Annotated in this window: 96 protein-coding genes, 3 tRNA genes and 3 pseudogenes (1 of these 102 running past the window's edge); 45 read left to right on the forward strand and 57 right to left on the reverse strand. The window is 69.4% G+C overall.

Going from position 1 to position 115,343, the window contains the following annotated elements; genetic code table 11:
* From I3F58_RS03800 to pdhA, 3 genes are all read right to left on the reverse strand, one after another.
* On the reverse strand, positions 1-556 hold a 556-nt coding region (locus tag I3F58_RS03800), incomplete at its 3' end, for a biotin/lipoyl-containing protein (protein WP_240106735.1).
* Positions 556-1,560, reverse strand: coding sequence for an alpha-ketoacid dehydrogenase subunit beta (locus I3F58_RS03805; protein ID WP_240106736.1), 1,005 nt, complete (start codon positions 1,558-1,560; stop codon positions 556-558). The genes I3F58_RS03805 and I3F58_RS03800, both read right to left, overlap by 1 nt.
* Positions 1,557-2,699 (reverse strand): pyruvate dehydrogenase (acetyl-transferring) E1 component subunit alpha, encoded by a 1,143-nt coding sequence (gene pdhA, locus I3F58_RS03810; protein WP_240106737.1) that lies wholly within the window; start codon positions 2,697-2,699, stop codon positions 1,557-1,559. Before pdhA ends, I3F58_RS03805 begins: the two co-directional genes overlap by 4 nt.
* Positions 2,700-2,897: 198 nt before the next feature.
* Between pdhA and I3F58_RS03815 the strand changes: the two genes are divergently transcribed.
* Complete coding sequence (locus I3F58_RS03815; protein ID WP_240106890.1) at positions 2,898-3,410, forward strand: Lrp/AsnC family transcriptional regulator; 513 nt, start codon at positions 2,898-2,900, stop codon at positions 3,408-3,410.
* Positions 3,411-3,477: 67 nt separating this feature from the next.
* On the opposite strand, the gene I3F58_RS03820 is transcribed toward I3F58_RS03815, so the two are convergent.
* Both I3F58_RS03820 and I3F58_RS03825 read right to left on the reverse strand, forming a co-directional pair.
* A complete protein-coding gene (locus I3F58_RS03820; protein ID WP_240106738.1) occupies positions 3,478-4,071 on the reverse strand; it encodes a TetR/AcrR family transcriptional regulator in 594 nt (197 codons plus the stop codon).
* The gene (locus I3F58_RS03825; protein ID WP_275678095.1) at positions 4,071-5,621 is read right to left on the reverse strand and encodes a 3-hydroxyacyl-CoA dehydrogenase; all 1,551 of its coding nucleotides are present in this window, start codon (positions 5,619-5,621) and stop codon (positions 4,071-4,073) included. Before I3F58_RS03825 ends, I3F58_RS03820 begins: the two co-directional genes overlap by 1 nt.
* 123 nt (positions 5,622-5,744) lie before the next feature.
* Between I3F58_RS03825 and paaN the strand changes: the two genes are divergently transcribed.
* A complete protein-coding gene (gene paaN / locus I3F58_RS03830; RefSeq protein ID WP_240106739.1) occupies positions 5,745-7,439 on the forward strand; it encodes a phenylacetic acid degradation protein PaaN in 1,695 nt (564 codons plus the stop codon).
* A gap of 18 nt (positions 7,440-7,457) precedes the next feature.
* Here the strand turns inward: paaN and I3F58_RS03835 are convergent, their stop codons facing one another.
* Genes I3F58_RS03835 through I3F58_RS03845 form a run of 3 tightly spaced genes read right to left on the reverse strand, consistent with a single transcriptional unit; the run spans position 7,458 to position 10,224 of the window.
* Positions 7,458-8,153, reverse strand: a complete 696-nt coding sequence (locus tag I3F58_RS03835; RefSeq protein WP_240106892.1) for a TrmH family RNA methyltransferase — start codon at positions 8,151-8,153, stop codon at positions 7,458-7,460.
* Positions 8,154-8,167: 14 nt separating this feature from the next.
* Complete coding sequence (locus I3F58_RS03840; RefSeq protein ID WP_374207899.1) at positions 8,168-9,484, reverse strand: HTTM domain-containing protein; 1,317 nt, start codon at positions 9,482-9,484, stop codon at positions 8,168-8,170.
* Positions 9,481-10,224: a DUF5819 family protein gene (locus I3F58_RS03845; RefSeq protein WP_240106740.1), complete on the reverse strand. Its 744-nt coding sequence runs from the start codon at positions 10,222-10,224 to the stop codon at positions 9,481-9,483. Before I3F58_RS03845 ends, I3F58_RS03840 begins: the two co-directional genes overlap by 4 nt.
* Before the next feature lie 110 nt (positions 10,225-10,334).
* Between I3F58_RS03845 and paaA the strand changes: the two genes are divergently transcribed.
* From paaA to I3F58_RS03870, 5 genes are read left to right on the forward strand one after another with little or no spacing between them, the layout of a single operon-like run.
* A complete protein-coding gene (gene paaA, locus I3F58_RS03850) occupies positions 10,335-11,342 on the forward strand; it encodes a 1,2-phenylacetyl-CoA epoxidase subunit PaaA (protein WP_240106741.1) in 1,008 nt (335 codons plus the stop codon).
* Positions 11,339-11,626 carry a 1,2-phenylacetyl-CoA epoxidase subunit PaaB gene (paaB, locus tag I3F58_RS03855; protein WP_071266446.1) on the forward strand — a complete coding sequence of 96 codons (288 nt, stop codon included), beginning with the start codon at positions 11,339-11,341 and terminating at the stop codon, positions 11,624-11,626. The genes paaA and paaB overlap by 4 nt, the downstream gene beginning before the upstream one ends.
* A complete protein-coding gene (gene paaC, locus I3F58_RS03860; RefSeq protein WP_240106742.1) occupies positions 11,623-12,363 on the forward strand; it encodes a 1,2-phenylacetyl-CoA epoxidase subunit PaaC in 741 nt (246 codons plus the stop codon). Before paaB ends, paaC begins: the two co-directional genes overlap by 4 nt.
* Positions 12,357-12,851 carry a 1,2-phenylacetyl-CoA epoxidase subunit PaaD gene (gene paaD, locus I3F58_RS03865; protein ID WP_240106743.1) on the forward strand — a complete coding sequence of 165 codons (495 nt, stop codon included), beginning with the start codon at positions 12,357-12,359 and terminating at the stop codon, positions 12,849-12,851. The genes paaC and paaD overlap by 7 nt, the downstream gene beginning before the upstream one ends.
* Complete coding sequence (locus I3F58_RS03870; protein WP_240106744.1) at positions 12,852-13,913, forward strand: 2Fe-2S iron-sulfur cluster-binding protein; 1,062 nt, start codon at positions 12,852-12,854, stop codon at positions 13,911-13,913. It begins immediately after the preceding gene.
* A 154-nt stretch (positions 13,914-14,067) separates the two neighbouring features.
* On the opposite strand, the gene I3F58_RS03875 is transcribed toward I3F58_RS03870, so the two are convergent.
* The 3 genes from I3F58_RS03875 to I3F58_RS03885 all read right to left on the reverse strand — a co-directional run bounded on the left by I3F58_RS03875 (position 14,068) and on the right by I3F58_RS03885 (position 17,001).
* Positions 14,068-14,412, reverse strand: a complete 345-nt coding sequence (locus I3F58_RS03875) for a rhodanese-like domain-containing protein (RefSeq protein ID WP_240106745.1) — start codon at positions 14,410-14,412, stop codon at positions 14,068-14,070.
* Between the two features lie 92 nt (positions 14,413-14,504).
* Positions 14,505-15,296, reverse strand: a complete 792-nt coding sequence (locus I3F58_RS03880; RefSeq protein WP_240106894.1) for a hypothetical protein — start codon at positions 15,294-15,296, stop codon at positions 14,505-14,507.
* A gap of 187 nt (positions 15,297-15,483) precedes the next feature.
* A complete protein-coding gene (locus I3F58_RS03885; protein ID WP_240106895.1) occupies positions 15,484-17,001 on the reverse strand; it encodes a DUF2252 domain-containing protein in 1,518 nt (505 codons plus the stop codon).
* Between the two features lie 437 nt (positions 17,002-17,438).
* On the opposite strand from I3F58_RS03885, the gene I3F58_RS03890 reads away from it, so the two are divergent.
* Positions 17,439-17,834, forward strand: coding sequence for a RidA family protein (locus I3F58_RS03890; protein ID WP_240106746.1), 396 nt, complete (start codon positions 17,439-17,441; stop codon positions 17,832-17,834).
* Positions 17,835-18,213: 379 nt separating this feature from the next.
* On the opposite strand, the gene I3F58_RS03895 is transcribed toward I3F58_RS03890, so the two are convergent.
* On the reverse strand, positions 18,214-18,783 hold the full coding sequence (locus I3F58_RS03895) for a CGNR zinc finger domain-containing protein (protein ID WP_240106747.1): 570 nt from the start codon (positions 18,781-18,783) through the stop codon (positions 18,214-18,216).
* Positions 18,784-18,875: 92 nt separating this feature from the next.
* On the opposite strand from I3F58_RS03895, the gene I3F58_RS03900 reads away from it, so the two are divergent.
* Entirely contained in the window at positions 18,876-20,111 is a 1,236-nt protein-coding gene (locus I3F58_RS03900) for an MFS transporter (protein ID WP_240106748.1), read from the forward strand.
* Between the two features lie 42 nt (positions 20,112-20,153).
* Here the strand turns inward: I3F58_RS03900 and I3F58_RS03905 are convergent, their stop codons facing one another.
* The 11 genes from I3F58_RS03905 to I3F58_RS03955 form a co-directional block, all read right to left on the reverse strand.
* Entirely contained in the window at positions 20,154-21,476 is a 1,323-nt protein-coding gene (locus tag I3F58_RS03905; protein ID WP_240106749.1) for an acetyl-CoA carboxylase biotin carboxylase subunit family protein, read from the reverse strand.
* Positions 21,473-22,747, reverse strand: a complete 1,275-nt coding sequence (locus I3F58_RS03910; protein ID WP_240106750.1) for an MFS transporter — start codon at positions 22,745-22,747, stop codon at positions 21,473-21,475. The genes I3F58_RS03905 and I3F58_RS03910 overlap by 4 nt, the downstream gene beginning before the upstream one ends.
* Before the next feature lie 87 nt (positions 22,748-22,834).
* Positions 22,835-24,040: an ATP-grasp domain-containing protein gene (locus I3F58_RS03915; RefSeq protein WP_240106751.1), complete on the reverse strand. Its 1,206-nt coding sequence runs from the start codon at positions 24,038-24,040 to the stop codon at positions 22,835-22,837.
* 39 nt (positions 24,041-24,079) lie between these two features.
* A complete protein-coding gene (locus I3F58_RS03920) occupies positions 24,080-24,763 on the reverse strand; it encodes an MOSC domain-containing protein (protein WP_240106752.1) in 684 nt (227 codons plus the stop codon).
* A complete protein-coding gene (locus tag I3F58_RS03925) occupies positions 24,760-26,256 on the reverse strand; it encodes an FAD-dependent oxidoreductase (RefSeq protein ID WP_240106753.1) in 1,497 nt (498 codons plus the stop codon). The genes I3F58_RS03920 and I3F58_RS03925 overlap by 4 nt, the downstream gene beginning before the upstream one ends.
* 41 nt (positions 26,257-26,297) lie before the next feature.
* A complete protein-coding gene (locus I3F58_RS03930; RefSeq protein ID WP_240106754.1) occupies positions 26,298-27,515 on the reverse strand; it encodes an ATP-grasp domain-containing protein in 1,218 nt (405 codons plus the stop codon).
* Positions 27,512-28,540, reverse strand: a complete 1,029-nt coding sequence (locus tag I3F58_RS03935) for an NAD-dependent epimerase/dehydratase family protein (RefSeq protein ID WP_240106755.1) — start codon at positions 28,538-28,540, stop codon at positions 27,512-27,514. The genes I3F58_RS03930 and I3F58_RS03935 overlap by 4 nt, the downstream gene beginning before the upstream one ends.
* The gene (locus tag I3F58_RS03940) at positions 28,540-29,667 is read right to left on the reverse strand and encodes a saccharopine dehydrogenase NADP-binding domain-containing protein (RefSeq protein WP_240106756.1); all 1,128 of its coding nucleotides are present in this window, start codon (positions 29,665-29,667) and stop codon (positions 28,540-28,542) included. The genes I3F58_RS03935 and I3F58_RS03940 overlap by 1 nt, the downstream gene beginning before the upstream one ends.
* Before the next feature lie 59 nt (positions 29,668-29,726).
* Entirely contained in the window at positions 29,727-30,914 is a 1,188-nt protein-coding gene (locus tag I3F58_RS03945; protein WP_240106757.1) for an ATP-grasp domain-containing protein, read from the reverse strand.
* Entirely contained in the window at positions 30,911-31,903 is a 993-nt protein-coding gene (sbnA, locus tag I3F58_RS03950) for a 2,3-diaminopropionate biosynthesis protein SbnA (protein ID WP_240106758.1), read from the reverse strand. Before sbnA ends, I3F58_RS03945 begins: the two co-directional genes overlap by 4 nt.
* A 61-nt stretch (positions 31,904-31,964) precedes the next feature.
* Positions 31,965-33,185 (reverse strand): ATP-grasp domain-containing protein, encoded by a 1,221-nt coding sequence (locus I3F58_RS03955; RefSeq protein ID WP_240106759.1) that lies wholly within the window; start codon positions 33,183-33,185, stop codon positions 31,965-31,967.
* Positions 33,186-33,607: 422 nt separating this feature from the next.
* Here I3F58_RS03955 and I3F58_RS03960 point away from each other — a divergent pair, with 422 nt between their 5' ends.
* Positions 33,608-34,456 (forward strand): class II fructose-bisphosphate aldolase, encoded by an 849-nt coding sequence (locus I3F58_RS03960; protein ID WP_240106760.1) that lies wholly within the window; start codon positions 33,608-33,610, stop codon positions 34,454-34,456.
* On the forward strand, positions 34,441-35,271 hold the full coding sequence (locus tag I3F58_RS03965) for an HAD-IA family hydrolase (protein WP_240106761.1): 831 nt from the start codon (positions 34,441-34,443) through the stop codon (positions 35,269-35,271). The genes I3F58_RS03960 and I3F58_RS03965 overlap by 16 nt, the downstream gene beginning before the upstream one ends.
* Positions 35,272-35,309: 38 nt before the next feature.
* Here I3F58_RS03965 and thrC read toward each other — a convergent pair whose 3' ends face one another.
* Positions 35,310-36,569, reverse strand: coding sequence for a threonine synthase (gene thrC, locus I3F58_RS03970; protein WP_240106762.1), 1,260 nt, complete (start codon positions 36,567-36,569; stop codon positions 35,310-35,312).
* A 177-nt stretch (positions 36,570-36,746) separates the two neighbouring features.
* On the opposite strand from thrC, the gene I3F58_RS03975 reads away from it, so the two are divergent.
* The 10 genes and pseudogenes from I3F58_RS03975 to I3F58_RS04020 all read left to right on the forward strand — a co-directional run.
* Positions 36,747-38,351, forward strand: coding sequence for a pyridoxal phosphate-dependent aminotransferase (locus I3F58_RS03975; protein WP_240106763.1), 1,605 nt, complete (start codon positions 36,747-36,749; stop codon positions 38,349-38,351).
* On the forward strand, positions 38,348-39,208 hold the full coding sequence (locus tag I3F58_RS03980; protein WP_240106764.1) for an HAD-IIA family hydrolase: 861 nt from the start codon (positions 38,348-38,350) through the stop codon (positions 39,206-39,208). Before I3F58_RS03975 ends, I3F58_RS03980 begins: the two co-directional genes overlap by 4 nt.
* Positions 39,205-45,633, forward strand: coding sequence for an amino acid adenylation domain-containing protein (locus I3F58_RS03985; RefSeq protein WP_240106765.1), 6,429 nt, complete (start codon positions 39,205-39,207; stop codon positions 45,631-45,633). The genes I3F58_RS03980 and I3F58_RS03985 overlap by 4 nt, the downstream gene beginning before the upstream one ends.
* On the forward strand, positions 45,626-47,770 hold the full coding sequence (locus I3F58_RS03990; protein ID WP_240106766.1) for a prolyl oligopeptidase family serine peptidase: 2,145 nt from the start codon (positions 45,626-45,628) through the stop codon (positions 47,768-47,770). Before I3F58_RS03985 ends, I3F58_RS03990 begins: the two co-directional genes overlap by 8 nt.
* Positions 47,767-48,825 carry a hypothetical protein gene (locus I3F58_RS03995; RefSeq protein ID WP_240106767.1) on the forward strand — a complete coding sequence of 353 codons (1,059 nt, stop codon included), beginning with the start codon at positions 47,767-47,769 and terminating at the stop codon, positions 48,823-48,825. Before I3F58_RS03990 ends, I3F58_RS03995 begins: the two co-directional genes overlap by 4 nt.
* 46 nt (positions 48,826-48,871) lie before the next feature.
* Complete coding sequence (locus tag I3F58_RS04000) at positions 48,872-49,831, forward strand: ornithine carbamoyltransferase (RefSeq protein ID WP_240106768.1); 960 nt, start codon at positions 48,872-48,874, stop codon at positions 49,829-49,831.
* 64 nt (positions 49,832-49,895) lie between these two features.
* A complete protein-coding gene (locus I3F58_RS04005; protein WP_240106769.1) occupies positions 49,896-51,035 on the forward strand; it encodes an acyl-CoA dehydrogenase family protein in 1,140 nt (379 codons plus the stop codon).
* 73 nt (positions 51,036-51,108) lie between these two features.
* Positions 51,109-52,269 (forward strand): GNAT family N-acetyltransferase, encoded by a 1,161-nt coding sequence (locus I3F58_RS04010; RefSeq protein ID WP_240106770.1) that lies wholly within the window; start codon positions 51,109-51,111, stop codon positions 52,267-52,269.
* A 46-nt stretch (positions 52,270-52,315) separates the two neighbouring features.
* Positions 52,316-52,801, forward strand: a complete 486-nt coding sequence (locus tag I3F58_RS04015) for a flavin reductase family protein (protein WP_240106771.1) — start codon at positions 52,316-52,318, stop codon at positions 52,799-52,801.
* Positions 52,802-53,263: 462 nt separating this feature from the next.
* Positions 53,264-54,374 (forward strand): annotated as a pseudogene (locus tag I3F58_RS04020) (class I tRNA ligase family protein); the annotation flags it as partial.
* 342 nt (positions 54,375-54,716) lie between these two features.
* Here I3F58_RS04020 and I3F58_RS04025 read toward each other — a convergent pair.
* The 3 genes and pseudogenes from I3F58_RS04025 to I3F58_RS04030 form a co-directional block, all read right to left on the reverse strand.
* Positions 54,717-55,238 (reverse strand): transposase family protein, encoded by a 522-nt coding sequence (locus tag I3F58_RS04025; protein WP_240106772.1) that lies wholly within the window; start codon positions 55,236-55,238, stop codon positions 54,717-54,719.
* 62 nt (positions 55,239-55,300) lie between these two features.
* Positions 55,301-55,552: pseudogene (locus I3F58_RS29735) on the reverse strand (transposase); the annotation flags it as partial.
* A gap of 102 nt (positions 55,553-55,654) precedes the next feature.
* Positions 55,655-56,107, reverse strand: coding sequence for a hypothetical protein (locus tag I3F58_RS04030; protein ID WP_240106773.1), 453 nt, complete (start codon positions 56,105-56,107; stop codon positions 55,655-55,657).
* Between the two features lie 261 nt (positions 56,108-56,368).
* Between I3F58_RS04030 and I3F58_RS04035 the strand changes: the two genes are divergently transcribed.
* Together I3F58_RS04035 and I3F58_RS04040 are read left to right on the forward strand one after the other, a co-directional pair.
* Complete coding sequence (locus I3F58_RS04035) at positions 56,369-58,897, forward strand: AAA family ATPase (protein ID WP_240106774.1); 2,529 nt, start codon at positions 56,369-56,371, stop codon at positions 58,895-58,897.
* Between the two features lie 228 nt (positions 58,898-59,125).
* Positions 59,126-59,824: a hypothetical protein gene (locus I3F58_RS04040; protein ID WP_240106775.1), complete on the forward strand. Its 699-nt coding sequence runs from the start codon at positions 59,126-59,128 to the stop codon at positions 59,822-59,824.
* Between the two features lie 213 nt (positions 59,825-60,037).
* Here I3F58_RS04040 and I3F58_RS29565 read toward each other — a convergent pair whose 3' ends face one another.
* Entirely contained in the window at positions 60,038-60,349 is a 312-nt protein-coding gene (locus I3F58_RS29565) for a helix-turn-helix domain-containing protein (RefSeq protein ID WP_240106776.1), read from the reverse strand.
* 111 nt (positions 60,350-60,460) lie between these two features.
* Between I3F58_RS29565 and I3F58_RS04050 the strand changes: the two genes are divergently transcribed.
* Together I3F58_RS04050 and I3F58_RS04055 are read left to right on the forward strand one after the other, a co-directional pair.
* Positions 60,461-61,372, forward strand: coding sequence for a hypothetical protein (locus I3F58_RS04050; RefSeq protein WP_240106777.1), 912 nt, complete (start codon positions 60,461-60,463; stop codon positions 61,370-61,372).
* On the forward strand, positions 61,373-63,097 hold the full coding sequence (locus tag I3F58_RS04055) for a hypothetical protein (protein ID WP_240106778.1): 1,725 nt from the start codon (positions 61,373-61,375) through the stop codon (positions 63,095-63,097).
* Positions 63,098-63,308: 211 nt separating this feature from the next.
* On the opposite strand, the gene I3F58_RS04060 is transcribed toward I3F58_RS04055, so the two are convergent.
* Positions 63,309-63,392 (reverse strand) — tRNA-Leu (locus tag I3F58_RS04060).
* A 475-nt stretch (positions 63,393-63,867) separates the two neighbouring features.
* Here I3F58_RS04060 and I3F58_RS04065 point away from each other — a divergent pair.
* The 6 genes from I3F58_RS04065 (at position 63,868) to pknB (ending at position 72,164) form a co-directional block, all read left to right on the forward strand.
* Positions 63,868-64,776 carry a DUF3662 and FHA domain-containing protein gene (locus I3F58_RS04065; protein ID WP_240106779.1) on the forward strand — a complete coding sequence of 303 codons (909 nt, stop codon included), beginning with the start codon at positions 63,868-63,870 and terminating at the stop codon, positions 64,774-64,776.
* Between the two features lie 10 nt (positions 64,777-64,786).
* Positions 64,787-65,278 carry an FHA domain-containing protein gene (locus I3F58_RS04070; protein WP_240106780.1) on the forward strand — a complete coding sequence of 164 codons (492 nt, stop codon included), beginning with the start codon at positions 64,787-64,789 and terminating at the stop codon, positions 65,276-65,278.
* 137 nt (positions 65,279-65,415) lie between these two features.
* Positions 65,416-66,957 (forward strand): Stp1/IreP family PP2C-type Ser/Thr phosphatase, encoded by a 1,542-nt coding sequence (locus I3F58_RS04075; RefSeq protein WP_240106896.1) that lies wholly within the window; start codon positions 65,416-65,418, stop codon positions 66,955-66,957.
* Positions 66,958-66,985: 28 nt separating this feature from the next.
* Positions 66,986-68,416, forward strand: a complete 1,431-nt coding sequence (locus I3F58_RS04080) for an FtsW/RodA/SpoVE family cell cycle protein (RefSeq protein WP_240106781.1) — start codon at positions 66,986-66,988, stop codon at positions 68,414-68,416.
* Positions 68,413-69,870, forward strand: coding sequence for a penicillin-binding protein 2 (locus I3F58_RS04085; protein WP_240106782.1), 1,458 nt, complete (start codon positions 68,413-68,415; stop codon positions 69,868-69,870). The genes I3F58_RS04080 and I3F58_RS04085 overlap by 4 nt, the downstream gene beginning before the upstream one ends.
* 236 nt (positions 69,871-70,106) lie before the next feature.
* Complete coding sequence (gene pknB / locus I3F58_RS04090) at positions 70,107-72,164, forward strand: Stk1 family PASTA domain-containing Ser/Thr kinase (RefSeq protein ID WP_240106783.1); 2,058 nt, start codon at positions 70,107-70,109, stop codon at positions 72,162-72,164.
* 121 nt (positions 72,165-72,285) lie between these two features.
* Here pknB and I3F58_RS04095 read toward each other — a convergent pair whose 3' ends face one another.
* From I3F58_RS04095 to I3F58_RS04115, 5 genes are all read right to left on the reverse strand, one after another.
* On the reverse strand, positions 72,286-72,972 hold the full coding sequence (locus tag I3F58_RS04095) for a class E sortase (RefSeq protein WP_240106784.1): 687 nt from the start codon (positions 72,970-72,972) through the stop codon (positions 72,286-72,288).
* A 59-nt stretch (positions 72,973-73,031) separates the two neighbouring features.
* Complete coding sequence (locus tag I3F58_RS04100; protein ID WP_240106785.1) at positions 73,032-74,321, reverse strand: class E sortase; 1,290 nt, start codon at positions 74,319-74,321, stop codon at positions 73,032-73,034.
* 26 nt (positions 74,322-74,347) lie between these two features.
* Positions 74,348-74,986, reverse strand: a complete 639-nt coding sequence (locus I3F58_RS04105; protein WP_240106786.1) for an aminodeoxychorismate/anthranilate synthase component II — start codon at positions 74,984-74,986, stop codon at positions 74,348-74,350.
* Entirely contained in the window at positions 74,983-75,144 is a 162-nt protein-coding gene (locus tag I3F58_RS04110; RefSeq protein WP_240106787.1) for a hypothetical protein, read from the reverse strand. The genes I3F58_RS04105 and I3F58_RS04110 overlap by 4 nt, the downstream gene beginning before the upstream one ends.
* Positions 75,145-75,268: 124 nt before the next feature.
* Complete coding sequence (locus tag I3F58_RS04115; RefSeq protein WP_240106788.1) at positions 75,269-76,036, reverse strand: DUF881 domain-containing protein; 768 nt, start codon at positions 76,034-76,036, stop codon at positions 75,269-75,271.
* 144 nt (positions 76,037-76,180) lie between these two features.
* On the opposite strand from I3F58_RS04115, the gene crgA reads away from it, so the two are divergent.
* Complete coding sequence (gene crgA, locus I3F58_RS04120) at positions 76,181-76,438, forward strand: cell division protein CrgA (RefSeq protein WP_240106789.1); 258 nt, start codon at positions 76,181-76,183, stop codon at positions 76,436-76,438.
* Positions 76,439-76,748: 310 nt separating this feature from the next.
* Here crgA and I3F58_RS04125 read toward each other — a convergent pair whose 3' ends face one another.
* Positions 76,749-77,627, reverse strand: coding sequence for a rhomboid family intramembrane serine protease (locus I3F58_RS04125; RefSeq protein ID WP_240106790.1), 879 nt, complete (start codon positions 77,625-77,627; stop codon positions 76,749-76,751).
* A 120-nt stretch (positions 77,628-77,747) separates the two neighbouring features.
* Positions 77,748-78,281, reverse strand: coding sequence for a peptidylprolyl isomerase (locus I3F58_RS04130; RefSeq protein ID WP_240106791.1), 534 nt, complete (start codon positions 78,279-78,281; stop codon positions 77,748-77,750).
* Positions 78,282-78,493: 212 nt separating this feature from the next.
* Here I3F58_RS04130 and I3F58_RS04135 point away from each other — a divergent pair, with 212 nt between their 5' ends.
* Positions 78,494-79,138 (forward strand): DUF5324 family protein, encoded by a 645-nt coding sequence (locus I3F58_RS04135; RefSeq protein ID WP_240106792.1) that lies wholly within the window; start codon positions 78,494-78,496, stop codon positions 79,136-79,138.
* Positions 79,139-79,144: 6 nt separating this feature from the next.
* Here I3F58_RS04135 and I3F58_RS04140 read toward each other — a convergent pair whose 3' ends face one another.
* Both I3F58_RS04140 and I3F58_RS04145 read right to left on the reverse strand, forming a co-directional pair.
* The gene (locus I3F58_RS04140) at positions 79,145-79,483 is read right to left on the reverse strand and encodes a DUF6344 domain-containing protein (protein WP_240106793.1); all 339 of its coding nucleotides are present in this window, start codon (positions 79,481-79,483) and stop codon (positions 79,145-79,147) included.
* 1,115 nt (positions 79,484-80,598) lie between these two features.
* Positions 80,599-80,671, reverse strand: a tRNA-Ala gene (locus I3F58_RS04145).
* Positions 80,672-80,823: 152 nt separating this feature from the next.
* Between I3F58_RS04145 and I3F58_RS04150 the strand changes: the two genes are divergently transcribed.
* Both I3F58_RS04150 and I3F58_RS04155 read left to right on the forward strand, forming a co-directional pair.
* The gene (locus tag I3F58_RS04150) at positions 80,824-81,375 is read left to right on the forward strand and encodes a DNA-binding protein (RefSeq protein WP_240106794.1); all 552 of its coding nucleotides are present in this window, start codon (positions 80,824-80,826) and stop codon (positions 81,373-81,375) included.
* Between the two features lie 72 nt (positions 81,376-81,447).
* Complete coding sequence (locus I3F58_RS04155; protein ID WP_240106795.1) at positions 81,448-82,737, forward strand: serine/threonine-protein kinase; 1,290 nt, start codon at positions 81,448-81,450, stop codon at positions 82,735-82,737.
* 12 nt (positions 82,738-82,749) lie between these two features.
* Here I3F58_RS04155 and I3F58_RS04160 read toward each other — a convergent pair whose 3' ends face one another.
* From I3F58_RS04160 to dnaA, 12 genes and pseudogenes are all read right to left on the reverse strand, one after another.
* The gene (locus tag I3F58_RS04160; protein ID WP_240106796.1) at positions 82,750-84,168 is read right to left on the reverse strand and encodes a hypothetical protein; all 1,419 of its coding nucleotides are present in this window, start codon (positions 84,166-84,168) and stop codon (positions 82,750-82,752) included.
* Positions 84,169-84,283: 115 nt separating this feature from the next.
* Positions 84,284-84,412: a DLW-39 family protein gene (locus I3F58_RS04165; protein WP_240106797.1), complete on the reverse strand. Its 129-nt coding sequence runs from the start codon at positions 84,410-84,412 to the stop codon at positions 84,284-84,286.
* 214 nt (positions 84,413-84,626) lie between these two features.
* Positions 84,627-85,040 (reverse strand): hypothetical protein, encoded by a 414-nt coding sequence (locus tag I3F58_RS04170; RefSeq protein ID WP_240106798.1) that lies wholly within the window; start codon positions 85,038-85,040, stop codon positions 84,627-84,629.
* 266 nt (positions 85,041-85,306) lie between these two features.
* A tRNA-Ile gene (locus tag I3F58_RS04175) sits at positions 85,307-85,380 on the reverse strand.
* A gap of 97 nt (positions 85,381-85,477) precedes the next feature.
* Positions 85,478-85,882 (reverse strand): annotated as a pseudogene (locus tag I3F58_RS04180) (DUF3566 domain-containing protein); the annotation flags it as partial.
* A gap of 255 nt (positions 85,883-86,137) precedes the next feature.
* The gene (gene gyrA, locus I3F58_RS04185) at positions 86,138-88,834 is read right to left on the reverse strand and encodes a DNA gyrase subunit A (RefSeq protein WP_240106799.1); all 2,697 of its coding nucleotides are present in this window, start codon (positions 88,832-88,834) and stop codon (positions 86,138-86,140) included.
* A 41-nt stretch (positions 88,835-88,875) separates the two neighbouring features.
* Entirely contained in the window at positions 88,876-90,999 is a 2,124-nt protein-coding gene (gene gyrB, locus I3F58_RS04190; RefSeq protein WP_240106800.1) for a DNA topoisomerase (ATP-hydrolyzing) subunit B, read from the reverse strand.
* 325 nt (positions 91,000-91,324) lie between these two features.
* On the reverse strand, positions 91,325-91,891 hold the full coding sequence (locus tag I3F58_RS04195) for a DUF721 domain-containing protein (RefSeq protein WP_240106801.1): 567 nt from the start codon (positions 91,889-91,891) through the stop codon (positions 91,325-91,327).
* Positions 91,888-93,066 (reverse strand): DNA replication/repair protein RecF, encoded by a 1,179-nt coding sequence (gene recF, locus I3F58_RS04200; RefSeq protein ID WP_240106802.1) that lies wholly within the window; start codon positions 93,064-93,066, stop codon positions 91,888-91,890. The genes I3F58_RS04195 and recF overlap by 4 nt, the downstream gene beginning before the upstream one ends.
* A gap of 80 nt (positions 93,067-93,146) precedes the next feature.
* Entirely contained in the window at positions 93,147-94,025 is an 879-nt protein-coding gene (gene gnd, locus I3F58_RS04205; protein WP_240106803.1) for a phosphogluconate dehydrogenase (NAD(+)-dependent, decarboxylating), read from the reverse strand.
* Positions 94,026-94,140: 115 nt separating this feature from the next.
* Positions 94,141-95,271, reverse strand: coding sequence for a DNA polymerase III subunit beta (dnaN, locus tag I3F58_RS04210; RefSeq protein WP_240106804.1), 1,131 nt, complete (start codon positions 95,269-95,271; stop codon positions 94,141-94,143).
* Positions 95,272-96,179: 908 nt separating this feature from the next.
* On the reverse strand, positions 96,180-97,961 hold the full coding sequence (gene dnaA, locus I3F58_RS04215; protein ID WP_308354947.1) for a chromosomal replication initiator protein DnaA: 1,782 nt from the start codon (positions 97,959-97,961) through the stop codon (positions 96,180-96,182).
* Positions 97,962-98,355: 394 nt separating this feature from the next.
* On the opposite strand from dnaA, the gene rpmH reads away from it, so the two are divergent.
* From rpmH to I3F58_RS04260, 9 genes are all read left to right on the forward strand, one after another.
* The gene (gene rpmH, locus I3F58_RS04220; RefSeq protein WP_003975051.1) at positions 98,356-98,493 is read left to right on the forward strand and encodes a 50S ribosomal protein L34; all 138 of its coding nucleotides are present in this window, start codon (positions 98,356-98,358) and stop codon (positions 98,491-98,493) included.
* 18 nt (positions 98,494-98,511) lie between these two features.
* On the forward strand, positions 98,512-98,880 hold the full coding sequence (gene rnpA / locus I3F58_RS04225; RefSeq protein WP_240106805.1) for a ribonuclease P protein component: 369 nt from the start codon (positions 98,512-98,514) through the stop codon (positions 98,878-98,880).
* Positions 98,877-99,200, forward strand: coding sequence for a membrane protein insertion efficiency factor YidD (yidD, locus tag I3F58_RS04230; protein WP_240106806.1), 324 nt, complete (start codon positions 98,877-98,879; stop codon positions 99,198-99,200). The genes rnpA and yidD overlap by 4 nt, the downstream gene beginning before the upstream one ends.
* A gap of 3 nt (positions 99,201-99,203) precedes the next feature.
* Positions 99,204-100,454 (forward strand): membrane protein insertase YidC, encoded by a 1,251-nt coding sequence (gene yidC / locus I3F58_RS04235; RefSeq protein WP_240106807.1) that lies wholly within the window; start codon positions 99,204-99,206, stop codon positions 100,452-100,454.
* A gap of 14 nt (positions 100,455-100,468) precedes the next feature.
* Positions 100,469-100,978, forward strand: a complete 510-nt coding sequence (locus I3F58_RS04240; protein WP_240106808.1) for a R3H domain-containing nucleic acid-binding protein — start codon at positions 100,469-100,471, stop codon at positions 100,976-100,978.
* A gap of 111 nt (positions 100,979-101,089) precedes the next feature.
* A complete protein-coding gene (rsmG, locus tag I3F58_RS04245; RefSeq protein WP_240106809.1) occupies positions 101,090-101,797 on the forward strand; it encodes a 16S rRNA (guanine(527)-N(7))-methyltransferase RsmG in 708 nt (235 codons plus the stop codon).
* Between the two features lie 324 nt (positions 101,798-102,121).
* Positions 102,122-103,207 carry a ParA family protein gene (locus I3F58_RS04250; protein ID WP_275678100.1) on the forward strand — a complete coding sequence of 362 codons (1,086 nt, stop codon included), beginning with the start codon at positions 102,122-102,124 and terminating at the stop codon, positions 103,205-103,207.
* Complete coding sequence (locus I3F58_RS04255) at positions 103,204-104,301, forward strand: ParB/RepB/Spo0J family partition protein (protein ID WP_240106810.1); 1,098 nt, start codon at positions 103,204-103,206, stop codon at positions 104,299-104,301. The genes I3F58_RS04250 and I3F58_RS04255 overlap by 4 nt, the downstream gene beginning before the upstream one ends.
* A 169-nt stretch (positions 104,302-104,470) precedes the next feature.
* Positions 104,471-105,088 carry a GNAT family N-acetyltransferase gene (locus I3F58_RS04260; RefSeq protein WP_240106811.1) on the forward strand — a complete coding sequence of 206 codons (618 nt, stop codon included), beginning with the start codon at positions 104,471-104,473 and terminating at the stop codon, positions 105,086-105,088.
* Between the two features lie 121 nt (positions 105,089-105,209).
* On the opposite strand, the gene trxA is transcribed toward I3F58_RS04260, so the two are convergent.
* The 7 genes from trxA to I3F58_RS04295 form a co-directional block, all read right to left on the reverse strand.
* Positions 105,210-105,557 carry a thioredoxin gene (trxA, locus tag I3F58_RS04265; RefSeq protein WP_240106812.1) on the reverse strand — a complete coding sequence of 116 codons (348 nt, stop codon included), beginning with the start codon at positions 105,555-105,557 and terminating at the stop codon, positions 105,210-105,212.
* A 44-nt stretch (positions 105,558-105,601) separates the two neighbouring features.
* Positions 105,602-106,576 (reverse strand): thioredoxin-disulfide reductase, encoded by a 975-nt coding sequence (gene trxB, locus I3F58_RS04270; protein ID WP_240106813.1) that lies wholly within the window; start codon positions 106,574-106,576, stop codon positions 105,602-105,604.
* Positions 106,577-106,702: 126 nt separating this feature from the next.
* Positions 106,703-107,665 (reverse strand): hypothetical protein, encoded by a 963-nt coding sequence (locus tag I3F58_RS04275; protein ID WP_240106814.1) that lies wholly within the window; start codon positions 107,663-107,665, stop codon positions 106,703-106,705.
* Positions 107,662-108,366: an RNA polymerase sigma factor SigM gene (gene sigM, locus I3F58_RS04280; RefSeq protein ID WP_240106815.1), complete on the reverse strand. Its 705-nt coding sequence runs from the start codon at positions 108,364-108,366 to the stop codon at positions 107,662-107,664. Before sigM ends, I3F58_RS04275 begins: the two co-directional genes overlap by 4 nt.
* A gap of 29 nt (positions 108,367-108,395) precedes the next feature.
* Positions 108,396-110,129, reverse strand: coding sequence for a protein kinase family protein (locus tag I3F58_RS04285; protein WP_240106816.1), 1,734 nt, complete (start codon positions 110,127-110,129; stop codon positions 108,396-108,398).
* Between the two features lie 119 nt (positions 110,130-110,248).
* On the reverse strand, positions 110,249-112,465 hold the full coding sequence (murJ, locus tag I3F58_RS04290; protein WP_240106817.1) for a murein biosynthesis integral membrane protein MurJ: 2,217 nt from the start codon (positions 112,463-112,465) through the stop codon (positions 110,249-110,251).
* 45 nt (positions 112,466-112,510) lie between these two features.
* A complete protein-coding gene (locus tag I3F58_RS04295; RefSeq protein ID WP_240106818.1) occupies positions 112,511-114,892 on the reverse strand; it encodes a DUF6049 family protein in 2,382 nt (793 codons plus the stop codon).
* Between the two features lie 181 nt (positions 114,893-115,073).
* Here I3F58_RS04295 and I3F58_RS04300 point away from each other — a divergent pair, with 181 nt between their 5' ends.
* On the forward strand, positions 115,074-115,343 hold the beginning of the coding sequence (locus I3F58_RS04300; RefSeq protein WP_240106819.1) for a CCA tRNA nucleotidyltransferase. The gene runs 1,197 nt beyond the window's last position; 270 of the gene's 1,467 nt are visible here — the first part of the coding sequence; it begins with the start codon at positions 115,074-115,076; the stop codon falls past the right edge of the window.

A 115,343-nucleotide genomic window follows, 5' to 3' on the forward strand; every position in this document is an offset into this window, starting at 1 on the left:
GTATCAGCCCGTCCGGCCCGGATCCGCGTACCGTCCGCAGGTCGATACCCCGCTCCCTGGCAAGCCTCCGCACAAGCGGCGAGATGACCGGCACGGGCCCGTCCACCACCACCGGCGCGGGCGCCGGCGGCTCGGGCACGGTCCGCGCGGGCGCCGTGGGGGACACGCCCGCGCGGATCCGGCGCCGCCGCGCGGCGGGCGCCCCGGTTCCGTACCCGACGAGCACGTTCCCGGACGTCTCCTCCGCGGCGGGCGCGGACTCGGCCACGCTCCCCCCGCCCGCGGCGACGGCACCCTCGGGCAGCGACTCCGCGCCGACGGCGACGGTGAGCAGCGGGGCGCCCACGGGCAGCTCCTCGCCCTCCTCGCCGTACCGGGCGGTGACCACGCCGCCGTACGGGCAGGGCACCTCGACCATGGCCTTGGCGGTCTCGACCTCGACGACCGGCTGGTCGATGGCGACGACGTCCCCGACGGCGACCAGCCAGCGCACGATCTCCGCCTCGGTGAGCCCTTCTCCGAGGTCGGGCAGCTTGAATTCCAGCACCTGCGGCATCAGCTCTCCGCCTCCCACTGCAGTCGGCCGACCGCGTCGAGGATCCGGTCGACACCGGGAAGGTGGTGCCGCTCCAGCATCGGCGGCGGGTACGGGATGTCGAACCCGGCCACGCGCAGCACGGGTGCCTCCAGGTGGTGGAAGCAGCGCTCGGTGACCCGCGCGGCGATCTCGGCGCCCGGCCCGGCGAACCCGTTGGCCTCGTGCACGACGACCGCGCGCCCGGTGCGCCGCACCGACGCGCAGACCGTCTCGTCGTCGAACGGCACCAGGGAGCGCAGGTCGACGACCTCCAGGTCCCAGCCCTCGGCCCGCGCGGCCTCGGCGGCCTCCAGACAGACGGGCACGGACGGGCCGTACGTGATGAGGGTGGCGCTGCGGCCGGTGCGGCGGACCGCGGCACGGCCGATCGGCTCGACCGGGGCGGGCGTCTCGGGCGACCAGTCGGCCTTGGACCAGTAGAGCCGCTTCGGCTCCAGGAAGACGACCGGGTCGTCGGAGGCGATGGCCGCGCGCAGCAGGCCGTAGGCGTCCGGGACGGTCGCGGGCGTCACTACATGGAGCCCCGGAGTCGCCATGTAGTACGCCTCGGACGAGTCGCTGTGGTGCTCGACGCCGCCGATGCCGCCGCCGTAGGGGACGCGTATGACGATCGGCAGCGGCATCGCGCCCCGCGTCCGGTTGCGCCAGCGCGCGACGTGGCTGATGAGCTGCTCGAAAGCCGGGTAGGCGAACGCGTCGAACTGCATCTCGACGACCGGCCGCAGCCCGTACATCGCCATGCCGACGGCGGTGCCGAGGATGCCGGCCTCGGCCAGCGGGGTGTCGGTGCACCGGTCCTCGCCGAACTCCTTGGCGAGCCCGTCGGTGACACGGAAGACGCCGCCGAGAGTGCCGACGTCCTCGCCCATCACATGAACGGTGGGGTCCTCGGCCATCGCGTCCCGCATGGCGCGCTGCAGGGCCTGGGCCATGGTGGCGGGCTTGGCTGCCACGGTGGTCATCGCACGTCACCTTCCGCTTCGGCGTCCAGCTCGGCACGCAGCTGCTCCGCCTGCTCGTGCAGCTGCGTCGTCTGGTCGGCGAAGACGTGGTCGAACAGGTCCATCGGGTTGAGCTCGGCGTCCGCGTTCATCCGCTCCCGCAGGCGCGCGGCCATGGCCTCGGCATCCTCCGCGGCCTGCCGTATGCCGTCCTCGTCGAGCAGGCCGCGCTCGGTCAGCTCGCGCTCCAGCAGCTGGATGGGGTCGTGCTGCCGCCAGGTCTCGACCTCGCTGTCCCCGCGGTAGCGGGTGGCGTCGTCGGCGTTGGTGTGGGCGTCGATCCGGTAGGTCACAGCCTCGACGAGGGTGGGGCCGCCGCCGCGCCGGGCGCGCGCGACCGCTTCGGAGAGCACCTGGTGCACGGCGACCGCGTCGTTCCCGTCGACGAGCCTGCCCGGCATGCCGTATCCGACCGCCTTGTGAGCCAGGGACGGGGCCGCGGTCTGCTTGGCCAGCGGGACGGAGATCGCGAAGCCGTTGTTCTGGACGAGGAAGACCACCGGGGCCTGCCACACCGCCGCGAAGTTCAGCGCCTCGTGGAAGTCGCCCTCGCTGGTGCCGCCGTCACCGACCATGGCCAGGGCCACGACGTCGTCGCCCTTGAGCCGGGCCGCGTGCGCCAGGCCCACCGCGTGCGGGAGCTGGGTGGCGAGCGGGGTGCACAGGGGTGCGATGCGGTGCTCGCGCGGGTCGTAGCCGGTGTGCCAGTCGCCGCGCAGCAGGGTCAGTGCCTGGACCGGGTCCAGGCCGCGCGCCACGGCCGCCAGGGTGTCGCGGTACGACGGGAAGAGCCAGTCGCGCTCCTCCAGCACCAGCGCGGCGGCCACCTCGCACGCCTCCTGGCCGGTGGTGGACGGGTACACCGCCAGGCGGCCCTGCTTGGTGAGCGCGGTCGCCTGGGCGTTGTAGCGGCGCCCGCGCACCAGCTCCGAGTGGAGCCGGCGCAGCAGTTCGGGGGCGAACCCGGTCACGGCGTCCGTGCCCAGCACCCGGTACGGCTCGGGGTCCGGGAGCAGCGGCGCGGGATCCGTGCGGGGCTTCCACGCCGGCGGGGGCGTGGGCCGGTAAGAGGCCGCGCCGGGCAGCTCTTGGACCGTCATGACGGCACCTCCTCGTGGGAGTGGGCATAAGGACCCAGGGGCGGCGCGGAGTGTGGCGCGCCTCACCTACCGATTGTTCGGTCGTGGAGCCATTTTGGCCACAGGCACCCCGAGCCTGTGGACAAACGGTTCTCCACAGCCTGGGATAGAGGCAGGTCGTCCACGACAGAGAGGTGGGGGGACATGGCAGCTGAACAAATGGCCAACGGCTGGGACCGGGCCTCGCAGGGCGACGACCACGCGGCGCCGCCACGCCCGCTCGACGCCATCGACCGCGACATCCTTCGGATCCTCCAGACCGACGGACGGGCCTCGGTGCGGTCCGTGGCCGACCGGGTCCACGTGTCACGCGCGAACGCGTACGCACGGATCAACCGGCTGATCGACGACGGGGTGATCCGCGGATTCAGCGCCCGCGTCAACCACGAGCGCGCCGGTCAGGGCGCCTCGGCCTACATCACGCTCAAGATCGTGCAGAACTCGTGGCGCACGGTCCGCGAGAAGCTCCAGTCGCTGCCGGGTGCCGCGCACATCGCGCTGGTCAGCGGTGACTTCGACGTGCTGCTGCTGGTCCACACCCCGGACAACCGCACGCTGCGCGAGCTGGTGCTGACCAGACTCCAGTCCATACCCGAGGTGCTGTCGACCCGCACCCTGCTGGTGTTCGAGGAGACCGACCTCAACCGCAGGCTCACGCCGGACGAGATATGAACCGCGGGAGAAACACCGCCGGGGTGCCCCGTACGGGGCACCCCGGCGGTGTTCGGCGCGAAAGCGCTCAGCGAACGGTACGCAGCCCGTCGAACGCCATGTGGACGACCGCGTCCGCGAGCTGCTGCCGCTCGGCGCCGTCCCCGTGTTCCGGCCGGTACCACTCGACCAGCGAGTTCACCATTCCGAACAGCAGGCGGGTCGCCAGCCGTATCTCCACGTCGGCACGGAGGTCGCCGTCGGCGGCGGCTGCCTTCATCAGGTCCGCGACCCGCTGGTCGAACTCCCGGCGCCGCTCCAGGGCCCACCGCTCGGTCCTGGTGTTGCCGCGCACGCGTAGCAGCAGCGTCACATAGGGCAGCTCGTCCATCAGCACCTCGACGGTGCGACGGGTCACGTACTCGACCCGCTCGACGGCCCGGCCCTGCAGCGCGGGCTCCTCGTCGAGGACGGCGAACAGCCCCTCCAGGGCGCGGCTGACCGCCCGCCGCAGCAGCTCCTCCTTGCCCGACACATGGTGGTAGATGGACGACTTGGAGATCCCCGCCGCCTTGGAGAGGTGCTCCATGGACGTGCCGTCGTAGCCGCGTTCGTTGAAGACCCGGACGGCCACGGACAGCAGCGTCTCGGGGGTGTACGTGTCCCGCCTGGGGGTGGTCATCACTGATCCTTCTGGTCCTCGGCGCGGCTCCGCCGAGCGGTCCCGAGTGAGGGTGCGTAGCGCCCGGTGGGATAGCGCGTGTGCAGCTTCTCAAGAAGGGAGCACACGTGCGCGTAGCCGACCTGTTCCCCCCATGCGAGGGGGCCGACCGGGTAGTTCACGCCGAGCCGCATGGCGGTGTCGACGTCCTCGGCTGTGGCCACACCGCGCTCCACGGCGTCCACAGCGACATCGGCCAGCATGGCCACGGTCCTGGCGACGATCATGCCGGGGACGTCCCCGATGACGGACACCTGTTTGCCGAGTGCCTGGAACAGGCCGACGGCCTCGTCCAGCGCGCCGGGGTCGGTGGCCCCGGCGGTGGACAACGCGATGCGGGTGGCAGCGGAGTAGTCCAGGGCGAGGTCGAAGTAGATGATCTGGTCGTCCGGGTACTCGGAGGACGTCTCGCCGTCGGCCAGGCAGAGCCGACCGTCGGACGGCAGGTCGATGGAGCCGTCGCCGCTCCGTCGCCGGACCTCGATCCCGGCCTGTTCGATCAGCTCCACCAGGGGTTCCGCCGGTCCGAGGTCGCCGCGGACGACGACGTTGCGTGGCGGCTCCGCCGCAGGTGCCGTGCGCGGCTGTGGGCGCTCGGCCCCCTCCTCGTACGGGAACCAGCCCCGGCCGGTCTTGCGGCCCAGGCGACCCGACTCGACCAGGCGGCGCTGGGCGAGGGACGGCGTGAACTTCGGGTCCTGGAAGAAGGAGTCCCACACCGAACGGGTGACGGCCTCGTTGACGTCCTGCCCGATCAGGTCGGTGAGTTCGAACGGGCCCATCCTGAAGCCGCCGCACTCGCGCAGGACCGCGTCGATCGTCGCCGGGTCGGCGCCGCGCTCCTCGTACACCCGGAACGCCTCCGCGTAGAAGGGGCGGGCGACCCGGTTGACGATGAAGCCGGGGGTGTCGGCGCAGCGCACCGGCGTCTTGCCCCAGGCGGCGACCGTCTCGTACGCGCGCGTGGCGGCGGTGCCGTCGGTCGCGAAGCCGCTGACGATCTCGACGAGCGGCAGCAGCGGTGCCGGGTTGAAGAAGTGCATCCCGACGAAACGGCCGGGCAGCCGCAGCCCCCCGGCGATGGCGGTGACGGACAAGGAGGAGGTGTTGGTGGCGAGGAGGCAGTGCTCCGCGACGATCTTCTCCAGGGCCCCGAACAGCTCCTGCTTGACGTCGAGGCGCTCCACGATCGCCTCGATCACCAGGGCGGCGTCGGCCAGTTCCTCGAGCGCGGCGGCGGGCCGGAGCCTCGCGGCGGCGGAGTCCCGCTCGTCCGGGGTGAGACGGCCCTTGGCGACGAGCCGGTCCAGTCGCGCGAGGAGGGCCGTCGCGGCCTCGTCGGCGCGGTCCGGCAGGGCGTCGTAGAGGCGTACGGGATGGCCGGCGACCAGCGCGACCTGCGCGATGCCCTGGCCCATGGTGCCCGTACCGACGACGGCGACGGTGCTTTCCGGGGCGAGCGCGTGCGCGGCCGTCCCGGCGATCCGTGTGGTGGGCTCGGTGTCGGTCATGCCAGTGATCCTCCCCGATGAGTTATCCACAAGTCCGAGAGACCCCCTTGTCCCGACCGATCGTTCGGTTACTCTAGCTCTGTCCGCCCTTCCCTGCCCAGCTCACCGAGGAGTTGGTACGCCATGGCCGCCGCGCAGCTCACCCCCGCCCACCTGGCCGAGAGGCACCGTCCCACGCTCGACCAGGCCCTGGAGGCGATCCGGACGCGCGCCTACTGGTCCCCGCACCCGGAGCACCCCAAGGCATACGGGGAGAACGGCTCGCTGAGCGCCTCCGACGGCCTGGCCGCCCACCAGGCGACGCTCGGGAGCCGCATCGAGCTGGACCAGCCGGGCACCGACGGCTGGACTGGCGGCGAGGTCTCCCCCTACGGACCGGCGCTCGGAGTCGAGTACCCGCACGCCGATGTGGACGTCCTGCTCCCCGCGATGCGCGCGGGCATGGCCGCCTGGCGGGACGCCGGCGCGGAGACCCGTGCGCTGGTCTGCCTGGAGATCCTGGCCCGCATCAGCGCCCGTACGCACGAGTTCGCGCACGCCGTGATGCACACCAGCGGCCAGGCGTTCATGATGGCGTTCCAGGCCGGCGGCCCGCACGCGCAGGACCGCGGCATGGAGGCGGTGGCCTACGCGTACGCGGAGCAGACCCGCACCCCGGGCGAGGCCGAGTGGTCCAAGCCGCAGGGCAAGCGGGACCCGCTGGAGCTGCGCAAGGCGTTCACACCGGTCGGCCGGGGCATCGCGCTGATGGTCGGCTGCAACACGTTCCCGACATGGAACGGCTACCCGGGCCTGTTCGCCTCGCTGGCGACGGGCAACGCGGTGCTGGTGAAGCCGCACCCGCGCGCGGTGCTGCCGCTGGCGCTGACGGTGCGGGTGGCCCGGGACGTGCTGGCGGAGGCGGGCTTCGACCCGAACCTGGTGGCGCTGGCGGTCGAACGGCCCGGCGAGGGCATCGCGAAGACCCTGGCCGTCCGCCCCGAGATCCGGATCATCGACTACACCGGTTCCACGTCGTTCGGTGACTGGCTGGAGCAGAACGCCCGCCAGGCACAGGTCTACACGGAGAAGGCGGGCGTCAACACCGTCGTCGTCGACTCCACCGACGACTACAAGGGCATGCTCTCCAACCTGGCGTTCTCGCTGTCCCTGTACAGCGGCCAGATGTGCACGACCCCGCAGAACCTGCTCATCCCGCGCGAGGGGATCTCCACGGACGCCGGCCACAAGTCGTACGACGAGGTGGTCACCGACCTGGCGGCGGCTGTGGACGGCCTGCTGGGCGACGACGCCCGCGCCAACGCCCTGCTCGGCGCGCTGGTCAACCCGGACGTGAAGGCCCGCCTGGAGGCTGCCGCCGGACTGGGGGAGGTCGCCCTGGCCTCCCGCGAGATCGTCAACCCGGACTTCCCGGACGCCGTGGTCCGCACACCGCTCATGGTCAAGCTGGACGGCTCCAAGCCGGACTCGGAGGCCGCGTACATGGCGGAGTGCTTCGGCCCGGTCTCCTTCGCCGTGTCCGTGGACTCGACGGACGACGCACTGGAGCTGCTGCGGCGCACGGTGCGCGAGAAGGGCGCCATGACGGTCGGCGCGTACACGGCCTCGGCGGACGTGGAGCGCGCGGTCGAGGAGGTCTGCCTGGAGGAGTCGGCGCAGCTGTCGCTGAACCTCACGGGTGGTGTGTACGTGAACCAGACGGCCGCGTTCTCCGACTTCCACGGATCCGGCGGCAACCCGGCGGCCAACGCCGCGCTGTGTGACAGCGCGTTCGTCGCGAACCGCTTCCGCGTGGTGGAGGTCCGCCGCCCCGCGTGACCCGCCCTTCCTGAGGGCTCAGTCGGAGGGCCCGGCGATCTCCGCGTACCGCTGCACCCACGCGTGCATGGCGATCGCCGCGGCTGCTCCGGCGTTGATGGAGCGGGTCGACCCGAACTGGGCGATCGAGCACACCGTACGGGCGTGCTTCCGGGCCTCCTCGGTGAGGCCCGGGCCCTCCTGCCCGAAGAGCAGCACGCAGCGCCGGGGCAGCACGGTCCGCTCCAGCGGGACGGCGCCCGGCAGGTTGTCTATCCCGATGACCGGCAGGCCTTCGGCGTCGGCCCAGGCAGTCAGCGACGCCGTGTCCGGGTGATGCCGGACGTGCTGGTACCGGTCGGTGACCATCGCGCCGCGCCGGTTCCAGCGCCGCCGCCCGACGATGTGGACCTCCCGCGCCAGGAAGGCGTTGGCGGTGCGGACGACGGAACCGATGTTGAAGTCGTGGCTCCAGTTCTCCACCGCCACATGGAAGTCGTGGCGGTGGGTGTCCAGGTCCTCGACGATCGCCTCACGCGTCCAGTAGCGGTAGCGGTCGACGACATTGCGCCGGTCGCCCCGGGCGAGCAGCTCCGGGTCGTACCGCTCGTCCCCCGGCCAGGGCAGCGGGTGCGGTCCGACACCGACCTGGGAGCCGAAGCCGTCGTCGTACTGAAGGGGTTCGGCATCCCTGCCGGAGACCCCGGGGGTCTCGGCGGGGCCGGTCTCGGCCATGGGGGTCTCGCTGCTCACCCGACGAGGGTACGGCCCGCGGGCTCACCTGTGGCGGGGCGCTGCCCCGGCACCTCCGCTCCGACGGCGGTCCCGCCTCCACCGCCGCCCGTACCACCGCCCACGGCGCTGCCCCTGCCGCCGCGCCCGCCCGGCCACAGCCGTCCGACGGAGCCCCGCACGCGGCGGTCCAGCCACAGCAGGAACACGGTCGGCAGGAACACCGCGTCGGCGGCGATCATCGCCAGGGAGAAGACCGGCAGGCCGAGGAGGACCGCGATCCCCGCGTGCTCGGCCATCATCGCCACCAGCAGCACGTTCTTGACGCGTCGGTTCAGCAGCGTGAAGGGGAACGCCACCTGCACGATCACCGTGCCGTAGGTGATGAGCATGACGACGACGCTGCCCCTGGCCAGCAGGTCGGAGAAGGCCGGCCACGGCGAGAAGTAGTCAAGTTTGAGCGGGTAGTAGAGCGCGGTGCCGTCCTGCCAGCGCGAACCCTGGATCTTGTACCAGCCTGCCGTCGCGTAGATCAGGCAGACCTCCGCCATGATCACGGCGAGGGTGACGTTGTGCACCACGTTGCCGACGATGTCGAGCAGGATGCGCGGCTGGGCGGGAGCGAACTGCTCCACGAGCCACCACGCGCCCTGCGCGATCCACAGAAGCCACAGGAACAGCAGGAACCAGGTCTCGCCCGAGGCGTTCCGGAACTGCGTCGCGGCGACAAGCCCGAAGCCCAGCAGCGACCACAGCACCACACCGGTGACGTCCAGTGGGACCCGTCCGGGGGCACCGCTCACCGTTCCTCCGGCGGCGCGGGCCCGGCGGCGGGCGTCCAGCGACCAGACCTGCCCACAGCGGGTCAGCGTCAGGTAGATCGCCATCAGATGGACGACGTTGTCACCGCCGTCACCCATGAAGACGGAGCGATTCTGCAGCGACAGCACGCCCACCATGAAGAGCACCGACGACACCCGGGTGCGCCAGCCGACCATCAGCAGGGCGGCGGCGAGCACGGCGAGCGCGTAGACGGCCTCGAACCACACGGCCGAGTCGGTCCACATCAGGAGCGTGAAGGCGTGGTTGTCAGCGATCAGCTCCCGGGCCATGCCCCAGCCCCAGGGGCTGTCGGGGCCGTAGAGCTCGCGCCGGTGCGGAAACTCACGCAGCAGGAAGAGCAGCCAGGTCGCGGCGAAGCCGATCCGGACGACCGCCGCCTGATACGGGCCGAGGACGCCTCCCGTCACCTTCCGGACCAGCGGGACGACCCGCCGGTCGAAGACGCTGGGCTCAGGCGGGGCGGACGCGGGGCTGGTGCTGCTCGTGGTCACCGGGCCGCCGCCTTTCCGTCCTGCCCGCCGCTTCCGCCGAGCGGCAGGTCGGCGCCGGTCACGCTCCACCAGGACAGCTCCCGGTAGTAGGGACGCGTGTCGATCTTCTCGTCGCTCCACGGCGGCGCGGCGATGCCCTTGGTCGCGGACCGCAGCTGTATCCGCTCGACGGTCCCGCCCAGGTCCTGGCCTGCCAGCCGCAGCATCGCGATCCGTCGCAGGTAGCGCTCCGCCAGCTCGCCGCGCGGCCCCGTGGCCTTGTTGTCGTTGTCGTGCCAGTTCACATAGAAGTCCCAGGCCCGTCGCAGTTCGTTCTGGTCGACATGACTGGGGAAGGGGTTGCCGCGGATCGCCTCACCGTCCAGCGCGGACAGGTCGATCCAGCGCGTCAGTCTGCGCTCCCCGTCGACCAGGACGTCGGCGCGGACCTGCACCGCGATGTTCTGCTGGAGCGGGTTGGGAGCGAACAGCTTCCAGTTCTGCTCGAACTCCGGCAGGACCCAGTCGTTGATCGTGTCCCCGTGCTTCTTCGACAGCGTGTTCGCCGGCGCGACGTGCAGGAAGACCACCCCCATGTGGACGCAGGCGAGAAGCCCGACCCCCAGCAGCACGACCACCGCCGCGGCCTTGTACGGGAGGGACAGCGCGGCCAGCCCGGAGTCCTCCGCGGCCGCCCCGGGGCCTTCCGCGGGTGGCGCGGATCCGCCCGCCCCCCCGCGCCGCTCGTCGTTCGACTCCATCCCGCCCCGATCCGCGTCGTCCCCGCAGTTATCCACAGGGTTGACACCATACGGGCCGTCGACTCACCATTGAAGTCATTCAACCGAACGATCGGTCGGTAGGGGGCCCGATGACGGCAGTGACCGCGGACTCGCAGCAGGCGTACGAGGCGGTGTTCGACGCGGCCATCGCCGCGGACGAGCGCATCGAACCGCGCGACTGGATGCCGGACGCGTACCGGGCGACGCTGGTCCGGCAGATAGCTCAGCACGCCCACTCCGAGATCATCGGCATGCAGCCGGAGGCTAACTGGATCACCCGCGCGCCCTCCCTGCGCCGCAAGGCCATCCTCATGGCCAAGGTGCAGGACGAGGCGGGGCACGGGCTGTACTTGTACAGCGCCGCCGAAACCCTGGGCACCGGCCGTGACGAGCTGCTGGACAAGCTCCACGCGGGTCGCCAGAAGTACTCCTCGATCTTCAACTACCCCACGCTGACCTGGGCCGACGTCGGGGCCATCGGTTGGCTGGTGGACGGCGCCGCGATCACCAACCAGGTGCCGCTGTGCCGCTGCTCGTACGGCCCGTACGCCCGCGCGATGGTCCGGATCTGCAAGGAGGAGTCCTTCCACCAGCGCCAGGGGTACGAGGCACTGCTCGCCCTCTCCCAGGGCACGCCGGAACAGCATGCGATGGCGCAGGACGCGGTGGACCGCTGGTGGTGGCCGTCCCTGATGATGTTCGGGCCGCCCGACGGCGAGTCGTCGCACTCCGCCCAGTCCATGGCCTGGAAGATCAAGCGCCACTCCAACGACGAGCTGCGCCAGCGCTTCGTCGACATCTGTGTCCCGCAGGCCGAGTCCTTGGGGCTCACCCTCCCGGACCCGGACCTGCGGTGGAACGAAGAACGCGGGCACCACGACTTCGGAGCGATCGACTGGACCGAGTTCCAGCAGGTCCTCAAGGGCAACGGGCCGTGCAACGAACAGCGGATCACGCAGCGGCGCCGCGCCCACGAAGAGGGAGCCTGGGTCCGGAAGGCGGCGGGCGCCTACGCCGCGAAGCACAGTGATCAGACCGAGGACCACGAGTCCGTGAAGAACGACGAGTCCGTGAAGAACGGGGAGGCGACGGCATGACGACCAGCGACTGGCCGCTGTGGGAGGTGTTCGTCCGCTCACGCCGCGGGCTGTCCCACACCCATGCCGGCAGCCTGCACGCCCCGGACGCGGAGATGGCCCTGCGCAACGCCCGCGACCTGTACACCCGGCGCAACGAGGGCGTCTCCCTGTGGGTCGTGCCGTCCTCCGCGATCACGGCCTCGTCCCCAGACGAGAAGGACCCGTTCTTCGAGCCGTCCGCCGACAAGCCGTACCGGCACCCGACCTTCTACGAGATCCCCGAGGGGGTGCAGCACCTGTGACCACGTCCCTGGACTCCGCGGCCCTCGCCCTCGGCGACGACGCCCTCGTGCTGTCCCAGCGGCTCGGGGAGTGGGCGGGACACGCTCCCGTCCTGGAGGAGGAGGTCGCCCTCGCGAACATCGCGCTGGACCTGCTCGGCCAGGCCCGGGTGCTGCTCTCCCTGGTGGGCGACGAGGACAAGCTGGCCTTCCTCCGGGAGGAGCGGGCCTTCCGCAACGCGCAGCTCGTCGAGCAGCCCAACGGCGACTTCGCCCACACGATCACCCGCCAGCTCTACTTCTCCACCTACCAGCGGCTCCTGTACGGCCGCATGGCGGCGGGCCCGGCCGACGGCACCGTCGGCATCCACGAGGAACTCACCGCGCTGGCCGCCAAGGCGGTCAAGGAGGTGGCCTACCACCAGGACCACGCCGAGCAGTGGACCCTGAGACTCGGTGACGGCACAGCGGAGAGCCACGACCGCATACAGCGCGCCGTCGACACGCTGTGGCGCTACACGGGCGAGCTGTTCCAGCCCGTCGAGGGCCTGGCCATCGACTGGCGGGAGCTGGAGTCGGACTGGCTGGCGTCCGTCTCAGCCGTGCTGGAGCGGGCCACTCTCACCGTTCCCGAGGGACCTCGCGTCACCGCGTGGAGCGCGGGCGCCGGACGGCAGGGCATCCACACCGAACCGTTCGGACGGATGCTCGCGGAGATGCAGCACCTGCACCGCAGCCACCCGGGGGCGTCATGGTGACCACCACCCCGCTGGAAGCGGAGCTGAGCCGGCTGGCCGGCTCGGTCCCCGACCCCGAGCTGCCCGTGCTCACCCTGGAGGAGCTGGGCGTACTACGGGGCGTGGAGGTCCTCGGCCCTGGAAGCGTGAAGGTGGAGCTGACCCCCACCTACACCGGCTGCCCTGCCGTCGAGACGATGTCGGCCGACATCGAGCGGGTCCTCCACGAACACGGCATACCCGAGGTGTCCGTGGTCACGGTCCTGTCGCCCGCCTGGTCCACCGACGACATCACGGAGGAGGGGCGCCGCAAGCTGACCGAGTTCGGCATCGCCCCGCCCCGGCGCCACGACGAGGGCGGACCGGTCGCGCTGAACCTCGCGATCCGCTGCCCGCACTGCGGCTCCACCGACACCGAACTGCTCAGCAGGTTCTCCTCCACCGCGTGCAAGGCGCTGCGCCGCTGTGTCAGCTGCCGCGAACCCTTCGATCACTTCAAGGAGTTGTAGATGTTCCATCCGCTCCGGGTGAGCGAGGTCGAACAGCTCACGGACGACTCGGTGGCCGTCACCTTCGCCGTCCCCGCCGAGCTGCGGGAGGCCTTCCGCCACACGCCCGGCCAGCATGTGACGCTGCGCCGGAAACCGGCCGACGGCGAGGAGATCCGCCGCACCTACTCGATCTGCTCCCCGGCCGTGCCGCCGGGTGCGGATCCGGTGCTCCGGGTGGGGATCCGGCTGGTCGACGGCGGCGAGTTCTCCACCTACGCGCTGAAGGAACTCGCGGCGGGGGACACCGTCGAGGTCATGGAGCCCATGGGCCGCTTCGTGCTGGAGCCCCGGCCGGGGCACTTCGCGGCGGTCGTCGGCGGCAGCGGCATCACGCCCGTGCTGTCGATCGCGGCCACCTTGCTGGCGCGTGAGCCCGAGGCCCGGTTCTGTCTGATCCGCAGCGACCGTACGGCCGCGTCGACGATGTTCCTGGACGAGGCGGCGGACCTGAAGGACCGCTACCCGGACCGGTTCCAGCTCGTGACCGTGCTGTCCCGGGAGGAGCAGCAGAGCGGGCTGCCGTCCGGGCGGCTGGACGAGGACCGGCTCAACGGACTGCTGCCCGCGCTCCTGCCGGTCGCGGACATCGACGGCTGGTTCCTGTGCGGGCCGTTCGGCCTGGTGCAGAGCGCCGAGCGGGCCCTGCGGGAGCTGGGAGTGCCGAAGGCCCGCGTCCACCAGGAGATCTTCCATGTGGACGACGGCGCCGGGACGTCCCGCGCCCGGGTACCGGGCGAGGCCTCCCAGGCCACGCTCACCGCCACCCTCGACGGCCGCTCCGGCCGCTGGCCGGTGCAGGAGGGCGAGACCCTGCTGGAGACCGTGCTGCGCAGCCGCGCCGACGCCCCGTACGCCTGCAAGGGCGGTGTCTGCGGCACCTGCCGGGCGTTCCTGGTCTCAGGCGAGGTCCGGATGGAACGCAACTACGCGCTGGAGGCCGAAGAGACGGAGTCGGGCTATGTACTGGCCTGTCAGTCGCACCCGCTGACGGGTGAAGTGGAACTCGACTTCGACCGCTGAGGCGGCCGAGACGGCTCGGGCCGCCCACTCAACCGGCCCGGCCGGGCACGGCCGAGACGGCCGCGCCCGGCCGGTGCGGCTGACGGCCAGGACCACACGACCGCCGACCCCGCACACCAGGGGTCGGCGGACACGCACGTGTCCGGGGTCGCGGCTACAGGACGACCGCCGCGGCGCCGCCGTCCGTGACCATGGGACGCCCGGCGCCCTGCCACGCCAGCATGCCGCCCTCGACGTTCACCGCGTCGATGCCCTGCTGCACCAGGTACTGGGTGACCTGCGCGGAGCGGCCCCCGACCCGGCACATCACATAGGCACGCCGCCCGGCCGCCACCGCCTCCGTCACCTCGCCGAAGCGGGCCACGAAGTCGCTCATCGGCACATGCATCGCGCCCTCCACATGCCCGGCCGTCCACTCGTCGTCCTCACGGACGTCCAGCACCAGCGCGTCGGCGGGTACGGACGCGACGTCCACGGTGGGCAGCGGTGCGAAGTTCATCGATCAAGCCTTCTCTCGTGACAACGGGGCATCAGTACGTCAGGGCGTCGCGCGGGCGCCCTGGGGGGCCGGGCCCAGGGTTCCATGCTGCCTCAGGATGCCTGGAGCCCCGCCAGCTCCGCCTCGCGCTCCGACACCTGGGCCCGCAGCTGCTCGGCAACCTCGTCGAGCAGACGGTCCGGGTCCCCGGGCGCCAGCCTCAGCATCGACCCGATCGCGCTCTCCTCCAGCTCCCGGGCGAGTTCCGCCAGCAACTCCTTGCGCCGAGCCAGCCACTCCAGGCGGGCATAGAGCTCCTCGCTCGCGCTCACCTCCGGCACGACGGGCGCGGGGCCCGCGGCCCACTCCTCCGCCAGCTCGCGCAGCAGCGCCTCGTCCCCGCGCGCGTAGGCGGCGTTGACCCGGGTGATGAACTCGTCGCGCCGCGTGCGCTCCGCATCCTCCCGGGCCAGGTCCGGATGTGCCTTGCGGACCAGCTCGCGGTAGAGCCTGCGTGCCTCGTCGCCCGGCCGGACCCGCTTGGGCGCCTGCACGGACTGCTCGTTGAGCATCGCCGCGGCCTCCGGGGAGAGACCGTCGGAGTCGATCCACTCGTGGAACAGGTCGTCGACACCGGGCATCGGCATCACCATCGCCCGCAGCTCCTGAGCCTTGCGCAGGTCCTCCGGGTCGCCGGTCCGGGCGGCCCGCGCCTCTGCGATCAGCGCGTCCAGCTCCTCCAGACGCGCGTACACGGGGCCGAGCCGCTGGTGGTGCAGTCGCGAGAAGTTCTCCACCTCCACACGGAAGGTCTCCACGGCGATCTCGAACTCGATCAGCGCCTGCTCCGCCGCCCGCACCGCCCGCGCCAGCCGCGCCTCAGGCGCCTCGCCGCCGGGAGGCACCTCGGCGTCCGCCGGAGCCTCAGGCTCCCGGTCCGCCGCGTTCGCGGTCTCCGGGGCCACCTCAGGGCTCTGAGGGCTCACCGGACTCTCGGCGTTCTCGGCCGTCTCGGCGCCGTTCACGTCGTCGCTCGGGGTCGTCACCCGACCAGACTACGGGCGCCGGGCCCCCGCCCGTCACACCCGCCCGTCACACTCCCGTCTCGGCCGCGACACGCCCGCTCCGCACGGCGGCGGCCAGGTCCGCGTGGTCGGCCTCGGTACGGTCGGCATAGGCGACGGCGAACCGCGCGACAGCGGCGTCGAGTTCATCGTTCTTGCCGCAGTACGCCGCTATGAGCCGCGGGTCCGCGCTGTGCGCGTGCGCCCGCGCCAGGAGGGCGCCCGTCATCCGTCCGTAGTCGTCCATCTGGTCGGCGGACAGCGCCGCCGGATCCACGCTGCCCTTCCGGTTCCGGAACTGCCGCACCTGGTAGTCGCGGCCGTCCATGCTCGTCCAGCCGAGCAGACTGTCGCTGACGATCTGCATCCGCTTCTGCCCGAGGACGACCCGCCGCCCCTCGTGCCCGGCCCCGGAGGCCCCGGCGTCCGAGGTCCCGTCCCCCGCCAGGTGGTGCCCGGCGAACCCCGCCGCCGGCAGGTACGGCAGCAGCGCGGAGGGCCGCGCCTCCTTCACCTGGAGCACCAGTGGCTCGCCCCGGTGGTCCAGCAGCAGCACCACGTACGACCGGGTGCCCACGCTCCCCGTACCGACCACGCGGAACGCCACATCGTGGATCGCGTACCGGGCCAGCAGCGGGCGCCGGTCCGGCGGCAGCGTCTCCAGGTACGGGCCCAGCGAGGCCGCGACCGCCGCCGCCTCCCCGTCCGGCACCCGCCGCAGCACGGGCGGCGCGTCCACGAACCGCCGCACATGGTCGTCGCAGGCCTCCGTCGACTTGGCAGCGAACCGGGCGCTCGTGTTCCGCCGCGCCTTCTCCGACACCCGCTCCAGCGTGCCCAGCAGGTCCCGGGCGTCCGTGTGCGAGACCAGTTCCTCGTCGGCGATGGCGTTCCAGGCGTCCAGGACCGGCATCCTGGCCAGCAGCCGCATGGTCCGCCGGTACGCGCCTACCGCGTCGTACGCGGCCGCCCGGCACACGTCCTCGGACGCCCCGGTCTCACGCCCGGCCAGCACCAGGGACGCGGCCAGCCGCTTGACGTCCCACTCCCAGGGACCGACCACGGTCTCGTCGAAGTCGTTCAGGTCGATGACCAGCCGCCCACGCTGGTCGCCGTACAGCCCGAAGTTCGCCGCGTGCGCGTCGCCGCAGATCTGCGTGCCCACCCCGGTCACCGGGGTCACCGCCAGGTCGTGCCCCATCAGCGCCGCCGCCCCGCGCAGGAACGAGAACGGCGTCGCCGCCATCCGCCCCACCCGTATAGGCGCCAGTTCCGGAACCCGCCCCCGGCTGGACTCCTCCACCGCCCGCACCGCGTCCGGCCGCCCCGCGGCCGTCACCAGTGCGTCGTGCGACGCCCGGGGCACCCGCTCCCGCAGCGCCTTGCCGCGCGCCTTCGGCCCGTCGCTCCCGCCCTCCGCGTACGCCCCGGCCCACCGCCGCGCGAACCCGGGCACCACGGGAATCCGCCCGCCCGCAGGCACCGCACCGTCAACGCCACCGTCGCCCGCCCGCTGCGCGGGCACCGCCACCCGGATCTCGTCCATGAGCCCCCCGTTCACGTACTCACATCACGCTCTCGCCACAACTGCCCCGACCGTACCCGGCCTCCGGAAGCCCGTCGGTCTCTGTGGACAACCCGCCTGTGGACAACGCGAAACGGGCCCCGCCCGGACTTTCGTCCTGGCGAGACCCGTTTCGTCTCGTGGGGCACCGACGGAACTGGCTGGTCAGGGTCTATGTGAGTACCGACGAAGATCGTTTCCCGCGCTGTCGGTTCGACTTTCCCACGATCCAGGCCAGAGGCTGGGGCAGGGATGGTGGGGTCACGTGAGCTCCGCCGTCACCGTTTGTGCCACTGCCCACGAAGACAGGAGCAATGTCTTCCCACAGCTCATCCCTGCACGGCCTGCTGGGCTTCCGCCGCTGGCCAACTCTTCAACCCATCTCGGCGTTGTCGGTCCCTCTGGCCTACCATGGCCGCATGAGTGAGCTGACCAGGATCTCTGCCCTCGACGGCGTCGTCCCTGCCAAGCAGTTCAGCCACGTGGTGGCGGCCACCGGCCGCTTCGTTGCCGTGGCCGGCCAGCTCGCTCTGGACGAGAGCGGGAAGCTCGTCGGCGAGGGCGACCCCGAGGCACAGGCCCGCCAGGTGTTCGAGAACCTCAGACGTTGCCTGGCCGCCGCCGGGGCAACCTTCGACGACGTTGTCAAGCTCACCTATTTCGTCACGGACATGTCGCACATGGCGGCCATTCGCGCCGCCCGATCCGAGTTCATATCCGATCAGCGCCCGGCGTCGACAGCGGTCCAGGTCGCTGCACTGGCAGGGCCGGAGTTCCTCATGGAGATCGACGCGTTCGCGGTGGTGGGCGAATAAGACAATGGACGCCGAGCGATAACAGGCTTGGTTCCCGCATTGGGGTGGCTCCGTGGTGAACCTAGCCGCCTCACGGGGAGAATCGGGCCTCGGCTGGGCGGACACAGTGGCCATCCCGGTACGGTGAGCTACACACCGCCGACCGAGTTACACGCGACCTACGTTGACCCGCCCATTTCGGCAGTGAGATCGCGGCAGGCCTTGATATCCGAGGTGGTCACTTGGCGCTCACGCTGCGTCGGACAATACCGTCCGACGAGCTGCTGTGATACGCATTCCTTCCGCAGCATGCTGCACCTGCAGTCAGGCACAGCTGCCAGCCACTAGGACGATGAGATCGACTAGGGACCGTGCAAGCGGACGGCGCCCGAACCGACCTTCAGCCAGCTGATCGCGATCGACGAGTCCCGCGCGCCCGGTACGCGGCGGCCTTGACACGGTTCTGGCAAGTGACCGAGCAGAATTGGCGACCGGAATTGCGCGAACTGTCAACGAATACCCGGTCGCACCTCGGAGCAGCACAGACACCCAGCCGACCCGCCAGATCACTTCCCGCAGCAAGGGCGAGCGCGGTAGCACATCCCGCACTCCACCCTACGGCGAGAGAGTCGTCATGGCCGTGGAAGTGCAGCTGCCAAGGCTCCCCAGGAACTCGGTCCAACTGCGGGCGTGCGCCCGTGGCACGCAACAACGCATTGACGATCTCAGCGGCGTCGTCAATGCGACCTTCCTCCACGGCCTCGAACACCCCCCTCATCTGCTGGGCAACCCGGGCGAGAAAGGCTGCCTGCGGATTGTCGAGGTCCTCCGGGTTGGTCGTGGGAGGCAGCGCTCGTCCCACTGCCACGGGCAGATCGTCGCCCACGGGCGCGACGTATGGCTTGCCGCGACGGGCGCCATCCGTCAGCTCGTTCACCAGTGATTCCGCCACCGTGAGCAGCGTCGCCACGTGACTGTCGAACATCACTTGACCAGTCACCCCCTCCGGGCCTAGCTTCCGTCACTGACATTAACTCATTCACCAGTCACGGATGGAGTCCCATGCGGACCCGCGCCCAACAGCCGCTGCCTCGCGAAGTACGCCTGCTCATCGCCGCGCGCGCGGTGAACCGCCTCGGCGCGTTCTCGCTGCCGTTCCTCACCGTATCGCTCACCACGCGCTTCGACGCAAGCGTTGCCACCGCGGGCTTCATCTCGGCGGCGTTCGGCCTCGCCAGCATCCCTTCCCGCCTGATCGGTGGATACCTGGCCGACCGCGTAGGGCGTCGTCGAACGATCACTGTGGGGTTGATCGCGTGCGCCGCGGCGCAGTTGGGAATCGCGGCCTCGGACAGCCTGCCTGTCGTCGCGATGTTCGCCATCCTGCTGGGGCTCGCATTCGAGGTGTACGAACCACCGAGCCAGGCGATGATCGCCGATACCGTAGCCGCCACCCGCGAACGGGTGCGCGCCTACAGCATGCTGAACGCGGCTCTGGCCGTAGCGGGCATGGCAGCCGGCCTGCTCGCGGCGGCACTGGGGCAGTGGGACCTGCGCTGGCTGTTCGTCGTCGATGCCGTGACGTGCCTGGTCTGCGCGGTCACCATGCACCTCACACTGCCCTCGGACCATCCGGTACCGAGCGGGGGCGTGACTGAAAATCACCGAGCGGACAGCCCCTGGCGCGATCCGTCCCTCAGGGTCATGTTCGCCTGCGGGACGCTCCTCGCGCTCGTCTACCTCCAGGTCATGATCGCGTTGCCGCTGTCACTGGTGGATCGCGGCCTCGAAGCGGGTGACGCCGGTCTGCTGTCCACCGCATCGGCCCTCACCATAATGGCGGGCCCGCCCCTGCTGCGCTTCACCCGTCTGTCCACGCTTCCCGCGTCTCGGGCACTGGCGTTGGGCTACGGCCTCATGGCCCTCGGTCTGCTTGGCTATGCACAGGCGCATACACTCGCCGCCCATCTCGTCGCCACGCTCGTGTGGAGTCTCGGCGATCTGCTGCTCGTCGGGCGGATCTACGCCATCGTGGCGGATCTGGCTCCTCCCCACCTCTCCGGCCGCTACATGGCGATGTACGGGCTCACCTGGGGGATCGCCGGCGTCGCAGCACCCATCACCGGTACACAGCTGCTGCACCTGGCAGGACCCGCCACATTGTGGACGGCCATGGCCGCCGTATGCCTCGTCCTCGCGGTCCTCCAGCCGGCGATCGTACGTACCGTCACAGCTCGCATCGATCGGTCTCGCGAGGCTACGACAGCCGACGGCACACGCACCGGTCCGGAGCAGTGAGGCCGGGACGTGCCCGTCCCACCGGATTCCCCGACGAGGGAGTTACTCCTCCTGCCTTCGGTACATGGCCAGAAGCTCGTTGGTGTACCCCAGGGCAGGCTGCATGGCCCGAAGTTCCCGGACCCTGAGACCAGGCGGCACGACCGTGACGCGGCTGTCGAACCAGGACAACACCTCCTCCGTCCGCCGGTGGAACTCCTCCACTGTCGAGGTCCTGAGCATGACCTGGCCGACGCGGGTCGTGGTGTCGGAGATGGACGCGGGCAAGGTCGCTCCCACGGAGTAGGTGAGCACCGCGTACTCCACATCGGGAAGGCTCATGACCTCCTCGCATGAGGGCACCCTGAAGAGGACGCCAGGCGGCGCCTTGATGTACGTGCTGCCGACAATGCCGGGGCTCTCCGTGACGCTGACGTCCGGCCGCTCACCCCGTGCAAGAGAGAGAGCCGCGTCACCGAGATCGACACCGAACTTGCACTCGACCTGCTCGTGTACGAGGGCACCTCCCCGGCGCGCGGCGCACTCGCTGAAGAAGACTTCACCGTTGTCGTGGAACAACTCCATGTGAAACACGCCGTCGGTCAGGCCCAGTGCCGCGACGGCCGCCTGGATTACAGGATCGGCCAGCTTGTAGGTCCACGACTCTGTCCCCGGGTCGAATCGCCGTATCTCCAGTGGCGCCTGTACCTCCACGGCGCGAAGACAAGGCTGTGCGTATTCCGCGACAGAGTAGAAAATCACCTCGCCGTCGTGCACCACCCCGTCGACCAGCCACTCGTCTCCCTCCTGGAACTCCTCGATGACGAACGTCCGGGCGGAGCGGCTCTGGGAACGGAAGTCCCGGACTGCGTTCCGCAGATCGGCCACGCTGCTCAGGGTGGCGGTCTGGCGCGTCGCGGCACCCATGACGGGCTTGATGACACAGCGCTCGAAAGGAAGGGCCGAGGGTATGTCGTCATAAAGGTCCTGCACCACTACGGACCGCGCCGCGGGAATTCCCTGGTGTCGGACCACTTCCTTCTGCACGAATTTGTCGCGGAAGCGTACCGCCACCTCCGGGGCAGGGCCGGAACATCCGAGGACCCGCGCAAGGGCGGCCGCGTTGACCAGAGCGAATTCATTGGTCGTCGACACCGACGTGAACTGCTCACCGGACAGGCCGGCTCTGGTAAGTGCCGACAGCACCGCTTCGGGGCTGCGCTCGTCTTCGGTGAAGACCGTGGTCACATTCGCAGACAGACGGGGAATCCCGCTGTCGCGCCAGTTCGGCCCATAGACGAGAACGGCAGGAGCGTCCCGTCGCTCACACGCGCGCAGCACGTAGCGATCGACTCCCAGGAGCAGAGGGCGCCCGGAGGTGGTCATGACTTCACTCCTTCCACTGACATGTCCGCCGACATCACGGGCGCATGACTCGCGGACTGTTCGCTGGGCCGCCGTCCTCCCGCGAGGATCCGCGGCGAGACCCAACCGGTGACCAGGAAGATCGCTGCGAGCATCAGCCAGCCGGGAGTTCCGAGCCCGAAGCAGAGGACGGCCAGAAGAGCAGGGCCGGCAGTGAGGGCGAGTCCCTGTCCGATCCAGAAGACGCCGGCGTATTCCGCCTGCGACTCGTCCGTGGACATCCCGTAGTACACCTCTTGCGAGGCGGCGGCGTGCAACGCCTCACCGATGCTGTGCACCAGGACGGAGAGCCCGAGGACAATGGTCGCCATGAGCGGGGAAAGCAGGGGCGCGATGACGATCAGCACAACATTGAGGGTGAAGATTACTCCGCTGTGCTTCATTGCTTTTCCGGCGAGCGGGAGGGACTGGATGCCTCTGCTGATCCGGCTCTGAAGAAGGACGATGAGAACGGTGTTGAGCAGGACGTACCCGGAGGCGAGCCATGGCGGAGAACCGATCACTTCGACGGCCCAGAGCGGCATCGCGAACGTGAGCATCGGGTATTGCAGCGCGATAATTCCGTTGAGCACGGTGCCGCGAAGGAACTGACGATCGCGGAACGCGACCCACTTACGCGTGGTCGGCCGAGCCTCCACCACACCGCCCGCCGACCTGACCGCCAGAAGCACGAAGGCGGAACAGACCACGAAGGAAGCAGCGTTGATCAGGTAGATCACCTGGAAGGCGAACAGGGTGTCGACCTTGAGTGCCGCGATGGCGCCGGCGGCGCCCAGCGCCATGCCGAGGTTGTTAACCACTCGATTTCGCGTCCGGAACCATCGGAGGTGGCCGTTCGACATCTGACGCACCAACGCGGGCCGCGCGACAGCGCTCGCACCGGATGTGATGCCGGTTGCCGTGGCGACCACTGTGAAGGTCAGCATGTCGCGGACCTGGGCGAATGCCACCATCGCACCGGCGTAAGCGACGCAGGAGACGATGTAGAGCAACTTCGCGCCCATGCGGTCGCAGATATACCCGAAGTGGGCCATCATGACCAGCGCGATCGCGGAGCCGATGGTGAAGCCGAGTCCGGCCTCATACTCACTGAGTTCCGCATAACGAACCAGGTAGATGGGAGCACTGGCCACGTACAGACCGCTTCCCGTCGCGTTGATCAGGAGCGCGAAGAGCAGTATCTGCTGCGGCCGAGTAGCTCGATAGGTATCACCGGCGGGTGCCTTCTTCACTCCACTACCACCTGCCACCCCTTTTCTCGAGCCGGGCACCAATGATCTCAAGGCCTGAAATTCCATTCTCTGATCTCCTGGGCTTGCCTACTCGACGATGAATTCCAGGCCACGGTTCAACACTTCTATCTCGCTGGCCAGAACGGCACCATCTGGACACTCCAATGCGAAATATCCGGCACGTTGCCATGAATTGGAAAAGTCGGGCACCTGCTGTCCGCTCTGCAGATTTACCTCGTAGTCGAAAACGTACGGTGAATTCCTCAGAGCCTCTTCCCCGCGCAGTTCGACGAACTTTCCTGCGGGCGGCCGGAAGAACTGCACGGCCGTCACCGATCTCAGGTTGGTCCGCAAGGCAGGCCGCTGGCCCGCCAGAACGTCGACGAAGGCTTCGTAGAGGTCGACACCCTGGCTGCGCCTGATCAGTTCGGGGATGAGATCCCCCGGGGGCCGGGCCGCGCATTCGACGAGGTGCGGCACACCGTCGCTGATACGCCATTCCGAATGGAAGACGCCAGACACCACGTCCATCGCGGTAAGCAGCCGGTGCACCTTGTCCAGGATCAGCCGCCGCTGCCGGTCGTCCACTGGGGCCGGGGTGACGTGTCCGATCTCGGTGAAGTACCGACCGCCCACGGTCCGCTTGGCCGTGATGTTCTCAAAGAGCACCTCGCCCCGAAAGACGACACTCTCGACGGAGATCTCCGGACCGTCGATGTACTCCTCGCACTGGTATCTCCAGGCCAGCTCTCTGCCCACCGTGCGGAAACCCTCACCGGCGGTCGTCATCTCTCGCCAGGCGGACTTGATCTCGTCGATCGTGTCGACGCGTATGACGCCGACCGAGGCGCGGCGGTTGGAAGGCTTCAGAACGATCGGCCGACCCTCGAAGAAGGCCTTCGCGTCGTCGACGGAAGCCGCCTCGGCATACCTCGGTTGCGCGACTCCGGCCGCACGCGCGACCTGCCGGAGCAACAGCTTGTCGGTGCAGGCACGAGTGGCGCCGTCGCCCGGTTCGCCGAGCCCCCACTCCCTTGCCAGACCGTAAGCGGGACGCACGGCGTATTCCATGCCCGGCAGCACCACGTCGAAGGGGGCATCGGCGTGCCAGGCCCGCGCCACCTGCGCGGCCTCATCACATTGCTGATAGGCGCCGACCCGCACCTCCTTGATCCAGGGAGCCTTGAAGGCGGTGGGGTTCGCTTCGATGATCTCCGCTTCTTCCAGAACGCAGAGTTCGAGGTCGGGCCTCTTGCTGACCATGTGGCGAAAGCCACCGTTGAGCCCGATCATGAGTACACGCATACGGTTCCTCGCACACGGCAGGGACAATTACTCGTTCTCGGCGCTGGGCTTCCGGTCGGGAAGGCGCAGCAGCTTGCCTGTCTGCAGGCGTTCCTCGGCCATCGCACGCCAGCGTGTGGCGAGAGCGGGAGCAGCCCGGAGGCGGGGCAACAGCTCCCGGTCGCCGTAGTAGGCGGTGATCGCCTCGGCCAGCGTCAGGCTCTCGGCGGGTCGGTCGACCAGGTGGATCGCGTCGGTCGCCGAGATCGATCCCTGTTCCAGAACGCGCAGATACGCTCCCGGCCGGGCGGCGTGGGCGAACCGCTTCATCCACTGCTCCTCGCCTATCCAGCCGGCGAACATCCGGCACGGGATACGCGGTGACGTGATCTGCAGCAGAGTGCTGCCGATGCGCCAGCACTCGCCGATCACCGCGGCATTGACGTCGAAGCCGACCGTCGTAAGGTTCTCCCCGAACGCGCCGTCAGGGCGCGCTGTGCCCAGGTGATCGGCCCACCACACGTGGTCCTCGGCGGCGTAGGCGTACACGGCCTGGTCGCGCCCGCCGTGATGCACCTGATCCGCCTGTTCATCACCGGCCAGCCCGCCCCGGGTCACCGCCACGGGCCCGGACACGGGGCGTTTGTCGATGCCGGTGGTGGCCCGCGGTCCTTCGAATGCGGGTGCTTTCGCGCGGCCGATGCTGACCGACCGCACCTGTCCCAGGATCACACGTGCCTCCCGGTACCGACCGGTTCGACGTACGCGCCGGGGTCAGCGGGGACACCGTGGCGGGCCCGCAACTCCGTTGCTCTCTCCACAACTTCCACGCGGCTCGGCACGTCGGTCATGTAGATCTGGATCGATTCCGGCTTCGTCCCGGCCGCACCGTCGGCATACCGTCGCGCCAGTGACGCGGGGGTTTCCAGGAGTTGGCTGTAGCGGCGCTTCTGCCACCACTCCTGCTCGTCGGCCGACGGCAGTTGGAAGGCGATGAAGGCGGGCAGCCGGTCGGGCACCGGGATGGTCGGCGGGACGCGCTCGCCGGCCAGGAGCGCGGACCATCGCCGTGCTCGGGTGTCGGTGTGCGCCACCGTGTCCTCGTACCAGTCGAGCAGCCAGGGAGTGAGCCGTGCCAGGAACGCCTCGCGTGCGGCGCGGACGTCGTCGCGGTGCTCGGCAATCGCCTGGGCGAGCCACACGGAGCCGACCGCCGCGACGGACGCCCCGAAGCCGCGGCTCGGATCCGTGGTGGCCAGGGCGTCCCCCACCGCGAAGAAGCCGTCCGGCGCGTTCTCGGAGAGCCGACGTACCGTGTTGCGCATGTTCGACATGACCCGTGGCGGGGAGATCGGCAACGACCTTCCCGCGTCGAACCAGGGGCCGGTCTTCGGTATGGACTCCATGAGCCCTTCGAAGACGCGCGTGTCACGGGCGGACAGCAGCTCCCGGTCACGCGGCGAACAGGCCAGCACGCCAGAGAACGTGCGGTTGTCGTGGACATTGATCACGGTGTGGTAGCCGTCGCCGATGACGCCCGCGCCGCTGACCCGGGAGAGAGGACCGGGGTCGGCTCCGTCGGCGAGCCGGTACATACGAGTGATGTAGGCCAGCTCACCCTGATTGTCGCCCACCGTTTCGTACCAGGAGGCCCACGGGGAAGCCCGCCGACCGGAGGCATCGATCACCACGTCGGCGTCGACGTCGTGCCCGGTGACCCCTACACCCTGCACCCTCCCCCGGGCAACAAGGATCTCGTCCACCGCGGCGCCCGCGTGCAGCGCGACGCCCGGTTCCCGGGTCAGCCGCCGGCGCAGTACCTGCTCGACCGTGCTGCGCCGGGCCATCAGTACCGCGACGTCCGCACCAGCCTCAGGAGTGAAACCGTGGTCCGCGGCCATTTTCGCGAAGTCGCCCCGCTCGGCACCTGCGGTGAGCAACTGCGAAAGGACATCCGGCAGTTCGTCGCGCAGCACCGAGTGGAACGCGCCGAGGAACCCATGTGTCTGGTGCAGATGCGGCACCCCGGCGCGCGGCCAGTCGCCCGCCGCGGACGGGGTGTCCGGCACCGTCGATCCGTCCCGTTCGAGGACCGTCACCCGGATGCCTCTGCGGGCGAGGCAGAACGCGGTCAGCATGCCGCCCACGCCCGCACCGATGACAACGGCGTGCTCCGCTCGCGTGCGATCGAGCCCGTGTGTCGGCATGTTGTATGTGTGGGGCACCGGTCAGCACCTCCCCGTGAGTCGTGGATGGGCCGTGTGTGTCACTCGAAGGACAGCGAGGCGTGGAAGGCCCGCGCGGCGTCGACGGCGGTCTCGGCATCGTCGTGACGGGTGATGACCCAGCCCAGGCGGGAGGTGTTCGTCGCCTGGACCCCGTCCGGGCCGATGTCCTGGATGCCGAAGTCCAGAACGGCCTCGTCCTGGCTCTCCGGCCTTCCGATCCGCCGCACCACACCGTCCGCGGGCGGGGTGAGATAGCGGATGACGGAGTAGGGGGCGCCGTCCCAAGGACGGTCGGGCAGCGTCACCGGGCGTCCCATCCAGAGCTGCTGGTAGAGGTCGACCACGTCGAGCCCCGTCGTCGCCTCGATGAGCAGCCGAATGTCGCCCCCGCCGAGTCGGGGGTTGATCTCCATGAGGGCCGGACGGCCTTCATCGTCGATCTTGAACTCGACGTGTGCGGCCGTCCCGCGGTGCCCGGTGGCGTCCAGCCACTCCAGCACGGTCTCCTCTGCCAACTTCGCGGTGTCGGGGTCCAGGCGGGCGGGGAAGACGTGCGCGAGCTCCTTGCACTTCGGCGGCCGACTGAGCAGCGTCTCGGCGAATCCGAGGAGCCGCCAGGCCTGCGCCTGGTCGTCCCACAGCAGTTCGGCGCTGTACTCCGCACCCTCCACGTACTCCTCAACGAGCACGGCGTCGAGGCAGCGGTATCCCCGTCCGTGTGTGCTGTGGTCGATCGCCGATCCCGTCGCCGCCTTGAACTCCTCGTCCGTACGGCAGACCCGCACCCCGGAGCTGGCACTGTCGTCGACCGGCTTGACCACGCACGGGTAGCCGAGGGGAGAACCGGTCACGGTCCCGTCCACGGGCACCAGGGTGTGCTGGACGTCCCGGCCGATACCGGCGGTGGCCTTCCGGGTCAGGTCCTTGTACCGGCAGTTCAGGATGCCCACCGGGTCCGGGCCCGGCAGGCCGAGGCTCTGCGCGACCAGCGCGGTCTGGAGGAGGCGGTAGTCGTCGTAGGCGATGACGGCGCGGGGCTGCAGGGCGCAGACCAGGCGCATGAGCTGGGACGTGTCGTAGGTGTCCACGCACTCGACCGTGTCCACGAGCCGGGTCGGGTCCGGGTCGAGGCGGCTGTATTCCTGGGGGTCGCGGCAGACCAGGCCGGTCGTCAGCCCCTGCTCCTGGGCCCGACGGATGCCGTGGGTGCCGTAACCGGTGAGATTGACTTCTATGTACAGCAGATCGGTACTCATCCGGCTGCTTCCCCTCTTCCAGCTTCTCGTGCCCGCCATGCGGCAACCAGGCGCCGTTCCTTGGCGGGGTCCATGCCGATCTTCGGCTTGCCGCGGAACTCCGGGGTGCGGCGCAGCCACTCCCACGTGTCGGCGACCGTCTCCGCCAGCGGCCTGCACGTCAGTCCCTCAGCGAACGCCGCGGCGCTCGACACGGACCAGGCATGCCGCCAGTCGGCCCTCGCGGGCGCCCACAAAGGCAGTTCCGTCCAGGGGGCGACCCCCTGCTCCAGCAGGAAGTCCTCGTCCATCCGCATCAGGTCCTCGCCGCTCTGCGCGCCGGTCACCTCGGTGCACAGGGCGAGCCACTCGGCGAATGTCGCCTGGCCCAGCGGCGCCGTCGCCAGCAGGTCGCCGTCGGCCGGCCGTTCGGCCCTGCTGACGAGGAACTCCGCGAGATCCCGTACGTCGATGAGCTGGATCTCGCGGTCACCGGTGCCCGGAGCGGGCGCGCCGCCGGCCGCGACGCGGCGCAGCCACCAGGGCAGCCGACCCACGTTTTCGCCGGGGCCCACGATGATGCCTGGGCTGACCACGCAGACGGTGCCGACGAAGTGTTCCCGCACAGCGCGTTCACAGCCGGCCTTGTACGGCCCGTACGTGCCGTCCGGCTCGTCGGCGTCCGAGGCGCAGTCCCACCGCGGTGAACGTTCGTCGATGGGGTGGGCCGGCCAGTCCTGGAAGGCGCTCACTGAGGACACGAACACGTAGTGGTCCGCGTGCGAGGACAGCACCGCGGCGCCGGTGGAGACCGAGCGGGGGACGAATCCGCAGGTGTCGACGATGGCGTCCCAGCGCCGGCCGGCCACGAGTCGTTCGAGGTCACCCGGCTCGTCCCGATCGCCCCGCACCGTCTCCACGCCCTCGACGTCGGTGCCCGAGCGGCCACGGTTGAAGGTGGTAACCTTGTGCCCGCGGCGCAGTGCCGCCTCGGCTACGGCCTGGCCCAGGAAGACCGAGCCGCCCAGGATGAGAATCCTGCTCATTAGCCGAGGCTCTTCTTGAACGCACTGTACCTGGCGGCCAGTTCCTGTGCGCAGGCCTCGGAATCCTCCAGCTTCATCTCCCGGACGTCGTAGCCGAGCATGCTCTTCACGATGTCCATGTGCGGGTCGCTGTAGCGGACGCTGCCGTCCTCGCGGATCTCCGCGATCCCGTCGTGCCACAGCGCCTGCTTGTTGATGTCGACCGCCTGCTCCAGCGAGAGACCGTCGGGCAGCCGGACGTCCACACCCTTGGCCGATACGGCGACCGGGTAACCGCCGATCAGTGCGGCAGGGCCGGGAGCATGGACCAGGCGCGGCTCCGCGGAGGCCAGCGCTTCGATCACCGTAACCGCGGACGCGGAGGTGAGGACGGCACCGCGCATGCCGCCCAGCCGCCGGTAGCGCGACGCGACCGCCTCCAACAGCTCCGCGACGTCGACCCGGTGGGTGACGTCCTCGCCGTTCTGCAGCACGCCGATGCGGTACGGCGCGCCTCCCGGCTCTCCGGTGCGAGGCACGCGGTGGCTGACGAACACCTCCATGACCACGCGCAGATCGACCTGCTCCACGGAGGTGCCGAGCTGGTCCGCGGCCGCGTACCGCAAGGCGGGCACGATGTTCGCGACGTTGCCGATGCCGATCGTCGGAGCGAGGCCCACCTTGTCGAGGATCGTATGGGTGGCGTCGGGAAGCGCGGCGTTGACAACCGCCGTGTCGATGCCACTGGCCTTCACCGCCTGCATCACCTTGTGGATCAGGGTGAGCTGCATGGGCAGCCACGGTCCGATCTCCGCCTCGTCGAGCCGGGTCAGCAGATCCTTCGGTAGTTCGTTGATGACCCACCACGCCTGCAGGCTGACGGTGCTGAAAATGATGTCTGGGCGCAGTTCGGCGAGGGTCTCGGCGGTCCGGTCGATGTCGTGGACATCGATGACCGCGTGGTCCAGCCGGGGGGTGTGGCCGAGCTGGGTTGCGACCATGCGCGAGAGGTTGACCTGACGGATCAGATGTTCCTCGTTCCGTCCGGCAAGCGTGATCCGGGGGCTGTCAGGCCGGCGTGCCAGCAGATCAAGCGTGTGCGCACCGACGTTGCCCGGGCCAATGATGAGCAGATGGGCGTCCCTCATCTGGGGCTCCTCAGGGTAGATCGAAAAGTGATGATGTGGTCCCGTCGCCGGGACGGATGTCAGCGGGTGACCAGTCGGATCGCGGAGACGGCGCGTTCGAGTCGGGTGTCGACCTCGTCCTGGTCGCGGCCTTCACAGACCACGAAGCCCACGCGATCCAGGTTGTTCTCCCAGGCCCGGATCACCTTGCCCTCCGCGAGTTCCAGGCCGACCTCGACGACACCCTCGTGCTTCTCCGCGTCAGGGACACCGACGACCTCGGCGACCTCTCCGAGCGGTCCGGAGAAGAAGCGGACGCCCGCCGCCCCGACGCCCGGCACCGTGTCCGGCAGCGGGCGGCCGCAGACTGCCCGGACGGCAAGCTCGTACTGATCGAGACCCGACACGAGTTCGGTGATCAGCGGTATCCGTCCGCCCCCCGGCCGGGTGTGCGTCTCCACGACCGTGACGCCATCGGCGCCCAGGACCACCTCGGTGTGCGCAGGGCCCACGGTCAGTCCTATGGCGTCCAGGCAATCGGTCACCGTCGCAGCGACCACGCGTGCCTCACCGGGTGCCAGTGGGGCCGGAGCGTGGTGGGCGTATTCCACGAAGTGCGGTGCGCCTGTGGTGACTTTGCGGGTGATGCCCAGCACGACATGCCGGCCGCCCTGGCTGACCGTCTCGACGGACAGCTCCCGTCCGACCGCGTACCGCTCCCACATCAAGGGCTCGTTGGTGGTCAGCAGCGCCGCACGCAATTCGCGAGCAGTGGTCACCAGGTGGACTCCCACGCCCGCCACCCCCGAGACAGGTTTGACGATCAACGGGTATGCGGTGGTGTCGACGTCGCTGACGTGCTTGAGCGGTCCGAACGGCAGGTGATGCCCGGCCCGCGTCAACAGCTGCCGCATCAGCAGTTTGTCCCGGGATCCGCGCACCGCGGCGACCGGAACACCACCCACCGACCAGTGTTGCGCCAGCTCCGCAGCCGGGAGCTGACCCAGCTCGGTGAACGAGATGACAGCACGAACACCGGCCGGCCTGGGGAGTTCGCGTACGGCGAGGGGGGCGGTGCGGTAAGGCACTCGGTGCACGGCCAGGGACTGCTCGACCGCGGGCGTCTCGTCCTCGTCCGGGTCGCACACAAGAACGTACGGCATGCCGAGAGCAGCAATCGCCCGGCCACCGAGCGGACTTGCGCCGATCAGGACGACACAGCCCTCCTCACGGGCGTCTGCGGTGCCGCCGGGCGGCAGGCCTGTCATGAGGCCGTCCTCGCGCCGACCAGGGAGTCCGTGCCCTCGATGCATGCCTCCGGCGGCAGAGGCTCGGAGGCCGCCGCGTCGTAGACCAGGTCGATGTACCGGTCTCCTCGGTCAGGGAAGAGTGTGACGACGGAGGATGTGGGGGGTATCGACGGGACGATTTTCTGAATGGCGGCGATGACCGATCCGGAGGATCCCCCGGCGAAAATCGCCTCCTTGGACAGCAGATCGTGGCAGGCCTCGATCGATTCACGGTCCGTCACTTCGACAACACGGTCGATCAGAGCCTTGTCCAGCAATTCAGGTACCCGGCTCGAACCGATTCCGGGAAGTCGGCGCGGCCCCGGAGGGTTGCCAAACACGATCGACCCGACGGCGTCGACAGCGACCACCTGAAGCCCTTCCGAACGCTCCTTGAGTCGACGCGCCAGTCCGTTCAGCGTCCCGGTGGTGCTCACCGCTACCACCAGATAGTCCGGGGAGCGCGGCAGATCCCTGACTATCTCCTCCGCAGTGCCGCGGTAATGAGCCTCGGGTCCCAGGGAATTGGCGTACTGGTTGATCCAGACCGCCGAACGATCGGCAGCCAATATTTTTTTGACTCGCGCGATACGTGCCGGTAGGTACCCACCCTCGGCGGCCTCTTCGACCATCTCGACCTGGGCACCATAACTTTTTAGAATCCCTAAATTACTCGCCGTAATATGAGGATCAACCACCAAAGTGAGGCGTAGGCCATGAATTCTGGACATCATGGCCAGCGCGACACCGAAATTTCCGGAGGTGCTCTCGACGATATGCGCTCCGGGATGAAGAAGACCCTCGCGTACACCGGTTTCGATGATGTGCCGAGCGGTGCGATCCTTGACACTTCCCGCAGGGTTGAGCAGCTCAAGCTTGGCGAATACCTGCGGCCCTGTCGGGAATAGGCGCCTCAGGTGGACCATCGGGGTACAGCCGATACAGTCCACAATGGAGTCGTGCAGCAAGAATCCCCCTCAGATGCTTCCTTGCCGGTCCGATTTTCCTCGATTCAGCATTCGCCCCGCGTCAGGCGTACTGAACCTCTACCGAGGCGAGGTAAGATTCGGCGATCGCCAGTGAGGTGTCGAATTCATCGGCCCAGGAGATGGCGTAACCGAGGCGATCGTCGTTGTCTACCACTCCTCTGATCTGCATGCGTTCCGAGGTGAAGGTGCTGCGGACGATTCCGGCAGGCAGTTCGGACGGCGGCGTCACGGACGTGACTAGTCCAGTGCGTCGGGGTGTCAGATAGAAACTGGTGGCGTATCCACCGCGGGCGTCAGGAGACGGGTCGCGGGCCGGGAGCCCCAGATAGAGACGCGTGTACAGGTCGATGGAGTCCTGGCCGATGGTGAGCCGCATAAGCTCCCTGATCTGGTCGCCGCCAAGTCGCGGGTTGATCTCGATCATCGCCGGCACACCATTCACGATCTTGAACTCGACGTGCGCAGCTCCCCGGCGGTGCCCCACCGCATCAAGCCAACTGACGACGACCCGCGCGACGCTCTCGTCGTCCTCAGCCGTCTCGAAGTGGTATGGGAACATGGCCCCGAGCTCCACCCGGTAGGGAAGTTCAGCCATCAGCTTCTTGGTGAACCCGAGGATTCGCCAGCCGTCGGTATGGTCGTCCCACATGAGCTCGGCGGTGAACTCTGGCCCGTCGACGAACTCTTCCACTAGGGCGTACGGCACGCAGCGGTAGCTGCGGAGGTTCACCGGGTGGGCGGCGATGGCGCGCAGAGCCGCGTGGTAGTCGTCGTCGGATGAGCAGACCCGAACCCCGGTGCTGCCACTGTCGTCCACGGGTTTCACTACGCACGGGTATCCGACAGGGGATGCGCCGCCCGGCTTGTCCAGCGGCACCCGGGCGGCCGCCACAGAGTGCCCGATGCCCTTGGTCAGGCTGCGGGCCCGGTCCTTGAAGTGGCAGTTGAGCAATCCGTCGACTGAGGCGTGTGGCAGGCCGAGGCGCTCGGCTATCAGCGCAGCCTGCACCAGCCGGTAGTCGTCGAACGCGATCACCGCATCCGGCTGATGGTCGGTGAAGAAGTGCATGAGCTTCACCACGTCGTAGGTGTCGACCACGCTGTGGGTGTCGGCGATGGCAACCGGGTTCGGAGCGACCTTCACGTACTCCGAAGGGTCACGGGTGACGAAGTGGGCCCGATAGCCCTTCTCCTTGGTAAGCCGTACACCTTCGGGCCCATAGCCCGTCATGTTGCTCTCAATAAAGAAGGCAGTCTTCACCCGAAATCCCCCAATTTCGTGCATTTATGCTCGCTAACATCATGGCGCGCCCATCAGGGCTCGAGCGTCAACTACACCCTGGAGCACCCAAGGAAGAACCAAGAGATGGTCAAGAAATCTCCGTTACACCCTCGAGACCACCGCGCGTTCCGGCTGGCCATGAGCCTAGGGCGGGTACCCAACCCCCGTGGCTTTCAATGAACTTGGTGGAGTCAATCGGCCACAAGCTAACACCTTGATCACACTTGGAGAGGTGCGCTTGCATGTGATGATCATCACAACGGAGACGGTTGGATCCAAGTCCGCTCGCAGTGCAGGCTCATGGTTTGCCGCAGCTGCATGGAGCGGGATGTGCCGACTTTATTTCCGACTTCTCCGCACATTCCTGCATCGGCTTCGACACTTAGGGGGATTCACGTCGCATGTCTAGATTAGCGCTGGGTTCCGTTTTGCGTTCGGCAAGATCGGGCGGGTATGCGGTACCGGCTTGTAACGTTTTTGACGCCGTAGGCATGGATGCGGTCCTCGCCGCCGGCGAGCGTCTCTCGTCGCCTGTGATCGTTCAGATCTCGACGCGGACCCTGCGCGCCTGGGGCCCGCGACGGATACGGCAACTCTTCGTGGGACTCGTGTCGCAGCGGCACGTCTCGGCACTACTCCACCTAGATCACTGTGCCGATCCGGACCTGGTGACCGCCTGTATGGAGGAGGGGTGGGACTCCGCCCTGTTCGACGCGTCTTCCATGGATTTCGAGACGGCCGTACGGCTGACGCGCGACCTGGTGGTGCGCGGAGCCGAACGCGGCTTCGACATCGAGGGTGAGATCGACCGGATCGGGTCCGTGCACGAGGTCGGCCCACCGCAGGTCAGGGTGGCTGTCGACCGCTCGGTGACGTTCGTCGGTCAGACCGGCGTCACGTGCTTCAGCCCGGCTGCGGGTACATTGCACGGCCTGTCCGAGGCGCCCGTGGTCCTTGACCTCGACGGCCTCGCCGCTCTATCGGAGAACGTCGGCCTTCCTCTGGTCCTGCATGGCGGCAGCGGGCTCGATGCCCCGACGCTGAAGAAAGCCGTCACCTGCGGCATCGCGAAGGTCAACGTGTCCAGCATGGTGAAGTCCGCCTTCCGCGGTGCGCTCAGTCCCGGTCCCAGCTCGGCGGCCGTGGAACCCATCGACCTGCTCCAGAACTTCTCCGCCCGGACGGAAGCGGTGGTCGCCGGTTTCGTGGAAGCACTCGGCAGTAGGGGGCGGTCGTGCGACGTGCACTGATCCTGGACTGCGACGGCGTCCTCGTCGACGCCGAGCAGACCGGCCATCTGCGAGCCTTCAACGAGATGTGGCGCCGCCTGGGTGTCCCCTGGCAGTGGACCGCGGAGCAGTACGCCGCCAAACTGGCCATCTCAGGGGGAAAGGAGCGGCTTGCCAGTCTGTGGCAGGACGCTTCGTTCCGGGCCGCGGTTGACGTACCGTCGGGCGAGCGCGAGATTCAGACGTTGATCCGTACCTGGCACAAACTCAAGACGGATCTGTACGTGGCCATGGTGGAACACGGCGAGATCAGGGTGCGAGCCGGTGTTCGTCGGCTCGCACGCGAGGCCGTCGAGTCGGGATGGGCCCTGGCCGTCGCCTCGTCGGGCTCCTCTCGCTCGGTCACGGCCGTGGTCCGTCATGCCCTCGGCGACCAGCTCGCCGCCCAGGCGACGATTGTGAGCGGAGACAACGTCAGGTCGAAGAAGCCGGCTCCCGACGTCTACGTCCGCGCGGCATCGCTCGTCGGGGTCGCCTTCTCCGGATGCCTGGTGATCGAGGACAACGTCGCCGGGCTGACCGCGGCGCTCCGGGCACGGATGACCTGCGTCGTCACCCCCACACGATGTCCCACCGCTTCCGACTTCACCGGAGCCGCGGCCGTACTGAGCTCCCTGGGCTCCAGTGCCGACGGCCCCATGCGGGTGCTCGCGAACGAGGCGCGGCTCAGTCTGGACGGCGAGTTTCGACTGTCCGCCGTGGACCACCTGCTCCTCTCCCCTCCCGCCGTCGCATCCGAACCCGGCAGGCGCACGAGCACGGCTGGTGTCGCATGACCGTCGCCATGAGGTGCGCCGCCATCCACCCAGGGGCCTCAGTCTCTGGCCCTTGCTTCCTTCCAGACCCGCTCGACCGCGACCAACTCCGCACCGATGGTGATCACTTGTGGATCAACAGGCGCACCGGGGACCGCGTGCTTCAGCCCATTGCCGGTGCTGACAAGCACGACCTCGTCATCAGCGGCGAGCTGACCCCACCCCTTCAGTCCGGCAAGGCCGGCCAGCGCCGTGGCTGCGGAAGGCTCCGCGAAGACGCCCGATCCTTGTGCGAGTCGATGTACTGCGGCTCCGAGCATGCTGTCGGGGACCGTGATCACGCTGCCCCCGCTCTCCCGTACCGCGCGCAGCGCACGGAAACCGTCCTGCGGAAGAGCGACGTTGATGCTCTCGGCAATGCTCACGGCGTCGTACGACTCCACCTCGACATGACCGCTCTGCCAGGCCCGATACAGCGCCGGTGCCTGCTCGGACTGAACGGCGACCAGGCGCGGCACAGCCTCGGCCCAGCCCATGCGGACCGCGTCGACGAACCCGCGGTAAAGGCCCGTCAGGATGTTGCCGTCGCCCGCGGGGACGAGCACGACGGACGGGGCACGGAAGCCGAGTTGTTCGATGATCTCGAACGCCGCCGTCTTCTTCCCCTCGGCCGTCAGCGGGTTGTACGCCGTACTGCGGCACAGCCAGCCGAACCGGTCGGCGGCCTCGTAGCTCAGCTGAACGGCCGCCTCGTATCCGTCTCGCACCGCGAACACCGACGCACCGTAGGCGAGGAGCTGTCGTATCTTGGCCGGTGCCGTGTCACTGGGAACGAACACCACACAGGTGATCCCCGCTGCGGCACAACAGCCGGCGAGGGCGGCCGCGGCGTTGCCCGAGGATGCGGTGCACACCACGTCCTGGCCGGTTCGGACGGCTGCCGCGACCACGAGCGCGCTGGCCCGGTCCTTCAGCGAACCGGTCGGATTACGGCCTTCGTCCTTGACCCACAGACGCTTGACGCCGAACTCGTCGGCGAGCCTCGGAGCGTCGACCAGCGGGGTGCCCCCGACGCCGTAACCGGTCTCAAGGGGATGGGCCGGGCCGCCTTCCGGGAGGGGCAGCAGCGCCCGGTAGCGCCACATCGAGAAATCGCCTCCGAGCACGTCGGAAACCGGGCGCCCACGGCCTGCCGCCGCATAGTCGGGAACCATGGTGAGTGGTGACCATTCAGAGCACACAGGGCAGAGGTATCGAACCTCAGCCGCAGCAAAGAGGCGCTGGCACCGCCAGCATTCCCATTGGTAAAAAGACGTCATAGCCATCCCTTTAAGCACGTGGCAACAAGCGCGATCTCCGGCGAAAACTTCGCCAACCATATTCATCTTCGGCTGCCTCTGCAAGGCTTGAGCGGGAAACCGCAGGACCGGTAGGGTCACCGCGGCGGCAGTTCCGAGAACTATGTGCCGAACTGAATTCACAAGGAGTCGGTCCGAGTGACGACCTCTGCTCATGAACACCTTCTCGCCAAACACGACCGATCCCACCGCGCCATCCAGTCCTTCATGCGCGCCCGAGACGCCATCAGTGCCGCCGACGACGATTCGGGCAACGGCGGTTGGATGAATCCGGATGTGATTTCGCTCGCTCACGGAGAAGGTGTGCGCAGGCCACACCATTCCGTTGTGGCAGCGGGCGTCCGGGCCTTGCTCGACACCGCGGAATCATCGCTCGACAACTACCTGTACCTGCGGCCCTTTCCAGCGTTCGAAGAAGAACTGAAGGCTACGTTCAAGAAGGCTGGGATACCGGAGGACGCCGCCGAGAACCTCTGTATCGACAGCGGAAACACTCGGCTCTTCCTGGCGTTCTTTCACGCCGTGGGTGACGCCGGCGACGTCTTCCTGGTGCCGCAGGGCTACTACCAGGCCGTGAACATGTGGGCAGACATCAGCTCCGTGCACCTGGAGACGGTGGAGACGCAGCGCTCCAACGACTACAAGTTCACCCGGGCCGACCTGGAGGAGTTCTACCGCCGGCACGTCGACACCGGCGAGATCCGCACGCCCAAGGGGATTATTCTTTTCAGCCCGAGTTACACCGGGGCGGTCTACGGGAGGGAGGAGCTGGCCGATATAGCGGAATTCATCGAAGAGCGTGATCTACTCGTCCTTGAGGACGCCATCTTCCGCGGCACCGAGTTCGCCGGGAACAGCTCTGTCCATCTGGCGAGTCTACCGAAGATGAGCCAGCGGGTGGTCACCATTAACGGCGGCTCCAAGGCTTATGGACTGGCCAATATGCGAATTGGCTGGGGGTGCGGGCCAAAGTTTATAGTCGACCGCATGAACTACTACACCATGGCCACCTCGATAACCGTTCCGCACATCGCCAAGGCAATGGCGCTTGCGGCACTGAGGGCCCCGGTAGAATATTTGCAGGGAAACATCGCCGAATGCATGGCGCGGGCGGATCTGGTGGCCACGCTGATCGACGATATCAACGAGAAGGTGGCAACGGCACTGGGTTTCGAACCGGACCAGCCGCTGCTAACGGTGGCCCACCATCCGAAAGCCTCTCACTCCGTCTTGGTCAGCTGCGAAGGAATGGCCGGCCTGGTCACTCCGGAAGGCGTGAAGATCAGCGACAGCGTGGATGTGACCAAGCATTTCTTGCGCACCGCCAAGGTGTGTCTCTCGCCGGGTGTCTCCAACGGCTTCACCGACTGCACCGTACGGATCGCCTTCGGCTGCCTGGGCTGGGAACACACCTATGCCTATCCGCGACACGCCGAGTTCGTGTCCAGTGCGGCGGCCCTGCTCGCCACATTCCAACCCGAGCTGTCGGACGGCGAGGTCGACGAGCGGCTCCGGGCAGTCGGAGTGGAGCCGGAGTGGTCGTCCGCCGACCATCTGAACCCAGGCTTCCAGGGCGGGCGTGAGGAACTGACCGAGGCGATCCAGCGCCGTCTGGGCCCCGCCGTGGTGCGCCTCGCGCTGGCCAACAGCGAGGAACTGCAGGCCCGTCGCCGGCACCTGGAGGCGACGGAAGGCGAGCCGGCTGGGTCTGCCGCCGGTCCAGCGGGAAGGCAGGCTCGGTGACCGACTGCGTCCTGGACCTGGACGGCACGCTGTACTACGAGTCGACGCCGATCGACGGAGCCGTCGAGGCCGTCGCACGGCTGCGAGCCGACGGACACCGGGTGGTCTTCGCGACCAACGACGCCACCCTGACCCGGGCGCAGCGAGCCCATGTGCTGTCCTCGATGGGCTTCCCGGCGACCGAGGACGATGTCATCACGTCGGGCTTCGCCGCCGCCCACACGGTCGCCTCTCACATCGACGCGCCAAGGACGGCCATGGTGCTGGGGCCCGAGGCGATCGTCGCTGAGCTGAGCGCCGCCTGCCCGGCCCTTGAGCTGGTCGAACCCGAGCCGGGCGCGCGGGCGGACGCCGTCGTCGTGGGACTCGACCAGCAGCTGTCGTACGACCGCCTGCGGGCCGCGCACACGGCCATCAGACATGGAGCCCGGTTCATCGCCACCAACGCGGACAGCGCCTATCCGGCCTCGGACACCGAGACGGCACCAGGAGCCGGGGCTCTGGTGGCCGCGCTGGAGCGGTCCACCGGCGCGAGGGCTTCCGTGGTCGGCAAGCCCGACCCCTTCATGCTCGTGCTGGCCGCGCGTCGTCTCGGAGTGGAACCCGCCTCGCTCCTGGTCGTCGGAGACAGCACAAGCGATCTGGTCGCGGCCGCGCGCTGCGGGGCGCGGAGCGTCCGGGTGCTCACCGGTATGGCCGAGGCGGCGGACACGCCTCCCGGCCGGACCTCAGTACTGAAGTCGATCGCCGAGCTGCCTGGCGCGTTGCCCGCCGTGGCGGACGCATGGGCGGGCGCGATGTCGCCGGCGGCGGGAGAACGGCCCGACGGCCGACCGATGTCAGGGGAGAACGCATGACCAGTTCCATCGATCGCGACCACCATCACATCGCTCTGGCGCCAGCGACGGTGACGGCGCTGTACCGGACGGCGCGCCACCTCGGCGCACAGCCCGGTGCCGTCCTCCACGCCGTGTGGGCGAGCCTCGTCGCACGCCATCTCGACGTTTCCGACGTGGAGACGCACGAGGTGTCCGGTGGGGAGGAGACCGACGCCGCCGTACGTGCCGTGCACGTGCCGTACTCGTCGAGTGCCCCGTTCGCGGAGATCGTGCGGGTCGTGGAGGACGCCCCGCCCGCAACTGCGCTCGCGCCGGCGGACGACCGTGAGCCGTCGGACGCGCTCCGGGTGGAGTTCCGCTGGAACGCCGCGGACCTCCCGTCGCGTGGCGCGCCGAGTGGCAATGGTTCCTCCGCGGTTCTGGACGTCCTCGCCGACGAGTCCAGCATCCGCTGCCGTGTGGAGCTGACGACCGGCTCCCTCGGGCCGGCCACCGCCCGCGGCATCGCCGCCGAACTGACGGTGGCACTCGCGGCCGCGGCCGCCAATCCCGGCCGTGCCGCGGGGTCCCTTCCGCTGCTGTCCGACGGCGAACGCGACGATCTGCTATGGACGTTGAGCGCCGGCGGCCCGGCGCCCAGATCGGAATGCTTCATCCGTCTGTTCGACAAGCAGGTGGCGAACACGCCGCTCAGGCCCGCGGTGACAGACCGCCAGGGAAGTGTCGACTATGCCCGGGTACAGCAGCGTTCGGTGGAGATCGCGGAGGCTGTGCGGGCCGTGGGCGCGGGCCGGGATCGTACGGTGGCGATCCTGCTCGACAGGGGCATCGACTTCGTCGCCGCGATGCTCGGTGTGCTTCGCGCGGGAGCGGCCTTCGTCCTGCTCGACCTCGCACGGCCGACCGAGCACCACGCGCGGGTGGTGCGGGAGGCCGGCTGCGTGGCCGTGCTCTCGGCGGAGCGCCACAGGGAGGCCCTCGACGACGTGCTGCGGCGCCTCGACGGCGGGCCCGCGGTCGTCGACGTGACCTCGGCGGGCGCCGGCGGGCCGGACTCCCCGCAGGCACGGGCCGACGGCCCCTGCTGTGCGCAGGACTCCCTGGCGTACCTCATGTTCACCTCCGGATCGACGGGGGAGCCCAAGGGCGCCATGGTCGAGAACCGGGGCATGGTCACCCACATGGAGGCCAAGCTCCACGACCTGGCCATCGGCTGCGACGATGTCGTGGCCCAGAGCGCACCGCCCTGCTTCGACATCGTCGTCTGGCAGTGCCTGGCCCCGCTGCTGCGCGGTGCGCATGTCCAGGTCCTCGACGACGAGCATGTCGCGGATCCACTACGCCTCGTCGACGCCCTGAACCGTCTCCGTGTCACCGTGGTCCAGTTGGTCCCGGCCATGCTCCGGTCTTTGGTCGCCGCGCTCCCGGCTCCCGCCGGTGGCGAGCGGGCGCCGCTGCCAAACTTGCGCTGGATGGTGCCGACCGGTGACGCCCTGCCCGAGGACCTCGTACAGCTCTGGTTCGAGACTTGTCCCGACGTGCCGCTCCTCAACACGTACGGGTCCACGGAGTGCAGTGACGACCAGTGCCATCTCGTCGTCCGCAAGTGGTCACCCGAGCTGCCCGCGATCGTCCCGATCGGCCGTCCGATCCCGGGCATCTCGGTCTACGTTCTCGGCGACGGAGGTGAGGTCCTCCCGGTGGGCGTGCCCGGTGAGCTCTACGTCGGCGGGGTCGGTGTGGGCCGCGGATACCTGGGCCGGCCGGACCTGACGGCGGCGAAGTTCGTCGAGGACCCGTTCGCCGGGTCTCCGGGGGCGCTGATGTACCGCACCGGGGACAAGGCGCGCTGGCGTGCGGACGGCTCGCTCGATTTCCTGGGCCGCATCGATCTGACGGTCAAGGTCCGGGGCCACCGGATCGAGGTCGACGAGATCGAGCGCGTCGTTCGGGGCCACCGGGATGTCCACGACTGTGTCGTCGTGGCGTACGCGCACGCCGGCGACGTCACAGATACCAGGCTGGCCGCGTACGTGTCACCCCGCGACGGTCGTGCCGTGGACTCCGCGGTGCTCCGCGGGCATGTCGCCGAGCATCTCCCCGAGCAGATGCGGCCCGCCGCCTACGTGACGCTCGACGCGCTTCCCGTCGGGTCCAGCGGAAAGGTGGACCGCAAGGCCCTGCCTCCGGTCACCGAGCGGGACCTGGTGGGCGGCGAGACGGACGACACACCCCGCAGTGAGCTGGAGGCAGTGCTCGCGCGGCTCTGGTCGGAGAACCTGGGCCTGTCCAGGGTTCCTCTGGACCGCACCTTCATGGAACTCGGCGGTCATTCCGTTCTCGCGGCCCGTCTCGTCGTCGCCGTGCAGCGCAGGCTGGGTGTGATGATCTCGCTGGCCGACCTGTTCCAGCACCCCACGGTGCGACAGCTGGCCGGATTCGTCGAGACCGCGGCTCGGGCGGTGCCCGGACCACCTCCGGCCGGCGCGTTGCGGGCCAACCCCGGCGAGGCGCACGAGGCGTTCGAACTGACGCCGTTGCAGCAGGCGTACTGGGTCGGGCGCACCGAGGCGTTCGAGCTCGGCGGTGTACGTGCCCATGTCTATCTGGCGGTGGAGTGCAACGGTCTCGACCTGAACCGTGCGGAGCAGGCACTGCAACGGCTCGTCGAACGGCACGACGCGCTGCGTCTCGTGATCGGCCCCGACGGACGTCAGCAGGTGCTGCCCGCCGCGAAGGCTGGCATCGTCGTCGAGGACCTGCGCGGCCGGAGCGCCGAGGACGTCGCCGGGACGACCGAGAAGGTGTCGCGGCGGATGTCCGCGGAAGGGCCTGCTCCCGATCGTGCGCCGCAGCTGGAGATCGTGGTCCACGTGCTGGACGGCGGTGTTCACCGTGTGCACATCAGTGTCGGCCTGCTCGCGGCGGACGGTTACTCGGAGCATGCGCTGCTGAGCGACTGGCTGGAGTTGTACCGGGACCGGGCCGCGTCCCGAGAGCAGGGCGCTCTCACCTACCGCGACTACGTCACGGCGATGCTCGACGGCCGTGTGGGGTCCGTCCGGACTTCCTGGGACTACTGGAAGCAGCGGCTGCACTCCTTGCCGCCAGCACCGGAACTTCCCGTCAACAGCCGGATACCGGCCCGCGCGGGACGCTTCACCCGGCGTGTCGCACGCTTGACACCCACCCGGTGGGCCGCGTTCAAGCGGCACGCCGCGCAGGCCGGGGTGACTCCCAGCGCCGCTCTGCTCACCGCGTTCTCCGAGGTTCTGGCGCACTGGGCCAAGTCGCCCTGGTTCACACTCAACGTACTGTCGTCCTGGCGGTTGCCGGAGGTCTCGGGTGCCGAGCGCGTCGTCGGCAACCTCAGCAGCACGCTGCCCCTGGAAGTGGACTGCCGGGGAGCGATGGCCTTCGCCGACCGGTGCCGCGCGGTCCAGGCCCGGCTGCTGGAGGACCTCCAGCACGGTGACGTCGACGGTGTCCGGGTGGCGCGCGAGGCGGCCCGGGTGCAGGGCTGGTCCCAGCGGGCCGTGTTCCCGGTCGTGTTCGCGAGCGTGCTCGACGTGGACACGGCGTTCCTGGACGATCTCCCCTTCGAGGCCTCGGTCATCGACAGCGGCCTGCAGACACCCCAGGTGTATCTGGATCACCAGGTGTACGAGTACGGCGGAGGACTCGTCGCGAACTGGGACACCGTCGACGCCTCCTTCCCCGAGGGATTCGTCGAGGCCGCGTTCGCCGCGTTCACCCGGCTGCTGGACACGCTGGCCGACGAGGGCTCGTGGCGCGAGCCGGTGGCCGCGTCGTCGCATCTGCCGCGCAGCACGCGGATCGAGCCCGTGTGTTCCTCGCTCACACTGGATGCGAGCGGTCTGCTGCACACGCCGTTCTTCTCCCGCGCCGCCGAAGCTCCCGATCGGCTCGCCCTCGTCGACGGCACGACGCGGATGTCCTACGGCGAGCTGGCCGGCCGCGCCGAATCCGTCGCGAACTGGCTGATCGAGCGCGGCGCCGGCCCCGGTGACCTGGTACCCGTGGTCGCCCGGAAGGGGTGGGAGCAAGTGGCGGCGGTGCTCGGTGTCCTCCGGGCGGGTGCCGCCTACCTCCCGATCGACGCGGAGCTGCCGGGGCAGCGCATCAGCCACCTGCTGGCCCAGGCGACGACGAGGGCCGCCCTCACCCAGTCGTGGGCCGATGTCGGCGAGGACATCTGGGACGGCCGGGAACGGCTGCTCGTGGACCTGACCGGGGCCGCTGCGGTCGTCCCGTCGGCCGAACCACGGCAGACCCCCGAGGACGCCGCGTACGTTATCTATACGTCCGGCTCCACGGGCCTGCCCAAGGGCGTCGAAGTGGCTCACCAAGGTGCCGTAAACACCGTGCGTGACGTCTCCGACCTGATCCGCCTGGGCCCCGAGGACAGGGTTCTGGGCCTGTCGTCCCTGAGCTTCGACCTGTCCGTCTACGACATCTTCGGAGTGCTCGCCGCGGGCGCCGCCCTGGTCCTTCCCGACCGGCGCTGGTCCCGTGATCCGGCACGCTGGACGCAGACCGCGCGGAGCGAGGATGTGACCGTGTGGAACAGTGTCCCGGCCCTGGCGGAGATCCTCGTCGACCACGCCGAACAGGCACCGGACGACGCGGCTCTCCCGCTGCGAGCGGTGCTGATGAGCGGGGACTGGATTCCGGTGACGCTGCCGGACCGGATCCGGCAAATCTGGCCGGCGACCGACGTCATCAGCATGGGCGGCGCCACCGAGGCCTCGATCTGGTCGGTGATGTACCGCGTGGGCGAGGTGCCCCCGCACTGGAGGAGCATCCCCTACGGCAAGGCGATGACCAACCAGCGCATGTACGTACTGGACCACCTCGGAGCGCCGCGACCGCAGTGGGCCACCGGCGAGATCGCGATCGGCGGCATCGGTCTGGCCCGCGGATACTGGCGCGACGGGGAACGGAGCGCCGAGCGGTTCGTCCACGACCCGGTCTCCGGCGAACAGCTCTACCTCACCGGTGACCAGGGGCGCGTCCTGCCGGACGGCAACATCGAGTTCCTGGGCCGGGACGATTTCCAGGTGAAGGTCAACGGCCACCGGATCGAGCTGGGCGAGATCGACGCTGCCCTGGGCAGGGAGCCGGCGGTCCGTGAGGGCGTCGCCACCGTCCGGTCGGCGGGTACGGGAGGCAGCTCGCTGATCGCCCATGTGGTGCCGGCGCACGGCGAGGTCGACGGGGAGGAGCTGCGCCGCAACCTCGCCGCGACGCTCCCGCCGTACATGGTTCCCACGGCGATCCACCTCGTGCCTGAGCTGCCGCTGACAGCGAACGGCAAGGTCGACCGCAAGGCGCTCACCGCGACCGAGCCGGTCTCGCAGCCGGTCGGCGCACGGCAGGGCCGGCCGCTCCGGGAGGGCGTGGAGGCCGAGATCGGTGGCCTGTTCGCCACCGTCCTGGACCGGACCGGCATCACTGCTGACGACGACTTCTTCCAGTGCGGGGGCAACTCCTTCCTGGCGATCCGTCTGACGACGGCCGTCGCGCGGCGCTTCGACGTCGAGGTGTCCCTGTCGTCGTTCTTCGCCGACGCGACCCCCAGCGGTCTCGCCGCGCTGATCGAGGCGGGCGGGGCGGCCCAGGCGGACCGCTCCCCCGTGGTGGCGATCAGGGAAACCGGCTCAGAGCCTGCCTTCTTCTGCGTACATCCGGTGGGCGGAACCACCATGTGCTATGCCGAACTGGCCAGGCTGCTGCCGGACGACAGGCCCTTCTACGGCATCGAGGCCGTCGGCCTGGCGCCCGGCGAGCAACCGCTGGCGACGATCGAGGACATGGCCCGCAGGTACGTGGCGGCTGTCCGGGCCGTCCGCCCGGACGGCCCCTACCTCCTGGGTGGCTGGTCCATGGGCGGGCTCATCGCCTTCGAAATGGCCCGCCAGCTGACGGAACAGGGCGCCGAGGTGGCCCGACTGGTGGTGATCGACGCGGAGTTGCCCGATCCGCGGACGGTCGGCGCGGAGCTGTCCGACCGTGAGGTGCTGGCCGGGATCGTCCGGGACCTCACCGGGCAGCCGGAAGCATGCCACGACCTCGGCGACGATGCCGGTGTACTGGGTGAACTCCAGCGGCGGGGCGTGCTGCCGGAGGAACTGTCGACGGCAAGCTGGCAGCGGCTCCGCGCGCTGTACGGCGCGAACCTGCGGGCGATCGCCCGCTACCGGAGCGCGTCCTACGACGGCCCCGTCCAGCTGATCCAGGCGGCCGAGCAGCCGGAGGGCACCGACGGTCCGCAGCGGTCGTGGGAACGGGCGGGACTGAGCGTCATCGTGGACACCGTGCCGGGTGATCACTACAGCATGTGGTCCTCCGACCGGCTTCCGGCGCTCGTCACCGCACTCGGCAGGCGACTGGGTCTCACGACCGGAGGCGACGATGACTGAATCACACGACCTGCGCCCCCGCGCGCTCCCGTCGGCCGCGCGCAGGTCCCCGGTCACCGACGTCCACCACGGGGTGTCGATCCAGGACCCGTACCGCTGGACGGAGACGGAGACGGCCGAACTGGGATCCTGGCTCGAAGAGCAATCCCGTTCCTGCGAGGAGTTCCTGGACACACGGCCAGGACGCAGCGGACTGAGGGAACGCTGTGCCTCCCTCAGTGCCGCCGACGCGCATGTCGTCAACGTGCAGTACGGCGGGGACCATGTGTTCCTCCTCCGGCGCGACGTCGACGCACCGGTCCATCGCCTCATCGCCCGGCCCCGCTCGGGCGGCGAGGAACGGGTCGTGGTCGATCCGGCCGTACATCACACGGTGGACGGGGCCCACCACGTGTCGATCGACTGGTACAACGTCTCCCCCGACGGCCGGTTCGTCGCGTACGGCCTGTCGGCCAACGGTTCGGAACTCTCGACGCTGTACGTCGTCGACGCCGTGAACGGAACGCTGCTGCCGGTGTCCCTGCCAGGAGCCGCCACCTCGCGGATGACCCGGCTGCGGCACCCGGGCATCTCCTGGCACCCGGACTCACGCCGGTTCGTCTACCAGCGCCTCGGCGCCGACTCGGGCCTCGCCAAGTACCAGAACGTGGCTGCCGGGATGTACGAGATCGACGCCGGCACCGGCCAGGTCGCCGTGCACCCGCTGAACTACGTGGGCGCCCTCGCCTCCACGCCGGACGACACCCCGGTCGTGACGTTCTCCGGCGACGGCCACTGGCTCGTGGTGGGCATCCGTTCCGGCTGCGAGCGCACAGGCACGGTCTACGCCCGTCGTCTCGACGGACCGACGGACGCGTGGCGCAAGGTGTCCGACGCCGCAATGGCCTGGCATGTGGCGCACGACGAGGCATACGTCCTGGTCCCCGGCGACGACGGCCGCGGCCGGATCGTCGTCGGCCCGCTGGCCGGCGACGCCCGGCACACGCTCGTCCTCGAGAACGGACCGGTCATCGAGGACTTCTGCGTGCTGGGCGACTCGGTCATGCTCCGCTGCCTCGACGGCGGGTCCTCCGCCGTCATCCGGCTGCGGCCGTCCACCGGAGAGCGAGCAACCATACGGCTGCCGCACCTGGGCAGCGTCACCGAGTGGGCGCCCGACCCCGTCACCGGAGAATGCCTGATCGGGCTGTCGTCATGGACGCACCAGCTGCGCCTGCTGCGGGTGGCCGCCGACTCGGCGGAGTGCGCGGACACCGGCTGGGTGCCTCCCTCTCCCGTGGAGCGGAACGACGTCACGACGAGCACGGTGACGGTGCTCGCGTCGGACGGTGTCGAGGTTCCCATGACCGTCGTCCACCGCGTGGACCAGCGGCTCGACGGATCCTCGCCCGCACTGCTGAACGCCTACGGATTCTTCGGCATCACCCTGCGAGCGGCCTTCAACCCGGCGCTGGTCGAATGGGTCGCGGGCGGCGGGATCTGGGCGACGGGCCACGTACGCGGAGGCGGTGAGGGCGGCGAGCGGTGGGCGCAGGCCGGGCACGGCACCGGGCAGGAACGCACCATCGCCGACTTCCTCGACTGTGCCGGTCACCTGGTCGACGCCGGCTGGACGTCCACCGACCGACTGGCCGCCGAAGGCACCAGCGCCGGAGGGCTGACCGCTGCGGGCGCGATGGTCCGCTCGCCGGACCGCTTCGCCGCCGTGGTGCTGCGCGTCCCGGTCACCACGACGCTCCGGCTCGAAATGCACGAGAACGGCCCGCCCAACATCCCCGAGTACGGAACCGTGACGACTGAGGAGGGCCTTGCCGCCCTGCTCGTCTCCGACGTCTGCCACCGGGTGACCGCGGCCGCCTACCCGCCGGTCCTCATCACCATGGGGCTGAACGACCCCCGCGTCACCCCCTTCCAGCCCGCCAAGCTCGCGGCCCACCTCCAGCACTCGTCCACCTCCGGGCATCCGGTGCTGCTGCGCGTGGAGAAGCACGCCGGGCACGGCGTGGGTTCCACCAAGCGCCAACTGGACGACGAGATCGCCGACCGGCTGACCTTCCTGAACGCGGTCCTCGCCCAACCGGGATCCGTAGCCGCCCAACAACCCGTCCCGCACAGCCAAGGGGAGCGAGAAAAGTGAAGCCAGACCATATCAGGATCCTCGACCGCGCCACGGTGACGCGCTGCCTGGCCGAGATCGATCCCGTGAACGTGGTCGAGTCCGCAGTCCGCGCGCACACACTGGGCCAGTCCGACCTGCCTGCCGAGGGCTACATGGCCTGGGAGAACTCAGCCGGCGCCTACACACGCTCGGTCGCGATGCTCGGATCCGTGCAGCACGGTGAAGGCAGGGCCTACGGCATCAAGCTGATCAACGCCTCGGTGACCAATCCCGCCCTGGGCATCGAGCGCGCGGGCGGCTTCACGGTGTTGTTCGATCCCGAGACGGCCCGTCCGGTCACCCTGGTCGAGGCCGGTCACATCAGTGCGCTGCGCACCGCCTCGTACACGGTGTCCAGTCTGCGCACGCTCGGCCCCGTCGGCTTCGACGCTGTGAGCATCATCGGGTGCGGCACCCTCGCGGCCATGCATGCGAGGCTGATCGCCCGGTACTTCCCCGCGGTCCGGGACATACACCTGTTCGACATCGACCCCGCCCGGGCCACCGCGCTCGCCGGCGATCTCACCGCCGACTGCCCGGAGTTGAAGATCACCGAGCACACGGACGCCGAGTCGTGCGTGAAGGCGAGCCACGTGGTCGTCACGCTGACGGTCTCCTCCGAGCCGTACATTCCGCCCCACTGGTTCGCGCCCGGGACGTTCATCGCGCATGTGTCGCTCGACGATGTGACGCCGGCCGTGTTCCTGGAGGCCGATGCGGTCTACGTCGACGACATCGACCTCGTCCGCGACAATCCGCGCCGCATCCTCGGGGCGGTGATGCAGGCAGGTGACGTGGTGGCCGACGCCGAGGCCGCGGCTGGCCAGGGCCGCGCCCTGGCACGGCGGTACGGAGACGTGCTGCTCGGCCGGGAAGAGGCGATCCGCCCGCGGAACGGCCTCGTGGTGAGCAACCCCTTCGGCATGGCGATCCTCGACGTGGCCGTCTGCCAGGAGGTGGCCGTACAGGCCGAGGCAGCGGGCCTGGGAGCGGTCGTCGACCTCCTGGGTGACCGAGACGGGGCAGTCGCGTGAGCATGTGGCGGCAGATCCGGACACCGAGGAAACTGGAGGTGAAGCGATGACACACCCCACGTCCGTGCAGGCGGAAGCCCCACCGCGCGCTCCCCGCAGCCTCATCTCCCTGCACGACCTGGCCCCTGAGGATCTTCAGACGCTTGTCCGCCGCTCGTGCGAGTGGTACGAGGACCGGCGCCCGCGGGAACGGCCCCTGCGGGACCGCGTGGTGGGAACGCTGTTCACCCACACCTCGACACGCACCCGGACCGCGTTCACGAGTGGCGCGGTGCGTCTGGGCGCCACCGTCATCGCCTTCGGGCCGAACGATCTGCAACTCGCCACGGGCGAACGTCTGTCGGACACCGGGCGGATCCTGGGTGGCATGCTCGACGCCCTGGTGGTCAGGAGTTCCGTCGGTGAGGACGATCTGCGCGAACTCTCGCGCGCGGCCTCGATCCCCGTCGTCAACGCGATGGTGCGCGAGGAGCACCCGACCCAGGGCATCAGCGACATCGCCATGCTCTCCCACCGTTTCGGTTCCCTGCGAGGACTGCACCTCGCCTATCTCGGGGAGGGCAACAACACGGCCGCGGCCCTGGCGCTCGGCCTGGCGCTGGTTTCCGGGGTCACGCTGACCATCGCGACACCTCCCGGGTACGGGCTCGACCCCACGGTCCTCACCCACGCCCAGAAGACCGGGGAGGCGTCGGGGAGCGAGATCATCGAAGTACACCGGGTCGACGACATCGACGGTGGTGTTGACGTCGTCTACACCACCCAGTGGCAGACCACCGGGACCACCAAGAGCGATCCCGACTGGCGGACGGCGTTCCTGCCGTTCACGGTCGACGAGCACTTGATGGCGCGGTGGCCGGACGCCCTGTTCATGCACGACCTGCCGGCCCGCCGCGGCGAGGAGGTCACCAGTTCCGTGCTCGACGGGCCACGGTCGATCGCCTGGGACCAGGCACAGATGAAGCTGGCGAGCGCGATGGCCGTACTCGACTGGTGCCTGGCATAGCTCACCGATCGCGCCCCGATCCAGCCTGACATCCCCTTTTCCATTCCCCGGCCGAGGAGGCCTTATGAGTTTGTCCGTCAGTGGTGTGCTCCACCACGTCGAGAGCCTCGCGCAACGTCTCGCCTCTCAGCGCCGTCAGCGGTCCGGGGCCAGGGAGCTGTCGGCCGACGACTTCGCCGCGGTGGCCGAGACCGGCTTCCATCAGCTGCTGGTCCCGGAGTCGATGGGTGGACTGTGGTCGTCCACCACCCGGTCGACACGGGCGGTGGCCGAGGCCATCAGCTCCCTCGCCGCCGGCGACAGTTCGCTCGCGCTGATCCTTTCCATGGAGCCGGTCGCGATGTTCGTCACCGGCTGGCTCACCGATTTCCGTGAGGAGGAGGTCGATGCGGCGTGGCTGCGGCAACGCCAGGAGTACCTCGGCCTCCTGGGGTCCGGCGCCGGGGCCTGGGGCGTCCTTCTCTCCGAGCGGGACGGCGTGATCCGCAGCACCGCGAAGCAGGACTCCGACGGCAAGTGGTCGATCTCCGGGGCGAAATCCTCGGGAAGCGGCTGGGACCATGTGTCGTTCATGCTGACCAACGCGGTTGTGGAGGGAGAGGACCGGCCGGAGCTGTTCGTTCTCGACCTGCGGAACCGGGAGAAGCTGCCCGGGGTCACCGTCAGCCGCGTCTGGGACGGCCTCGGCATGACGGCTTCGGGGAGCCACGCAGTCGTGCTGGACAACGCCCCCGTGCAGCGTGTGACGTGGCCCGGGCGCCAGGAGCTGATCAACCGGATGTCGTCCAGCCCGACGATCGGGTCCCGTCTCGCACCGTTCGTCGGCATCGTCCGGGCCGCCGTGGCCGAGGCCACGGAACACGTACGGGCGCGAGGAGGCACCCGGTCCAGCCTCGAGTCGGTGGAGTGGGCCCGGGCGCAGGCCGCCGGCTGGCTGGTGGAGCAGGCATTCGAGGGTGTGCTCCGCGCCACGGAGGCCGATACGTCCTCCGAGGACTTCGGGCGCATGGCGCGCGTGGCCAAGCTGGCCGTGAGCGAGCAGGCCGAGCACACCTTGCAGCACATCAGCAGGGCGCTCGGAGGAATGACCTACTCGCAGAGCTCGCCTTTCGGCTGGTGGCACACGGACGTGCGGGCCATGGCGTTCATCCGGCCGACCCTCGCCACGACGGTGGACGACCTGAGCGGCCCGCTCGTCTCCTGACCCCTACCCACCGGAGAACTCAGCCGCGGCGCCGACGCGGCCGAGTTCCGCCCCTCTGCGAGAAAGCACGACGATGCGCGTTGATGTGTACGAGAGCGTGGACTCCCTGGACACGCGAGCCTGGGACGCGCTGGCGGCCCCCAAGTCCTTCTACATGGGGACGGGGTGGCTGCGCTTCCAGGAGAAGATGAACCCCGAGCAACGCTGCCGGTTCATCACCGTCTCGGACGGCGGCCGGCTGATCGCCGCTCTCCCCACGTTCCTGACCCCCCGCCCGGCCAACAAGCATTACAACGTGGCCGCCATGTTTCCCGGTGCGGTCAGTGACGACACCCCCGTCCTGCTGGTCGGCGGCACGCGGGGCTACCAGAGCCGCGTCCTGCTGGATGATGACGTTCTGTCCCCCGAGCAGCGTGGCACCGCCGTAGGCCTGCTGGTCGACCAGGTACAGGCCATGGCCGACCAGGACGCCGACGGGGTCTCATGGTGGCTCTACTTCTCCGACGAGGACGTGGAACTGCTGCGCCCCTGGGCACAGACCGTCCCCAGGGTGCTGCGCGGTGACTGCGCCATCGACCTGCACGGTCAGTCGTTCGAGGACTATCTGGCGACCACCGGCCGACGCCGGCAGATCATGCGGGACCGTCGGCGCTTCGACCGGACCGGCTACACCGTACGGCGCCGCCCGCTGGGCGAGCGGCTCTCCGTCGCCGGAGACCTGCTGAGCAAGACCCAGAACCGGTATGGTTTCGACGTCTCACCGCAGTCGATGACCAATCTGCTCAAGGTGCAGAACGAGGCCACCGGGAACACGGGGGTCCTCTACGAGTGCGTCGACGGCGATGAGACCGTCGGCTTCTGTCTGGCCTACGAAGCCGGCGACACGATCTACGGCAGAGCCGTCGGGTTCGACTACGACCGGCTCCGCGACGGCGCCGAGTACTTCACGCTCGGCTACTACGCCCCCATCGAGCACGCCTACCAGAGCGGGATGCGACGCCTGCACCTGGGCACATCGGCCTATGAAGCGAAGATTCTGCGCGGCGCCGCGATCACTCCGCTGTGGGCAACCGCCCTGGGCGCCCGTCCTTGGACGACGGAACAGGCCCGGGATCACAATGCCGCGAAACTGGCTGAGACACGTGCGTCACTGCCTGACGGCCCCCGTTACGAGGACCGGATCACGTCCAGGATCTGGGACGAGTTCGCCTTCCCCTCCCGCAGCGAGCCGTAGAGCAGTCGCATCCGCACGCGGACGGAAGAACAGAGCGGAAGGACAGATGCTGGAGCAGCGCTCTTTCAGAGACATCCTGGGCCAGTTCGCGACGGGAGTCGCACTGATCACGGCACAGACCCCGGAAGGTCCCATGGGCCTTGCCGTCAACTCCTTCACCTCCGTGTCACTGGACCCACCGCTGGTCGCACTGTGCACCGCGCACACCTCGACCACGTGGCCGTCCATCCGCGCTTCGGGACGCTTCGCCGTGACGATCCTCGGCGACCAGCACGCGGAGCTGTGCCGGACGTTCTCCACGCGCGCCGTCAACCGGTTCTCCGGCCGGAACTGGGCCCAGAGCTACGCCGGTCATCCCATCGCGGCGGACGGACTGGCCTGGCTAGACTGCGAGATCTCACAGATCCACCCGGCCGGGGACCACAGCCTGGTGATCGCCCAGGTGACTGCAGGCGCACTGACGGGACAGATCGGCCCCTTGGTGTTCCATGCTGGGCGGTTTGCCGCGCTGAATGCCTGGCACTCCCGCTGAGAAGTCTGGTCGACGACATGGGGCGCGGGTGAAGTTCGCACCTGGCGGGCGGACGTGGCGAACTGGTCGAGATACTGCGCGGGGATCCCGTCCGGTACTGCTTGGCCCGGTGCCATGAGCTGATTCCGCCACTGTTTGTCAGCGAACGGCGCATCAGCTCGCGGGCTGCTCAGCCTGGCGGTCGATCTGACCTCCTCGGCGGTGTACGCGTGCAACAGTCCGTCGAGCGAGCCGTCCAGCTGTGCGCGGTCCGAGCGTTCACGGGCGAGAGCCCGCGCGACAGCCTCACTCACGAAGTCCTCCGGGGTCTTCCCAGCCGTGGCGGCCCGACCGCGGATCCGTTCCCACACCTCGTCGGCCATGGGGATGCTCTTGAGGTACTTGCCGTCGGACCCGGGGAACACGCTGCACAGTACGTCGATGGGGTCGGGGTCATCGAGCTGGGAGCCGCGCAACAGGACGGTGCGCTGGTTCATGGCGGCGGGCGGTTCGGCGTGAGCGGCGCGGCACGTTGGCCACGGCACGACCCGGGAGATCGCGCGCAAGACGCTCCAGACGTACTGGAACACGGTCGCCTTCCAGGCCCTGTACGCACGGACGTCGGGCTGGGCGCCGAGCACGGCCGACCCGGCGCCAGCCGACCGCACGGTCCAGTGCCGCTGGGCGCTGAGCTAGCTGAACGCGCTGGTGGCCCAGGTCACCGAGGCGATGGAGGCGTACGACACACAGCGCGCCGACAAGCTGCTCTCGGCATTCGCCGACGACCTGTCGAACTGGTACGTGCGCCGCTCGCGGCACCGATTCCGGCAGGGCGACAAGGCGGCACTGCGGACACTGCACGAGGTGATCGAGACGATCATCCGCCTGATGGGCCCGCTGACCCCGTTCATCACCGAGCAGGTGAGGCGAGATTTGGTGGTCCCGGTGACGCTGGAGGCGCCGGAGACGGTGCATCTGTCGACGTGGCCGGGGGCGGACGCGGCACTGATCAATCCGACGCTGCCGGGACAGATGGTGCTGGTCCGGCGGCTGGTCGAGCTGGGCCGTGCCATGTGGGCGGAGTCGGGGTGAAGTCCCGTCAAGCACTGTCGCGGGCGCTGGTGGCGGCGAGCGGGTTCGCGGCGCTGTCGGACGAGCTCCGGGCCCAGATCACAGAGGAGCTGAACGTCAGCTCGCTGGCCTCGCTGAGCGAGGTGGGCGGCTCGTTGGTCGACACGACCGCGAAGGCAAACTTCCGAGCCCTGGAGAAACGGTTTGGCAATGGCGTGCCGGACATGGCGAGGGCGATGGCCGCGGCCGCCGCGGTGGCGCTGTCGCTGGCGCTGCGCAGCGGCGAGGCGCAGCTGGAGGTGAACGGCGAGCCGGTCAGGCTCACTCCCGAGGAGGTCATCATCACGAACACTCCCTTGGACCTCCGCCTCCCGTGCAACGGCCACGGCTCTCACCGAGAGAGCGGCACTCATCGCGGACGAGGTCCCGGCCGTCGACTTCGCGCGGGGCGAGGCAGACACGTCCGACGATGAGACGCTCAAGGAGGACTCATGGGCCTCGCTTTCGTCTCCGCAAGGCGTAATCGCCTCAAGGGGTCGGGCACCTGTCACAGGTACGCTGTTGGTCCACTCGAGCCTTGAACGTACTGCGCCGGATGCGATGAGAGATACGTCGTGTGCTGTCCATGCACAATGCCCGCTCCGGGGCTTACTGAGGTGACCCCCTTGCCTGCGAACCCACAATTCTCCGCTAACGAGCTCGTGCACGGTAAGCGGTGAGGCGTTATGGACTTCGGTGTGACCTGGGTTCACGTCTGCCGTGTCGGGTTCAGGTCCACGGTCTGCTGGTGGGACAGCAGGCCGGCGATCGCTTGGATGGTGTCGCTCATGTGCTCGCGGCGGCCGAGGTGGCGGGCCAGGGCCCGTCAGTTCTTCAGGTGGGCGATGCCGTGCTCAACACGGATACGTCGTGAGGAGTGCGCTTTGCGCTGGCGCTCGTACATCTCCTCGTACCACTCGGGGGCGTTCATTTTGAACTTGCGGTGCGGTGGTGTCACCACCCGGCCCCCCGTCTGGGCTCCCAGTCCCTGGTAGCCGGCATCGGCGAGAACCTCGACTGCGGGCCCGTCGGACAGGAGCTTGACCAGTCCCAACTGGCGGGCGTGGGTGACGTCCGCGCAACTTGCGGGACGGGCCGGGCTGCACCACAGCACCCGGCCTTCGCCGTCCGTGACCACCATGGACTTGACGGCGTTCTGCTTGTTCTTGCCGGAGATGAACTTGGCCCGGTCCTTGCGTCCGGCGGCCGGGCGGCGGACCCGGATCTCGGTACCGTCGACGATGCCAGTTGTCCTGCTCGCGCCGAGATGGTCGACGACCTCGGCCAGAGACCGCAACCGCACGTCGGGGCTGACGGTGCAGCCCCGCTCGGCGAGCAGGAGCCGCACCTCACCGATGTCCGGGTGATAGTGGAGCGGTCCACTCCGAACCAGCAGGCAAGCACGTCATGGGTGACCCCATGACGAAGATGGACGAGCGTGGCCAGGAGCCGATCGACGAACACCAGCCGGTGTTTCGCACCGGCGCCCACGGCCCGCTGCCGCGGGCGAGCGGCAAGCCTCGCCTGGTGACACTCCTGCCACAACGGGCCGATCTCCTTGACGAGTTCAGCAATCACTCCGGCCGTCAGACCTGTGATGCGCCGATTTCCGATGATCACCGCACGCGCCGAGTTCCCCACCACCCGACCGTGATCGACCATCCAGACTCGACGCCTCACCGCTTACCGTGCACGAGCTCGTTAGGCCCACGAAGGCGTTCGCTTGGGGCGCAGCCGATCGCGGGAGGTATGTTCACGTCAACCTCAGGCGTCCAGAGTGATGGGGCCGTCCGGGATCCATCCCCCGACGTAGCCAGCCATCAGGACGCCGAGTTCCCTGGGGAACACAACCGCGGAATGGACGTCCACGATCGGCCACCACCTCCCGCGGGACGAGAAGAGCTCCGGATCTTCCTCCCGGGAGAGCTTGAGGATGACCAGGTGGTAGTCATGGCGTCCCGAGACCGCCCCGGCTGTCAGCCGCCCGGCCACCGAGCCTCGGCGTATGCCCGAGCGCCTGCCCCACTGCCGCTGCCACTGGTGGGCGGCACGCGCGTAGGAGCGATGTGACGGTACGTCGACGCGCAGCGGCCACCAGGTCGGCTCACCGCGCCGGTGCTCGAGGAGGATCGTGTTGCTGTCGTGCGACAGCAACACGATCAGCAGCGTGCGGCATGCGCCACGGACGGCGGTGCCCCAGTGTGCGGGATGCGTCATACGGCCACCCTCGCCCGTCGATATTGGAATATCACCTCGGGTGTTCCATCCGGGTGGTGTGGGGCAGGATCTGCCCGTCAGGGCGTTCAGTGAACTGGATGCCGAGGCGGCCCGAGTCGGCTTCCTCCGGCTCCAGTTCACTGAACGCCACGGCTGGCCGGTCCGAGCGGGGCCGAGGAGCGCTCGCGTCGTGGTGTGAACACGACGGGGGCGCGGCTCGGTGCGGCTCGGACCGGCCCCGTATCCGGACCGAGGGTGCCAATGAACGCGGTGTGGCCGGACTGGTTGGGCGTGGGTGACCGGGTCCGCCTCGACGGGCGGGCGTATACCGTCACCGGTGTGTACGGCCGGGTCCTGACGCTGACGGACGGAGTGGGAGGCGAGCGGCACGCGGACGTGGTGACGCTGCTGCGAAGCCGGGGATTCTCGGTGCTGGACCAGGCGGCGCAAGCACCCGTGCCCGGCCCGCCCCGGCCCGAGGGTGACGCCGCCGAACGGGCCCGCTGGTGGCTTCCCCACATCGTCGAGGTCCTGACCGGGCTGCCCCCTGGGGCCCCGCCGGGTGCGCGGCCGAGGCCCGAGTTCGATCCGGCACGGCGCACGCTGGGCGAGCGGGAGGAAGCGAAGTCCGAGGAACTGCGGCAAGCAGGGATACGAGGAGCGTCCGCCCGCACCGTCCGGCGCAAGCGGCAGCGGTACGAGGCGGAAGGGCCGACCGGACTGGCGGACGGCCGGGCGGGGCGACGCGAGGAGCTCGGCGCGAGGTGGGATCCACGCCTTGTGGACGCGGTGCGCCAGGTGGTGGCGGAGTCACCCGGGGATCGGCCGGGGATCGAGGCAGTCCGTCGCCGGGTCGGACAGATCCTCGCGGCGGAGGCTGGTTCAGGGGGCCTGACGCTGCCGTCGCGGACGACCTTCCATCGCCTGTACACGGAGTTGGATGCCGCGGGCCTGATCGCCAGTCCGGAGCAATGGCCAGGACGACAGGTCGTCGTGGACGCCGTGCGGCTTCCCCCGCTGCCGCTCCCGCACGGCGAGCGGCGGGACCTGGAGGTGGTGTTCGTCCTGGACGTCGACACCGAGGTGCTTCTGACCGCCGTCGTACGCGAGAGTGCACGGCCCGTGGACGGGGCCGCGCTGCTGGCCCGGATCTGGATGCCCCCGGACCGGCGAGTGAACTGGCTCTGCGAGCACGAAGCCCCGGCTCCGGACGGACTGCACGCCGGGCATGCGCTGCCCCCGCTCGTCCGGCCGCAGACCTTGTTCTGGGACCGGGCGCCCGGTTTCCCCCGGCTGGCGGACGCGTGCCGCCGTCATGGTGTTCTCGTGCGCGCGGCGCCCGGTTCGCTTCTGTATCCGCGACGCCGCGCCGAGGTCGCGGCCCGGCAGCTGGCCTCACAGTTCGGCACCTGGTTGCGGTCCGTGCAGGGCGACCAGGCCCGGGACGCCGGGTGGCCCGTGGTCATGGTGCAGGACCTGCTCGACGCGTGGACCCAAGAGGAATGGAATCACGGCGAACTCCATCGTCAGGCCCCCGAGTTCGCTATGCCGGAGTGTGCGCGCAGCAGGGCGCACAGGTACGCGGTACTCACCGCCCGGGCGGGCTGGGTCGCCGCGCCTCCCTCCCCGCAGGCGTTCGCCGGCCTGCTGCCCGGCGGGCGTCGGCGCGTGACCGCGACCGGTCTGCACGTGCACGGGCACCACTACAACAGCCCTGGCCTGGACGCGCTGCGCGGCCAGCAACCAGTCGAGGTACGCCGGGACCCGCACGACACCCGGCAGGTGTGGGCTCGCACGGCGCAGGACTCGTGGGTCGCCGTGCCCGCCACCGCGCCCGCGCCTCTGCTGCCGCTGAGCAAGTGTGCCGATCCCCTTCCTCCGTCCTCATCCGTCGGTTCTCCCTTCATCGCCCAGACCCCGCCGCTGGAACCGGGTACGACACCCTCCGCCAGGGCGCTGGACCAGGCGCGCATCGAGTACCACGCCCGGCTCCCTCTCCCGACCCCCGATGTCGAGGCCACGGTCCGCCGGGCCGAGGAACTGGTGCTGCTCAACGAGCACACCTCCGGGGCTCGCCGTGGCCTCGTGGTGACCGGTGAATCCGGCACAGGCAAGACCACGGCGCTGCTGGCGCTCGGCCGGAGCTACACGGCGAGGACACAGCTCCCCACCGGCAGCACCCGCCTGCCGGTCGTCTATGTCCGGGTGCCGCCGGCCACGACCCCACGCGTGTTCCTGGCGGAACTGGCCCGGCAGGCCGCGGTCCCGGTCCGCGAGCGGGCCGGGATGGCGGTTCTGGCCCGGGAGACGAGCGAGGCACTGGCCCGGCTGGGGACGGGGCTGGTCCTGGTGGACGAGTTCGAGTACCTCCACACAGCGAGGGGCTCGGCCACCCCGTTGTCCGACACCGTGGACTACCTGTGCGATCGGATTCCGGCCACCTTCGTGTTCGCCGGCCACACGGCTGCCCTGCCCGGCCTCGGCCCCAGCCGCCGTCTGCTGCACCTGACGCTGGCCCCGATGCGGTACGACCAGGCCTGGACTGATTACCTGGCGCGGGCGGAATCGGCCCTCCGGCTGCGCAGGCACACGATGGGTACTCTCCCGGGCCTCGCCGGTCATCTGCACCGGCTCACCGGCGGCCGGGCCGACCGCTTGGGCTACCTCCTGCGCAGTGGGGCCGTGCGTGCCATCCGGGACGGCACCGAGCACCTCACCCGCGCACTGCTCGACGACCTCGCCGCTCCCTGGCGATACACAGCGCCACCGAAACAGGGCATGACCCCCTGAGGGCCATCTGTACCGGGACGGCGACAGCCCGTGTGGTCGCGTTGGCCATCTACCCAGAACTCCCCGAGGAAACCACAAGCCAGCGAACCCGATTTCATCGCCAATTCATTCGAGCAACGAATATGCAACCAGGACAAAACGGCACAACGATTCCCTTGTCCATCGGATGCTGCTGCCAGTCGTGAAGAAGGCAGGACATATATGGCTTCCTGCCTCTACCGTGGCGCCATGTCCTTTCAGGTGACTGAGCAGGTCATCCCGGATGATTCTCCGGACGCCCTCGAACGGTGGGCCCGGAAGTTCGACGCGGCGCTGAAGGAGTGCGACGCCGGTATCGACGAGGCTGAGCAGTCGCTGCGACTGCTCAGGGAGCGTCGCATGCGGCTCGCCTCGGGGCGGGAGGAAGTCTGGGCGGCCGTGACGACAGCACGGTCCGCGCTGAAGACCGCTCACGAGACGTTCGGTCCGCGGCAGGACGGCTCAGGCGCCTCAACGGCCGGCCAGCCGGGCCCCCAGCTCAAGATCGTCCCGCCGGACCCTCCGCCGCACGCCGCGTCGCCGCACACGGACCCCTCTGAACCGGAGCGTGATGCAGCCCCCGGCCCTCACCCCCCGCCCCAGGAGGCCACCCCCGCCGACGATACGGGCCTGCCGTCCGACATGCAGGACGACGCCCCCGCCGAGGTGATCGTCCGGGGCGCCCGGATGAAGCAGATCCTCACGGTGATGGCCCAGCGGCCCGACACCAATTGGGGCACTGGTGATGTCGCCGAGCTCCTCGGTGTCAGCGAGAGTGACGGCGCCGCCCGCCGTGCGCTGCGCGAGAACCTCCGCAACCTCGCCCGGCGCGGCGCCCTGGAACGGGTGACCGTCGAAGGCGACTTCCACACCTACTACCGGCCCCTCATGAACTGGAGATTCGCCTGACATAGGCACCTGTGGGCAATCATCGCCGCAGGTGCACTCGTACAACTTAATAACCGCCGCCGCGTAGGACGGCCCAGGGTTGCCCCCCTGGGTCTGCGGCGGCGGTCATAGCCCGCTAAGGCCGTTTCCGACACTACCCGGCTCCGCCCGGGTGTGTACGGCATTCGGCCATTCCGCCCTGCCTCTTTCGAGGAGCCGAATGCCCATGCGATTTCATCGCGGTGGATTGCCCGGTTCACGTCCGGGCCACAGGTCCACGTCGAGCGCCTTCTCCAAAGTCGCGATCGTCAGCAGGTCGGGCCACACCTGTCCGGCGAGCACGCGCGTGACGGTCAGCCGGTCGACACCCGTCAGCCTGGCCACCTCCACCATCGACCAGCCGTTCGCGTCGACAACTTTCCGCAGCCGCGCGGCGACTTCCTGGGCGACCCGCGCCCCGTGGTGGTCATCGAGCACAGCGCCCGGCCAGGTGCCCTCGAGGACGTACCCGACGGGCCTGCGGCTGCGCTTGTCTCCTTGTGGCACGGCAAAGAGTCTCGCCCATACGGACCTCCCGGGATGACGGCGGCCGCCACTCTCACCGAATGTTATTGGAATATCACCCCGCCCGGGGTCTATTCCTGGTGGAGAGTCACGATGGATGCGATCGAGCAGTACCGGCCCAAGCTCCCCAGCCCCGTCTGGGAGCGGATCGGCGCGGACTGCCGTCGCGCGGTCGCCAAGGCCAAGCCCGGCACGCCGAAACAGGCCCGTGACTGGCTCGGCGCCCTGGCGTACGCCGCCGCTCACGCGGACGCCTGCGGACAGCCCACGAAAGCCGAGCAGTTGCTCACCCGTGAGGCGATCGAGTGGTACCTGGCGACCGGCTACCTGCACGCCGAGAAGTCGTCCCGTTCCAACCGCCGCTGCCGCCTCAACAAGCTCCGCCTCGCCCTGCTCGGCCCCGACCTGATCACCGGTACTCCGGCCTCGTACACCGGCTCCGATCCCTCCCGCCCCTACACCAAGCCGGAGCAGGCCCTGCTGTACGCCTCCGCCCGCGTCCAGCCCACCGACGAACTGCGCTACGGCTCTCTGACCCTGCTCGCCCTCGGCCTCGGCTGCGGCCTGGACTCACCCGAGATCATCCCGCTGCGCACCCACGACATCCGCGAAGCGCCCAACGGCGCGGTCGCCGTCTCGGTCCGCGGACGGCGCAAGCGGATCGTGCTGTGCCGCAACGCCTGGGCGCCGGTCCTCACCGAGGCCACCGCCTGGGCCTGTCTCCCCGGCCAGGCCCGCTACCTCTTCCGCCCCGCGAGCCACGCCCGGGGCACGAACACCGTCACCAACTTCCTCGCCCGTACCAAGCGCACCCCCGGCACACCGGCCCTGGTGATGGGCCGGACCCGCGCCACCTGGCTCGTCGACGCCGTCGAGGCCCGCATGTACCTGCCCACGCTGATGGCCGCCGCCGGCCTGACCACCCTGCGCTCGATCGACCGGATCCTGCCCTACGTCCGCAACCTCCCGCCCGACCAGGCCGCCGCCATGCTCAGGGAGCTGTAGATGACCAGCAGTCTCGACCGCGAGGATCACCTCGCCAAGCTCCGTACCCGCCGCCTGCCCGTTCCCGACGCCGAGGTGCACGAGGTACTGGCCGCGCTGGACGACTCCGGTCTCGTCTCCGAGGTCGAACCCCTCGTCGCCCAGTCCACCGGCCGCAAGCGGACACTCACCGTGCGGGCGCTGTTCCTGGGCATGTGGCTGGCCGCCGCGCGCAACGCCGGCACGGTGACCCTGACCTCGGTGGCGAACCTGCTCTTCTTCGCCCTGTCCGACGAGGTGCGCGAGCAGCTCGGCATCTCCCGCTATGCCGACCACTTCCGGGGCTTCGAAGCCGGGTACCACGTCGTCCGCCGCCTCTTCCACCGCATCGAGGAAGCCGTGGATCCCTCGCCGCTGCCCAAGAACCACCGCCTGGACCGCGAGCTCGTAGCCCGCCTCCTCGGCGAGGCAGACCCCGACGAGCTCGCCGGCAGGCGCTCGCTCATGCTGCGGGTCGCCAACCGGATCCTCTCCATGTCCCTCCTCGACGCCCACCCTCTGCTGGAAGGCCGCTGGAACGGGTCGGCCGCCCTGGACGCCACCGTCATCGGCACGTACGCGAAAGGCCTGTCCTCCGACAGCCCGGTCACGGCGAGCGACCCCGACGCCGGCTGGTACGTCCGCACCACCAAACACAAAGACCCCCTCCTGACAGACGCACCAACACAGGAGCGCATCAAGAAGCGCCTGTACGGCTACGACGCGTGTCTCGTCGTCGCACGCGACCCCGACCACGACGGCACACCGCTGCCCGACGGCTCGGCCAACCCCGACGTCGTCCCGTCCCTGGTCGTCGCGTTCTCCCTCGACAAGCCCAGCCACCGCCCCGCTGAAGTCGCCCTCGAAGCCCTCCAGCAGGTCGATCCCCGCTACCCCCGCGGCTACCTCGCCGGCGACCGCCTCTACCCCGACCAGAAACCGGACAAGTTCCAGCTCCCCATCCGCGCCGTGGGCTACCAGCCCGTCTACGACTACGCCAAGGACCAGCTCGGCGTGCAGGCCCAGTTCGCCGGGGCAGAACTCGTCGAGGGCAACTGGTACTGCCCCTCCATGCCCCAGCCCCTCAAGGACGCCAGCAAGGACCTCGTCGCCAAGAAGATCGACAAGCAGACCTGGATCAACCGGATCCGGCAGCGCACCACCTACCTCTTCATGCCCAAGCAGCGCGCTGACGCCGAGGGCCACCGCCGCATGATGTGCCCCGCCGAGGCCAACCGCACCCAGTGCCCTCTCAAGCCCTACACCCTCGGCCGGGGCATCCACCTGCCCCTCATCGACCCCGCTCCCAGCCCCGTCGGCTCGCCCACCGCCTGCACCCAGCGCACCATCACCCTCCCGCCCGAGGCCGGCGCCCAGCTCTGGCAGCCCCTCCAGTACGGCACCGCGGAATGGCAGCGCGTCTACTTCCGGCTCCGCAACGCCATCGAGGGCATGAACGGCTTCGGCAAGGACCCCCTCTACGAGTGCCTCGAGTCCGGCGGCACCCGCCGCATCCGCGGCATCGCCGCCCAGGCCATCCTGCTGGCCTTCCAGCTCGCCCACGCCAACAAACGCAAGCTCGCCACCTGGGCCGGCAGCATCGCGCTCCACGGCAACCGCCCCCACCGCCGCCCCACCCGCCGTCGCAAGACCAAACCCCTGGGCACCTGGACCCCCGAGGGGTACCTCACCGAGACGACCGCGTGAGAGGGGTCATACCCCAGCAAGCCAGCTGAAGGTCAACAACCGAAGACCCAGAACACGACTGCCCGGCGGCTCCCCAGCCGCCGGGCAGTCACGCGTGCAAGCCGCGCCACACCCCACCTGACCAGTAGGGAAAGCGAAACGGTCGGCATCGTGATCACGATGCCGACCGTTTCGTCGGTGCTACGAGGACACTTTCGTCGGTGTCCCCTCGTGCGCGAGGGGGGAGTTGAACCCCCACGCCCTTGCGGGCACTGGAACCTGAATCCAGCGCGTCTGCCTATTCCGCCACCCGCGCATCTGGGTGTCGTAACCTTCGGCCTCCACCGTTTTGGTGCGACCGCCTGGCGACATCTGAAGATTAGCACGCCATCGGGGATGGATTCACATCCGTTGTTTCGAGGGCCCGGCAGACGCACAAGGAGGTAGAGGAGACGCCCGCCGTCCCCGGCGGCGACGGTACCGAGGGGCACCCCCCGAGGCATCGGGGCCGCCGAGTCGGGCACGGAACCGCGGGGACACAGAGGACGAGCGGGACAGAGGAAGAGGAAGGGGGACAGCGGAACAGCCCCCGCCCGGAACCCCCGACCCCCGTCCCTCCGAGGTATCCGGAAGGTGCGGGACACTGTCCACAGGGCGCCTCTACGATCCGTGTGGGAGATGTGAGAGGTGACACTCATCCACAGGGCAGAGAAGGGGAACCAGCCGATTTCCCGACGCGTGGATACGATCAGTAAGCAGTACCAGGGCGGCAACGACGGAGGAGGTGCCCGATGGGAGTCCTGAAGAGGTTCGAGCAGCGTCTCGAAGGCCTGGTCAACGGCACCTTCGCCAAGGTCTTCAAGTCCGAGGTCCAGCCGGTCGAGATCGCCGGCGCCCTCCAGCGCGAGTGTGACAACAACGCGACGATCTGGAACCGGGACCGCACGGTCGTCCCCAACGACTTCATCGTCGAGCTGAGCACCCCCGACTACGAGCGCCTCAGCCCCTACTCCGGGCAGCTCGGGGACGAGCTGGCCGGACTGGTCCGGGACTACGCGAAGCAGCAGCGGTACACCTTCATGGGCCCCATCAAGGTCCACCTGGAGAAGGCCGACGATCTCGACACCGGCCTGTACCGGGTCCGCAGCCGCACCCTCGCGTCCAGCTCCTCCGCGGACGCCCAGCCCGCCGACGGCTCCCCCGGCGCGGGCGCGCAGGGCCCCCAGGGCCCGGGAGGCCCCACCGCCCCGCCGCCCGGCCAGGGCGGCCGTCCCGGCGGCTACGGCTACCCTCCGGCCGGCGCTCCGCCGATGCCGCCCGCGCCCCCGCCGGGCGCCGGCCCGGCCCCCGGCCAGCACCGTCCGGGCGCGTCCTCGGCGCACCGTCCGCCGGGCTCCACCGGCCAGGTGCCGGGCGCCCAGGTGCGCCGCTGGATCGAGATCAACGGCACCCGGCACCAGATCTCCCGCCCCACCCTGGTCCTGGGCCGCAGCACGGACGCCGACGTGCGGATCGACGATCCGGGAGTATCCCGCCGCCACTGCGAGATCCGGACCGGAACGCCCTCGACGATCCAGGATCTCGGGTCCACCAACGGCATCGTGGTGGACGGACAGCAGACCACTCACGCTACGCTCCGCGACGGCTCGCGGATCGTCGTGGGCAGCACCACCATCATTTACCGGCAAGCCGAAGGGTGAAGCGGGGGCAATGTCAGAGCTGACCCTCACGGTCATGCGGTTGGGTTTCCTCGCCGTACTGTGGCTGTTCGTCATCGTGGCCGTCCAGGTCATCCGCAGCGACCTGTTCGGTACACGGGTCACGCAGCGCGGCGCGCGCCGGGAGAGCGCCCGCCCCCGCTCCGAAGGCCGCCAGAGCGCCCCGCCGCAGCAGCGGCAGCGGCGCGGCGCCCCCACGAAGCTGGTCGTCTCCGAGGGCACGCTCACCGGCACGACGGTCGCCCTCCAGGGCCAGACGATCACGCTGGGCCGGGCGCACGACTCCACGATCGTGCTGGACGACGACTACGCCTCCAGCCGGCATGCCAGGATCTATCCGGACCACGACGGTCAGTGGATCGTCGAGGACCTGGGGTCCACCAACGGCACGTACCTCGACCGGACTCGACTCACCACGCCGACCCCGATTCCGCTGGGTGCGCCGATCCGCATCGGCAAGACCGTCATCGAGCTGCGGAAGTAGTGCTACATCATGAATAGGCGCGAGCGGAGCGAGCGAGCCGCAGCGGTCCCCGCGGACCGGGCGGGGCTCCCGACCGGAGGGTGGGCAGTGTGGCTCGACCAGACCGGCTGTACCCCGAGCCGACGGGTGAGGTGCGCATGAGTCTGTCACTGCGCTTCGCCGCCGGGTCTCACAAAGGAATGATCCGCGAGGGCAACGAGGACTCCGGCTACGCCGGACCCCGGCTGCTCGCCATCGCGGACGGCATGGGCGGGCAGGCCGCCGGCGAAGTCGCCTCCTCCGAGGTGATCTCCACCCTCGTCACGCTCGACGACGACATTCCCGGCTCCGACATCCTCACCTCGCTCGGCACGGCGGTGCAGCGGGCCAACGACCAGCTCCGCATGATGGTCGAGGAGGACCCGCAGCTGGAGGGCATGGGCACCACGCTCACCGCCCTGCTGTGGACCGGCCAGCGCCTCGGCCTCGTCCATGTCGGAGACTCCCGTGCGTACCTCCTCCGCGACGGCGTCCTCACTCAGATCACCCAGGACCACACCTGGGTGCAGCGGCTGGTCGACGAGGGCCGTATCACCGAGGAAGAGGCCACCACCCACCCGCAGCGCTCGCTCCTCATGCGCGCGCTCGGCAGCGGTGACCACGTCGAGCCGGACCTGTCGATCCGCGAGGTCCGGGCCGGCGACCGCTATCTGGTCTGCTCCGACGGCCTGTCCGGAGTCGTCTCCCACCAGACGATGGAGGAGACCCTCGCCAGTTACCAGGGGCCCCAGGAGACCGTCCAGGAGCTGATCCAGCTCGCCCTGCGCGGCGGCGGCCCGGACAACATCACCGTGATCATCGCGGACGTCCTGGACGTCGACGGCGGCGACACCCTCGCCGGACAGCTCAGCGACGCCCCGGTGATCGTCGGCGCCGTGGCCGAGAACCAGCAGCAGCTCAACGACGGCGGGGCCATGCAGACCCCCGCCGGACGGGCCGCCGGGCTGGGCCGCCAGGCCCCGCAGCCGCCCCCCGGGGGCTTCGGCCCGCCCGGCAGCGGCGAGGACATCGACTACGGCGGCATGCCCCCGGAGAACGACTCCCACGGCGCGTACCGGGACGAGGATCTCGCCAAGCCCCGCAAGAAAGGCGGCTGGTTCAAGCGGATCTTCCTGATGGTGCTGGTCCTCGCCCTGCTCGGCGGGGGCGGGTACGCCGGCTGGCGCTGGACCCAGACCCAGTACTACGTGGGTGCCAACAAGGGCCATGTCGCCCTCTACCGGGGCATCAGCCAGGACCTGATGTGGGTCTCGCTGTCGGAGGTCGAGAAGGACCACCCCGACATCGAACTCAAGTACCTCCCCTCGTACTACCAGAAGCAGGTCGAGGACACGATCGCCGGCGGCAGCCTCGCCAAGGCGGAGGCCAAGATCAAGGAGCTGGGCGTCCAGGCCAGTGCCTGCCGCAAGCGCGCGGAGGCCCGCGAGGCCGCCGAGCAGTCGGCCGCCGCCCCGCCCCCCGCCGCCTCCCCGGCCCCGTCCTCCTCCCCGTCCGGGGAGCAGAAGCCCGAGGGGGAACAGCAGGACGGCGAGAAGACCGACGCCAAGCCCACGACCACGCCCACCGCGGCCACTCCCTCCCCGGGTCCCACCCTCACGGAGGAGGAGAAGCGGGCGGCCTCGAACTGCGGCAAGCAGTAAGCACCCGTAGGGGGGCCTTTCCACCACCATGAGCGTTGTCACCAACACGACCACCATCGGCGCGATCGACGCACCGAGCCGCCGCAACACCGAGCTGCTGCTCCTCGCGTTCGCCGTCGCCATCCCGGTCCTCGCGTACCTGAACGTCGGCCTCGCCATCGACGGCGAGGTGCCCGCCGGCATGCTCGGCTACGGCATCGGCCTCGGACTGCTCGCCGGAATCGCCCACCTGCTGGTACGGCGCTTCGCGAAGTACGCCGACCCGCTGCTGCTGCCGCTGGCGACCCTGCTCAACGGGCTGGGCCTGGTGCTGATCTGGAGACTCGACCAGTCGCCGCGGATCCAGGCCCAGTACGCCACGTTCAGCCCGGACGCGCCCAAGCAGCTGATGTACTCCGCGATCGGTATCGCGATGTTCCTGGCCGTGCTGGTGTTCCTCAAGGACCACCGGGTGCTCCAGCGCTACACGTACATCTCGATGATGGTGGCGATCGTCCTGCTGCTCCTGCCGATCGTCCCGGGCCTCGGCACGGACAGCTTCGGCGCCAAGATCTGGATCAACATCGCGGGCTTCTCCGTCCAGCCGGGAGAGTTCGCCAAGATCGTGCTCGCGGTCTTCTTCTCCGGATATCTGATGGTGAAGCGTGACGCGCTCGCCCTGGCCAGCCGCCGCTTCATGGGCCTCTACCTGCCCCGGGGCCGCGACCTCGGCCCGATCATCACCATCTGGGCGCTCAGCCTGCTGATCCTGGTCTTCGAGAACGACCTCGGTTCGTCACTGCTGTTCTTCGGCATGTTCGTGATCGTGCTGTACGTGGCGACCGAGCGGACCAGCTGGATCGTCATGGGTCTGCTGATGGCCGTGGGCGGCGCGGTCGTGGTCGGTTCGACCGCGACCCACGTCAAGTCCCGTGTCGCCGCCTGGCTCGATCCGTTCGAATGCCTGAAGACCGCGCCCGAGGGCACCAACATGGCCTGGGCCTGTGACCAGATGACACAGGTCCAGATGGCGTTCGGTTCCGGTGGCACCATCGGCACCGGCCTCGGCCAGGGCAACTCCGACCTCGTCGGCTTCGCCGCCAACTCCGACTTCATCTTCGCCACCGTCGGAGAGGAGCTGGGCCTGGCCGGTGTCATGGCCTTCCTCCTCCTGTACGGCCTGATCGTCGAGCGCGGTCTGCGCACCGCGCTCGCTGCCCGCGACCCGTTCGGCAAGCTGCTCGCCTGCGGCCTGTCCGGCGCCTTCGCGCTCCAGATCTTCGTCGTCGCCGGCGGTGTGATGGGCCTCATCCCGCTGACCGGTATGACCATGCCGTTCCTCGCGTACGGCGGCTCGTCCGTCATCGCGAACTGGGCGCTCATCGCGATCCTGCTGCGGATCAGCGACACCGCGCGCCGTCCGGCCCCCGCACCCGCCCCGAACCCCGACGCCGAGATGACCCAGGTGGTCCGACAGTGAACAAGCCCCTGCGCCATATCGCGATCTTCTGCGGCCTGCTGGTGCTCGCGCTGCTCCTCCGGGACAACTGGCTCCAGTTCGTCCGCAGTGACGAGCTGAACTCCCACAAGGACAACAAGCGCACGGCCATCGAGCGGTACAGCTACCCCCGCGGCAACATCATCGTGGAGGACAAGCCCATCACGGGGTCCGTCGAGAGCGACGACTCGATGTACAAGTACCGGCGCACCTACGTGAACGGCCCCATGTGGGCGCCCGTCACCGGGTACGCCTCCAGCGTCTTCGGCTCGGACAAGCTGGAGTCCATCTACGACCCCATCCTCACCGGCAACGACGACCGGCTGTTCTTCGACCGCACCCTCGCCATGTTCACCGGCGAGACCAAGCAGGGCGGCAACGTCGTCACGACCCTCAACGGCGCCGCCCAGAAGGCCGCCTACGAGGGGCTCGGCAAGAAGAAGGGCGCCGTCGCGGCCATCGACCCGCAGACCGGGAAGATCCTGGCGCTGGCCTCCACCCCCTCGTACGACCCGGGCACCATCGCGGGCCGCACGAAGGCCGACGGCGAGGCATGGAACAAGCTGGAGAAGGACCCCGACAAGCCGAGGAACAACCGCGTACTGCGCGAGATCTACCCCCCTGGCTCCACGTTCAAGGTGGTCACGGCCGCCGCGGCCATCGAGGCCGGCATCGTCAAGGACATCGAAGCCAAGACGGACACCCCCGAGCCGTACATGATCCCGCTGTCCCGGACGCCGATGAAGAACCACGCCCGGGGCTGCGAGAACGCCACGCTGCAGTACGCGATGCAGTGGTCCTGCAACTCCGTCTTCGCGAAGCTCGGTGACGAGGTCGGCCGGGACAAGATGGTCGAGATGTCCGAGAAGTTCGGTTTCAACTCGGAGGTCTTCACCCCGGTCCGCGCGGTCGCCTCCGTGTACGACAAGAACATGGACCGCGGCGGCAACGCCCAGTCCGCCATCGGCCAGTTCAACACCGCGACCACCCCGCTCCAGATGGCCATGGTCACCGCCGCCATCGCCAACGACGGCAAGCTGATGAAGCCGTACATGGTGGACCGCCTGGTGACCCCGAGCCTCGACGTGCTCGAAGGTTTCGAGCCCGAGGAGATGAGCCGGCCGATGTCCGCCGAGACCGCGCAGCTCGTGCAGAAGATGATGGAGGTCACGGTCGAGGAGGGCACCGGCACCAAGGCCCGCATCCCCGGCGTCAAGGTCGGCGGCAAGACCGGCACCGCCCAGCACGGCGAGAAGAACAAGGCCCGCCCCTACGCCTGGTTCATCTCGTACGCGAAGACCGACAGCGGCTCCCCGGTCGCCGTGGCCGTCATCGTCGAGGACTCCGACGCCACCCGTGAGGACATCAGCGGCGGCGGCCAGGCCGCGCCCATCGCCCGCGCGGTGATGAAGGCGGTGCTCGACAGCAAGCAGTGACCCGCACCACGCCGAACGGACACCCGCCGGACCGACGCCGGAGACGTGACATGCGCGACACCGCATGACGTCCGTGAAGCCCCCGCGATGCCCCTGGCGACTGTGTACCGGTCCCGTATCAGCTTCCGGTCACGAAGTGATCAGCCACCCGCGGCCGGTAGCCTTTGCCCGAACAGCACACCGCCGGACCACACAGACGGGTGCGGTCGGGACTGACGGAGAGGGCTGGAACAGTTATGGAAGAGCCGCGTCGCCTCGGCGGCCGGTACGAGCTGGGCTCGGTGCTCGGCCGTGGTGGCATGGCCGAGGTCTACCTCGCCCACGACACCCGGCTCGGCCGCACCGTCGCCGTGAAGACGCTGCGGGTCGACCTGGCCCGGGACCCGTCCTTCCAGGCCCGGTTCCGCCGTGAGGCCCAGTCCGCCGCCTCGCTCAACCACCCGGCGATCGTCGCCGTGTACGACACCGGCGAGGACTACGTCGACGGGGTCTCCATCCCGTACATCGTGATGGAGTACGTCGACGGCTCCACCCTGCGTGAGCTGCTCCACTCCGGGCGCAAGCTGCTCCCCGAGCGCACGCTGGAGATGACCGTCGGCATCCTCCAGGCCCTGGAGTACTCGCACCGCGCCGGCATCGTCCACCGCGACATCAAGCCGGCGAACGTCATGCTGACGCGGACCGGCCAGGTCAAGGTCATGGACTTCGGCATCGCGCGCGCGATGGGCGACGCCGGGATGACCATGACACAGACGGCGGCCGTGATCGGCACCGCCCAGTACCTCTCCCCGGAGCAGGCCAAGGGCGAGACCGTCGACGCCCGCTCCGACCTGTACTCCACCGGCTGTCTGCTGTACGAGCTGCTGACCGTGCGCCCGCCGTTCATCGGGGACTCACCGGTCGCGGTCGCCTACCAGCATGTACGGGAGGAGCCGCAGCCGCCCAGTTCCTTCGACCCCGAGATCACGCCCGAGATGGACGCGATCGTACTGAAGGCCCTGGTCAAGGACCCGGACTACCGGTACCAGTCGGCCGACGAGATGCGCGCCGACATCGAGGCGTGCCTGGAGGGCCGCCAGCCGGTCGCCGCGACCGCCGCGATGGGGGCCATGGGCGCCCCCGGCGGCTACGGCTACCCGCACCCGGACCAGCCGACGGCCGCGATGCACCAGGCCGACCCGGCCGCGCAGACGTCGATGCTGCCGCCCATGAACCCGGACGACGGCGGCTTCGGCTACGACGACCGGGGCGCCGGACGCCGCCGTCCGCCGCAGAAGAAGTCCAGCCTCTCCACGGTCCTGCTGGCCGTGGCGGGCATCCTGGTGCTCGTCGGCGCCGTCCTGATCGGACGGTCGATCTTCGCGCCCGACAACGGCCCGCGTGAGGTCGTGATCCCCAACCTGGTGGGCCAGACCATGGAGCAGGCCCGGAAGTCGGCGGAGAACGCCAGCGTCACGCTCAAGGACGGGGGCACGGAGCGCTGCGAGGACCAGCCGAAGGGCTCCATCTGCCGCCAGCAGCCGGAGGCCGACGGCAGCACCAAGGTCGAGGAGAACACCCCGATCGAGGTGTGGGTGTCCGAAGGCGCCCCGATGGTCAAGGTACCGAGCGTTCTCCAGCAGGACGAGGACCTGGCGAGCACCAACCTCAAGAACGAGGGCTTCAAGGTCACCGTGGAGCGGGAGGAGTCCGACAAGACCGAGGGCTCCGTCATCCGCCAGAGCCCGGACGGGAACACGGAGGCCGAGAAGGGCAGCGAGGTCACGATCACCATCGCCACGCAGGCCAAGGTGCCCGTGCCGAACGTGGTCACCCAGCAGTTCGACACCGCCAAGGCCCAGCTTGAGGGCCTGAAGTTCAATGTCCTCCGCGACGAGGTGGACAACGACCAGCCGGCCGGCACGGTCATCGAGCAGTCGCCGGCCGGCGGCGAGCAGGCCGCGAAGGGCAGCAACGTCACCCTGAAGGTCTCCAAGGGCCCCCAGGTGCAGAAGGTGCAGGTGCCGGCCCTGAAGGGCAGGCTGCTGTCCCAGGCCCAGCAGGAGGCCGGCGCACGCGGACTCCAGCTGGCGATCGTCGAGGGGCCGAACGACCCGAACGCCCTCGTCGTCGACCAGGACCCCAAGGCGGGCAAGCGGATCGACCCGGGCACCCCGGTCGAAATCAAGACCCGCAGCCTGACCGGTGGCGACAACCGGGGCACCGGTGACGACGGCAGCAACGACGGGGGCAACCAGGGCGGCCTGTTCGGCTTCGGCACCCCGGAGACAGAGGTCCGGACCGAGGAGGAGTGAGCGGCTGACGCCCTCAGAACCCACAGGAAGGGCCCGGGAACCGCGCAAGGTTCCCGGGCCCTTCCTCGTACCGTACGAAGCCCCGCAGCGCCCGAGGCCCCGTACCGCCCGGACTTCTCCTTCAGCCGCGCAGCTCCGCGGGCTTCGTGCGGTCCTTGTCGACCTTCTCCGTGCGCTCCAGCTCGCCCCAGACGATGTAGCGGTGCTTGGAGGTGAGGACCGGGGTGCAGGTCGTCAGGGTGATGTAGCGGCCCGCCTTGGTCTTGCCGGACTGCTTCGGGACCGGGTTCAGGACCTCCACGTTGTACTTCGAGGTCTCCGGAAGGGTCTTGTACACCTTGTAGATGTACCAGGTGTCCTTCGTCTCGAAGACGATCGAGTCACCGAACTTCAGCTTGTCGATGTCGTGGAACTTCGCGCCGTGCCCGTCGCGGTGGGCGGCCAGCGTGAAGTTGCCCTTCTCGTCCTGCGGCAGCGCCGACTTGACGGGGTCCGTGTAATAGCCGGCGACGCCGTCGTTGAGCACCTTCTCGTCGGTGCCCTCCTTGACCAGCACCTCACCGTTGTCCATGGCCGGGACGTGCAGGAAGCCGATGCCGTCCCGGGTGTCCAGCGCGCCGGGTCCCGTGTCGGTCTCCGTCCAGCGCTGCCGGACCGCGTCGCTCTGCTTGCCGGCCTCCCGGTCCGCGAGGACGTTGGTCCACCACAGCGAGTAGGCGACGAACAGGCCCATCAGCACGCCCACAGTGATCAGCAGTTCTCCGAAGACGCTGACGACGGCTGCGATCCGGTTGCGCACACGTGCCACTGCTCTGCTACTTCCCGTCTTGAGGTCCCAGGCCGGGCCCACCGGCCCGACGGCGTGCGTCAGCCTGCCAGAGCCTTCGGCTCGCCCTTGTCCCGGGGCTGTTCCTCGACCAGCTTGCCCCACACGATCATGCGGTACGTGCTCGTGAACTCCGGGGTGCAGGTGGTCAGCGTGATGTACCGGCCGGGTTCCGTGAAACCGGACCCGTCGGGCACCGGTTTGAGCACCGAGACGTTGGAGGGCGGGGTCTGCGGCAGGATGCTCGCCATCTCGTAGACGTAGTACCGGTCCCGGGTCTCGACGACGATGGGGTCGCCGGGCCGGAGCTGGTTGATGTAGCGGAACGGCTCGCCGTGGGTGTTGCGGTGGCCGGCGACCGCGAAGTTGCCCTCCTTGTCGGACGGCATGGCCGTCTTGAGGGTTCCTTCCCCGTAGTGGCCGACCATGCCCTTGTCGAGGACCCGCTCCTTGTCGATGCCCTCCGCGACGGGCACGACCACGTCGAGCTTCGGGATGTGGAGGATGGCGAAGCCCTGCCCCGGCGCGAAGGCCTTCTGCTCCTTGCCGTCGCCGTTGGCCCAGTTCTCGGTGATGCGGTCCTTCTCCTTGCCTGCCTCCAGACCGGCCTGCACGTTCGTCCACACCAGTTGGTAGACGACGAACAGCAGCATCAGTACGCCGAAGGTGATGAAGATCTCGCCCACCGCCCGGCTGGCGATGACCCCGAAGCCGTCCTTCGCGGCACGCGCGGCCCGGCGGGCCTCCAGCCGCGTCATCGGCGCCTCCGACGCGGACCCGGCCGAGGCGGCGGCGGAGACGGGCATGGGGACGTTGCGGCGGCGGCCACCGGACTTGGCGGCACGCCGCCGCTCGGCCCGGCCCCCGACCGACGGCTCGGGCCCGTACGGCTCGGCCTCGCCGGCCGCGGGCTGTCCGTCTGCTATTCGCGGCGGCTCCACCACGGGCATCGGGACCGTGCCGTCATGCCGGACCGGCACCTCCGTCGCGTAGCCACTCCCGCCGTACGTCGTCTCCGTTCCGTACGTCTCCGAGGGATACGGCTCTGCGGGATACGGCTCCGGCCGGTACGTCTCCGTCCCCCCGTGCCCCTCCGGCTGGTACGGCTGCGGGGGGTACGGCTCCGCCACCGGCGCGGGCCCGTACGGCTGCTGGTACTGCTGGTGCCCTTGCGGGGCCGCGTACGGGTCGTACGGCTGCGGCTCGGGCGGCTGGGGCGGGGGCGCGGTCTGGGGCGTCCCGTACCCGTCGTCCCCCTCCTGGCCCTCGTACCCCCTCTGGCCCCCGGACGGCTCCCGCCCCCCGTACGGCTCCTGAGGCGTCTCGGGCATGTTCGATGCCCGGAACCAGGGCGAGGTCACGCGACGGCCTTGCCCACCACCGGCGCGAGGCCCGTCGAACGGCCGACCGCACCGGTGTCGCCGCAGTGCTCCAGCCAGTTGGCGAGCATCAGGTGACCGTGCTCGGTGAGCACGGACTCCGGGTGGAACTGGACGCCCTCCACGGCGTGTACACGGTGGCGCAGCCCCATGATGATCCCGTCCTCCGTGCGCGCCGTGACCTCCAGGACGTCCGGCAGCGCGGCCGGCTCGGCGGCCAGCGAGTGGTAGCGGGTCGCGGTGAACGGCGAGGGCAGACCGGCGAAGACGCCCTTGCCCTCGTGGACGACCGGCGACGTCTTGCCGTGCAGCAGCTCGGGGGCGCGGTCCACGACGCCGCCGTACGCGACGGCCATCGACTGCATGCCGAGGCAGACACCGAAGACCGGGACGCCCGTGGCGGCGCAGTGGCGCACCATGTCGACACAGACACCGGCTTGTTCGGGGGCGCCGGGGCCGGGCGACAGCAGCACACCGTCGAAGCCGTCCTGGGCGTGGCCCGGTTCGACCTCGTCGTTGCGGCGGACCTCGCACTCGGCACCGAGCTGGTAGAGGTACTGGACCAGGTTGAAGACGAAGCTGTCGTAGTTGTCGACGACGAGGATGCGTGCGCTCACTGACCGTCCACCGTCACATCGTTGAACGGAAGCAGGGGTTCCGCCCAGGGGAACACGTATTGGAAGAGCAGATAGACGACCCCGAGGATCAGCAGGAGCGAGAGAAGCGCCCGCACCCATGCGTTTCCTGGGAGATGCCGCCAGATCCAGCCGTACATGACGTCCGCTGGTCCTTCCTTCGAATGCCCTTCGATACCGCACCAGAGTACGGCCCGTTCCCCCTGTCCTGGGGAACCTGTGGAAAGCCTGTGACGCACCACGCGGACGTATGCCGCGGATGCCCTACGCGACCGGCGTCGCGTAGTGGAGGTCCAGGGTGCCGGAATAGCCGGGCAGAGTGGTCGCGCCGCGTTCGTCGACCTTCCAGCCCAGTCCGTACGCCTTCACGTAGAGCAGGTAGTTCTGGATCGCCGGTGACTCGTCGAGCGCCTTGCGCAGTTTCTTCGCGTCGCCGACGGCGGTGACCTCGTACGGCGGGGAGTAGACCCGCCCCTGGAGCAGCAGGGTGTTGCCGACGCAGCGCACCGCGCTGGTGGAGATCAGCCGCTGGTCCATGACCTTGATCCCCTTGGCGCCCCCCGCCCACAGGGCGTTCACGACGGCCTGCAGGTCCTGCTGGTGGATGACCAGGTCGTCGGCGCGGGGTTCCGGGTAGCCGGGGGCGGCCCGGGCGTCCTGCGGGGCGTCCTTGAGGGTGACGGTGAGGCCCTGTCCGCTGACCTCCGTCGTGCCCGCGGCCCTCTCCAGGGCGCCGAGCCGGGCGTCCTCGGCGGCGCTGGACCCGGCGTCGCGGCGGGCCAGGGCGTCGACCTCGTCCCGTACGGCGGCGGTCGACTCCTCCAGTTCGCCGTTCCGGTCGCTGCGCTGGCGCACCAGGTCGGAGAGGCGCAGCAGGGAGTCGTCCGTGCGGATGTTGGTGCCCTTGGCGGTGTTGAAGCTGGTGACGAAGAGCAGGCCCGCGAGCGCGAAGACGGCAGCGGTGAGCAGCCGTACCGGCCGCCAGCGTCGGTGCCGGACCGGCTCCGTGGGCGAGTCGGCGGAATTGCTCAACGTACCCTTATCTCCTTAGGCGTCGTCGAAGCACTACGCTAACGGACGCCCGGGCGGGCAGCAGCCCTTCGCTCTCCGCCCCGGTACCAGTTGAAGCCCAACGTTCCTGCGCGGTCACGCAGCGCATCGACAGGAGAGTCCCTCGTGCCGAAGTCACGGATCCGCAAGAAGGCCGACTACACGCCGCCGCCCGCCGCCAAGCAGGCGACCACGATCAAGCTGACTCAGCGCAGCTGGGTCGCTCCGGTGATGCTGGCGCTCTTCGCGATCGGGCTGGCCTGGATCGTCGTCTTCTATGTCACCGACGGAAGGCTGCCCGTCGAGTCGCTGGGCAACTGGAACATCGTGGTGGGCTTCGGCTTCATCGCGGGCGGGTTCGCCGTCTCCACCCAGTGGAAGTAGCCGCGAGCGCCACGGACGCGTAGCCGGTGGAGGGCTGCGACGTCAAGCCCTCCACCGAGTTATCCACAGCGTTGTGCACAGCCGTGGAAAAGGTCAGACGATCTGTGGATAACTTGCATCAGGTTGACGCCGGTGTGACCGCACCGGCGTCCTGAGACACCCGTCGACCGCACTCTCGCGGCACCCGCCCTCCGGGAAAACCCCAGTTCAGTGACGAGGGGCACATCCGTCCGGACGGGATGTCCACGCTGTGCCCAGCACCCGGTCACCGGCTGTGGACAACTCCCCACACGCTGGGGATACACATCCCTCAGGTGATCGCGGCGGTCCTGAGCACGACCGTCACGACGACCGCCGCCAGCACCAGCGCACAGACGCCCCACTGCACCAGGGCCCGCTGGGTGCGGGGCGCGTGCACCATGGCGTACGCGATGATCGCACCGGCGACGAAGCCCCCCAGGTGCGCGTGCCAGCCGATCGAGTCGCGGAAGACGACCGTGATCAGCACGTTGAGGCCGATCAGCGCCAGTACCGGGCGCAGGTCGTACCGCAGCCGCCGCATCACCACGAAGGTGGCGCCGATCAGTCCGAAGCCCGCGCCCGAGGCGCCGAGCCCGCCGACGTTCGGCTCCGCGATCACATAGCTGAGCGCACTGCCGCCGAGCCCGGACAGCAGGTACAGCGCGAGATAGCGCACCCGCCCGAAGGCGACCTCCAGCGGCCCGCCCAGCACCCACAGGAGCAGCATGTTCATCCCGATGTGCCAGAACTCCTCGTGCAGGAACATCGAGGTCACCAGGCGGTACCACTCACCGTCCGCGACCCCGACCACCCGGCCGAGCTCCGGGTCGAAGGCGTACCCGACCTGAGTCAGCTCCGGCACCAGCCCCTCGACGAGCCGCCCCGCGAGGAAGACCACCAGGTTGATCCCGATCAGGATCTTGGTGACGAGATGCGGGTCCCCTGCCGTCACGGCACCGCCCGTGAGCGTCCTCGGACGGCTCGCGTCCGGAGCGTGCCCCGTCCCGGAGCCGCCCCGCACACACTCGGGGCACTGGAACCCCACGGACGCCTCGACCATGCAGTCGGGGCAGATGGGCCGCTCGCAGCGGGTGCAGCGGATACCGGTCTCCACCCCGGGGTGGCGGTAGCAGCCGGACAGCCCGTTCGGGGCCTGGTTCTGCTCCATGGGGTTTCCCCTCGTCGTCGTGCGTCGTGCGTGCCGACGCCCCGCTCATCCTTACGGATGGGCGGGGCGAAAAGGTTCCCTGGCGACCAGGGACCAGCCGTGGGACGGCCGGGCCGTGGGTCAGCTCTTGCGGGACTCGATCACCACGGACTCGATGACCACGTCGTCCACCGGACGGTCGGTGCGCGGGTTGGTCTGGGTCGCGGCGATGGCGTCGACGACCTTCTTGCTCGCCTCGTCGGCGACCTCGCCGAAGATGGTGTGCTTGCCGGTCAGCCAGGTCGTCGGCGCGACGGTGACGAAGAACTGCGAGCCGTTGGTGCCCGGGCCAGCGTTCGCCATGGCCAGCAGGTAGGGCTTGGTGAAGGCGAGGTCCGGGTGGAACTCGTCCTTGAACTCGTAGCCCGGGCCACCGGTGCCGTTACCCAGCGGGTCACCGCCCTGGATCATGAAACCACTGATCACCCGGTGGAAGACCGTGCCGTCGTACAGGGGATCCGTGGACTTCTGGCCCGTCGCCGGGTTCGTCCACTCACGCTCGCCCTTGGCGAGCTCCACGAAGTTCCTGACCGTCACGGGCGCGTGGTCCGGCAGGAGCCGGATGGCGATGTCGCCGCGGTTGGTCTTCAGGGTGGCGTAAAGCTGCTCGGCCACGATGTGCCTTCCTTAGGGTCTGCTCTTTCCACTCGAATCCTCGCACGATCACGCCCGCCGACGGGTGGGGCGTTGCCCCGGATGCCCGCCCCGCATGCCGACCGCCGCACCGGAGGGCATGATTCCGAAAAGGGCGTGAAGCCCGGAATGAGGACGTCAGGCCCGGCAAGGGGCGTCGCGCCCCATGAGGACGGAAAGCGAAGGAGGCTGCCGTGACCCGCATGGACGGCGTGCGCGCCGCGACCGGTACGGCGAAGGAGAATGTGCTGCACGCCGCGGACGTGGTGGCGCCCTACGCCAGCGCGGCCAAGGTACAGGCCGCCCACTACGCGCACGAAGCACGCGTCAGAATGGCCCCGAAGGTCTCCAGGGCCGCCCATCAGACCGCGCACCAGGCACGCGCGCAGTACTCGGCGTACGTGGCACCGCACGTGCCGCCGAAGGTGGAGGAGGCCGCGCAGACCGCCGCGCTCCGCACCCGCGTGGCCGCCCGCCACGCCGCCGACTTCGCCGGTCCTAAGGTGGAGCAGGCCGTCGCCGCGGCCGGGCCGGTACGCGAGGAGGCCCTGGCACGGTCCGCCGCCGCGATCGCCGCGCTGCGGGGCCAGGTGTCGCCCGAGGAGATCAGAAAGCTCGTACGGAGACACGAGCGCCGCGCGAGGGCGGGCCGTGCGCTCAAGGGCCTGGCCGTGCTGGGCGTGCTCTTCGGCGGGGCCGTGGCGGCGTGGGTGTGGTGGGAGCGGCAGGGCAGTCCCGACTGGCTGTCCGAACCCCCGGAGCCGACGGAGGTCGGGGGCCGTGCGCCGATCACGTCGGTGGACGGCAGCGGCGAGACCGAGGGCGGGAAACCGGACTAGAAGGCGCTAGTCGGCGGCGGGAACCCCGTCGGGTGCCGCATCGGCCGGTGCAGCACCCGACGGCCGCCGCACCGCCGGCGACGTCCCGTGCGCCTCGGCCCGGATGCGCTGCTTCATGGTGGGCGGCAGGGCCCGTTTCCGTACCGGACAGGCGTCCGTGCGCTGCGCGGGCAGCGAGACCGTCCGTACCGGCAGCGCGGCCGACACTGCCGACAGCGCCGGAGCGGCCTTCGCTGCGGCTGTCGGCCGGAAGCCGAGCAGGGCGAGGAGCCCCCGCAGGAGAGAGAAGATCGCGGTACGGAACTGCTTGACCATGTCGGCGGCCATGACCCCTCGCTTTCCCATCACGTCGGATCGGACGATGTGCATACATTCCTCATGATGTGTACGCAGCTCGAAAAGGGGAGCAGCGACGCCGTCGGCGCACAGATCTTCAGATGAACACCACTCTTTCGGCCCCTCAGAGCGACGAAACCGCCGACAGGCACCTCACGGTGATCACGGAGGCCCCCGCTGACACGCCGGGCGGCGCCGCCGCGGCCAGCACGGCGTGCCGCACGGTGTTCAGCGACGGGTCTGCGGGGCCCTCCGAGGTCGCGGGCTCCTACCGGATCAGGCCGCGCGGGAGAAGGACGTGCAGAATGCGGGTGATCTCGCCGACCGGTCCCTCACACCGCAGCAAAACGGCACCCGCGCACCCTGACCCGCTCCGGCGACCTGACACCCGCCCTAGCCGAACCGGCTCCCCCGGCCTGCGGGAACACTCCACCGGACGCCTGGCGCGGAACGGGCCGGTCCCGGTGAACGCCTTCGGCCTCCTGCCCGAGCCGATCTTCGCCGGGCCCTGCCTGCCCACAGGGATGCACCACGGCGGAGGCCGACCGACCCCGTTCCTGACCGGAGCCGTCCCGCTGTGCACGCACCCCGGCACCGCCGCATCTGCGCCTGCACGGCCTGGGTCGCGCACGCACCCGCCTGCTGCTCCGGGACTGCGTCGTCCGGTACCTCGCGACGCCTCGGCCCATCCGGAACAGGCACCTGCCGCACGGTCAGTGATCCAGGCGGGAACGGCGTCGGCCACGGGCGTGGAACCGCCGCCGAGCTGACCGGTCGGACTGACGACGGCCGGGAGGCCGGACGGTCACGATCTCGGCTCGGGCCCGTCCTCGGAGGCGAGCGAGTGCCCGGGCGCGACGATCGTGGGCCACGCCCGCACCGGGCCCGTGCCGGACTCCGGATCCTGTGCCGGGTGTCCGGCGGCGAACGGGGGCCCGACGGTCCGGCGAGGTGATGACGGCAGACGTCCGCCATGCCAGGTGATTCGCAGGGGGGAGAGGCATGGGCCCCGAATCCTCGGGAGTCGGGACCTGCCTGCTCGGTGTGGGCACCGACGTGCCGGCACATGGGCGGCGAAAAATGCCCTCCAACCACGTTTCCGCAGATCAGAGGGCACTCACGAGTGGAGCCTAGGGGAGTCGAACCCCTGACATCTGCCATGCAAAGACAGCGCTCTACCAACTGAGCTAAGGCCCCGCGCCACCCGTCGCCGAGTGGTCGCAGAACAGAGTACCGGGTCATCCCGGGTGTCCCGCAAAAGGTACAGGGACTCCCCGTGAACAACCACGCTCCGTAAGATGCTCCGCGAGGTTCGCAGCAGCGAACCGCAGCGCGATGGGGAGACGCACATGGACGTAAGCGCACAGCAGGAAGCCACCACCAGAGCGAGGGAGCTTCAGCGCAGCTGGTACGGGGAGCCTCTGGGCGCCCTGTTCCGCCGGCTCATCGACGATCTCGGGCTGAACCAGGCGCGGCTCGCGGCCGTGCTGGGGCTGTCCGCGCCGATGCTGTCGCAGCTGATGAGCGGCCAGCGCGCCAAGATCGGCAACCCGGCCGTCGTGCAGCGGGTCCAGGCACTCCAGGAGCTCGCGAGCCAGGTCTCGGACGGCAGCGTCAGCGCGGTCGAGGCCACCGAGCGCATGGAGGAGATCAAGAAGTCGCAGGGCGGCTCCGTACTGACCGCCTCCAGCCAGACCAACAACAGCTCCGGTGCCCCGACCGTCCGCCGTGTGGTCCGCGAGATCCAGTCCCTGCTGCGTTCGGTCGCCGCCGCCGGTGACATCATCGACGCGGCCGACTCGCTCGCCCCCACGCACCCCGAACTGGCAGAGTTTCTCCGGGTGTACGGCGCCGGGCGCACCGCGGACGCGGTCGCGCACTACGAGGCGCACCAGAGCTGACGGCGCACACCGGCAGGAGCCGGCGGCGGTCGGCAAACGGCGGCAGCAGGAACGGGGAGCGGGCGCAGCGCGATGGGTGAGGTCTTCGCGGGACGGTACGAGCTGATCGACCCGATCGGGCGGGGCGGCGTGGGCGCGGTCTGGCGCGCCTGGGACCAGCGGCGGCGGCGCTACGTGGCCGCGAAGGTCCTCCAGCAGAGCGACGCCCACACCCTGCTGCGGTTCGTCCGCGAGCAGGCTCTGCGCATCGACCACCCGCACGTCCTGGCCCCGGCGAGCTGGGCCGCCGACGACGACAAGGTCCTGTTCACCATGGACCTGGTCAGCGGCGGCTCGCTGGCGCACGTGATCGGGGACTACGGCCCGCTGCCGCCCCGGTTCGTCTGCACGCTGCTGGACCAGCTGCTGTCCGGGCTCGCCGCGGTGCACGCAGAGGGGGTCGTGCACCGCGACATCAAGCCCGCGAACATCCTGATGGAGGTCACCGGGACGGGCCGCCCGCATCTGCGGCTGTCCGACTTCGGCATCTCCATGCGCAAGGGCGAGCCGCGCCTGACGGAGACCAACTTCGTCGTGGGAACGCCCGGTTACTTCGCTCCGGAGCAACTGATGGGCGCCGAGCCCGACTTCCCGGCCGACCTGTTCGCGGTCGGGCTGGTCGGCCTGTTCCTGCTGCAGGGTCAGAAGCCGGACGCCGACGCGCTTGTGGAGTACTTCCAGGCGTGGGGCACGCCGGGCGCGCCCGAGGGCGTCCCGGAGCCGCTGTGGCAGGTCCTCGCGGGCCTGCTCCAGCCCGACCCCGAGGCACGGTTCCGTACCGCCACAGGGGCGCGCAAGGCGCTGACGTCCGCCGTCGAGATGCTGCCCGAGGTGACGTCCGAGGAGGAGCCGGTCGAGGTCTTCGACCAGATCGGACCGCTGCCACCGGGGTACGGCCCCGAGGGCCCCGCGCCGCTCCCGCCCGTACCGCCGACGTCCCCCTCGGAGACGGGCAGCTTCCACCTGGCGCCCCCGCCCCAGCCGCCCGCGGCGCCCCGACAGCTTTCCGTACCCCGCCAGCCGCCACCGCACCGGCCCGCCCCGCAGCCCGCGCCCGCGCTGTCCCAGCCGCCGACTCAGCCCGAGGGCGTGGCGGCGGACGCGGCGACGGCGACGGCCCACGTCCGCGGCGCGTACCAGCAGCCCCCGCAGCCCTACGCGCTCCAGCCGTACCAGGCCCCCGCCCATCCGCAGCCCGCCACGCCCCCGGCCACCGCCGTCCCGGCGAAGCGCCCGGGCCCGCCACGCGCGGTGGCGATACCGGTGCTGCTCGTGGCCCTGACCTGCCTTGCAGTCGGCTTCTGGGCTCTCACACAGCTCTGAGGGCCAGGTGGTCTACGGGCTCCGGTCCCCGGCCCCGTACGGCCGCGTAGGCGTAGCCGCATCCCCCACAGTGGCCTCACCGACAGCGGGAACCCCGGCGGGAACGCCACCGGCCCGCCGACGCCCCATCAGCGTCCACACGCCGAGCCCCGTCAGCAGCACGGTGCCCGTCCCGATGCCGCCCACGGCCAACACCCGCATCGCGGAGCCGCGTTCCGCCGCCTGCGGGCCGCTCTGTCCTTCCGCCGCGGCCCGCAGGTCGTCCTCGGTCACCTTGAAGATCCCGGCGTCCCCGGCGTACCGCGGCCCCGCCTCGGCCTTCCCCTCCAGGTCGACCTTCAACGTCAGCCCGTACGGATGGTCCCCGAACTTCTCCCCGACCTCGGGGTTCAGCGTGACGCGCAGGTAGTACCAGCCCGCGAACCGCATGGCGCTCGTCTCGGTGTCGGAGCTGAAACGGTTCTCGTACGCCACAGGGGGCAGCGGTTCGAAGGCGATCGTCTGCTGCTTGCCGCTGTAGTACAGCGAGTCCATGCTGCCGACCAGCCCGAGTGCAGGGCTGTACAGAGTCGCCTTGAGCGCGTCGCTCACATACCCGTCTCCGGGCGAGCTGCCCAGGTTGGCGCTGACGAACAGCTGCCGGCCCCAGTCCACCGGCACCCGGTAGAAGCGGCTCTCCCCCGGCTCGATCTTGTCGCTCCACTCGCCCTGTTCCAGCCCGGGCGCCGTGTGGAAGCCGCTGCCGCCCTGCCGTTCGCGCGGGCCGCCCGCAGGCGCGTCGGGGGAGGCGCTGGGCCAGACGGAGGGCGCGGTCGTCGGCCCGGCCTCCGCGAGCTTCGGCTCCGGCGTGAGCCGGATCTCCACGTCCCAGGGATCGGCGGAGGACCCGTCCTCGCCCTTGCGCTCCACGACGAAGAAGTACGACCCGGCTCCCTGGCACGGGTCCCCGTCCTTCCCGTCCAGCCTGCGGGAGGCGTATGCGGCGATCGGCCGGGAGAACCGGGCGCTCCCGAAGCCGGTGTCCGTACTGCTGCAGTTGTTGCCGTCCTGGTCCTGGAGCGCGACCTTGATCCCGTCCTGGAACATGATCTCGGTACCCGTCGGCGGAACGGCGACTGCGGAGGCGTACGCCTGCGTCCCGGCGTCCAGATCCACGCGGTAGATGAGCGTCGCGTCCTTTTCCAGGGAAGCCCTGTAGACGGCCCCCTGCTCCAGCGGGGGCGCGTCTCCCGTGCTGGAGGCCCCCTGCAGTGTCCTGGCGTCCTCGGCGAACCCGTAGGAGTACGAGGAACCGCCCCCGGGCGCCGCCGACTCCGCCCTGGCGTCCTGCGCCGCGACCAGCCCGAGCAGCGCACCGGTCGCGAGTACGCTCAGTACCGCGGTCCCGGCGGCCGTCTTCCGCGCGGAAGCCCCGGCAGCCACACGCCTCACCACGTGCTCCCCCTCGTCGTCTCCATGGGCGGCACCATCCTGCCCCACCGCCCCCGACAACACAGAACCCCGGCCGCTCACCGGCGGCCGGGGTCCTTCACGAACTGCGCGCGCGTCACGAACCTGTGGCCACGGAGTCAGTCGCCTCCGTCCACAGGTCCTGCTCGGCGCGGTCCGCCTGGATCTGGCGGTACACGAGGAGCCCGCCGATGGCGGCCAGTGCGACCAGGAGAAGCTTCTTCACCGCGCGACCTCGTCCTTCGTTGACGTAGGGGACCTTATGGCGCCCGACTATACACACCAACCGATACCAATCGGTGACCTGGCCCGGACAGCCGTACGAAAGGCCAGCAGCACGGGGGCCCGTACGTCTCCGCACAGACCCCCGCACACCGCCCGAAGCCGCTCCACACGGCCCTGCCGCGCGGTGTCACACGCTCATGCCGCGCTCACCGGACTCAGGCCAGCGCGCTCTTCCACGCGCTGCAGAAGCGGGCCCGCCCGTTGGCTCCGTCCCGGAGGCACACGCGGATCTGCACGTATGTGCCTTCCTTCATGCTGTAGTGACGCGTCACCGAACCGGCGCTGGAAAGGGTCTTGGCCCCATTCGCGTCGTCCAGACGATGGGTCTTTCCGTTGAACTTTATATAGCCGGAGGCCCGCAGGCCGTCCTTCTGCATATCGGTGACCTTGAAGGTATTCCCGTTGTGCAGGAAGGTGGCATATCCCCCAGGATTGTCATCCGTGGTCTTGGCCGTGACCGTGGTCCCGGCCCAAGAGCTGGTGGCTCCCCCGAGCACCATGACGGCCGAGGTGAGGACAACCCCCACACCGACTGCAGAACGCTTTCGCGTCTTCACTTCGCCTGCCATTCATTTGTAAATGGCGGGAGCAGAAAACACGCCCCCGCCGTGGTCGACCGAAACGTTATCACGCCGCAACATCACCCAACTGTCAGGGTGGGCAACGGAAATCGAAGCCACTATCCGGAATCAAGTACTCCGAATTTCCCGCGCTCCTGCGAATCGGATAGGCGAAGGCACCACACAGAATCCGGAAGCACCGCGCAGGACTCCCGGACACAACAGAAAGGGCGCCTCCCACCGGGGAGACGCCCTCTGCGTTCGTACTGCTTCTGTGGGGCTAACAGGATTTGAACCTGTGGCCTCATCCTTATCAGGGATGCGCTCTAACCAACTGAGCTATAGCCCCGCCGCGCTCTGCGGAGTGTGTCCCGCGCGCTGACCCCTGAAGATTAGCGCACGAGACGGCTCCAGCCCAAATCGCGGCCGGAGGGACCCCTGAAGCCCTACTCGTCCTCGGCCAGCGTCAGCTCCACGCCGCCGACGAAGCCGGCCGCCAGGTTGTAGATGAAGGCGCCCAGCGTGGCCAGCGCGGTCGCGAGGACCACGTCGATGACCGCGATCACCGACGTGAACATCAGCACGCGGGGCAGCGACAGGAAGGCCTGGAGATCGAAGCCGTTGCTGGCCGTGGACCCGGTGGCGTCGCTGATCGTGGCGCCCACCGTGGAGAAGACGCCCATGGCGTCCATGACCATCCAGAGCACGGCCGAGGCGACGACCGTGCAGATGCCCAGGGCGATGGACAGCAGGAAGCTGACCTTCATCACCGACCAGGGATCGGCCTTGGCCACCCGCAGCCGCGCCTTGCGGGTCCGCGGAGTGGTCTTCGCGCCCGTGCGCGGCAGCCGCGCGCCACCTTCGCCCTGGGCGTCGTACGCCTAGGGCGGGTGGTACGGCTGAGCCTTCTGCTGGGCGGACGACGGCCGCGCACCGGGCAGCGGGCCGTCGTCGAAGGTGTCGTAGGGGGGCTTCGCCCCCCGGGTGTCGGTCACCGCAACCCCCTGGGAGTCCGTGGCGGGGCCACGGGCACCGCTCTGTCCTGAAGCGGCGGCTCCTGAAGCGGCCGATGCGGCCGATCCGGTGCCCGTGGCTCCGCTCACGTTCTACTCCTCGTTGTTCTCCCCGGCCGAGGACCGCTCGCCCTCGACCACCTCGGCTACCTGGGTCGCCGCCCCCGCGGTCGTACCGTCGCCCGACTCGGCCGCCTCGACCTCGTCGGTCGCGTCGACTTCCTCGGCCTCGGCACCGGCCTCGGCGTTCCGAGCGATACCTACGACGGCATCGCGCTTGCTCAGGTTGATCAGCTGGACGCCCATGGTGTCACGGCCGGTCTCCCTGACTCCGCTGACTCGCGTACGAATCACACCACCGGACAGTGTGATGGCGAGGATCTCGTCGTTCTCCTCCACCACCAGTGCGCCGACGAGCGAGCCGCGGTCCTCCACGATCTTCGCAGCCTTGATGCCGAGGCCGCCACGCCCCTGCACGCGGTATTCGTCGACGGAGGTCCGCTTGGCGTACCCGCCGTCCGTCGCGGTGAAGACGAAGGTACCGGGCCGGACCACGTTCATCGACAGCAGTTCGTCGCCCTCGCGGAAGCTCATGCCCTTCACACCGGAGGTGGCGCGGCCCATCGGGCGCAGCGCATCGTCCGTCGCGGTGAACCGGATGGACTGCGCCTTCTTGCTGATCAGCAGCAGGTCGTCCTCGGCGGACGCCAGCTCCGCACCGATCAGCTCGTCGGCAGTGCCCTCGGCGCCGTTGTCCCGCTCGCGGAGATTGATCGCGATGACACCGCCCGAGCGGGGCGAGTCGTAGTCCTTGAGCGGGGTCTTCTTCACCAGGCCGGCCCGGGTCGCGAGGACCAGGTAGGGCGCCGCCTCGTAGTTGCGGATCGCGAGGATCTGAGCGATCTGCTCGTCCGGCTGGAAGGCCAGCAGGTTCGCCACATGCTGCCCGCGTGCGTCCCGCCCGGCGTCCGGCAGCTCGTACGCCTTGGCGCGGTAGACCCGGCCCTTGTTGGTGAAGAAGAGCAGCCAGTGGTGCGTGGTGGAGACGAAGAAGTGGTCGACGATGTCGTCTTCCTTCAGCTTCGTGCCCCGCACGCCCTTGCCGCCGCGCTTCTGAGCCCGGTAGTCGTCGGTCTTGGTCCGCTTGATGTAGCCGCCGCGGGTGACCGTGACGACGATGTCCTCCTCGGCGATGAGGTCCTCGATGGACATGTCGCCGTCGAAGGGCACGAGCTGGGTACGGCGGTCGTCCCCGAACTTCTCGACGAGCGCGGTGAGCTCCTCGCTGACGATCTGCCGCTGGCGGACCTCGGAGGCGAGGATCTGGTTGTACTCGCTGATCTTCGCCTGGAGTTCGTCGTGCTCCGCGACGATCTTCTGGCGCTCCAGGGCCGCCAGCCGGCGCAGCTGCATCTCCAGGATGGCGTTGGCCTGGATCTCGTCGATCTCCAGCAGGCCCATCAGGCCGTCGCGGGCGATCTCCACGGTCTGGCTGCGCCGGATGAGCGCGATGACCTCGTCGATCGCGTCCAGTGCCTTGAGCAGACCACGCAGGATGTGCGCCCGCTCCTCGGCCTTGCGCAGCCGGAACCGGGTCCGACGGACGATGACCTCGATCTGGTGCGTCACCCAGTGGCGGATGAACGCGTCCAGGGAGAGGGTGCGCGGCACACCGTCGACCAGCGCGAGCATGTTGGCGCCGAAGTTCGACTGGAGGTCGGTGTGCTTGTAGAGGTTGTTCAGGACGACCTTGGCGACCGCGTCCCGCTTGAGGACGATGACCAGGCGCTGGCCGGTGCGGGACGAGGTCTCGTCACGGACGTCCGCGATGCCCCCGACCTTCCCGTCCTTCACCAGGTCCGCGATCTTCTGCGCCAGGTTGTCCGGGTTGACCTGGTAGGGCAGCTCGGTGACCACCAGGCACTGGCGGTTCTGGATCTCCTCGACCTCGACGACCGCGCGCATCGTGATGGAGCCGCGGCCGGTGCGGTACGCCTCCTCGATGCCCTTGCGGCCGACGACGAGGGCGCCGGTGGGGAAGTCGGGGCCCTTGATGCGCTCGATGAGCGCGTCCAGCAGCTCCTCGTGCGAGGCGTCGGGGTGCTCCAGCGCCCACTGGGCCCCGGCCGCGACCTCGCGCAGGTTGTGCGGCGGGATGTTGGTCGCCATGCCGACCGCGATGCCCGCGGAACCGTTGACCAGGAGGTTCGGGAAGCGGGACGGCAGGACCGTCGGCTCCTGGTTACGGCCGTCGTAGTTGTCCTGGAAGTCGACGGTGTCCTCGTCGATGTCCCGGAGCATCTCCATGGACAGCGGTGCCATCTTGCACTCGGTGTAGCGCATGGCGGCGGCCGGGTCGTTGCCCGGGGAGCCGAAGTTGCCGTTGGAGTCCACCAGCGGCATGCGCATCGACCACGGCTGGGCCAGCCGGACCAGTGCGTCGTAGATGGAGGAGTCACCGTGCGGGTGGTACGTGCCCATGACGTCACCGACGACGCGGGCACACTTGTAGAAGCCCTTCTCGGGCCGGTACCCGCCGTCGTACATCGCGTACAGCACACGCCGGTGGACGGGCTTGAGGCCGTCCCTGACGTCGGGCAGCGCACGCGACACGATGACGGACATCGCGTAGTCGAGGTAGGAGCGCTGCATCTCCGTCTCGAGCCCGACGGGCTCGATGCGGTGCTGCTCGCCCTCGGCCCCTTCGGCGGTGACGACCTCGGTGGTCGTCTCGGTCGCGGGCTCCGGGGTCGGGGCGTCCGGGGTCGCGGGGGTGTTCTCGTCGGCCATGGCCGGTCATCAGTCCTTTCGTACGGTCAGCCGAGACCGACTCAGATGTCGAGGAAGCGGACGTCCTTGGCGTTGCGCTGGATGAAGGAGCGCCGCGCCTCGACGTCCTCGCCCATCAGCACCGAGAACAGGTCGTCCGCCTGCGCGGCGTCGTCCAGGGTCACCTGGCCGAGCACCCGGTGCTCGATGTCCATCGTCGTGACGCGCAGTTCCTCGGCGTTCATCTCGCCCAGACCCTTGAAGCGCTGGATCGAGTCCTCCTTGATCCGCTTGCCGCCCTGGCGGCCCAGCTCGATCAGGGCGTCGCGTTCACGGTCCGAGTACGCGTACTGGTGGTCGTCCCGGCCCCACTTGATCTTGTAGAGCGGCGGGCGGGACAGGTACACGTGCCCGGCCTCGACCAGTGGCCGCATGAAGCGGAACAGGAAGGTCAGCAGCAGGGTGTTGATGTGCTGGCCGTCGACGTCGGCGTCCGCCATCAGAATGATCTTGTGGTAGCGGAGCTTCTCGATGTCGAAGTCCTCGTGGACCCCGGTGCCGAAGGCCGAGATCAGCGCCTGGATCTCCTGGTTCTGGAGGATCTTGTCGACGCGGGCCTTCTCGACGTTCAGGATCTTGCCGCGGATCGGCAGGATCGCCTGGTACTGCGGGTTCCGGCCGGACTTCGCCGAGCCGCCGGCGGAGTCACCCTCGACGATGAAGATCTCGCACTTGGTGGGGTCGTTCGACTGGCAGTCGGAAAGCTTGCCGGGCAGCGACGCGGACTCCAGCAGACCCTTGCGGCGCGTGAGGTCGCGGGCCTTACGGGCGGCGACCCGGGCGGTGGCGGCCTGGATCGCCTTGCGGATGATGTCCGCGGCCTCGTTGGGGTTGCGGTCCAGCCAGTCGGTGAGGTGCTCGTGGACGACCTTCTGGACGAAGGTCTTCGCCTCGGTGTTGCCCAGCTTGGTCTTGGTCTGGCCCTCGAACTGGGGCTCGCTGAGCTTGACCGAAATGATCGCGGTCAGGCCCTCGCGGATGTCGTCACCGGTGAGGTTGTCGTCCTTCTCACGCAGCAGCTTCTTGTCGCGCGCGTACCGGTTGATCAGGGCGGTCAGCGCCGCACGGAAGCCCTCCTCGTGCGTACCGCCCTCGTGGGTGTGGATGATGTTCGCGAACGAGTAGACACCCTCGGTGTACTGCGAGTTCCACTGCATCGCGACCTCGACGGACAGGTTCTTCTCCTTGTCCTCCGCTTCGAGGTCGATGACCGACGGGTGGATGACCTCGCCCTTGCGGGAGTTGAGGTACGTCACGAAGTCGACGATGCCGCCCTCGTAGTGGTACGTCACGGTCCGCGCGGGCGCCTCCCCGGCTGACTCGGCGGCGTCGGGGTCGTCGGCGTTCATCGTCGCCTTCGCGGACTCCCGCTCGTCGGTCAGCCGCAGGGTGAGCCCCTTGTTGAGGAAGGCCATCTCCTGGAAGCGGCGCGAGAGCGTCTCGAAGGAGTAGTCGGTGGTCTCGAAGATGTCCGGGTCGGCCCAGAAGGTGACCGAGGTGCCGTGCTCCTCAGTGGCCTCGTGCTTGGCGAGCGGAGCGGTCGGGACGCCGAGCTTGTAGTCCTGCGTCCAGCGGTAGCCGTCGGTCCTGACCTCGACAGCGACCCTCGTCGACAGGGCGTTCACCACGGAGACGCCGACGCCGTGCAGACCACCGGAGACCGCGTAGCCGCCGCCGCCGAACTTGCCGCCCGCGTGCAGCACGGTCAGCACGACCTCGACAGCCGGCTTGCCCTCGGACGGCACGATGCCCACCGGGATGCCACGGCCGTTGTCGACGACCCGGACGCCGCCGTCGGCGAGGATCGTCACGTCGATGGTGTCCGCGTGGCCGGCCAGCGCCTCGTCGACGGAGTTGTCGACGACCTCCTGGACCAGGTGGTGCAGGCCCCGCTCACCGGTCGAGCCGATGTACATGCCGGGACGCTTGCGGACCGCGTCCAGACCTTCGAGGACGGTGATCGCACTGGCGTCGTACGACGCCGCTGATGCCTCAGCGGCTCCGGCCAGGGCCTCGGTGGACAGGATGTTCTCGTTGGGGTTGCCGGAATCGGCCACGAAGCGCCCTTTCTGGCACAGCGCGAGCCACGGCTCCGGGTACCCGGATGTGGCTGCGTCGTTCGACATGTTCCGCAGTGGGCGGGATTACCCACCAGTCTACCGGTAGCACTGACACTCATGGGGGTTTGCCGGTACCTGAGTCCGCATGTGCCGCTCTGAACCGGCGGCGGCCGACTCCCCATATCCGGGAAGGGGCTCCAGGAGGCTCACACGGGCACTCAGCGCTTCGGGATGTCAACCACCGGCGACGGTGAGCGACAGCTCATGAAAGGACGCCTGGAGGCAGGGGTTCCGTTCCCCCGCCTCCAGGCGTCACACAGGGCGGAGCGGGTGGCCGCAGCGGCGCCCGCTGCGGGAAGGGGGCACACCGGGGGACGGCCCCCGGCACCCGTCAGCCGTACGTGTCGCCCGGCCCCTGACTGCCCGGCGCCCGCAGCGGCCCATAGCCCCGCCGAGGCCCGCTCCCGGGCCCCAGCACCTTGATCACCCGCACCGTCCCGTGCCCCAGATCCTCGTTCAGCCGCGCCACCAGCGTCGGCGCCAGCAGCCGCAGCTGCGTCGCCCACGCCGTCGAGTCGCACTGCACGGTCAGCACCCGCACATCCGGGTCGTCGTCATACCGCACCGGCACACAGTGCTTCGCCAGGTCCTCGCCCACGATCTGCGGCCAGCGCCCCACGACCCCGCCCACCGCGGCGGGCGCCTCCCACCCGCGCTCGGTGATCAGCCGGTTGATCGCGGCGCCCAGCGGCAACGGGTCCCGCCCGTCGGCCCGTGCCCCGGAACGCAGCCCTCCGCCCCGCTTGGCCTGCTTCCTCTGCTGCGCGGCGGCCCCTCGCGCCTTGGCCTGCTCCTTGGCGGCACGCAACGCGACCCGCGCGAGATCGACACCGGACGGCTCGGGAGCCGTGGGAGCGGCGGAGGGACCGGACGGCTGTTGAGGAGAAGGCCCGCTCATAGCCGCTCCACCGTTCCCTCCGACACCGCATACCGCGCGCCCCTCAACACGCCCGGCACATCGTCGTCGACAGCCGCCGTCACCAGCACCTGCTCCCCCGGCGCGACCAGCTCCGCCAGCCGCTCCCGCCGCCGCGCGTCCAGCTCCGCGAAGACGTCGTCGAGCACCAGCACCGGCTCGCCCGCCCGCCTCCCGCCACCGCCCTCAGGCGAGGCTTCGCCGCCCCCGTACGGTTCCGAGCGCAGCAGATCGTACGAGGCCAGCCGCAGCGCCAGCGCGTACGACCAGGACTCCCCGTGACTCGCGTACCCCTTCGCCGGCATCCGCCCGAGCATCAGCACGAGGTCGTCGCGGTGCGGCCCGACCAGCGTGACGCCCCGCTCGATCTCCTGCTTGCGTACGCCTGCGAGCGCGGCGAGCAGCTGCCCGTACAGCTCCTCCCGGCCGGCCGCTCCGGCACCGATCCCCTCGGCGGACGGCTTGTACTCCAGCGCCACGGACCCGCCCCCGGGCGCGAGCTGCTCGTACGCCTTGGCCGTCAGCGGCTGCAGTGTCGCGACGAGATCCAGCCGCTGGGCGAGCAGCTCCGCCCCGACCCGGGCCAGGTGCTGGTCCCACACGTCCAGCGTGGACAGGTCCATGGACCGGCCGCCGTGTCTGCGTGCCAGCGCGGCGGACTTCAACAGCGTGTTGCGCTGCTTGAGGACGCGGTCGTAGTCGGAGCGGATCCCGGCCATGCGGGGCGTACGGGCCGTGACCAGCTCGTCCAGGAACCGCCGCCGCTCACCCGGGTCGCCCTTCACCAGCGCCAGGTCCTCGGGTGCGAACAGCACGGTCCGGATGATCCCCAGCACGTCCCGCGGTCTGACCTGCGAGGACCGGTTGACCCGGGCGCGGTTGGCGCGCCCCGGGTTCAGCTCCAGCTCGACGAGCTGCTGTCGTTCCCCCTGCCGCACCGCGGCGCGGATGACGGCCCGCTGGGCTCCCATCCGTACGAGCGGGGCGTCGGACGACACCCGGTGGCTGCCCAGCGTCGCGAGGTACCCGATCGCTTCGACGAGGTTGGTCTTGCCCTGGCCGTTGGGTCCCACGAACACACTGACGCCCGGGTCGAGAGGAACCTCGGCCCGGGCGTACGAGCGGAAGTCGGCCAGCGACAGATGCGTGACGTGCATGGTGTGTGGCGCCGACCTTCCCCGGCGTGGCGGCTGGGCGGCCCGCCGCCCGAGGGGCGGCGGGCCGCCCAGCCTGTGGATTACTTCTTCGACTCGACCGCGTGGCCGCCGAACTGGTTGCGCAGCGCGGCGATCATCTTCATCTGCGGGGAGTCGTCCTGGCGGGACGCGAACCGCGCGAAGAGCGATGCGGTGATCGCGGGCAGCGGTACGGCGTTGTCGATGGCGGCCTCCACCGTCCACCGGCCCTCGCCGGAGTCCTGGGCGTAGCCGCGCAGCTTCTCGAGGTGCTCGTCCTCGTCCAGCGCGTTGACGGCGAGGTCGAGCAGCCAGGAGCGGATGACCGTGCCCTCCTGCCAGGAGCGGAAGATCTCGCGGACGTCGGTGACCGAGTCCACGGCCTCCAGCAGCTCCCAGCCCTCGGCGAAGGCCTGCATCATCGCGTACTCGATGCCGTTGTGGACCATCTTCGCGAAGTGGCCGGCACCGACCTTGCCCGCGTGGACGGAGCCGAACTCGCCCTCCGGCTTGAGCGCGTCGAAGATCGGCTGGACCCGGGCCACGTGCTCGGCGTCACCGCCGTACATCAGGGCGTAGCCGTTCTCCAGGCCCCAGACACCACCGGAGACGCCGCAGTCGACGAAACCGATCCCCTTGGCGGCCAGCTCCTCGGCGTGCTTCTCGTCGTCGGTCCAGCGGGAGTTGCCGCCGTCGACGACGACGTCGCCGGGGGAGAGCAGCTCAGCGAGCTGGTCGATCGTCGACTGGGTCGCCTCACCGGCGGGGACCATGACCCACACGACGCGCGGACCCTTGAGCCTGCCCACAAGCTCCTCGAGGCTGTGGACATCAGCGAGGTCGGCGTTGCGGTCGTACCCGACAACGGTGTGGCCCGCGCGGCGGATGCGCTCGCGCATGTTGCCGCCCATCTTGCCGAGGCCGATGAGACCGAGCTCCATCAGATCTTCCTTACGCGTCGTGTGCGAGTTCGTACCCGCGTCCGAGACTACGCCCGGACGCGGGCGCACACCTGTGGGGTCAACCGCTCAGTCGTCAACCGTCACGACCAGGGCTTCAGCCGCTCAGCCGCACCGGCATGATCAGGTACTTGTACGCCTGGTCCGCCTCCGCGTCCACCGCCGGCTTGCCGTTCAGCAGCGCGGGCTTCGTGGACGTGGTGAACGAGAGCTGGGCCACCGGTGAGTCGATCGCGCTCAGGCCGTCCAGCAGGAACGTCGGGTTGAAGGCGATCGAGATCTCGTCGCCCTCGAGATGGGCGTCCACGCGCTCCACAGCCTGTGCGTCGTCGCTGGAGCCGGCTTCCAGGATGAGCACGCCCTGCTCGAAGCTCAGCCGGACCGGGGTGTTCCGCTCCGCGACCAGCGCCACCCGCTTGACGGCCTCGACGAACGGCGCCGTCTCGATCGTCGCCACCGAGTTGAACTCGGTCGGGAACAGCGTCCGGTACTTCGGCAGGTCGCCTTCCAGCAGCCGGGTCGTCGTACGGCGGCCCGCGCCCTCGAAACCGATCAGGCCCTCACCCGCACCGGAACCGGACAGCGCCAGCGTCACGGTGTCGCCGCTGGTGAGTGCCTTCGCGGTGTCGAGCAGCGTCTTGGCGGGCACCAGCGCGACGGCCGAGGCCTCCGGGGACTCCGGCTTCCACAGGAACTCGCGGACCGCGAAGCGGTAGCGGTCGGTGGAGGCCAGGGTGACCGTGTCGCCTTCGATCTCGATGCGCACACCGGTGAGCACGGGCAGCGTGTCGTCCCGGCCGGCGGCGATGGCCACCTGGGCGGCGGCGGAGGCGAAGACCTCGCCGGGGACCGTGCCGGTCGCGGTGGGCATCTGCGGCAGCGCCGGGTACTCCTCCACCGGGAGGGTGTGCAGCGTGAAGCGGCTGGATCCACAGAGGACGGTCACCCGTACACCGTCTGTGGAGATCTCCACGGGCCGGTTGGGCAGGGCGCGGCAGATGTCGGCGAGCAGGCGGCCGGAGACGAGCACCGTGCCGTCCTCCTCGACCTCCGCGTCCACCGAGACCCGCGCCGAGACCTCGTAGTCGAAGCTGGAGAAGCTGAGGGCGCCGTCCTCCGCCTTCAGGAGAAGGCCCGCGAGCACAGGCGCGGGCGGACGGGCCGGGAGGCTGCGGGCCACCCAGGCCACCGCCTCCGCGAGTACATCGCGCTCCACCCGGATTTTCACGGTTAGCCGCCTCCTGCTGTCACTGGCTCGCCCTGCTGGCCTTCCTCGTCGGCATCGGTTCCTCTGCGGCAGCTGCGGCAGCAGATGTGTGGATGCCGGGGTCCAGTCTGACGCACGCCACCGACACCCGGTGCGGCTCGGGGTCAAGTCGCCGCAAGCCGTGGCCAGAGGTCCGGCCTCGAGTTGTGCACAGGCCCCGCTTCGAAGCGATTCCCTGGCTAACTATGTGTGGGAGTAGTAGTAGGGCTTGTGGAAACGGTGGATAACCCTGTTCGCGCAGGTCAAACCTGGTTTTTTGTCCACTGCCCCTGTGGGTGCGACCGGTGGACAACCAGGGGGCGCTGTGGAAACGGCGAAGTTGTGCACACCCCATACACAGGCAGGCATGACTTCTCCCCAGCCTCGTCCCCAGCTTTACCCCGGTTCCCCACAGGGCAACCCAGCAACTTCGTGTGACGGCTTTCACTCCTGCCGGTGAGGCGGAGTGTTTCGTTGCCGAACAGTGGACAGCCGTGTGGAGAAGCTGTGGACCAAGGGATGTTCCCTGTGGGCTGCCGGTGGACAACGTCGGACGCCTGTTGTGGGCAAGCAAGTTGTCCACAGCCTGTGGAGTCTCGTCAGCCACAATTCCACAGGCCTCTGACCTGCGGTGATGAGGATATGACCACCCCTCTTGTGGATGACATCCGGATAACTCACCAGTCCCCAGCCTGTGGATGAGGCTTAGCCCCCAGACCTGTGGAGAACGCCGTGGCGCACACAGCAATTCGAACAGGCCCGGCGGCCGTCCGCACTGTCCACCGGCCCTGTGGGCCACTGTCTGCCGGGCTCGAGAACGCCACAGGGCGCCCAGGGACCATGTCCCCGGACGCCCTCGGCGGGTCCGGCCGGCCTCCCAGCCGGGTCTCTCAGCCGTTCTTGATGCGGTTGGTCAGCTCCGTCACCTGGTTGTAGATGGACCGACGCTCCGCCATCAGTGCGCGGATCTTGCGGTCGGCGTGCATCACGGTCGTGTGGTCCCGCCCGCCGAACTGCGCACCGATCTTCGGCAGTGACAGGTCCGTCAGCTCGCGGCACAGGTACATCGCGATCTGCCGGGCGGTGACCAGCACTCTGCTCCGCGACGAGCCGCACAGGTCTTCCACCGTCAGCCCGAAGTAGTCCGCGGTGGCCGCCATGATCGCTCCTGCTGTGATCTCCGGTGCGGTGTCCTCACCGCCGGGGATCAGGTCCTTCAGCACGCTCTCCGTGAGCACCAGGTCCACCGGCTGCCGGTTGAGGCTCGCGAAGGCCGTCACGCGGATCAGCGCGCCCTCCAGCTCCCGGATGTTCCTGGAGATGCGGGAGGCGATGAACTCCAGCACCTCCGGCGGAGCGTTCAGTTGCTCCTGCACCGCCTTCTTGCGGAGGATCGCGATACGCGTCTCCAGCTCCGGCGGCTGCACATCCGTCGTCAGCCCCCACTCGAAGCGGTTGCGCAGCCGGTCCTCCAGGGTCATCAGCTGCTTGGGCGGCCGGTCCGAGGACAGCACGATCTGCTTGTTGGCGTTGTGCAGCGTGTTGAAGGTGTGGAAGAACTCCTCCTGCGTCGACTCCTTGCTCGCCAGGAACTGGATGTCGTCGACCAGCAGGATGTCCACATCGCGGTAGCGCTTGCGGAAGGTGTCGCCCTTGCCGTCACGGATCGAGTTGATGAACTCGTTGGTGAACTCCTCCGAGCTCACGTACCGCACCCGTGTCCCCGGGTAGAGGCTGCGCGCGTAGTGGCCGATGGCGTGCAGCAGATGCGTTTTGCCGAGGCCCGACTCCCCGTAGATGAAGAGGGGGTTGTACGCCTTCGCCGGAGCCTCCGCCACGGCGACGGCCGCCGCGTGCGCGAACCGGTTGGACGAGCCGATCACGAACGTGTCGAACAGGTACTTCGGGTTCAGGCGCGCGTGCTGCTCGCCGGGTGCCCCGCTACCGCCCGCGCCCCCTTGCACACCGCCGCCGGGGCCGTTCATCGAACCGGTTCCGCTCATTCCGCCGGGGCCGCCCGGGCGGTGCTGCCCCGGCGGCTCCGGCAGGTCGCGGCGCTCGCCGCGAGCGGAGTCGTACGAGGAGGGCTGCTCGCCCCCGCGTGGTGCCCCGTAGTCGTGGTGCGGCTGCTGCGGCCGGGCCGTCGCGTACGGGTCGCGTTCCTGGTAGCCGTGGCGCGGCTGCTGCCAGGGGAGGTCCTCCTGGGTGCGCGGCCAGGAGCCTGGCTCCGGGCGCTGCTGGTATTCGGCGGGGTAGGCGGGGCGGACCGACGGCAGGCTGTCCTCCATCGAGGGGCGGTGCCCGTATCCGTCGTATGCGTCTCCCTGTCCGCGCTCGTCGTAGCGCGGCTGCGGGGGCTGGGGCCGCTCGGGCCCCGGTCCGGGGCCCGGCTGGTCACCGGCGGAGTCGTCGACGGTGATCGCGATCCGGATGGGACGGCCGCACTCACGGCTCAGGGTGTCGCTGATCAACGGCGCGAGCCGGCCCTCCAGCACACGCTTGCCCCACTCGTTGGGGACGGCGAGCAGCGCGGTGTCGGCCACGAGGGCGAGGGGCTGGCAGCGTTCGATCCACTGCTTGTCCTTCGGCTCGATGCCCTGCTGCCCCTCTCCGAGCAGCTGCTCGAGGACGCGTGGCCACACTGCGGCAAGATCAGCAGGTACGTCAGCCACGGGGCACGCTCTCTCACAGGTCCCGCGAATGCGCGCTTCTTGGGACGGGATGGGAAGGACAGGCAGGAAAGGAATCCGAGTTCAGCCACGGTAGTCGCGGCGCCTCGCGCGGTTCAAGTTGTTGTCCACAGCCTGTGTACAGAGGGCGGGTGGGTGACTGGTGCGTGGCAGCGCAGGACCTGGCGGCGAGAGGCTGGTTTGACCGGATGGCGTAGCCGCGCGTACCGTGACCAGGTCGAGTTGTCGATGGCTGCTGCCGCCTGCCTCCGATGGGCAAAGATCGCTCAGGTGATCGTATAGCGGTGCACTCGGGCGTATTGCGAGCTACTCGTGGGCGCACGGTGACAGCCAAGCGATGCCCCGCCACCCCACGATTCATTTCTGGAGCCCCCGAGTGAGCAAGCGCACCTTCCAGCCGAACAACCGCCGTCGTGCCAAGACCCACGGCTTCCGTCTGCGGATGCGCACGCGTGCCGGCCGCGCGATCCTGGCGACCCGCCGCAGCAAGGGTCGCGCTCGCCTGTCCGCCTGATCGCGGCCAGGTCATGACGTGCTGCCTACCGAGAATCGGCTGAGGCGGCGCGAGGACTTCGCGACCGCGGTACGGCGAGGCCGCAGGGCAGGCCGTCCGACCCTCGTCGTCCATCTACGCAGCGGTACAACGGACCCGCACGCGCCTGGGGAGAGCGCTCCCCCGACGCGTGCGGGTTTCGTCGTCAGCAAGGCCGTGGGTGGTGCGGTCGTCCGCAACCAGGTGAAGCGGCGTCTGCGCCATCTGATGCGTGAGCGACTCGCCGCGCTGCCCCCCGGTAGCCTGGTTGTAGTACGAGCGCTGCCCGGCGCGGGCGACGCCGACCATGCACAGCTGGCCCGAGACCTGGACGCCGCCCTGCGGCGGCTGGGAGGGGGCGCGCGATGAAGTACCCGCTGCTGGCCCTGATCAAGATCTACCAGTGGACGATCAGCCCGCTGCTGGGCCCCGTCTGCAGGTACTACCCGTCGTGTTCCCACTACGGCTACACAGCCATCGACCGGCACGGCGCCATCAAAGGCACGGCCCTGACCGCCTGGCGGATCCTGCGGTGCAACCCGTGGTCCCCCGGCGGTGTGGACCATGTACCGCCGCGCAAGCGGCCCCGCTGGCACGAGATGCTGCGCGCATGGCTGCGTGGCAGGGGCGGGCACTCCGACGGGACGAGCCCGGCCGCCGAGACCTCGCCCAATGCTCAAGGAGCTTGATTAGTGGACACGATTGGAAATCTGTTCGCCTTCATCACCGGACCCGTCTCGTGGATCATCGTTCAGTTCCACAAGCTGTTCGGGGCGATCTTCGGGGACGACTCGGGGGCGGCCTGGGGTCTCTCCATCGTGTCCCTGGTGATCGTGATCCGCATCTGTCTGATCCCGCTCTTCGTGAAGCAGATCAAGTCGATGCGGAACATGCAGGCGCTCCAGCCGAAGATGAAGGCGATCCAGGAGCGCTACAAGAACGACCGGCAGCGTCAGTCCGAAGAGATGATGAAGCTGTACAAGGAGACGGGCACCAACCCGCTCTCCTCGTGCCTCCCCATCCTTCTGCAGTCGCCGTTCTTCTTCGCGCTGTACCACGTACTGAGCAAGATCGCTTCCGGTGAGACCATCGGCAGCCTCAATCAGAGCCTGGTCAACAGCGCACGCGAGGCGCGCATCTTCGGCGCCCCGATCGCCGCGAAGTTCATGGACTCCCCGGAGAAGGTCAAGGCGCTCGAGGCCTCGCTGACGGACGTCCGCATCGTCACCGCGGTCATGATCGTGCTGATGTCGGCCTCGCAGTTCTTCACCCAGCGCCAGCTGATGCAGAAGAACGTCGACCTGACGGTGAAGACCCCGTACATGCAGCAGCAGAAGATGCTGATGTACATCTTCCCGGTCATCTTCGCCGTGATGGGCGTCAACTTCCCCGTCGGTGTCCTCGTCTACTGGCTGACCACGAACCTGTGGACCATGGGCCAGCAGATGTACGTGATCAACCAGAACCCGACACCCGGCAGCCAGGCCCAGGACCACTACCTCCAGCGGCTGCTGAAGAGCGTCTCCCACCACGGCGAGGTGCGTGGCCGCCGCAAGCGGAACGTCGTCCAGGCGATCGTGGCCAAGGGCCCGGACCGCAACGACAACGAGCGCCGCTTCATCTCCGCCCTCGCCAAGGCGGGCTTCGCCGCCCAGGCCGACGGCACGGTGGAGAAGGCCGACCCTGCGGTCGCCGAGGCAGAGGCCACCGGAACCCGGCGCCAGCAGCCCAAACGCCAGACCAAGGCCAAGCGCCAGTCCGCCGCGCAGCAGACCACCGCCAAGCCGTCCCTGGAGAAGAAGTCCGAGGAGTCGGCGGAAGAGAAGTCCGAGTCCTCGTCTCCGGGGCAGCGGAGCAAGGCCTCGTCCGGTTCCACACGCCAAGCCAAGTCCGGACAGCGCAAGGGTCAGCAGCGGCCCAAGCACCCGTCGTCCAAGAAGTAAGAAGGAGTCCATCCGTGACGGAAGGCACCACGTCCGCCGCCCAGGGTGGCGACACCCTGACCCGCCTGGAGCAGGAGGGCGAGATCGCGGCTGACTACCTTGAGGGCCTGCTCGACATCGCTGACCTGGACGGCGATATCGACATGGACGTCGAGGGAGACCGGGCCGCAGTCTCGATCATCAGCGACGCGAGCGGCCGGGATCTGCAGAAGCTCGTGGGCCGCGACGGTGAGGTGCTGGAGGCGCTGCAGGAGCTGACCCGACTCGCCGTGCACCGGGAGACCGGGGACCGTAGTCGGCTCATGCTGGACATCGCCGGCTTCCGGGCCCGCAAGCGCGCCGAACTCACCGAGCTGGGCGCCAAGGCCGCGGACGAGGCGAAGAACACCGGTGAGCCGGTACGGCTCAAGCCGATGACGCCCTTCGAGCGCAAGGTCGTGCACGACGCGGTCGCCGCGGCCGGTCTGCGCAGCGAGTCCGAGGGCGAGGAGCCGCAGCGCTTCGTCATCGTGCTTCCCGCCTGACCCTCCACGTTCGTTGTGTCGGCCCCGTCTGTTGCGCAGGCGGGGCCGAGCTTTGTCAGCCTGATAGTCAGCCACCCAGCGCGGTAGTGCGGTATGGAAGGACGGGTTCCCGTGACGGATGCAGAGGAACTTCCCCCTGCGCCCGAGGAGGCGCGCACGGTCTTCGGTGAGTTCTTCCCGGAGGCGGTCCGTTATGCGGAGTTGCTCGCGGACGCGGGAGTCAGGCGCGGACTGATCGGACCGCGAGAGGTGCCGCGTCTGTGGGAACGGCACCTGCTGAACTGTGCCGTACTCTCCGAGGTCGTTCCTGAGGGTGTGACCGTGTGCGATGTGGGCTCCGGCGCGGGACTGCCCGGCATCCCACTTGCCCTGGTCCGCCCGGACCTGAAGATCACTCTGCTGGAGCCGCTGCTGCGCAGGACCACCTTCCTCCAGGAGGTCGTCGAGCTGCTCGGCCTCGACCATGTGACGGTCGTACGCGGCCGGGCCGAGGAGATGCTCGGCAAGCTGCCTCCCGTCCATGTCGTGACCGCACGGGCCGTCGCCCCGCTGGACCGTCTGGCCACCTGGGGCGTTCCGCTGCTCCGTCCGTACGGTGAGATGCTGGCGCTGAAGGGCGATACCGCCGAGGAGGAGATCCAGGCGGCTCGTGCGGCCCTGAGCAAGCTGGGTGTCGTCGGCACCTCCGTCCTGCACGTCGGAGAGGGCATCGTCAGTCCGCTGTCGACCGTGGTCCGGGTCGAGGTCGGGGAGAGCCCTGGCGGTGTGAGGTTCGCGGCAAAGAGGGCCAAGGCGGCCCGGGCCCGGCGCCGCCGCTGAACTTCTGCGGCCTGCACCGAACCGTTGGAGGCCGACGTGGAATACGCCGGGGCGCTGCCGCTGAACCCCTCACCGGGTACGGCGATGACGCCCCGGTTTGATCCTCATACGTACCTATTTCGGAGTGTCGTGAGGCCTTGATCCTGTGGCGCGTGCATCGTGTTTCACGTGAAACGTCGCTCACTGCTGCAGGGAATCATCAGCCGCGGCCGTGCGGCCGCCACACCCCGACATCGCACGTCCCCCGTGAGGGCTACGGAATTGTCCACAACCGTGGATTCCTCCACAGAAGCAGGGGCCTCGCTGGTTCACGAGCCCGAAAGCATGGCAGGCTCTGTCCATCGTGAGCCTGAAGCCGAGGAGAGTGAATCCGTGCGGTCCGACGCCAACATCGCGGGACCGATGACCGAACCGGTCCCTGGTCCCCGCAGCGAGTCGCCCGGGGGCAATGTTTCACGTGAAACATTGCCTTCGGTGGACGAGACCCCCGTCGGCCGGGCCGCCCAGCTGGCGGTACAGGCGCTGGGCCGGGCCGGTGAGGGGCTGCCCCGCCCCCAGCAGACCCGTGTCATGATCGTCGCCAATCAGAAGGGCGGGGTGGGGAAGACCACGACAACGGTCAACCTCGCCGCCTCTCTGGCCCTGCATGGTGCACGGGTGCTGGTGATCGACCTCGACCCTCAGGGCAACGCCTCGACGGCCCTCGGTATCGACCACCACGCCGAGGTCCCCTCCATCTATGACGTCCTGGTGGACAGCAAGCCTCTCTCCGACGTGGTGCAGCCCGTCCAGGACGTCGAAGGCCTCTTCTGCGCCCCGGCAACCATCGATCTCGCCGGTGCGGAGATCGAACTGGTGTCGCTGGTGGCGCGGGAGAGTCGACTGCAGCGAGCGATTCAGGCGTATGAGCAACCGCTGGACTACATCTTCATCGACTGCCCGCCCTCGCTCGGACTGCTGACGGTCAACGCCCTGGTGGCCGGTGCCGAGGTGCTGATTCCCATCCAGTGCGAGTACTACGCACTCGAAGGCCTTGGGCAGCTGCTGCGGAACGTCGAGCTGGTGCGGGGACACCTCAACCCCGGACTGCATGTCTCCACGATCCTGCTCACCATGTACGACGGCCGGACGAGGCTGGCGTCGCAGGTGGCCGAGGAGGTGCGCAACCACTTCGGGGACGAGGTTCTGCGTACCAGTATCCCCAGGTCGGTCCGCATCTCGGAGGCGCCGAGCTACGGACAGACCGTCCTCACCTACGACCCGGGCTCCAGCGGCGCGCTCTCCTACCTGGAGGCGGCTCGGGAGATCGCCCTCCGCAACGTCGGCGTCCACTATGACGTCCACCACGCGCACCAGGGCGGTCAGCACCACCAGCACCATCAGCACAGCATGTCGGAGGGGATCCAATGAGCGAGCGACGGAGGGGGCTGGGGCGTGGACTGGGTGCGCTGATCCCCGCCGCTCCCCAGGAGCGGAAGAAGACCACGGCGGGGACAGCATCCACGTCCCCCGGAGGGATTCCCCCGCTCACCGGAGACAGGGGTGTGGCTGCCGCCAAGGTGACCACCCTTCCTCCGGTGATGGCCGAGGACGGCGCGGTGTCGTTGCCCCAGCAGTCCGAGGCCGCGGATCTGCCGGAGATGCCGGCGGGAGCATATTTCGCAGAGCTGTCGCTGGACGAGATCACGCCCAATCCGCGGCAGCCGCGTGAGGTCTTCGACGAGGACGCGCTGGCGGAACTCGTGGTCTCCATCAAGGAGGTCGGCCTTCTGCAGCCGGTCGTCGTACGACAGACGGCATCCGAGCGGTATGAACTCATCATGGGCGAGCGCCGCTGGAGGGCCTGCCGCGAAGCCGGCCTGGAGCGGATCCCCGCCATCGTGCGGGCCACCGAGGACGACAAGCTCCTCCTGGACGCGCTTCTGGAGAACCTGCACCGGGCGCAGCTCAACCCTCTGGAAGAGGCCGCTGCCTACGACCAACTGCTGAGGGACTTCGACTGCACCCACGACCAGCTGGCCGACCGGATCGGACGGTCGCGTCCGCAGGTCTCCAACACGCTGCGTCTGCTGCGGCTGTCTCCTCCGGTCCAGCGCCGGGTCGCCGCCGGAGTGCTGTCGGCCGGTCATGCGCGGGCGCTACTGTCGGTGGACGATCCTGAGGAGCAGGACAAGCTCGCATACCGGATCGTCGCCGAGGGTCTGTCCGTGCGGGCGGTCGAGGAGATCGTGACGCTCATGGCGTCCGAGACCCGCAAGCGCCCGAAGGCCAAGGGCCCCCGGGCCGGTGGCCGTGTCTCCCCCGCGCTCACTGACCTGGCGACGCGTCTCTCGGACCGTTTCGAGACCCGTGTGAAGGTCGACCTCGGTCAGAAGAAGGGCAAGATCGTCGTCGAGTTCGCCTCGATGGAGGACCTGAACCGGATCTTGGGCTCACTCGCCCCGGGAGAGGGGCGGGTCCTGGAGAAGGGGCTCGCGGAACAGTCCGACGCCGACGAGGACTGACCAGAACCACATCCCTCAGCTTCACGCTCGGTCTCGCAAAGGGCGGCGTGCGTTCCGATGAACATCGGAACGCACGCCGCCCTTTGGTCTTTTCCTGTATGCGAGTCATCGCCCGATCGATACGATGCGGTCGGGTATGCGCATCGGTACGAAGTGAGGAACAGGCTTCATGGGGCGACGGCTTGTACCACTCACCTTGGACAACCTTCCGGACCTCCCCAAGCGCTGCCGCACCTGTGTCTTCTGGGAGCTCGACCCCGTCAGCGGAGAAGCCGCGGTGAAGGCGGGTACACCCGAGCTGGAGAAGGAGGCGTGGATCTCCGCCGTCCTGCTCGACTGGGGATCCTGCGGCCGTGTCGTCTACGTCGATGAGGTGCCAGTGGGCTATGTGCTGTATGCCCCGCCCGCCTACGTGCCTCGCTCCACCGCCTTTCCGACGAGTCCGGTCTCGCCGGACGCTGTGCAGCTGATAACCGCCTGGATATCGCCTGGATACCAGGGGCAGGGGCTGGGGCGGGTGATGGTGCAGACGGTCGCGAAGGATCTGCTGCGCAGGGGCTTCAAGGCGATCGAGGCCTTCGGAGACGCACGGTGGAATGAACCGGCCTGCGTGCTCCCCGCCGACCATCTGCTCGCGGTGGGGTTCAAGACAGTCCGCCCTCACCCGTCCCACCCCAGACTGAGGCTTGAGCTGCGCTCCACGCTCTCCTGGAAGGAAGACGTCGAGCTGGCCCTGGACCGGCTGTTGGGCGCAGTCCAGAAGGAGCCCGCCCTGCGTCCCCTGTGACCTCAAACGGCGCGCAGCCCTCATACGGCGTACGGCCCACCCTCTGTTCGAGGGTGGGCCGTACGCCGTATGGGCCTTTACCCGTTTCACGTGAAACGAGGTTCCACGTGAACGAGGAGTGTCAGACCTTGGCGGCGTCGTCGCTGATGAAGTCGGCCAGGTCGCGCAGGAGGGCCGCCTTGGGCTTGGCCCCGACGATGGTCTTGGCGACCTCGCCACCCTGATAGACGTTCAGTGTCGGGATCGACATGACACCGTACTTGGCGGCTGTCGCGGGGTTCTCGTCGATGTTGAGCTTGACGATCTCGATCTGCTCGCCGTGCTCGGCCGCGATCGCCTTCAGCGACGGCGCGATCTGACGGCACGGGCCGCACCAGGCGGCCCAGAAGTCCACCAGGACGGGCTTGTCGCTCTTGAGGACGTCCTCCTCGAACGAGGCGTCAGTCACTTCCTTCAGGTCGCCGGCCACGGCGGCCTCCTTCGCTATGCGGGGTGTTGGGGTGGGGAACTGCGTCAGACCACAGGTGTCTTCTCGGGCTCGGCCGGCTTCTCCGCGTGGGAGAGCGCGGCCAGGTAGCGCTCGGCGTCGAGCGCGGCCGAGCAACCGGTTCCGGCCGCGGTGATGGCCTGACGGTAGGTGTGGTCCACGACGTCTCCGGCGGCGAAGACACCCTTCATGTTGGTGCGCGTGGACGGCGCATCGACCTTCAGGTAGCCCTCGTCGTCCAGCTCGAGCTGGCCCTTGAACAGCTCGGTGCGGGGGTCGTGACCGACTGCGATGAACAGGCCGGTCACCGGCAGATCGGAGGTCGCACCGGTCTGGGTGTCGCGCAGAGTCAGGCCCGTGAGCTTCTGCTCGCCGTGGATCTCCGCGACCTGGCTGTTCCAGGCGAACGTGATCTTCGGGTCTGCGAAGGCGCGCTCCTGCATGGCCTTCGAGGCGCGGAGGGCGTCCCGGCGGTGCACGACCGTGACGGACCTCGCGAAGCGGGAGAGGAAGGTGGCTTCCTCCATCGCCGTGTCACCGCCGCCGACCACAGCGATGTCCTGGTCCTTGAAGAAGAACCCGTCGCAGGTGGCGCACCAGGAGACCCCGCGGCCGGAGAGCGCGTCCTCGTTCGGCAGTCCGAGCTTCCGGTGCTGGGAGCCAGTGGTCACGATGACGCTCCTGGCCCGGTACACGGTGCCGGCGGTATCCGTCACGGTCTTGATGTCCCCGGTGAGGTCGACGGAGACGACGTCGTCCGGGACCAGCTCGGCACCGAAGCGCTCGGCCTGGGCCCGCATGTTGTCCATCAGGTCCGGCCCCATGATCCCGTCACGGAACCCGGGGAAGTTCTCCACGTCGGTGGTGTTCATGAGGGCGCCACCAGCGGTGACGGCTCCTTCGAAGACCAGCGGCTTCAGCGACGCGCGCGCCGTGTAGAGCGCTGCCGTGTAACCGGCGGGCCCGGAGCCAATGATGATCACGTTGCGGACGTCGCTCACGGGTTTCTTCCTCGTCTCTGCAGACTGCCTACTGCCTACGGGGCCGGGTCAAGACTGTCACCCCACCCAACGGATCCTAAGGGTCATGCATTCCCCAGCTGTCCGCCCGGCATCGAGGCGTATGCGTCAAGGACGAGGCGCCGTCTGCCTGAGCAGTACCTCGGCGGAACCCGTGCTCGTCGTGCCGCTGTCAGCGACCGTGCAGGCGGCATCCACGACGTAGACGTCCACCTGGGACGGATCGCCTGGTTGGGGCAGCAGTACCAGGTATGCGGCGCTGCCCTCGTACTCTCCGCGCTCGGACACCAGAGGCTGTTCACTGCGCCCGATCCCCTTCTGCACGCAGGAGGGCAGTGGGGGGACGTTTCGCATGGTGGTGTTGCCGGATTCACCCTCGGTCTGGGCACCGGGCTGGAGCCGTGGTGCCTCGTCGACGGCCGCGCTCTCCTGCGCGGTGAGAAGCTGCCGGACCTTGTCGGAGAGGGGGACCCCGGAGAACGGGGCGGCCGCGCTGTGCGCGGCGGCGGAGTCGCTCTGACGCACCGCGCCCGGATCTTCGGCGGCCAGGACACCGCGGAAGAACACGAAGCCCAGACCGGCGACCGCGAGACCGCACACAGCGCTCAGCACCGCACGTCGGCGCCGCCTCCTGGGGGACGGGCCGCGTCCCGGCCCGGTGGCGGCAGCAGGGCGCCCGGCGGGCCGATCGAGTGTCTCGGTGGCGGCCGGCCTGCGGGCTCCGGCACTCGGGGCGCTCACCCTGGAGGGCCTGGGCTCGGGCACGGCTGTTTCACGTGAAACATCGTTGGAGCGCCGCGGTTCCTGTGGCGCTGTGGCGTCCAGTAGGGCCTCAGCGGCGAGGGCGGCGTCGATACGCTCCGCGATGTCCGCGGGCATACGCGCCGCACCGGGCAGAGTGCCCAGCAGCCCTCTGATCTCCTCCAGCGAGGTCCGTACATCGGCGCAGAGTGCGCAGCTCTCCAGATGACGCCGCAGATCGGCCGTCCGGGACGGCGGCAGGATGCCTTCGGTCAGATCGGAGATCTCCGAGACATCCGGGTGCTGAGTTGTGTCGGCCGCGGAAGTCACGCGCGTCCACCTCCGCCCTTCACAGCAGCAGGATCATGTGGTTCTGGATCCCTTGGTCCCGTCGCCGATGGGACGGATGTCCCCGGCGTCCGGTTCCTTCCCCCGTCGGCACCACGGTTACCCCCGGTGTCACCGCGCAGATGAGTGAGCATGGGAAGCAGTCGGGCACGGCCCCGGGCACACCGGCTCTTGATCGTCCCGGTGGGCACATCGAGGATGTGCGCCGCCTCCGCCACCGCGTATCCCTGCATGTCGACGAGGACCAGAGCCGCGCGCTGATCGGGGGGAAGCGTCGCGAGAGCCGACAGCAGTTCCCGGTGGACGTCCCGCCGCTCTGCTGGAGCCTCAGCCGACTCGTGCGGTTCCAGCAGCTGTTCCAGCCGTTCCATGTCGTCCATCGGCGCGGTCCTGCGGGAGGCCGTCTTACGAGCCCGGTCGAGACAGGCGTTGACGGTGATGCGATGCAGCCAGGTGGTCACGGCCGCCTGGCCCCGGAAGGTGTGCGCGGCACGAAAGGCCGACACCAGGGCGTCCTGAACGGCGTCCGCCGCCTCCTCGCGATCACCCAGCGTCCGCAGTGCCACCGCCCACAACCGGTCCCGATGCCGCCGCACCAGTTCCCCGAACGCATCCGGGTCCCCGGCGACATGCTGGGCGAGCAGCTCCTGGTCGCTTGACTCGGCGCGTCTGGCGTCGTCCAACGGTGAGCCCTCCCCAGCAGCGGCTGAGATCAGCCGGTGAACTTGACGTCGGTGATCGCCTGCTTGTGGCCGGCGCCGCTGTACTGGTCGTAGGGCGCGTAGGGCATCGCCGTCATCCACAGCAGGACGTAGCGGCTCTTCACCGGTTTCTCGGCGGTCAGTTGGAGTGCCTGACCCTTGGTCTGTCCCTTCGCGATCTGCTTCATCCCGCTGACGGGTGTCGACGGGGACAGCCCGTCGGTGGCGTAGAGCGAGATGCTCGTGTGGTCGCCGCTGTAGCGAAGCGCTATCGCAGCCGCGGCCACGTCCTTCTCGGATCCGAGGTCGTACACGATTCCCACGCCGGCCTTCACCGTCGGCGCGAGATCGGGGCCGTCCACGTAGCTCCTGCTGCGCCAGTAGCTCTGCCGGTCGGAGTCGTAGGTCTTGTCGACGTCCTTCGCGTTCTGCGGGTTGTTGTCCGGGGCGTACTCCTTGGCCGTCTGGACCGGGAGCAGCACCGGTTCCTTCGGCTTCTCGTCCGGTGTCTCAGCGGGGTCCGCCGTCTGGCTGTCGGTCGGCCCGGGCGAGGGAGGATCCTGCTCCAGCAGCCGGTCCGCGATCTGCCAGCTGCCGAGCCCGAGGGCGGCGATCAGCAGGGCCGACACCGCCCACTTCAGGGCGCGGCCGGTGCGGGTCTGGAGAGGCGGGGGCGGAACGATGACCGGCTGCGTGGGCACCGCGCCCGGATACTGCGGCGGCCGTCCGTAGGAGCCCTGCTGGTACGTGGTGCGCTGGTAGTCCGCCGGAGGCGGCGTGAACGCGGGCTCCGGCGGCCGGATCCGGGGCATCGCGGCGACCGCCGCGGCCAGCTCATCGGGTGTCGTGCAGGCGGGCTCCTGGCGGGAGGCGGTCGCGCCGTCGTTGACGAGGGCCCGCATGGCTAGTTCCGAGAGACCGCGGTGCACTCCCGCCCGCACCTGGTCCGGGGCGATCAGGCCGACGCCCTTGGGCAGCCCGGACAGACCGTGGGCATCGTTCTCATACGGCCAGCGCTGCGTCAGCGCCGCATACAGAAGGGCACCGATGGCCTCGGTGTCGGTGCGCTGGGGCCGGTCCTCACGGATGCCGCGCAGCGCCGCGTTCACCGCCAGCCCCCGGATGCGGTACTGCCCCGTGGAGGTCCGCAGCACCGCGCTCGGGGTCAGCCGCAGGTGCGCCAGTCCCTCACGATGCGCCGCGGCCATGGCCTGGGAGACCTGGCTGACGAGCTGATAGGCGTCGTACGGTTCAAGGGGCCCCGCTGCCAGCAGCGTCGTCAGCTCCGTGGCGTCCGGCAGCCACTCGTGTACGACGTAGACGAGGTCGTTCTCCTCGACCGCGTCCAGCACCTGGACGAACCGGGGGTCGCCGAGCAGTGCGGCCGAGCGGGCCGCCGCGAGCACGGAACGAGCCCTGGGATGGTCGGCGGGCAGTACATGCACGCCGACCGCCCGGCGCAGTTTCTCGTCGACGGCACGCCAACTGCTGAAACCGTCCAGACGGGTGACGCACTCCTCCAGCCGGTACCGGCGGGCCAGCTTGTGGCCGCTGTGGAGTTCGGGTGTGGTGATGGCGGGCTGTTCGTCGGCTCCTTGCTCGCCGTCCGTGTTGCGGGCAGACGTATCCACCGCATCCTGCGTTTCCGCCGCCCCGTCGGCCGTGGTCGTGTCCGCCTCGGCGGTCAGCGGGTCGTCACCGCTGTTGTCGGCCACGTCGACGGCAGCCGTGCTACGTTCCGCCACCGTCGTTCCTGCCTCCCCATCCATAGCGCCCTATCCGACAGCCAAGCCAATTGTGCCCACAGTCCGCCGCTATGCACGACACGCGATGGCTGCCGATGGTTGTGCGACTGCCCTATGTTCTAGCGGCCGATTCGGCCCCGGACCATGCCGACCATGGCGTTCAGTTCCTCGATGCGCATTTTGCGGGCTGCCGCGTAGAACACCCCGAGAAGGACGACTCCACCGGCTACCAGGGCCACGAGCGAACCCGCGGCGTCCTTGCCCAGCAGTGAGAGGACGCCGAAGCCCACGGCTCCGGCGAGCAGAGCCGCAGGCAGCGAGGCCATGCAGAGGCGGGCGTACGTGCGAATCACGTGCGCGCCGTCCAGATCGCCGCCGAGCCGGTTGCGCAGTCGGCGCCATGCGACGCCGACACCCACCATGTACGCCAGCCCGTACGACGCGGCCATGCCGACGACGGCCCAGCGGGGCGGGAGGACGAAGTAGCACACTGCGGACGCCACCGCGTTGACCGTGGCCACGATGACCGTGTTGTAGAACGGCGTCCGGGTGTCCTCGTAGGCGTAGAAGCCGCGCAGGACGACGTACTGCACGGAGTAGGGGATCAGACCCAGGCCGAACGCCATGAGGATGAAGCCCATGCCCGTGGCCGCCTCAAGGCCGCTGGACGCGTACAGCAGCGTGCAGAGCGGCACACCGAGCGCCAGGAAACCGAAGGCGACCGGCACGATGGCGACGGCCGAGTTCCGCAGGCCCTGCGAGATGTCGTCCCGCACAGCGCCGGGGTCGTTGTCGTGGGCGGCACGGGAGATACGGGGCAGCAGGGCCGCCATGACGGAGACGGTGATGATGGCCTGCGGCATGCCCCAGATCAGCTGGGCGTTGGAGTAGGCGAGGATACCGGCGCCCCCTGTGCCGGAGGCCTTTCCGGCCGCCGTGGCGAGCTGGGTGACGACGACGACGCCCGCCTGGTTGGCGAGGACGAACAGCACGGTCCACTTGGCGAGTTTGACCGTCTTGCCGAGTCCTTGGCCCTTCCAGTCGAACCGGGGCCGGAAGCGGAAGCCTGCCTCGCGCAGGTACGGGATCATCGCCAGCGCCTGTACGACGAGGCCCAGCAGGGTGCCGATGCCCAGCAGGCGGACGCCTTCGTCGGGGATGACGTCGACGCCCATCCGGGTCTCGGAGTACGCGCCGTACACCCAGATGAACAGGCCGAACGTGGCCATCATGACGATGTTGTTGAGGACCGGAGTCCACATCATCGCACCGAACCGGCCCCGCGCGTTCAGGATCTGACCCATCACCACGTGCACACCCATGAAGAAGATCGTGGGCAGGCAGAAGCGTGCGAAGGCCACGGCGACGCTGTTGGCGTCGGGGTCGTTCGCGATGGTCGGGGACATCGCGTGGATCAGGAGCGGGGCGATGAACACCGCGATGGCGACGATCGCGCCGAGCGCGACCATGACGAGGGTCAGCAGCCGGTTGGCGAACGCCTCGCCGCCGTCCTCGTCGTTCTTCATCGCCCGGACCAGCTGCGGGACGAACACCGAGTTGAGGCCGCCGCCTACGGTCAGGATGTAGATCATCGTGGGCAGGGTGTACGCCACGGTGTAGGCGTCACCGAGCGTCGCGGCACCGAGCGCGCCGGTGATCACCAGGGTGCGCAGGAAGCCGGTCAGCCGGGACACGAGTGTGCCGGCCGCCATGACGGCGCTCGATTTCAGCAGCCCGGACGCCTTGCCGCCCGGCTTCTTCGCCGACGGTGGCGGCGGCTCCTCGGCAGGCTCGGGGGCGGTGTGCGGCGCGGGCGCCTCGACCGTCGGGGCTGTGGGCGCGGTAGGAGCCGCCGACCGGCCCTGGACCTGCTGGTCCGTGTACAGATGCGCGAAGGCGTCGGGCGCGGGCCGCTCGTCACCGGCTCGGGTCACCAGGTCGTCGACCCCGGTGAACTCCACGGTCCGGGCGTCGTCGCCGTACGGCAGGCGACGGGACGGTCCCTCGGGCTCGGGCGGGGGCGTCTGGGCCCACAGCCGCGGGTCGGGGGCGTGCTGCGACGCGGTGGGCCGCTGGTAGAGCGGCCGGGGCTGCTCATAGGTGCCCGGTGGGGGCGGGGGGTGCGCAGCCCGGTCGTAGAGGGCCTCGTCGACCGGGTCCTGAGCGGACAGATCATGGTCCCGGTACGGGTCGTGGGTGTACGCGTCGTGGACGTAGGGGTCCTGTGGAGGCGGGGACTGTTCACCGAGGGGCGCGGGCACCTGACCGGGCGTCCCTCCCGACGGCGCACCGGCACCCGGGCCCTGGCCGCGGTCACCCTCGTACGGCGCGTTCATGGTTACCCCACCTCATCGTCCCGGGCCGGCCGGCCACGACATCGCTCAACGGTCCACTCTCTCACCCGGGCCCGACGGCCCCGCGCTTTGCGGTCCGGTGTCAGGCACCGGGTCACTCGGCTGCACGGCGTCGTCGCTCCGTGCCGCGGACGCCTCGTCCTCACCGTGCACGACGGCGGCACCGGCCTCCTCAGCCGACTCGAAGCCTTCGGCAGCGGCCTCGTCTGCAGCCTCGGAGTCGTCTTCCTCGGCCGCCTCCTGGGCCGCGGCGCGCTTCCGCTGGGTGTACATCCTGACGCCCGCGAGGACAAGCAGCAGCACACCTCCGGCGATCACCAGCATGACCGCAGAAGTGATCTCCGAGACCTTGACGGTGAAGTGCATGGGCTTGCCGTACGCCCGGCCGTCCTCGGTGAAGAGCTGCGCGGTCATGGGGACCGGGCCGTTCGCGTTGGCAGCAGCGGTGAACTTCACGGACTGGCTGTGGCCGCCCTCGATCCGCACCGGCAGTTCGGCCAGTGGGGTGTCGTCGTTCAGCTTGAGACGGGTCGGCCTCGTCGACTCCAGCCGCAGAACCAGCCGGTCGACGCCCTGGAGCAGCTTGTTCTGCACGGTCACCGGGATCGTGGCGCTACGCCCGGACAGGATCAGATCGGACTTCTCGATGAGCTGCACCTCGCCGGTGAGGCCCGTCAGGTCGGTCTGCACGCGGTCCCGGTACAGCCGGGCGTCCACCGGGCGGCCCCGCCAGGACGCGGACATCTCCCGGTTGATCGCGTTGCCGAACGGCGTGACCACTCGGTGCGGGGCGGTGAGGATCACGCGGAAGTTGTCCAGCGTGTCCTGTGTGGCCCTGATCCCCTGGTACGCCGCGACCGGCAGTTCCGCTTGGCGCAGGTCCTTCGGGTAGCGGTGGGCCGAAGGCACGTGCGTCGTCGCGGCGGGGTCCGGCTTGGCCGCCGCGGCGGTGACCAGGCCGGAGGACTGCGTCCAGCGCTGAGCCGTCAGGGCTCGAGCGGCCCGAGCCATCGAGTCGGCCTGGGAGGCAGTCGGCATCCGCTGCGGGACGATCACGATGTTCCGCGCGGTGCTCGGCCTTTCCTGGGTGACGGCCAGGGTGTGGGCGAGGAACTTCTGCACTGCCAGGGTGGCGTCGTCGGCCCGGGCCATGTCGCCCTCGAACGCGGTGGACAGGAGCGCGTCGGACACGACGGCCGTGGTGCCGCCGCCGACGGGCCGGGCGGCGTTGGGGGTGTAGGACAGGCTCTCGCGCATGCTGTCGCTGCGCGAGATCACCTTGTCGGCACCGGCCGAGGTGGCGACATCGACGATGGACGGGTCCACGGCCCCGTTCACCGGCCAGGCGAAGTCGACCGACGGTTTCACATGGAGGATCGTCTCCACCGTGGACTGGGCGAGCTCCGTGGCGGGCCGCAGATGGCTGAGCGAGCCGGAGACCTCGCGGCCCCGGTGGGCCAGGGATGCAAGATCGGGGTCGCCGTACGGCAGGGCCACCACCTTGCCGCCCTGCACGGCCTTCTCCAGCGCGTCCAGCCACTGGTTCGCCGCGGCCTGGTTCTTGCCTGCGACCGTGGTGTCCCCGTCCCTGACCCGGTACGCACCGGTCATCGCCTCGGCGGTGGCCAGCAGATCCGGGTCGATCAGCCAGGTGACGGGCAGCTCGGCGCCGAGCGCCACGAGCCGCTCCAGCCGACCGCCCGGCGCCAGTTCGGCGGCGAGGTCGTCATTCTCGAAGACCGGGGTCTGCTGCTCGTCCGAGCCGGTCTCCGCGGACAGATGCACCGAGGAGATCAGTGGCCACACCATCGTGACCTGGGTCTTCTTCTTGGCGGCCGTGGGCTGCCAGGGCAGGAAGGTCCGCTCGATGCCCAGCACCCGGTCGTACCGGACATCCGAAGTCCTGCCCGAGAGGGAGATCCCCAGCTGGTACACGCCCGCGTCGTCCAGATCCAGCTTGTCGACCGGCACCTGGATGCTGAAGTCCCTGCTGGCCCCGGCGGGGATCACCGGGATCTTCGCCGTGTACGCGCCGCCGACGGTGTCGCCGTCCTGCTCCGAGGCAAAGCCGGTGCGCCGGGCGGCGTCCTCGATCGCTCCCCGGCTGGAGAGCCGGGAGCCCACCCGGACATCGACCTGCGCGGTGTCCACGGCCTGTTTGCCGGTGTTCGTCACCGTGCCACGGAGGGTGAGGGTGTCGCCCTTGACCGGTGCGCTGGGCTGGACTGTGTTCAGGGACACATCGACCGTGCGCGATCCGGTCCCCTCGGCGGCGGTGGCCGCCGGGGCGGCGGGCAGCTGAAGCAGTCCGGTCAGCAGCGGCGCTCCCATGACGACGGCCGCTGCCCGGCGCAGCCAACGGCGGGCAGGGGAGCGACCGATGCTGGGGAAGTCTGCCGCCTCGGCCACGCGCTCGTCCGTCCCTCGTCGTCTGTTGCCGTCGGTCCTTGCCGGTTTCCGCGTCCACGCATGGTAACGAGGTGCGCTGCGGCGAAGTGCTGCGGATGCGGCCTACAAGATCGGAAGACCGGGTCCGGGCTCCGTGAATCAAGGAAGATCCCGCGGGCGGGGGCACGTACCCTGTTCTGTCGTGCCGAACGCCAACGAAGACACCCCCACTGTTCTGAGCCAGGTGCAGCGCCGCGCGGTCAGCGAGCTGCTCCGCGTCGCCCCTGTGGCCGATGATCTCGCACGCCGCTTCCAGGAGGCGGGCTTCAGCCTCGCCTTGGTCGGCGGCTCGGTCCGGGACGCGCTGCTCGGCAGGCTCGGCAACGACCTGGACTTCACCACGGATGCCCGGCCCGAGGACGTCCTGAAGATCGTCCGGCCGTGGGCGGACGCCGTGTGGGAGGTCGGGATC

It is taken from the genome of Streptomyces sp. MUM 203J, from assembly GCF_022414595.1.
Taxonomy (GTDB): domain Bacteria; phylum Actinomycetota; class Actinomycetes; order Streptomycetales; family Streptomycetaceae; genus Streptomyces.

Bases quoted from the DNA above. Each gene is read 5' to 3' on its own strand.
- I3F58_RS03825 (WP_275678095.1), bottom strand. From the start codon at position 5,621: ATGACCGACACCGAGCCCACCACACGGATCGCCGGGACGGCCGCGCAC.
- I3F58_RS04255 (WP_240106810.1), top strand. From the start codon at position 103,204: ATGAGCGAGCGACGGAGGGGGCTGGGGCGTGGACTGGGTGCGCTGATC.
- I3F58_RS03820 (WP_240106738.1), bottom strand. From the start codon at position 4,071: ATGACCACCCCCAGGCGGGACACGTACACCCCCGAGACGCTGCTGTCC.
- recF (WP_240106802.1), bottom strand. From the start codon at position 93,066: ATGCACGTCACGCATCTGTCGCTGGCCGACTTCCGCTCGTACGCCCGG.
- I3F58_RS03805 (WP_240106736.1), bottom strand. From the start codon at position 1,560: ATGACCACCGTGGCAGCCAAGCCCGCCACCATGGCCCAGGCCCTGCAG.
- gyrB (WP_240106800.1), bottom strand. From the start codon at position 90,999: ATGTCGAACGACGCAGCCACATCCGGGTACCCGGAGCCGTGGCTCGCG.
- I3F58_RS04050 (WP_240106777.1), top strand. From the start codon at position 60,461: ATGGATGCGATCGAGCAGTACCGGCCCAAGCTCCCCAGCCCCGTCTGG.
- I3F58_RS04030 (WP_240106773.1), bottom strand. From the start codon at position 56,107: ATGACGCATCCCGCACACTGGGGCACCGCCGTCCGTGGCGCATGCCGC.
- I3F58_RS04170 (WP_240106798.1), bottom strand. From the start codon at position 85,040: ATGGCAGGCGAAGTGAAGACGCGAAAGCGTTCTGCAGTCGGTGTGGGG.
- thrC (WP_240106762.1), bottom strand. From the start codon at position 36,569: ATGACGTCTTTTTACCAATGGGAATGCTGGCGGTGCCAGCGCCTCTTT.
- I3F58_RS04150 (WP_240106794.1), top strand. From the start codon at position 80,824: ATGGACGTAAGCGCACAGCAGGAAGCCACCACCAGAGCGAGGGAGCTT.
- I3F58_RS04010 (WP_240106770.1), top strand. From the start codon at position 51,109: ATGCGCGTTGATGTGTACGAGAGCGTGGACTCCCTGGACACGCGAGCC.
- I3F58_RS04250 (WP_275678100.1), top strand. From the start codon at position 102,122: ATGGCAGGCTCTGTCCATCGTGAGCCTGAAGCCGAGGAGAGTGAATCC.
- I3F58_RS04015 (WP_240106771.1), top strand. From the start codon at position 52,316: ATGCTGGAGCAGCGCTCTTTCAGAGACATCCTGGGCCAGTTCGCGACG.
- I3F58_RS04035 (WP_240106774.1), top strand. From the start codon at position 56,369: ATGAACGCGGTGTGGCCGGACTGGTTGGGCGTGGGTGACCGGGTCCGC.
- paaN (WP_240106739.1), top strand. From the start codon at position 5,745: ATGGCCGCCGCGCAGCTCACCCCCGCCCACCTGGCCGAGAGGCACCGT.
- paaD (WP_240106743.1), top strand. From the start codon at position 12,357: ATGGTGACCACCACCCCGCTGGAAGCGGAGCTGAGCCGGCTGGCCGGC.
- I3F58_RS03875 (WP_240106745.1), bottom strand. From the start codon at position 14,412: ATGAACTTCGCACCGCTGCCCACCGTGGACGTCGCGTCCGTACCCGCC.
- I3F58_RS03815 (WP_240106890.1), top strand. From the start codon at position 2,898: ATGGCCAACGGCTGGGACCGGGCCTCGCAGGGCGACGACCACGCGGCG.
- paaA (WP_240106741.1), top strand. From the start codon at position 10,335: ATGACGGCAGTGACCGCGGACTCGCAGCAGGCGTACGAGGCGGTGTTC.
- gyrA (WP_240106799.1), bottom strand. From the start codon at position 88,834: ATGGCCGACGAGAACACCCCCGCGACCCCGGACGCCCCGACCCCGGAG.
- pknB (WP_240106783.1), top strand. From the start codon at position 70,107: ATGGAAGAGCCGCGTCGCCTCGGCGGCCGGTACGAGCTGGGCTCGGTG.
- I3F58_RS04195 (WP_240106801.1), bottom strand. From the start codon at position 91,891: ATGAGCGGGCCTTCTCCTCAACAGCCGTCCGGTCCCTCCGCCGCTCCC.
- murJ (WP_240106817.1), bottom strand. From the start codon at position 112,465: ATGAACGCGCCGTACGAGGGTGACCGCGGCCAGGGCCCGGGTGCCGGT.
- I3F58_RS03930 (WP_240106754.1), bottom strand. From the start codon at position 27,515: ATGAGTACCGATCTGCTGTACATAGAAGTCAATCTCACCGGTTACGGC.
- I3F58_RS04140 (WP_240106793.1), bottom strand. From the start codon at position 79,483: ATGGGAAAGCGAGGGGTCATGGCCGCCGACATGGTCAAGCAGTTCCGT.
- I3F58_RS03940 (WP_240106756.1), bottom strand. From the start codon at position 29,667: ATGAGGGACGCCCATCTGCTCATCATTGGCCCGGGCAACGTCGGTGCG.
- paaB (WP_071266446.1), top strand. From the start codon at position 11,339: ATGACGACCAGCGACTGGCCGCTGTGGGAGGTGTTCGTCCGCTCACGC.
- I3F58_RS03885 (WP_240106895.1), bottom strand. From the start codon at position 17,001: ATGGACGAGATCCGGGTGGCGGTGCCCGCGCAGCGGGCGGGCGACGGT.
- pdhA (WP_240106737.1), bottom strand. From the start codon at position 2,699: ATGACGGTCCAAGAGCTGCCCGGCGCGGCCTCTTACCGGCCCACGCCC.
- I3F58_RS04005 (WP_240106769.1), top strand. From the start codon at position 49,896: ATGAGTTTGTCCGTCAGTGGTGTGCTCCACCACGTCGAGAGCCTCGCG.
- I3F58_RS03935 (WP_240106755.1), bottom strand. From the start codon at position 28,540: ATGAGCAGGATTCTCATCCTGGGCGGCTCGGTCTTCCTGGGCCAGGCC.
- I3F58_RS04080 (WP_240106781.1), top strand. From the start codon at position 66,986: ATGAGCGTTGTCACCAACACGACCACCATCGGCGCGATCGACGCACCG.
- yidD (WP_240106806.1), top strand. From the start codon at position 98,877: ATGAAGTACCCGCTGCTGGCCCTGATCAAGATCTACCAGTGGACGATC.
- I3F58_RS03985 (WP_240106765.1), top strand. From the start codon at position 39,205: ATGACCAGTTCCATCGATCGCGACCACCATCACATCGCTCTGGCGCCA.
- I3F58_RS03845 (WP_240106740.1), bottom strand. From the start codon at position 10,224: ATGGAGTCGAACGACGAGCGGCGCGGGGGGGCGGGCGGATCCGCGCCA.
- I3F58_RS04155 (WP_240106795.1), top strand. From the start codon at position 81,448: ATGGGTGAGGTCTTCGCGGGACGGTACGAGCTGATCGACCCGATCGGG.
- I3F58_RS04075 (WP_240106896.1), top strand. From the start codon at position 65,416: ATGAGTCTGTCACTGCGCTTCGCCGCCGGGTCTCACAAAGGAATGATC.
- I3F58_RS03990 (WP_240106766.1), top strand. From the start codon at position 45,626: ATGACTGAATCACACGACCTGCGCCCCCGCGCGCTCCCGTCGGCCGCG.
- I3F58_RS03945 (WP_240106757.1), bottom strand. From the start codon at position 30,914: ATGACAGGCCTGCCGCCCGGCGGCACCGCAGACGCCCGTGAGGAGGGC.
- I3F58_RS04110 (WP_240106787.1), bottom strand. From the start codon at position 75,144: ATGTACGGCTGGATCTGGCGGCATCTCCCAGGAAACGCATGGGTGCGG.
- I3F58_RS04100 (WP_240106785.1), bottom strand. From the start codon at position 74,321: ATGCCCGAGACGCCTCAGGAGCCGTACGGGGGGCGGGAGCCGTCCGGG.
- I3F58_RS04055 (WP_240106778.1), top strand. From the start codon at position 61,373: ATGACCAGCAGTCTCGACCGCGAGGATCACCTCGCCAAGCTCCGTACC.
- I3F58_RS03835 (WP_240106892.1), bottom strand. From the start codon at position 8,153: ATGGCCGAGACCGGCCCCGCCGAGACCCCCGGGGTCTCCGGCAGGGAT.
- gnd (WP_240106803.1), bottom strand. From the start codon at position 94,025: ATGGAGCTCGGTCTCATCGGCCTCGGCAAGATGGGCGGCAACATGCGC.
- I3F58_RS04070 (WP_240106780.1), top strand. From the start codon at position 64,787: ATGTCAGAGCTGACCCTCACGGTCATGCGGTTGGGTTTCCTCGCCGTA.
- I3F58_RS03905 (WP_240106749.1), bottom strand. From the start codon at position 21,476: ATGACCACCTCCGGGCGCCCTCTGCTCCTGGGAGTCGATCGCTACGTG.
- I3F58_RS03870 (WP_240106744.1), top strand. From the start codon at position 12,852: ATGTTCCATCCGCTCCGGGTGAGCGAGGTCGAACAGCTCACGGACGAC.
- I3F58_RS03890 (WP_240106746.1), top strand. From the start codon at position 17,439: ATGAGTGAGCTGACCAGGATCTCTGCCCTCGACGGCGTCGTCCCTGCC.
- I3F58_RS04065 (WP_240106779.1), top strand. From the start codon at position 63,868: ATGGGAGTCCTGAAGAGGTTCGAGCAGCGTCTCGAAGGCCTGGTCAAC.
- I3F58_RS03900 (WP_240106748.1), top strand. From the start codon at position 18,876: ATGCGGACCCGCGCCCAACAGCCGCTGCCTCGCGAAGTACGCCTGCTC.
- I3F58_RS04040 (WP_240106775.1), top strand. From the start codon at position 59,126: ATGTCCTTTCAGGTGACTGAGCAGGTCATCCCGGATGATTCTCCGGAC.
- I3F58_RS03915 (WP_240106751.1), bottom strand. From the start codon at position 24,040: ATGATCGGGCTCAACGGTGGCTTTCGCCACATGGTCAGCAAGAGGCCC.
- I3F58_RS04125 (WP_240106790.1), bottom strand. From the start codon at position 77,627: ATGGAGCAGAACCAGGCCCCGAACGGGCTGTCCGGCTGCTACCGCCAC.
- I3F58_RS04000 (WP_240106768.1), top strand. From the start codon at position 48,872: ATGACACACCCCACGTCCGTGCAGGCGGAAGCCCCACCGCGCGCTCCC.
- I3F58_RS03960 (WP_240106760.1), top strand. From the start codon at position 33,608: ATGTCTAGATTAGCGCTGGGTTCCGTTTTGCGTTCGGCAAGATCGGGC.
- I3F58_RS04260 (WP_240106811.1), top strand. From the start codon at position 104,471: ATGGGGCGACGGCTTGTACCACTCACCTTGGACAACCTTCCGGACCTC.